We start from the raw sequence: 113,795 nt of genomic DNA on the forward strand, positions 1-113,795 counted from the left end.
GCCGTTGATCTTCGACTCCCGCAGCAGGTAGGAGCCGCCCATCCACGCGATCAGGCCCAGGCCCAGCACGCCGCACACCGCGCCGACCACCTTGAGCCGGCGGTCGGACTCGCCGTCGCCGCCCCGGCCGTAGCGGCCCTCGGGCGGCCGCGGGGTGGTGGTGTCTGCGGTCATCGGGCGCCGTCCTCTCCTGGATGAGGGGCCGCGCGGGTGGTGCGGGGGAATGCGACGGACCTCCAGTCCGTCACTATAGGAGGGGCACGCCCGCAGCCGGTCCGGCGGGGGCGGGGTCCGGCCGCGTCGGCGACGTCCGAAGGCGCCCGGTCCCGCGGTGGCGGAGCCCCGAACCGAGCGGTTCGTACGGTGGGCAGTCCGGTCTTCGCGGAACGCCCGACGATGTGGAAGGAACGCAAGGCGTTGACTGAGCAGTTGCGACTGATGGCGGTGCACGCCCACCCGGACGACGAGTCCAGCAAGGGCGCGGCCACCATGGCCATGTACGTCGAGCAGGGGGTGGACGTGCTCGTGGCCACCTGCACGGGGGGCGAGCGCGGGTCGGTTCTCAACCCCAAGCTCCAGGGGGACCCGTACGTCGAGGAGAACATCCACGAGGTCCGGCGCAAGGAGATGGACGAGGCGCGGGCCATCCTCGGCGTCGGCCAGGCATGGCTCGGATTCGTCGACTCCGGCCTGCCCGAGGGGGACCCGCTCCCTCCGCTCCCCGAGGGCTGCTTCGCCCTCCAGGACGTCAAGGAGGCCGCCGAGCCCCTGGTCCGGCTGATCCGCGAGTTCAAGCCGCAGGTCATCACGACCTACGACGAGAACGGCGGCTACCCGCACCCGGACCACATCATGACCCACAAGATCACCATGCTGGCCTTCGACGCCGCCGGTGACCCGGACGCCTACCCGGAGGCCGGCGAGCCCTGGCAGCCGCTGAAGCTCTACTACAACCACGGCTTCCCGATGGGCCGCATCCGCGCCCTGCACCAGTACCTCACCGACAACGGCCACGACTCCCCGTACGGCGAGTGGATCGCCGGCTGGGAGAAGAGCGGCCGCAAGGAGCGCGAGATCACCACCCGGGTGCGCTGCGACGACTGGTTCGAGACCCGCGACCGCGCGCTCATCGCCCACGCCACCCAGATCGACCCCGACGGTCCGTGGTTCCGCGTGCCGCTGGACGTCCAGCGCGAGGTCTGGCCCACCGAGGACTACGAGCTCGCCCGTACCCTGATCGACGTGGACCTCCCGGAGGACGACCTGTTCGCCGGACTGCGCACCCCCACCTCCGCCGCCTCGGCCGCGGGCGACACGCGCGACTGAACCACCCCCCGACGGCCCGGCTCCCCGTGAGCCGGGCCACCATAGAGATATGAGCGCCCCCGTGAACCTCGTCCACCTCGCCGCTGACCTCGCCGTCGACGACGCCAAGGTCACCCCCGGTCTCCTCGGCTTCGTCGTCTTCGCCGCCCTCGGCGTGGCCACCTGGTTCCTGGCCAAGTCGATGAACCGCCAGTTCAAGAAGGTCGACTTCACGGAGGAGCCCGAAGCTCCCAAGGAGTGAGTCACCGCCCCCACCCCGGCCCCGATGGGCCAGGATGGGGGTCATGCCGAACCGTCTCGCGGACGCGACCTCGCCCTACCTGCTGCAGCACGCCGACAACCCCGTCGACTGGTGGCCCTGGGAGGCCGACGCCTTCGAGGAGGCCCGCCGCCGCGGCGTACCCGTTCTGCTGTCGGTCGGTTACGCCGCGTGTCACTGGTGTCATGTCATGGCCCACGAATCGTTTGAGGACGAAGGACTCGCCGGGTACCTCAACGAGCGGTTCGTCGCCGTCAAGGTGGACCGCGAGGAGCGGCCCGACGTCGACGCCGTGTACATGGAGGCCGTGCAGGCCGCCACCGGGCAGGGCGGGTGGCCGATGACGGTGTTCCTCACGCCCGACAAGGAGCCGTTCTACTTCGGCACGTACTTCCCGCCGCAGCCCCGGCACGGGATGCCCTCCTTCCGGCAGGTGCTGGAAGGCGTGGACGCCGCCTGGCGGGAGCGGCGCGAGGAGGTCGGCGAGGTCGCCGCGCGGATCAGGGCCGACCTGGCCGAGCGGGCCGGCGTCTACGCGGCGGGCGCGCACCGGCCGCCCGGCGAGGCCGACCTGCACCAGGCGCTCGTCACCCTCAGCCGAGAGTTCGACCAGCGGGGCGGCGGCTTCGGCGGGGCGCCCAAGTTCCCGCCGGCCATGGTCATCGAGTTCCTGCTGCGCCACCACGCCAGGACCGGCTCCGAGGCCGCGCTGGAGATGGCGGCGCGCACCGGCGAGGCGATGGCCCGCGGCGGACTGCACGACCAGCTCGGCGGCGGCTTCGCCCGCTACTCGGTGGACGCCGCCTGGGTGGTGCCCCACTTCGAGAAGATGCTCTACGACAACGCGCTGCTGCTGCGCGCCTACCTGCACCTGTGGCGCTCCACCGGCTCCGAGCTCGCACGCCGGGTCGCCCTCTCCACCGCGGACTTCCTGCTGCGCGAACTGCGCACCCCCGAAGGCGCGTTCGCCTCCGCCCTGGACGCCGACAGCCTCGACGAGGAGACCGGCGCCTCCGCCGAAGGCGCGTACTACGTCTGGGAACCCGGCCAGCTGGTCGACCTCCTCGGGCCCGCCGACGCCGCCACCGCCGCCCGGCTGTTCACCGTCACCGCCGACGGCACCTTCGAACACGGCACCTCCGTGCTCCAACTCCTCACCGACCCCGAGGACTTCGCCGAGTACGAGGAGATCCGGGGCCGGATGCTGGAAGCCCGCGCCACCCGGCCCGCACCCGCCCGGGACGACAAGGTCGTCGCCGCCTGGAACGGCCTCGCCATCGCCGCCCTCGCCGAGACCGGCGCCCTGCTGGAACGCCCCGACCTCGTCGAGGCCGCCGAACGCGCCGCCGACCTGCTGCTCGCCGTCCACCTCACCCCCGACGGACGGCTGCTGCGCACCTCCCGCGACGGCAGGCCCGGCGCCAACGCCGGCGTCCTCGAGGACTACGCCGACACCGCCGAAGGCTTCCTCGCCCTCTACGCCGTCACCGGCTCGCCCGAGTGGCTCCAACTCGCCGGCGGACTCCTCGACACCGTGCTCAAGCACTTCACCGACGAGACCTCCGGCGCGCTCTACGACACCGCCGACGACGCCGAGGAACTCATCCGCCGCCCGCAGGACCCGACCGACAACGCCACCCCTTCCGGCTGGACCGCCGCCGCCGGCGCGCTCCTCGGCTACGCCGCGTACACCGGCTCCGAGCGCCACCGCACCGCCGCCGAACGCGCCCTCGGCGTCGTCGGCGCCCTCGCCGGCCGGGCACCCCGCTTCATCGGCTGGGGCCTCGCCGTCGCCGAAGCGCTGATCGACGGGCCGCGCGAGATCGCCGTCGTCGGACCGGACGGCGACCCGGCCCGCGCCGCACTGCGCCGGGCCGCCCTGCTCGCCACCGCCCCCGGCGCCGTCCTCGCGGTCGGCACCCCGGCTGACGGGGAGGTGCCCCTGCTGGCCGACCGGCCGCTCGTCGACGGGGCCCCCGCCGCGTACGTCTGCCGCCACTTCGCCTGCGAGCGGCCCACCACCGACCCGGCCGAGCTCGGGGCGCGGCTCGGGGTGGTCGTCGCCTAGACACCCTTCCTACGCGGAGATATTGGTTGGCAGAGGGCGTCCGGGGCGGTGAGGATGTGCCATGACCTGGACCCTCTCCACCTCCCTCGACGACTTCCGCGCCGAAGCCGGAGCCTTCCTCGCCGCCCGGCCCGCCGAGAACACCGTGCTGCTCACCATCAGCCACCGGCTCGCCGCCGCCGGCCTCGACGTCTTCGGCGAGCCGCCCGTCTTCGGCTGGTGGCGCCCGGAGGCGGACGGACCGGTCGAGGCCGCCTTCCTCCAGACGCCGCCCTTCGCCCCGCGGCTCTCCGTCATGACCGAGGCCGCCGCCGCCGAGCTCGCCGTCCAACTGGCCGCCGCCGGGCCCGGGTTCACCGAACTCACCGGAGTCGGCGGCGGCGCCGCGGCCGTCCGCGCCTTCGCCGACGCCTGGACCGCCGCCACCGGCACCACCCAGGCCGTCCGCGTCGAGGAACGGCTCTACCGGCTCGGCCGCCTCACCGACCCCGCACACCCGCCCACCGGCCGCCACCGCCTCGCCACCCCGGCCGACCGCGACCTGGCCATCCGCTGGTACGCGGAATTCCTCGCCGAGGTCGACGTCCCGCCGATGGACATCCCCAGGGTCGTCGACGACCGCATCGCCGCCGCCGGCCTCCACCTCTGGGAGGACGACACCACCCCCGTCGCCCTCGCCGGCGCCAGCCCCATCCTCGCCGGCATGTCCCGCATCGGCCCCGTCTACACCCCCGCCCCCCTCCGAGGCCGCGGCTACGCCTCCGCCGCCACCGCCGCAGCCACCGCCCACGTCCTCACCCAGGGCGCCCAGGAGGTCCTCCTCTACACCGACCTGGCCAACCCCACCAGCAACTCCATCTACCAGCAGATCGGCTACCTGCCGGTGGAGGACTGCCTGGTCGTCGACTTCACTGCGGCGTAGGGCGGCTACAGGTCGCTCTCGAGCGGCTTGCCGCCGATGAGCTTCGTCTTGAAGGGGTCGGGGACGGTCACGGTGGGCGTGGTCGGCATCGGAAGCGTGTCGCCGCGCTGGTAGTTGTCGGCGCAGTTGATCAGGTTGCCGCCCGCCGCCTTCATGTCGTTCGCGAGCCGGTCGAGCAGCTTCTTCCACGCGGCACCGCAGTTCTGCAGAGGAGCCGCACTCTGCCAGCCGGCCAGGCTCGCGACCGCCCCCGTGGTCGGCTCGGCCAGCTTCGCCGTCTCGTCCGGGATCCTCCCGCCCACCGTCACCGCGTTGTTCCCGGCCGCCTTCAGGTCCTCCGGTTTGGCCATGAACCCGGTCTCGCCCGCCATCGATCTCCTCCTTGGCCTGTTCGCGTCGGATACGGACGCTACGGTAGCGGCAGGACGCAATGGAGTTGACGCTCAGTCAGTACTTCGGGGGTGGGGGCAGGTGGACCTGGCGAGTCTGAGGAATGCCGATCTGGCGCATCTGATCAGTGCGGCGGACGCCTACGACGCGCTGCACAGGGCGTTCGCCCAACACGTCGAGGACTGGAAGAAGGGCACCGCCCTCCCGGTGCGCGACCTCTACTGGACGGGCGAGGCGGCCCAGGCCGCCGCTCCGATCATCTACGCGACCAGTAAGAAACTTCACGGGGCCGATCTGGAGATGACGGCCATCGGCAAGAACCTGCGCGACCACGCCGACCTCTTCGCGCTGGCCCAGTCGAAGCTCCGGAAGGCGCTCGACGACGCGGCGGCCAAGGGCTTCTCCGTGGGCGACTCCGGCGCGGTGTCCTGGCTGCCGTCGGCGAACGCGTACACGGCCCCGGGCTGGGAGGACAAGCAGCGGGCGGCGGCCGAGGAGATCAACAAGCGGATCGTCGCCGCGCTCACCGAGGCGACGGAGGCCGACCGGCAACTGGCGGAGCTGCTCACCACCTACACCAAGCACGCCGACACCGGGAACGGCCTGGGCATCGCCGCCGAGATGGACCTGGCGGCGGCGAACGCCACGGGCCACGAGCCCTGGAAGAAGGACCTGCCGGGGGAGAAGGCGACCCCGACGGAGGTCAACGCCTGGTGGAGGAGCCTGGACCCGCAGGGGCAGGAGTGGTTCCGGAAGCAGCACGCGGACGTGATCCGGAACCTGGACGGCATTCCGGCCCAGGAGCGGGACCAGCTGAACCGGACGTATCTGAACGACCGTCTCGTACAGCTGGAGCGGGAGGGAAGGAAAGAAACGGAGGAGTACCGGAGGCTTGCGGCGATCCAGGGGCGGCTCAAGGACAACGTGGAGAACCAGGCGACCCAGCCGCTCGCGTACCTGCTCGGTGTCAGCACCGAGGGCAACGGGCGGGCGGTCATCTCCTTCGGCAACCCCGACACCGCCACGGACGTCTCCGCCTACGTCCCCGGGATCACCTCCACCCCCTATTCGCTGGGCCCGAAGGGGGAGCCGTACCTTCCCGGCACCAACGAGGCGGAGAACACGCTGAACCTGTGGCGTGAGGCGGACCGCAGGAAGAAGCCCGGCGGCTCGGTCGCGTCCATCGTCTGGCTGGGCTACGACGCCCCCGACGCCGATCCGACGGCGGCCTCCGGCAACGCGGCGGCCAAGGGCGCCCCCGACTACGCGAGGTTCCTCACCGGGCTGCGGGCGAGCCACGCAGGCGGTACGCCGCCGCACATCACCTCCATCGGGCACAGTTACGGGTCGCTCGTGACGGGCCTCGCCACGAGGCTCACGGTCCACGATCCGTCCTACGCGCCGCCGGACGACGTGGTCTTCGTCGGTAGCCCGGGCGTCGGTACGCCCAGGGCGTCCGACCTGAAGATGCCGGGCCACGTATGGGTCGGCGCGGCGGCGGACGACCCGGTGACCCATCTGCCCTCGTACAACGACCTGAGGAACGCCACGGACTTCGGGACCGCGATCGCGGTGGCCCAGCACCTGGTGTTCGATCCGGACGGGACCTGGTACGGGACGGACCCGGCCAGCAAGACCTTCGGGGCCACCCGCTTCTCCGTCGACGACTGGAGCGCGGCGACCGACCCCATGTACGGGGCGCACACCAAGTACCTCACCCCGGAGAACGGCGGCCCCTCGCTCGGCAACATCGCCGCGGTGGTCACCGGACACGGTGGCGACGTCCAGCGGGTGGACCGCAGGTGAGGGCGCGTCTGACGGTGGTCGTGCCGGCGGTGGCCGCGATGTGCGTGATCGCCGTGGTGGTGCTGTACGAGAACAGCTACTTCTTCGCCGGGATGGGGGACCGGGCGAAGGTGCGGTTCAGCGCCGGCCAGGCGCGGGAGCGGATCGACGGCGTCCTGGGGGCGACCATGGACGGGATATCGCCCCCGTTGACCTATGCGTCCGGCAATTACCAGGTGGCTCGGGACCCCGATCTCTACGACGGCGAACACAGCGTGCGCTCCCTGCTGTCGGCTGTGGTCTTCGGGGGGACCAGGATCTCTCCCGCGAAGTTGCCGCAGGTGATGGACCAGGTCGCCCGGACCTGGAACGGCCGGGGATGCCACGTGACGGAGAGGCACGAGCCGGGCAACAAGACCGGGTTCCCGGTCGGTCTCGGATGCCTGGACGGAGACGGGATGCTCCTGACGCTCCACGCGGACGAGAGGCTGGGCACGTACCTGGTCTGGTTCGTCGCGGATCTGGGTGATGTGCGGTACCGGCCGGGCGTGCCCGAACCGCCGCTCGGACTGCCCGCGACGACCTACGACGCCGACACCCACCGGTCGGTGACGATCGCCGTCAACGACCCGTACTGGTCGGTCTGAGCCGGCTACTCCCAGTCCCAGCCGATGCCCAGGAGGCAGGGGCGCAGAGCGGTGGCGACGAGGTGGACGCAGTGGTGGCCGTCGAGGGTCAACTCCTCGGTTTCGTAGGGGGGTTCGCCGGGGGCGTGGAGGGCGAAGCGGTGGCAGCGGACGGGGAGGGCGGTGGGGTGGAAGGTGACTTGGAGGACGTACTGGGCGGCGCCGGAGTTGAAGCCGCGGACGTATTCGCAGCTGGGGGTGGGGGCGGGGGAGTCGTCGAAGCCGTAGCCGAGGAGGTGGGTGTCGCCGGCGCGGAGGCGGCGGTCGAGGAGGAGTTCGGCGGCGAGGAGGTGGTTGGCCTGGTCGCGGCGGATGCGGCCGGGGCGGCAGTTCTCCTCGGCGCGGACGCCGACGCGGGTGATGTCGCTGCCGGGGTCGCCCTGGTAGAGGGCGAGGTAGCGGTCGATGCCGTCGCGGTGGGCGCGGAGGGCGTGTTGGGAGTCGCGGCGGGTGAGGCGGCGGTCGGGGCCGATGCGGATGCGTTCGATGTGGGTGAGGGTGTGCAGGCCCGTGTCGCGGGGGCCGGAGAGGGCGGCGAGCAGGTCGTCGACGGCGGTGGCGGGGGCGATGAGGTCGCGGTAGGGGCGTACGGGCGGGCCGGCGGGGGCGGTGTCGGCGGTGCGGCGGGGGCCGAGGAGCCGGGTGAGGGAGTGCGGGGGCAGGTCGAGGACGTCCTCGAGGGCGGCGACGGCCCGTAGGGATTCGGGGCGTTCGGGGCGGCGGCGTCCCTGCTGCCAGTAACTGAGGCTGGTGAGACCGACGTTGACGCCGCGCAGGGCGAGGTGGCGGCGCAGGCGGTGGAGGGCGAGGCCGCGGGTGGTGATGGCGGTGCGCAGGGCGAGGTGGAAGGGGCCGGTGCGCAGGGCGGCGGCGAGGTCGGCGGGGTCGCTGCGGCGGATGGCTGCCTCCTGGCGCGGAGCGGGGGGACGCGGGAGTTCCGGGTTTTGACCGTGAATATTCACATCAGGGCGGTGGTTTGTCACCGGTCCCGGCGCTGCACGCGGGGGTTTTCCGGGTGCTGTTCACACCTGTGGCTGCTCGTTCACACCCGAACTCCGGTGCCTCCGAGGCCCGTTGACCGCCTCACGAGGGCGGCGCGATGCTCGTGGCGCGATCCGGACCCCCATCCGGACCGCACCCCCACACCCCCACATCGCACGTCGCTCCGCTCGTGCAAGGAGGCATCCCCCATGCCAGTTCCACTTCCGCGGATCACGCGGACGCCACGGACGTCACGGATACGGCCGCGCCGCGCGGTCGCCGTGCTCGCCCTCGGCGTCCTGGGCCCGGCGCTCACCGCCGCCGTCTGCACCCCCGCCGTCGCCGCGCCCGCGTACCCCGCCGCCGCGTCCGCCGCCGCTCCGGCCCACGTGCGCCAGGCCGCCGCGCCGGGCAGCACGGCCGACCTGGCCGGCACGTACAAGAAGCTCAACATCAGCATGCAGCAGCAACAGCAGACCAACTGGTGCTGGGCGGCGAGCGGCAACACGATCGCCACCTGGTTCGGCTACAACTACAGCCAGAACCAGTTCTGCAACGCCGCCTTCGGCCGCTCGGTCGACTCCTCCTGCCCCAACAGCCAGGCGTCGCTGGCCGATGTGCAGAACGGCCTGGACTGGGTGGGCATCGCCCCGGGCTCGTACGTCAGCGGCTACCTGCGCTACTCCACCGTCCAGGCCGAGGTGGACGCGAACCGCCCGGTCGAGACCCGCATCCAGTGGAGCTCGGGCGGCGGGCACATGCACGTGGTGTACGGCTACGACACCGGCAACAACTGGGTCTACTGGGGCGACCCGTGGCCGTCCAACTACCGCTACAACTGGGGCGACTACTGGTACTACGTCAACAACAGCACGTTCTCCTGGACCCACTCCCTCTACCGGATCGGCGCGTGAGGTGGCGACCATGACCGACTCCCAGCGCATCCTCCGGGCCGCCGCGGCCGCCCTGCTCGCCGCCGGTCTCGGCCTGGCGGTGGCGGCCCCCGCCGCGCACGCCGACCAGCCCGCCGACCAGCCCGCCGGCGCTCCGGCGCCGGTGCCCGCCGCCGAGCTGGCGCAGGCGCGGGGGGCCGTCCAGGCCCCTGCCGTCCTGGACCAGGTGGGCCACTTCTTCGCCCGCAAGGGCGTCCCGCCGACGCAGCAGCTGACCATCGGCGCGGCCGAGGAGGCGAGCGCGGCCGGCGCCTCCGCGCCCCGCCTGGCCGGGGACACCGTGCCGGTCTACGTCCTGGACGCGGCCTTCGTCGCGGGCACTCCGGGCGCGCCGGTGGCCAGGGCGGAGTTCACCGCGAGCAAGGTGGTCGCGGCGGACGGGCAGAGCGCCTCGGTCTGGACCGTCCGCCAGGGCGGCACCTGGCGGGTGGTGAACATCGCCTCCGGCGGTGACGAGAGCGACTACGCGGCGAAGGCGGCGAGCAGTGGCGGTACGGCCTTCCGCGAACCGCAGATCAACGCCTGGTACGTGCTGCGCGACGGCCGGGTGCTGCCGCTGGACGACGAGGCCCGGCGTTCGGTCGGCGCGAGCGGGGTGTCGCTGGCGGCGTACCAGAAGCTGGTGCACCAGCGGTACGGCGACAAGCTGCCCGGCTCGGCGTACGACCGGGCCGGTGAGGGCGGCGGGTACGACGTCGCCCGGGCGGAGGCGGACGCGCGGACGGGCGGAGGCTCGACGCTCCCGGCCGTGACGGCGGTCGCGGCGCTGGGTGTCACCGCGCTGGCGGGCGCGGGCGTGGTGCTGCGCAGGCGCCGCACCGCCGACTGATCACCGCCCGCCGACGCGACGAAGCGGCGGGGCCCACCCGGGGCCCCGCCGCTTCGTCGCGTCCCCGCGAACGCGCCGGCCGGCGGCTCGGATCCGTGACCACGTGACTTCTGTGTGTGATGTGTCCTGGAAGTGCTGCTTCCGCACATGGAATTGACGCAACGTTGATCTGTCGTTCGCCGCTTCGGGGCAGCTCCGAGTGACTGTCGGTAGATACCATGTGGCAATCGGTCAGTGCTGGCCGACGCGTGCCGAGAGCGGAGAAGGGGTGGGGCGGCAGGAGCCGACCACGAGCCCGGCGCCGGGAGAGGGGAAGCCGAAGTGGCCGACGACGGGAACGACGGGCAGGCGAGTGCCCAGGTGTGGAGCGGAGTGGTGGTCGTGGCCTCCGCGTTGGCCGTGGTCGCGGCCTATCTGATCAACGGCGCCATGCTGGTCCTGACGGTCGCGGGCGTCGAGGTGCTGCTCGTCATGGTCTACGTGGCCCGCCGCTGGAGGGCGCTGCACCAGTCGCCCTCGCCCTCCGGGCACCGCCCGTCCCGGGGCATCCCCAACGCCGCGCACTGCGAGCGCTGCCGCCGGGCCCGCGAGGCGCTGGACGCCCGGCAGGCGCGCGGTCGCACCGCGCCGGCCGAGCGGCGGCCCGTGGCGGAGGCGGCGCTTCCCGGGCTTCCCGGGGTCGGGGCGGACCTGCCGGGCATCGACGGCCCCGGCGTGGCCGAGCAGTTGCCGTACCCGCGCAGGTCGCCGGGGCGGGCTCCGTACGAGCGGCCCTGGACGGCGGAACGGGCGGCCGCCAGGTCCGTGGACCGTGCGACCGCCCGTCACAACGCGCCGGGTTCAGCCGGTCGTGCTGTACGCCACCAGTGAGACGCCGACGTACTGGACGATGAAGGCGCCGAGGGTGAAGGCGTGGAACACCTCGTGGAAGCCGAACCAGCGCGGTGAGGGGTTGGGCCGCTTGAACCCGTACACCACGCCGCCGATGCTGTAGAGGACTCCGCCGACGATCATCAGCACCAGGACGGCGACGCCGCCGGTGCGCAGGAAGTCCGGCAGGAAGAAGACGGCGGCCCAGCCCAGCGCCAGGTAGACCGGGGTGTAGAGCCAGCGCGGCGCGCCGACCCAGAACACCCGGAAGGCGATCCCGGCGAGCGCCCCGCCCCAGGCGACCCAGAGCAGCACCTGCTGGTCGGCGCCCTTGAGCAGCAGCATCGTGAACGGCGTGTAGGTGCCCGCGATGATCAGGAAGATGTTCGCGTGGTCGAGCCGGCGCAGCACGGCGTCGCCGCGCGGGCCCCAGTCGAAGCGGTGGTACACCGCGCTGACCCCGAACAGCAGCCAGGCGCTGACCGAGTAGATCGCGCACGCGATCTTGGCGGGCGTGGAGTCGGCCAGGCAGATCAGGACGATCCCGGCGGCCACGGTCGCGGGGAACATTCCGGCGTGCAGCCAGCCCCGCCACTTCGGCTTGGCCTCGGTGGGCGCCCTCTCCGCGAGCGCAGCAGCAGTCATGCCCCGCATGCTACCCGTTACCTACGCATCCGTAGGTTACTGATGCGTACTGAAGTGACGATCGCCACTCTTAGACGTTTTGGAGTATTCGGAGCCGCGTTCGAAGGGTTCGGGACCGGCCGACAAGGCTCGGTTACTGGCCAGTAATCGTACTGAATGTAGTAAAAGATGCGTCAATTTCGCCTCGCCGCCCCAATCGGGCCCGAACTCCGGAGCTACGCTGCAAGCACCCTCAGACCCCCGCTACGCCGCCTCCTCGCCGAGACGGCGTGAAGGAGCGATCGTGTCGTACGAGATCTCTGCTCTCAGCGCCTCCGCGCCCACCCGTCACAAGCAGCTGCTTGCCTGGGTGAGTGAGATCGCCGAGCTCACCAAGCCGGACCGCATCGAGTGGTGCGACGGCTCCGACGAGGAGTACCAGCGCCTCGCGGACCTTCTGGTGGCTCAGGGCACCTTCAAGAAGCTGAACGAGGAGAAGCGCCCCAACTCCTACTACGCCGCCTCGGACCCGACGGACGTGGCACGCGTGGAGGACCGCACCTACATCTGCTCCGAGCAGGAGAAGGACGCCGGCCCGACCAACAACTGGAAGGCCCCCGCCGAGATGCGGGAGCTGTTCCAGGGTGAGGCGGGCCTGTTCCGCGGCTCGATGAAGGGCCGCACGATGTACGTCGTGCCCTTCTCGATGGGCCCGGTCGGCTCCCCGCTGGCCGCCTACGGCGTCGAGATCACCGACTCCGCCTACGTCGCCGTCTCCATGCGCGTCATGACCCGCATGGGCCAGGCCGTCCTGGACCAGCTCGGCGAGGACGGCGACTTCGTCAAGGCCGTGCACACCGTCGGCGCCCCGCTGGCCGAGGGCCAGGCCGACGTGGCGTGGCCGTGCAACACCACCAAGTACATCTCGCACTTCCCGGAGACCAAGGAGATCTGGTCCTTCGGCTCCGGCTACGGCGGCAACGCCCTGCTCGGCAAGAAGTGCTACGCGCTGCGCATCGCCTCGACCATGGCCCGCGACGAGGGCTGGCTGGCCGAGCACATGCTCATCCTCAAGCTCACCCCGCCGGCCGGCGGCGAGCCCAAGTACGTCACCGCCGCCTTCCCCTCGGCCTGCGGCAAGACCAACCTGGCCATGCTCCAGCCCACCATCGAGGGCTGGAAGGTCGAGACGATCGGCGACGACATCGCCTGGATGCGCTTCGGTGCCGACGGCCGCCTCTACGCCATCAACCCCGAGGCCGGCTTCTTCGGTGTCGCCCCCGGCACCGGCGTGGACACCAACGCCAACGCCATCGACACCCTGCACAGCAACACGGTGTTCACCAACGTCGCCCTCACCGACGACGGCGACGTGTGGTGGGAGGGCCTCACCGAGGAGCCCCCGGCGCACCTGACCGACTGGCGCGGCAACGACTGGACCCCCGAGTCCGGCACCCCGGCCGCCCACCCGAACGCCCGCTTCGCCGTCCCGGCCGCGCAGTGCCCGACCATCGCTCCCGAGTGGGAGGACCCGGCGGGCGTGCCGATCTCGGCGATCCTGTTCGGCGGCCGCCGCGCCACCGCCGTCCCGCTGGTGACGGAGTCCTTCGACTGGCAGCACGGCGTCTTCCTCGGCGCCAACATCGCCTCCGAGAAGACCGCCGCCGCCGAGGGCACCGTCGGCGAGCTGCGCCGCGACCCGTTCGCGATGCTGCCGTTCTGCGGCTACAACATGGGCGACTACTTCGCCCACTGGCTCAAGGTCGGCGCCGGGGCGGACGCCTCCAAGCTGCCGAAGATCTACTACGTCAACTGGTTCCGCAAGAGCGCCGAGGGCAAGTTCGTCTGGCCCGGCTACGGCGAGAACAGCCGCGTGCTCAAGTGGATCGTCGAGCGCCTGCAGGGCACCGGCGAGGGCGTGGAGACCGCGATCGGCGTGCTGCCCACCGTCGAGGGCTTCGACCTCGACGGCCTGGAGCTCTCCAAGGAGGACCTCGACCTGCTCTTCACCGTGGACGCCGACATCTGGCGCCAGGAGGCCGCACTCGTGCCGGCCCACCTGGAGCTGTTCGGCGAGCACACCCCGAAGGAGCTGTGGGACGAGTACCGGAACCTGGTCGCGCGTCTGGGCTGAGCCTGAGCTTCAGTCGAGACGGACGCGGGCGCGCGGCACGAACCGCGCGCCCGCCGAGCGACAGGACGGCCGGAGTTCCGCCGTACGGTCTTTCCCCGACCAAGGAGACCGTACGGCCCGGGACTCCGGCCGTAGTGTTCGATCCGCCGGGGCACTACGGAAGTAGTGGCACTACGCACGTAGTGTCACTACTTCCGTAGTGCCCCCGCCATTGCCGTCTCCGCGGCTACGGCCACGGCTACGGCTACGGCTGCGCGTAGCCGCCGAGGAACTCGCCGATGCGGGTGACGGCGTCGGTGATCTCCTCGGCGCGGGGGAGGGTGACCAGGCGGAAGTGGTCGGGCTCGGGCCAGTTGAAGCCGGTGCCCTGGACGAGCAGGATGCGCTCGGAGCGCAGGAGGTCCAGGACCATCTGGGCGTCGTCCTTGATCTTGTGGACCTTGGGGTCGAGCCGGGGGAAGGCGTAGAGCGCGCCCTTGGGCTTGACGCAGCTGACGCCGGGGATCTGGTTGAGCAGCTCGTAGGCGGCGTCGCGGGACGCGAGGAGTCGGCCGCCGGGCAGCAGCAGGTCCTTGATCGACTGGCGGCCGCCGAGTGCGGCGGCCACCGCGTGCTGGGCGGGCATGTTGGCGCACAGGCGCATCGAGGCGAGGACGGTCAGGCCCTCGATGTAGCTGCGGGCGCGGGTGCGGTCGCCGGAGAGCACCATCCAGCCGGAGCGGAAGCCCGCGACGCGGTACGCCTTGGAGAGGCCGTTGAAGGTGACGCAGAAGAGGTCGGGCGCCAGGGTGGCCAGCGGGACGTGCTCGGCGTCGTCGTAGAGGATCTTGTCGTAGATCTCGTCGGCGTAGACGACCAGCTGGTGGCGGCGGGCGATCTCGGCCAGGCCCTCCAGCACCTCGCGCGGGTAGACCGCGCCGGTCGGGTTGTTGGGGTTGATCACGACCAGGGCCCTGGTCCGGTCGGTGATCCTGGCCTCGATGTCGGCGAGGTCCGGGTACCACTCGGACTGCTCGTCGCAGCGGTAGTGCACGGCGGTGCCGCCGGCCAGGGAGACGGAGGCCGTCCACAGCGGGTAGTCCGGTGCCGGGACGAGCACCTCGTCCCCGTCGTCCAGCAGCGCGGTCATGGCCAGCTGGATCAGCTCGGAGACGCCGTTGCCGAGGAAGACGTCGTCGACGCTCAGCCCGTGCAGGCCCCGCTCCTCGTAGTGCATGACGATGGCGCGGCGCGCGGAGAGCAGGCCCTTGGAGTCGCCGTAGCCGTGCGCGTTGGCGAGGTTGCGCAGGATGTCCTGCAGGATCTCCGGGGGCGCCTCGAAGCCGAACGTGGCCGGGTTGCCGGTGTTGAGCTTGAGGATGCGGTGGCCCTGCTCCTCCAGCCGCATCGCCTCGTCGAGTACCGGGCCGCGGATGTCGTAACAGACGTTGGCGAGCTTGCTGGACTGAATGACCTGCATGTCCGCCTACTTTAGGGGTACAAACGGTCCGCCCGGGGGGTGTCGGAAAGGGTGCTTCCGAGGGCTCGAACGGCCCCTCCGGGCCGACCTTGGATCGACAGGTGGGGGCCTCGGGAGGCCTTCCAAACCGGCGGCAGGATGTCCGGAATGCTCGCGTATGCGAGGGGCGCCGCCGTCCTCCCGTGGAGAAGGAGACGCACGGCACATGGCCCGGGGCCCGGCCCGGCAGGGCAGGATGTGGCCGACAGCCGGGTGGAGGAGGGGTGCGTCCGTGGTGACGGTCGTGGTCGTGGCGGTGCTGGTCGCTCTGCTGGCGGCCCCGGGGCAGCGCGCGCTGGTCGCCAGGTTCGCCGTGCCGGAGGGCGAGCCCTGGTGCGGCGCCTGCCCGTCCTGCGGACGGGGCTTCCGGCTGCTGCCGCCGACCGGGCGCTGCCCGCACTGCCGGGAGCGATTCGGCTCCGGCCCCTGGTCGGTGGAGGCGGCGGCCGTGGCGGTGGCGGTCGCGGTGGCGTACGCGGCGCACCGGCTGCCGGCCATGGCGCCGGCGCTGGGCTGGGCCGCGGCCGTGGGCGTGGTGCTCGGCGTCGTCGACGCCCGGGTGCGCAGGCTCCCGTACCGGCTGACCGTGCCGCTGATCGCCGGGGTGGCCGCCGCGCTGGTCGTGGCGGCGGTGGCCGAGGGCCGCCCGGAGGCGCTGCTGCGCTGCCTGCTGGTCGCACTGGCGGTCGGCGCCGTCCTCGAACTCTCCGTCTGGATGGGCGCGTTGGGCCCCGGCGACTCCCCACTGGGCTTCGCGCTGGGCGGGCTGCTCGGCTGGTACGGCTGGTCGGCGGCGCTGAGCGGACTGTTCGCCGCGGGGGTGCTCGCCGGCCTGTGGGCCCTCGTGCGGGCGGCCGCCGCGCTCGCCCGCCGCCGCCCGGTGCGCGGACTGCACCTCCCGGTGGGGCCGTTCCTGCTGCTCGGCGCGCTGCTGGGCGTGCTCACCGCATAGACGGCATAGACAGCTAGGCGGCATAGACGGCATAGACGGAGGGACGCGGAAGGGCCCGCCGTACCGGGTGGGGTACGGCGGGCCCTTCCGCCGGCGCGCAGGCCCCACCCTCAAGGAGCGGCGCGCCGGGGGGAGTTGGGCTCAGGGGCGGAACCTCACGGCATCTTGTGCACGAAGGGGCCGACCGTGGTGGAGAACGCGTTGCCGTTGTTGGCGTCCCAGTTGGTGGACCAGGTCATCGCGCCCCGGATGGCGGGCCACTTGGCCGGCGGCACGAAGGTGCCGCAGTTGTTGCCGGTGGCCAGGCAGTCCAGCGCGTTGTTCACCACGGTCGGCGAGACGTAGCCGCCGCCGGCCGCCCGCGAGGAGGCGGGGACGCCGATGCCGACCTGGTCGGGCCGCAGGCCGCCCTGGATGTGGGTGCAGACCTGGGAGGTGATGAAGTCGATGGTGCCCTGGTTGTAGACCTTGCCGTCGCAGCCGTTCATGCCGCCCGAGTTGTAGAACTGGGTGTTGACGACGGTCAGGATGTCCTTGGTGTTCAGCGCCAGCTGGAAGTACGCGCCCGCGGTGCTGTACATCCCGATGGTCTCGGGGGCCATCGTCAGGATGAAGCCCGGGCCGACCTTGGCCTGGAGGGCGTGCAGCGCGTTGCCGAGCGGACCGGCCTGGACGCCGTTCTCCAGGTCGACGTCGACGCCGTCGAAGCCGTAGTCCTTGATGATCCCGTAGGCGCTGTTGACGAAGTTGTTGCCGGCCGTCGCGTCGCCGACCGTGATGGCGCCGTTCTGGCCGCCGATGGAGAGGATGACCTTCTTGCCGGCGGCCTGCTTGGCCTTGATGTCGGCGCGGAACTGCGCGTCGGTGTAGCCGCCGAGCGCCTTGGACAGGCCCGGGTCCAGGGTGAAGCTGATCGCACCGGTCTGCGTGGGCACCGCGTCGGCGAAGGAGACCGCGATGATGTCGTACGCGCTCTGCACGTCGCTCAGGCGCTGCGCGGTCGAGCCGTTGTCGAAGTTCTGCCAGTAGCCGGTGATCGCGTGGGCGGGCAGGCCCGTGACCGGCGGGGTGGTGTTGGTCGGGGTGGCGGTCGGCGTGGCCGTGGGGGTCGGGGTCGCCGTCTGGGTGGCGGTCGCCGTGGGGGTGGGCGTCGCGGTCCGCGTGGGCGTGGCGGTGGCGGTCGGGGTGGCGGTCGCCGTCTGGGTGGGGGTGGGCGTGGCGGTCGGGGACGGCGTGGAGGTGCCGCCGGGGCCGATCAGCTGGACGTCGTCCGCCAGGTACGCGCTCTGCCCGTACCAGCCGTGCAGGTAGACGGTGACGCTGGTGGTGTTCGCGCCGGTGGTGAAGCTGGTGGAGAGCTGGTTCCAGCTGTTCTGGTTCGACCAGGCCGACGGGTCGGTGCCGCCGGTGCCGCGGGCGCCGAGGTAGACGTACGGGCCCTGCACCCAGGAGCTCAGCGTGTAGCTGGAGTTGGGCAGGACGCTGATGGTCTGCGTGCACTCGGCGGTGTCGCCCGCGCCGGGGGTGGCCTGCAGCGCGCCGGTGCCGGAGTGGACCGGGGAGGAGACGGCGGCCGCGGCGCCGGTGCAGGACCAGCCGCTCAGGCCGCTCTCGAACCCGCCGTTGGAGGCCAGGTTGCCGACGGCCGCGCTGGCGCCGCCGGCGAAGAGGGCGAGGCTGCCGCCCGCGACGGCGAGGGCGGTGGCACCGGCCGCGACGGCCGGGAGGGGGCTGCGACGGCGCTTGTGGGCAGGCTGGTTCAGCGTACGGGCCATGGGGTGACGCTCCTGGGGGAGGAGCGGCCGCCGCGGTGGGGGGCGCGGCGGCCGCGTGTGGGGGAGGGCGTTGCGTCTGGAGTGAGCCGGTGAGGCGAGCGGGGGTCGCTGCGTCCTGGGTCACAAGCTGGACTAGACCATTGCCGGTCGTCAAGCATTGGACGAACGGTTTACGGATTACTTAAGGAATCGGAGACCGTTCCGTGTTCATGGCGGAAACGCCCCCCGGAGCGCCCCGACACGCCTGCCGGGACAGACTCCGTACAGGACCGTGACCAGACCGCTACCTGCGGCTTTACCGGCTGCCTGCCCACCGGAGTAGGCTGCGCCGGGGGCTGAGACGCACCACCTGAACGAAGCACGGAGGGGCCGGGAACCATGGGTCTGCGCGATGTCGCCGAACGGACGCCGGGGCTGCGCACCCTGCTGGACGGGATGTACGGGCTCTACGGCCGCCGCGTCGAGGTGCACCTCGCACGCACCCCGCACCACATCGGCGTGATCCTCGACGGCAACCGCCGCTGGGCCAAGGCGACCGGCGGCTCCACCGCCTACGGCCACCAGCGCGGCGCCGACAAGATCACCGAGTTCCTCGGCTGGTGCGACGAGACCCACGTCAAGGTCGTCACCCTCTGGATGCTCTCCACCGACAACCTCGACCGCCCGGCCGACGAGCTCGTCCCGCTGCTGGGCATCATCGAGGAGGCCGTCACGGGCCTGGCCGCCGCCCGCCGCTGGCGGGTCAACCCGGTCGGCGCCCTGGACCTGCTGCCCGAGCACACCGCCGGCGTCCTCAAGCGCGCCGCCGAGCAGACCGCCGGGATCGACGGCATCACCGTCAACGTCGCCGTCGGCTACGGCGGCCGGCACGAGATCGCCGACGCCGTCCGCTCGCTGCTCCAGGAGCAGGCCGGCCGCGGCACCTCGATCGAACAGCTGGCCGAGGTCCTGACCGTCGAGCACATCTCCGAGCACCTCTACACCCGCGACCAGCCCGACCCGGACCTCATCATCCGCACCTCGGGCGAGCAACGGTTGTCCGGATTCCTGCTCTGGCAGAGCGCCCACAGCGAGTTCTACTTCTGCGAGGCGTACTGGCCGGCCTTCCGCAAGGTGGACTTCCTGCGGGCCCTGCGCGCGTACGAACAGCGCCAGCGCCGAATGGGTCTCTGACCCCCGGCGGGGGTTCACGGGCCGGTCCGTCCCGCCGGACGACCGCCCGATGACCGACGAACCACCGACGAATGACCGCCGTAGGGCTTGCCTACCCGGGCCCCTCGCGAGGCCAAACGTTCACCGGCAATGATCCGTCAGTTCGCCGGGAGCGCGAATGCACCGCCGCTCGCCTGGGAATACTCCCTTCCAGACCGGCCTCGAGGCCACCGGGGCAGCGGGGGCCGGCATGCCGCGGATGACGCAGGGTCATCCGCTCTGGAGGCCACGTGGTCAGTTCCAAGAGCCGCCGGACACCAGACCGGCGCACGTACGTTCTCGACACCAGCGTGCTCCTGGCGGACCCTCTCGCCATGAGCCGCTTCGAGGAGCACGAGGTCGTCCTCCCCGTGGTGGTCGTCACCGAGCTGGAGGACAAGCGCCACCACCCGGAGCTGGGGTACTTCGCCCGGCAGGCGCTGCGCCTGCTCGACGACTACCGCATCCGCTTCGGCCGGCTCGACGAGCCGATCCCGGTCGGGGAGCTGGGCGGCACGATCCGTGTCGAGCTCAACCACTCCGACCTGTCGATACTGCCGGCCGGATACCGCGCCGGCGGAGGCGAGGCGGACGCCCGCATCCTGGCCGTGGCCCGCAACCTGCAGGCCGAGGGCTACGACGTCACGGTGGTGTCCAAGGACCTCCCGCTGCGGATCAAGGCCAGCTCGGTGGGCCTGCTCGCCGAGGAGTACCGGGCCGAGCTGGCGATCACCTCGGGCTGGACGGGCATGTCCGAACTGCACGTCCCGGCGGACCAGGTGGACGCGCTGTTCGGCGCCGGCCACGACGCCTCGGTGGACGTCGACGGCGTCGGCGAACTGCCCGTGCACACGGGCCTGGTGCTCACCTCGGAGCGGGGCCGGGCGCTGGGCCGGGTCACCGGCGACGGGCGGGTGCGGCTGGTGCGGGGGGAGCGCGAGGCGTTCGGGCTGCGGGGACGCAGCGCCGAGCAGCGGGTCGCGCTGGACCTCCTGCTGGATCCGGAGATCGGCATCGTCTCGATGGGCGGCCGGGCCGGCACCGGGAAGTCGGCGCTGGCGCTGTGCGCGGGCCTGGAGGCGGTCCTGGAGCGGGGTCAGCACCGCAAGGTGATGGTCTTCCGGCCGCTGTACGCGGTGGGCGGCCAGGAGCTGGGCTACCTGCCGGGCAGCGAGGCGGACAAGATGGGCCCCTGGGCCCAGGCGGTGTTCGACACCCTCTCCGCGGTCACCACGCCGGACGTGATCGAGGAGGTCATCTCCCGCGGGATGCTGGAGGTGCTGCCGCTCACCCACATCCGCGGGCGCTCGCTGCACGACGCCTTCGTGATCGTGGACGAGGCGCAGTCGCTGGAGCGCAACGTCCTGCTGACGGTGCTGTCCCGGATCGGCCAGAACTCGCGGGTGGTGCTCACCCACGACGTGGCGCAGCGGGACAACCTTCGGGTGGGCCGGTACGACGGGGTGGTGGCGGTGGTGGAGAAGCTGAAGGGCCATCCGCTCTTCGCCCACATCACGCTCACGCGCTCGGAGCGTTCGCCGATCGCGGCGCTGGTCACGGAGATGCTGGAGGACATCCAGCCGTGATCCGCCCCTGATCGGGGCATAGTCGGACAATACGGTCAACTGGCCGCGCGGGGCCCGCTTCTGAGGGAGCGGGCCCCGCTTCCCGTGCGCCCGTGACGTCACGGTGAATGTGACATGCGCCACGCGAGTGGGAATTGCGTCGACACCACCGCTTGCGGCATGGTGAGGGTTCTGTCAGGCCCCGCGTACGGCGCGGCAGGGCCTCCGAGTATCGGAGGTCAGGCCCCGGATGGTCCGCCAACTCCGGTCGGTGGACACACAATTGAAGACCGATGGGCCGTACGCCGCCCGATCAAAACGTTCGGTCGCCTCATCTCGACCGGACGCCGGGCCAGCACCTCCCGTGACCAGAGCACCGTGCGGAGGTCCGTGTTCAGGGGCATCTTGCGCCCGTACGGTCACGCGTGGGCGATGCTGGAAGGAATCCATGTGACTCGGATCTCGGTCCGGGGAGTCGCTGTGGCCTCCGCCACCGCCGTCACCGCTGTCGGTGCCGTCGTGGGCATGGCCTCGGGCAGCGAGGGCAAGACGACGCAGACGGTCGACGTCGCGGGCGCGACCCTGCTTGCCGAAGTCCCCTCTGGCGCCCAGGCGCAGACCATCAGCGACAACATCGGTCAGCAGGCGACCGCGCAGCAGGCTTCCGCCGATGCCGCCGCCAAGGCCGCCGCTGAGCAGAAGGCCGCCGAGGAGGCCGCGCGCCAGAAGGCCGCCGCGGACGCCCAGGCCAAGGCCGCCGCCCAGGCGAAGGCCGACGCCGACGCCAAGGCCGCGGACGACGCCCGCAAGGCCGAGGCCGCCAACCGGTCCAAGGCCCGCTCCGCGCTGACCACCACCGACAGCACGCCGGTGTCGGTCAGCCCGGGCTCCGTCCAGGACCTCGCCCGCCAGATCGTCGGCGACGACGCCCAGTTCCAGTGCTTCAGCAACATCGTGAAGCGCGAGAGCGGCTGGGACTACACCGCGACGAACAAGGGCTCCGGCGCCTACGGCCTGGTCCAGGCGCTGCCCGGCTCCAAGATGGCCTCGGCCGGTGCCGACTGGCGCACCAACCCGGCCACCCAGATCAAGTGGGGCGTCGGCTACATGAACAGCCGCTACGGCAGCCCCTGCGGCGCCTGGTCGTTCTGGCAGAGCCACAACTGGTACTGAGCCACTACTGGCATCGAAGAGCCCCCGCTCTTTCCGACGGCCCCCGGCCGACCCGTCCGCGTGACGGGCCGGCCGGGGGCCGTCGCCGTTCCGGCTGCCGCCGCTCCCGAGGGGTGCGGACGCGGCGCGCGGGGAGGGGTCCTGGTGCTCCCCGCGCGGCCGGTCCGCCGGCGGTTGGCTCTCGATCCGCTGCCGGTAGGGCTCCCCGTTCGGACTTCTCCCCGGCGGTTGCCGTCCGAAACGGGTGGAACACGGATATTTGTCCACTTTTTTCGCATGAGTGGATCGAGTCGAACGTGTTGTGAGGGCGGACCGGCCGCCCCCGTGCCGGGTAGCGTCATCCCTGACGGCCGTGGCGGGACCCACGGCGTCCCGCCCTGGGCGGGAGAGCGGCAGGGAAGCGGTGGACACGAGGATGGCGCGGGGCGGAAAGGCTTTCAAGGCCGTGGCCAAGGGCATGGCCGTGGTGGCGAGCGCGGCCGCCGTGATCGAACGGCGCCGGCGCGCCGCGATGGCGGCGGAACCGCACGAACTCGCCGCCGCCGACGCGGCCGGACCGGCGGCGCAGCCGCACACCGACCGGGCCCCCTCGGCCTCGTCCGTCCCCGCGGCCCCTGCGGGCTCCTCGGGTTCCTCGGACTCCTCGGACTCCGGGGCCGTCGCGGTGCCGCAGCCCCCGCCGGCCGTACCCGCGCCGCTGCCCGCCGTGCCGGCGGCGCCCCGGCCCGCGGCCACCGCGCCGCCCGCGCAGGCCACCCTCGGGCGCGAGTACCACCCGGGCCGGCCGGCGACCCCCGCCGAGGCGGTGCCCTGGGGGCTGCGGGTGGCCGCCGAGTCGACCTGGCGGCTGCTGCTGCTCGGCGCCGCGCTCTACGTGGTCTTCTACGTCGTCGACATGCTGCGGCTGGTCGCGCTGTCGATGGTGGCCTCGCTGCTGATCACCGCACTGCTGGAGCCCTCGGTCTCCTGGCTGCGTCGGCGCGGGGTGCCGCGCGCGCTGGCGGCGGGCGGGGTGTTCCTGAGCGGTCTGGCCGGGATCGGGCTGGTCGGCTGGTTCGTCGTCTGGCAGGTGACGGACAACGTGGACACCGTCACCACCAAGGTGAAGACCGGTGTCGACCAGATGCGGGACTGGCTGATCGACGGGCCGTTCCACCTGACCCACCAGCAGATCACCGACTTCGCCAACCAGATCACCGGGGCGATCACCACCAACACCGATCAGCTCACCTCGGTCTCCATCACCGGCGCGCAGATCGCCGTCGAGGTGCTGACCGCGCTGATGATGACCTTCTTCACCACCTTCTTCTTCCTCTACGACGGCGCGAAGATCTGGAACTGGGCGCTGCGCTGCCTGCCCCGCCAGTCCCGCTTCGCGATGGCCGGGGCCGGGCCGAAGGCGTGGGCGACGCTCACCGCGTACGTGCGCGGGACGGTCTGCGTGGCCTTCATCGACGCGGTCTGCATCGGCGTCGGCGTGGACGCGCTGGGCGTGCCGCTGGCGATGCCGATGGCCGTGATCATCTTCCTGGGCGCCTTCGTGCCGCTGGTCGGTGCCCTGGTCACCGGCACCGTCGCGGTGCTGATCGCGCTGGTCACCCAGGGGCCGTGGACGGCGCTGATGGTGCTGGTGGTGCTGATCGTGGTGATGCAGGTGGAGAGCCACATCCTGCAGCCGCTGATCCTCGGACGGGCCGTGCGGGTGCACCCGCTGGGCGTGGTGCTGGGCGTCGCGGCCGGCGGCATCGTCGGCGGGATCGGGGGCGCGGTGGTCGCCGTCCCGCTGATCGCGGTGACCAACACCGTCATCGGTCACCTGCGGCGGCGCAACGAGGCCGGGCAGGCCGTCTTCACCGCGCTGGAGGCCGCCCGGGAGGCCGCCGAACGCACCGCCGCGGCCCCGCAGCCGCAACCGCAACCGCAGCCGCAGGCGCAGTCGCAGCCGCCCGCGGAGCAGCAGGAGCCCGTGAGGCACCCGGAGCCCGCGAGGCACCAGGAGTCAGGGAAGCGCCAGGAGCCCGAGAGGCATCCGGAGCCGCACCCGCACCCCCAGGTGCAGCCCGCGACGGAGTAGCGGTCGGCGCGGAACGGCGAAGGGCCCCGTCCGGACGTGGTGTCCGGACGGGGCCCTTCGCGCGTGGACCGCGGGGTGGTGCGGGTGCGTCAGGCCTCGACGGAGGCCAGCGCGGCCTCGGAGTCGAGGACGCTCGCCACGGCCTGCAGCACGGCGGCGATCTTGACCGAGGCCTGGACGACCTCGCGGTCGACCCCGGCCTTGCGCAGCACGGCCTCGTGGGAGTCGAGGCACTGGCCGCAGCCGTTGATGGCCGAGACGGCGAAGCACCACAGCTCGAAGTCGATCTTCTCGACGCCCGGGGTGCCGATGATGTTCATCCGCAGACCGGCCCGCATCGTGCTGTACTCCTTGTCGGAGAGCAGGTGCAGCGTCCGGTAGTAGACGTTGTTCATCCCCATGATCGCGGCCGCGCCCTTGGCGGCGGTGTACGCCTCCGGGGAGAGGTTGGCCTTGGCCTCGGGCTCCAGCTCGCGGAGCAGGCCCGGGCTGCGGGTGGCCATCGCGCAGGAGAGCACGGTGCCCCACAGCTGCTGGGCGGGGAGGTCGGAGTTGCCGATGACCGAGCCCAGGTTGAGCTTGAGGTCCTTGGCGTAGTCCGGGAGGGCGGCCTTCAGGTCGTCGAGGGCCATGGATCAGCCGGCCAGCAGGGACTCGGCGTCGAGGGTGTCCTCGCCCTTGTTCCAGTTGCAGGGGCACAGCTCGTCGGTCTGCAGGGCGTCCAGCACCCGCAGGACCTCCTTGGGGTTACGGCCGACGGAGCCGGCGGTCACCATGACGAACTGGATCTCGTTGTTCGGGTCGACGATGAACACGGCGCGCTGGGCGGTGCCGTCCTCGTTCTCGACGCCGCAGTCGCGCATCAGGTCGTGCTTGATGTCGGCCAGCATCGGGAAGGGCAGGTCGCGCAGGTCCTTGTGGTCCTTGCGCCAGGCGTGGTGCACGAACTCGGAGTCGCCGGAGACGCCGAGGATCTGGGCGTCGCGGTCGGCGAACTCGTCGTTCAGCTTGCCGAACGCGGCGATCTCGGTCGGGCAGACGAAGGTGAAGTCCATCGGCCAGAAGAAGACGACCTTCCACTTGCCCTCGTAGGACTTGTGGTTGATGTCGGCGAAGGCGCTCGCGGCATCCAGGTCGACACAAGCCTTGAGGTCGAACTCGGGGAACTTGTCACCGATCGTGAGCACGTTCGCTTCTCCTGAAGTGAGACTGAGGGAAATTTGTCCGGATTCCGGACGCGTTCCACATTTCCACATCGTGGACTGATCAGGGAAATAGCTACCCTGGATGTGTCTGATCGGAGATTATTATCAGTACCGAACCGTCCACGTCGCGCCCGCGCGCCCGCAGGGGCTCCGCCGCCAAACACGACCCGACTGTGGCGAGTGCCACAGTCCGTTCCCCCCGCACGCCCACCGTCGCCCAGCTGCGGGCCTTCGTCGCCGTCGCCGAGCACCGGCACTTCCGGGAGGCCGCCGCGGCCACCGGGACCAGTCAGCCCGCGCTCTCGGGGGCCGTCGCCGCCCTGGAGGAGTCGCTCGGGGCGCAGCTCATCGAGCGTACGACGCGCAAGGTGATCGTCACTCCCCTGGGCGAGCGCGTGCACGCTCACGCGCGCCGGGTGCTGGCCTCGCTGCAGGCGCTCACCGAGGAGGTCGATGCCGCCCGCCGGCCCTTCACCGGGCCGCTGCACCTGGGCGTCATCCCGACGGTGGCGCCCTACCTGCTGCCCACCGTGCTGCGGCTGGTCCGCGACCGCTTCACGGAGCTGGAGCTGCACGTCCACGAGGAGCGCACCCCCTCGCTGCTCGAGGGCCTCGCCTCCGGGCGGCTCGACGTGCTGCTGCTCGCGCTTCCGGCCGGCGGCAGCTCGCCCACCCGGGACATCCCGCTGTTCGACGAGGACTTCGTCCTGGTCACCCCGCCCGGGCACCCGCTGGCCGGGCGGATCGACGTGCCGCGCGACGTGCTGCTCGACCTGGAGGTGCTGCTGCTCGAGGAGGGGCACTGCCTGCGTGACCAGGCGCTGGACATCTGTCGCGAGGTCGGCGCCGACCCGGGGGGCTCCACCACCAGGGCGGCGGGGCTGTCCACGCTCGTCCAGCTCGTCGCCGGCGGTCTCGGGGTGACGCTGCTCCCGGCCACCGCGCTGGACGTCGAGGCCGGGCGCACCGACCGGCTGGCCGCCGTGCGCTTCGCCGGTCCGGCGCCGGGGCGGCGGATCGGGCTGGCCACCCGGCCGGGGTCGGCGCGCAGCGCCGAGTACGAACGGTTCGCGGTGGCGCTGCGGGAGGTGCTGGCGGAGCTGCCGGTGCGGATCGTCAGCTGACGGGGTGCGGCCAGCCGGTGGCGGGCTCGCCCAGGCAGAGGCCGACGGTCGTGGCGACGAGCAGTTCCAGTCCGCGCAGGGTCTCGGGGTCGGGCTCGTCGTCGGGGCTGCGCAGCGTGAGGTGGCGGGCGGTCAGGCCGTCGAAGCCGCTGAGGAAGTGGACGGCGATCAGGTTCGCCGGGACCGCCAGGGTCAGGTCGTGGGCGGCGGCCAGCGCGGTGAGCATCTCGGTGGCGGTGCCCTCGATCTCGCGCTGGAAGCCTTCCATGATCTCCTTCACGTCCGGGTCGCGCATCGCCAGCGCGCCGAACTCGCTCAGCAGCACGCAGTGCCCCTCGGCGCCGGTGGCGCCCTCCCAGATGGCGTGGACGAGGGTGCGGACCTGTTCGCCGAAGGTTCCGTCGCCGGGTGAGGCGGCGCGCACCGAGCCCATGAAGTCGGCGGTGACCTGCTCGACGACGGCCCGGTAGAGGTCCTTCTTGGTGCCGAAGGTGTAGTGCACCGTCGCCTGGGCCACGCCGAGCTCGGCCGCGATGGCCCGAGTGCTGGCGGCCGTGACCCCGACGCGGGTCATCAACTCGATGGCGGCCTGGACCAGCTGGGGGCGGCGTTCGGAGGCGGGGACGTGTGCCATGGCGCCAGGGTATCGCCATGGTCGGCCAACTGTGTCGAGCGATCCTGTCGCACGATCGGGTCTCACGATTGGGTCGCCCAACTTTGTCACCTGACAAAGTTGGGCGTACGGTGGTTGACCGAGACCAGCGCCAGGCGTCCGCCTGCCCGAGGAACGAGTCGCGAGAGGTCACCCATGGCCACGTACCTGTACCGATTGGGCCGCTACTGCTTCCGGCGGAGGCGGGCCGTCCTGGCGGTCTGGATCGCCGTGCTCGTCGCCGTCGGCGGGGCCGCGGGGGCCTTCGCCGGCAAGCCCAGTACCGAGTTCAAGGTGCCCGGCACCGAAGCCCAGGCCACCCTGGACAAGATCACCGGCGCCTTCCCCGAGCAGGGCCACGGCTCCGCCCGGGTCGTCTTCGCCGCCCCCGCCGCCGGAGGAGCCACCGCCCCCGAGGCCGGCAAGGCCGTCAAGGAGGCGGTCGGCAGGATCGCCGCCGTCCCGGGCGTGGCCGCCGTGCCCGACCCGTACGCCACCGGCGCGATCTCGCCCGACGGCCGGGTCGTCATCGCCCTGGTCTCCTTCGACCACAAGCTCGCCGACGTCACCGACCGGCAGCGCGAGGCCGTCAAGGCCGCCGCCGAACCGGCGAAGGCCGCCGGGCTGGACGTCGCCTACGGCGGCGACGTCTACCAGGAGATGGCCAAGGTCGAGGGCGGCAGCGAGTCGATCGGCCTGCTGGTGGCGGGGGTCGTGCTGGTGGTCACCCTGGGCAGCCTGGTCGCCGCCGGGCTGCCGCTGCTGACCGCGCTGATCGGCGTCGCCGTGGCGATGGCGGGCCTGCTCGCGCTCACCGGCCCGTTCGAGATCATCACCACCGCGCCGGTGCTCGCCCTGATGGTCGGCCTCGCCGTCGGCATCGACTACGCGCTGTTCATCCTCTTCCGGCACCGCCGCCACCTGCACGAGGGCCTGGAGCCCGAGGAGGCCGCCGCCCGCGCCACCGCGACCGCCGGCAGCGCCGTCGTCTTCGCCGGGCTCACCGTGGTCGTGGCGCTCGCCGGGCTCGCCGTCGCCGGCGTCCCCTTCCTGACCGTCATGGGCCTGGCCTCCTCCGCGGCCGTCGTCGTCGCCGTCCTGATCGCGATCACCCTGCTGCCCGCCGTCCTCGGCTTCGCCGGGCGCTCCCTCGACCGGCTGCCGGTCTGGAAGCGGGCGCTGACCGCCGACGGCAAGGTGACCATGGGCGAGCGCTGGGCCCGCTTCGTGGTCCGCCGCCCGCTGCCCGTCCTGCTGGTGGGCCTCGCCGGGCTGGGCGCGCTCGCCGTGCCCGCCGCCAGCCTCGACCTCGGCCTGCCGGGCGCCGGATCCCAGGCCACCAGCACCGACGCCCGCAAGGCGTACGACCTGATCAGCGACGGCTTCGGGCCCGGCTTCAACGCCCCGCTGGTCGTCGTCGTGGACACCCACGGCCACGGGCAGCCCGAACAGGCCGTCCAGGGCGTCGCGGCCGAGCTCCAGAGGCTGCCCGGCGTGAAGACGCTGCTGCCGCCCGCCGTCGACCGGGCCACCGGCACCGCCCTGGTGACCGTCATCCCGCAGACCGGCCCCGACCACGCCGACACCAAGGCGCTCGTCAACGAGATCCGCGACCGGCGCGCCGCGCTCGAGGCCTCCACCGGCGCCGAGATCGCCGTCACCGGCACCACGGCCGCCAACATCGACGTCTCCACCAAGCTCGGCCAGGCGCTGCCGCCGTTCCTCGCGGTCATCGTCGGCATCGCGGTGCTGCTGCTGGGCATCGCCTTCCGCTCGGTGCTCGTCCCGCTCAAGGCCGTGGCCGGCTTCCTGCTCAGCATCACCGCCTCGCTCGGCGCCGTCGTCGCCGTCTACCAGTGGGGCTGGCTCGACGGGATCATCGACGTGCCCAAGGTCGGGCCGGTGGTCAGCTTCGTGCCGATCCTGCTGATCGGCGTGCTGTTCGGGCTCGCCATGGACTACGAGCTGTTCCTGGTCTCCGGGATGAAGGAGCAGTACGTCCACGGCGCCACCCCGCGCGAGGCGGTCGTCGGCGGCGTGCGGGGCGGCGCCCGGGTGGTGACGGCGGCCGCGCTGATCATGGTCTCGGTGTTCGGCGCCTTCGTCCTCGGCCACGACCCGATCGTCCAGCCGATCGGCTTCGCCCTGGCGATCGGCGTGCTGGTGGACGCCTTCGTGGTGCGGATGGCCCTGGTGCCGGCCGCCATGGCGCTGTTCGGCAAGGCGGCCTGGTGGTTCCCCGAGCGGCTGGAGAAGGTCGTGCCGCGCGTCGACATGGAGGGCGAGCAGCTGATCGCCGAACTGGAGGCGCGGCAGCGGCCCGTGGCGAAGGAACCCGCCGGGGTGTGACGTTTCGCCGGCCCTGGGGAGCCCTCTTCTAGGGCCCTCTCTTTCGGATCTTGCCGGGCGGGCGCCGCCGGGGCACGCACCTCGACGGCTTCTCGTCAGTCGCCAATGTCCCCTAGCCTTCGGCCGGGAGGTGCCCCCACCGCAGTGGCTCCCTCCTCGGCACCGCCGATGCACGCACCCCAACGCCGCCCGCTCATCCGACAACATCCGAAAGAGAGGGCCTAGGACCGGCTCTTCTCCGCCGGCAGCCGCTGCTCGAACCAGACCACCTTGCCCGTGCCCAGTCTGGTCGCGCCCCAGCGCTCCGCGCAGCGGGCCACTATCTGCAGGCCGCGCCCGCGCTCGTCCTCCGGGCCGGTGCGGCGCGGGCGCGGCAGCAGCGGGCTGTCGTCCCCGACCTCGCAGCGAAGCCGGGTGGTGCGCACCAGGCTCAGGGTGACGGGCCGCGTCGCGTGCTGGACGGCGTTGGTCACCAGCTCGCTGACCATCAGCTCGGTGGACTCGGTCAGCTCCTCCAGCCCCCAGCGGCGCAGCGTGTGCGCGGCAAGCCGCCGCGCCCGGCCCGGCGTCTCGTTGCGCGGTTGCAGGTACCAGTGGGCGACGTCCCCGGCCGGGATCCCGTCGAAGCAGGCGCCCAGCAGCGCGATGTCGTCGCCCCGGTCGCCCGGCGGCAGGATGCGCAGGGCCTCCTGGCACAGCTGCTCGGGCGAGCGCCAGCGGGCGCTCTCGATCCGGGCGCGCAGCAGCTCCAGCCCGTCGCTGAGCGGGCGGCTGCGGGTCTCCACCAGGCCGTCCGTGAACAGCAGCAGCGCCGAGCCGGGCGGGGCGGCCAGCTCCACCGAGTTGAAGTCCACCCCGCCGACGCCGATCGGCGCCCCCGAATCCAGCTCCACCAACTCGGCCGTGCCGTCCGGGCGGACGAGCACCGGCGGGACGTGCCCGGCGTTGGCCAGGACCAGCCGGTTGGCGATCGGGTCGTACACCGCGTACACGCAGGTCGCCAGGTGCTGCTCGCGGCCGAGCCGCTGCGCCTGCTCGTCCAGGTGGTAGAGCACCTCGTGCGGCGGGAGGTCGAGGGCGGCCAACGTCTGGGCGCTGGTGCGCAGTTGGCCCATGATGGCGGCCGAGGTGAGGGAGTGCCCCATCACGTCCCCGACGATCAGGGCGACGCGGTTGCCGGGCAGCGGCACGGCGTCGTACCAGTCGCCGCCGACCTGCGCGCCGCGCTCACCGGGCAGGTAGCGCTGGGCGAGCCGGACGCCGTGCGGCTGCGGCAGGCGCAACGGCAGCATGCTGCGCTGGAGTTCGTTGGCGATCTCCCACTCGCGGGCGTACCGCAGCGCGGTGTCCACGGCCAGTCCGGCCTGGGTCGCCAGCAGGGCGGCCGTCGCGGTGTCGGCCGCGTCGAACGCCGGACGGCCGGTGCGTTCGGGCGGCCGGCGTATCAGCACCAGCAGCCCCAGGACGGCCTTGCGGCCACGCAGCGGCAGGGCGATCACGGAGGTGCCGGGAGCCAGCCGGGCCGGGCCGCGGGTGCCGTACAGCTCGCGCAGCAGGGCGTCGGTGCGCTCGGCTCCCGGGCTGCCGAGGACGGCCGCCTCGGCGGGGCGGCGGCTCAGCAGGGCGTGCGCGAGCGCGCCGCCGCGGGTCACCGGGGTGGCGGGGCCGTCGTCGGCGGAGGAACGGGAGCCGTACCGGTGGCGGTTGCGGTCGTCCGGGCTGTTGCGCCGGCCGCGGCGGCCGATCCGGGTGCCGGCGCTGTGGTGGATGCGCAGCTCCTCCGGGAAACCGGGCTCGCGCTCGACGTTGGGCAGCGGGTCGCGCAGGTGGATCACGGCGGCGTCGGCGAGGGTCGGCACCAGCACCCGGCCGATGTTGCGCAGGGTCGCGGCCAGGTCGAGGGCGGTGTTGATCCGGCGGGTGGCGGCCTCGAGGTAGGCGATGCGGTCCGCCACCTCGGGCAGGGCCGCCGCGCGTCGGGGCGCCTCGGCGCGGGGCGCCGCCGGGGCCGGGAGACGACGACGCGGGCCCGGGACGGCGGGCGGCTGCTCCGCCTCGGTCTTGAGCTGGTCGCGCACGGCTGCCTGTCCTGGAATCGGTGTGGTCGATAGGTCGTTCAGTGGTGCTCTCGGTGCCCTCTTCTGGTGCCCTTTTACCGGGTTCGCCGGGTTCGCCGTGGTCAGCCGACGCGTCGACAGCACAGGAACAGCTGTTCCTCCGGCCGCAGCGCGGTACTGGCCGGAGCGTACGGGTGCCCCGAGCACTCCTCGACGGCGAAGCCCGCGGCAACCAGAACCCGCTCCAGATCCTCCCTCAGATAACCACTGATCCGCAGCTCTCTGCCAAGGAACGGAAGCGGAACGTGATCCAAGTCCGTCTCCACCGTGCCGAGGGCCAGCAGGCCGCCGGGTTTCAGCAGGGTGCGGAGCCGGGCCAGGACGGCGGGGATGTCGTTCTGCGGCAGCATGATCAATGAGAAGAACGCGGTGACGGCGGAGAACGTCTCGACGCCCGCCGGACCGAGGCCGGGGAGGTTCCAGGCGCGGGCGGCGCGCTCGGTGGCCAGATCGTAGAGGTCGATCCGATGGAATGAGGGCGGGTACGGGCCGGGGTGGTGCGCGGCCCGGGCGAGCGAGAGCATTCCGTCCGAGAGGTCCACACCGGTCACCCGCAGCCCGCCGGCCGTCAGCTGCCGGACCGTCGGGTCCCCGCTGCCGCAGCCGACGTCCAGGACCCGGGCCCCGGGCTCCAGCTCCTCCAGGAGGCGGCGCCCGCAGGCCAGTTGTCCGCTCTTGGCGGGGAACGCCTCGCCGTACCCGGTGCCGATCGAGTCGAACTCGGCGGCCTGCAGGGCCCGGGCCGTCCGGCGGCGGTGCTCGTCGGCCTCCTCGCCCCCGCCCACGGGGAACGCGTCTGATATCCGTCCGGTCGTCACGATGAGAGGCACCCTTCCACCCGTGGCCTCCGCCCGCACCGGCCCCGCCGGGGTGTTGCCGGCGGACACTCGTGTGTGCACTTGGCATCCGAGAATAAGCGTGATCACCGGGGGATGGGGTCCCTTTCCGGCCAACTCGTCATGGTTGGGCCGATGTGCGCGGTCTCGCGGAAGCACATCGGTGTGGCCGGGGTGGTGCACTCGGCCCCGCACGCCGCGTGGCGCGCCGGGGTGGCGGTTCTGACCTGCGGTTTTACGTGTTCCGCAGGCTGACAATAGGACGTTTATCGAACGTCAATCGCGGAGGTGCAGAGTAGAGCCCAGCGCCGGGGAAGCGTTGAGGGCGCTCCCGCAGCCGGGGGGCTGCGGGAGCGCCGTGACGCGAAACGGGGGAGGCGCTCCGTCGGGGGACGGAGACCTTCACGGCGCGGGGGGAGATGAAGGAGGCTCGGTGTGCTGCCGGGAGATGAGATCCGCCACGGGCGAGGACTCAGGCACACCGAGCCGCGTGAAGATCGCGTGGGCCTCCGAGAGGCACGCGAGACCACGGGCCGGCTGGGCGAGGGCGAGCAGGGCCTCGCCGAGCGCGGCGTTGGCCAGGCCCTGGCAGTAGGCGGAGTCCATCTCCTGACCGATGGCCAGGGAGTTGCCGGCGGCCTCGGCGGCGTCCGCGTACTGCTCGGAGGCGAGCAGGGCGGAGGCGAGGCGGGCGAGGGTGTAGCCCTCCCAGAGGGGGTTGCGCTGAGTTTTGTACAGCTGATGCGCCTCCCGCAGGTGCGGGACCGCCTCGGCGCCGGAGAGGACGACGCCCAGCTGGTAGAGGGTCTGGGCGAGCAGCGGGCCGTTCCTGGACTCCCGCGCGGCGGCGACCCCGTCACTGACGGACTTGATCGCCGTCGCCGTCATGCCGAGCCGGTGCTGGACCCGGCCGATGTTGCCGATCAGCCGGGCCTCGCCGAGCGAGGTGCCGATCTGCCGGTTGACGGCGAGGGCCCGTTCGAGGAGCGGCAGGGCCTCGGTCGGACGGTTCCCGATGCTCAGGATGATGCCCAGGGTGTTCGTCGTGGCCATGTGCAGGACGGTCAGGTCCTCGGGTGTCTGGTAATCGAGGCTGCGGCGCAGCGACTTCTCGGCGCCCGGGAAGTCGCTGGTGATGGACTGGAGGGTGCCGAGGGCGAAGTACGCCCGGGAGAGAACGGCCGGGTCCCCGTGCTGTTCCGCGTCGCGGCTGATCTTCTCCAGGACTCGGCATCCCCGGGGACCGAGGGTCGGGTCCGGGTCGATGCCGAACATGAGGTTCAGCAGGTCGATGGCGGACCGCTGCAGGCCGGCGGAACCGTGGGCGGCGACCTCGACCGCGCTGAGCAGCAGGGAGCCCTCGACGTGGAGCCAGTCCTGCGCGGAGCCGCTGGTCGGCAGGCCGATCCCCGGAGAGGCGGGCGTGGTCAGCAGCTCGGGAAGCGTTCCGTTCGGTTCGATGGCCTGAGCGGCGTTGCGCATGGTCGGGACCAGCTGGTCGAAGAGCCGGCGGACCGCCTCCTCCTGGTCCGCGGTGTCGCCGGTCCGCTCGTTCCGCCGCTGGGCGTAGAGGCGGAGCAGGTCGTGGTAGCGGTAGCGGCCGGGAGTGAAGCACTCCAGCATGTTCGCCTCGACCAGTGCCTCGGCGAGGTCCTCGGCGGTGTCCTCGTCCGTCCCGAGCAGCGCGGCGGCGGCCGACAACGGGATGTCGGGGGAGTCGATCAGGGCGAGGAGTCGAAAGGCACGCGCCTCGGGGGCGGAGAGCTGTCCGTAGCCGAGCCCGATGGTGGTCTCCACCGCGAGGTTACCGAGTTGGAGCTCGTCCAGGCGTCGCCGCTGATCGGCTAACCGTCTCGCCAGGTCGGAGACGCTCCAACGGGGCCGACTGGCCAGCCGCGCGGCGGCGATGCGGACGGCCAGGGGCAGGAAACCGCAGGCGGTGACGACGGTCATGGCGGCCTCCGGCTCGGCATCGACCCGCTGTTCGCCGACGATGGCGGAGAACAGCGACAGCGCCTCGTCCGGCGTCAGCTCCTCGACGTCGAAGAGCTGGGCGCCGGGAATGCCCGCCAGCCGGGACCGGCTGGTGGCCAGCACCGCGGAGCCGGAGACACCCGGAATGAGCGGCCGGATCTGTTCGGCGTCCCGAGCGTTGTCCAGCAGGATGAGCATGCGTCGGCTGGCGAGCAGCGAGCGGTAGAGGGCGGAGCGCTGCTCCAGCGAGTCGGCGGTCTCGGTGACGCCGAGTGCGTGCAGGAAGTCGCCCAGGACGACCACCGGGTCGGCCGGCGAGGCACCTGCTCCGCGCAGGTCGACGTAGAGCTGGCCGTCGGGGAACATGGACCGCACCCGATGGGCGACGTGTACGGCGAGTGTGGTCTTGCCGACGCCGCCGATTCCGGCCAGTGAGGTCACCACCACGGCCTGGCCGGTGGCACTCATCAGAACGTCCGAGAGATCGTCCACCAGCTTCGGGCGCCCGCTGAAGTCTGATATGTCGGCGGGGAGTTGCGCCGGAGCCGGGGGAGCCGTGGGACCGTCCGCGCGGGGCGAGGCGGGCACGGAGGGCAGGGTCAGCGCCGGGTCAGCGGCCAGGATGCGGTTGTGCATCGTGGACAGGCCGGTTCCCGGTTCGACCCCGAGCTCCTCGATGAGCAGCTTGCGGGTGTCGGTGTAGACGCCGAGCGCCTCGGCCTGGCGCCCGCAGCGGTACAGCGCGAGCATCAGGAGTTCGCGCAGTCGCTCGCGGAGCGGGTGTTCGGCCGTCAGGTTGTTGAGCTCGCCGACGATCTCGGCGTGCAGGCCGATGTCCAGGGCGGCGGAGCAGAGTTCCTCGGAGGCGGCCACCCGGCGTTCGGCGAGCCGCAGTCGCTGGGCGTCGGCGTAGGTGCCGGGGATGCCGATGAGCGGCGGGCCGCTGAACAGGTCCAGTGCCTGGGTCAGCAGCCGGTGCGCCTCGTGATGGTCGCTCGAGGCGCGGGCGGCCGCGGCCTCGGCGGTGAGCCGCTCGAAGACCGTCAGGTCGAGGGCGGGGCCCGGGATGCGCAGGGCGTAGCCGTCCGCGACGGACACCAGGAGTTCGGCGGGCTTGCGCATCTCGCGGCTGGGCTCGATGACGGCGCGCAGACGGGAGACGTACGTGCGGAGCGCGGCCACGGCCTGGGTCGGCGGGCGGTCGCCCCAGAGCCCGTCGACCAGGTCCTGGGTGGTGACCGGGCGGCCGGCGTGCAGGAGAAGGGCGGCCAGAACGGCCTGTTGTTGGGGGGTGCCGAGGGTGAGGGGTTTGCCGTCCAGCCAGGCTTGGACCGGGCCCAGGACTTGGAAGCGCAGCGCAGGCGTCGGCGGCGTCTCCCGAAACTCCATGAAGTCCCCCGATGGCCTGTGGTGTCGATTATGCGGAGGGCGTTCGGCGGTCCCGCCGCGGTGCCTCAGCCTAGGCGGGCGCCCGACTTGATCGATCGGCACCGCAAGCCGGGCGATGTTTATCGGACATTTAGTCAACCCTACGATACTGTCCGCGCGCCCGTGCCAAGCAGGTGGGGCCGAACACAATTGATGACCGAAAGGCGGCCGCCCAATGGCCAACGACCAGAGCGAGACCCAGGTGCCGGCGACGTCCCACGACGGGGCGAAGACCGGGGCCCCGGCCGCCGCTGTGGAGGCGGGCAAGGCTGTCGAGGGCGCGGTGGCCGCGACCTCGAACCCGACCGATTACACCGCGCCGAACGCCGACCGGAAGGCTGCGTTCGAGGACGACCTCTTCGGCGACGAGGCCGACCACGTGGTGGAGCCCGCCAAGCCGGCCACCGACGAGCCGGGCAAGAAGTACGGGCCCCAGGACGTCATCATGGGCCACCCGTAAGTCGGCTGCCCCGCCGCCCCTGCGACCGGTTCGGTCGCGGGGGCGGTGTGCGTTTCGGGTGGGTCAATTTCCGAAGCGATGCCGATCGGTGGCCGATTTGTGTCCTCGGTGCACGCATGGTGACCAGGTTTATCCGTAACGTGCCCGGCGGCGCGTGGGGGTCGGTGTTCCGGAATTCCGGATTCATCCCCGGGGCGGCAAAGCCCGAAATGAAGCCGTTCGCGTGGATTCCGCCGTAATTACGAGAGCTGATCGCATTCGGCTGAATCGCGGGGTTCCGGCTCGGCGGGGGAGACGTGGTTCGGTTCGGCGGTCCATTCGCGGCCGCCGCCCTGGGGGCGGAGGTAGTGCTCGCCGCCGAGGGTGTCCATGTAGATGCCGGTGCGACCGGTCCGCCGGTCGTGGACGAGTTCGCCCGCCCGGGGCCGGTAGGCCGGGGTGCTGCGCTGCCGGATGTTCACCGCACTGCTCCTCGCTGTGGTGGGCGACTGGCCAGCATCTCTAGAGAAGCTAATATCTCTAGAGATGTCAACGGTTGTCGTATCTCCTTACCGGCAGCCGCGGGCGCGCCTACGATTCATCCGTGGCAGAGGGAGCGGCGATGAACGGCAGCAGTGGCGAGAAACAGCCCAAGTACCAGCGGATCGCCGACTCGCTCAAGGCGGCCATCGAGGCCGGCCGCTACCGCGCGGGGGACCGCCTGCCCGGCGAGAACGACCTCATGGACGAGTACGGCGTGGCCCGGATGACCGCCCGTCAGGCGCTCGGCGTCCTGCAGAGCGAGGGCATCGCGGAGGCCCGGCGCGGGGCGGGCGTGTTCGTCCGGGACTTCCGGCCGCTGCGGCGGCGGGGAATCCAGCGGCTGGCGCAGGGGCAGTGGGGGTCGGGCCGGTCGATATGGTCGGCGGACATCGACAACCGCACCCTGGTGGTGGACCAGGTCTCCGTCACCGAGCAGGGCGCGCCCGAGCACGTGGCGCGGGTGCTGGGGGCGGACCCGGGCGCACCGATGTGCGTACGGCACCGCCGCTTCGTCCTGGACGGCAAGCCGGTGCTGCTCTCCACCTCGTACCTGCCCGCCCTGCTGGTCGCCGGGACGGCCATCACCCGCGAGGACACCGGCCCCGGCGGCACCTACGCCCGGCTGGCGGAGATCGGCGCGAAGCCCGTCCACTTCCGCGAGGAGGTGCGCTCCCGCATGCCCAGCGCCGAGGAGTCCTCCCGCCTCGACCTCACCGCCGGCACCCCCGTCATCCTCATCTGCCGCACCGCCTTCGCCGACGAGGGCCAGGTCGTCGAACTCAACGAGATGATCCTCGACGCCGCCTCCTACGTCCTCGAGTACGACTTCGACGCCTGAGCGCCGCGGCGGGCGACACCGGTACTACTGGTAGTGGTACCGGGCCTTGAGGATCACCACCTGCTTTTCGTCGGCCCGATAGATCAGCCGGTGCTCATCGTCGATCCGGCGCGACCAGTAGCCGGCCAGATCGCCCTTGAGGGGTTCGGGCTTGCCGATTCCGCTGAACGGGTCGCGTTGGATCTCGCCGATCAGACGGGTGATTCGCTGGGCCATCTTCCGGTTCGAGCCGAGCCAGAACAGGAGGTCCTCCCAGGCGCGCGGGTCGAAGTGGATACTCCTCACACCTCACCCGCCAGGGCTTCCAACTCCTCCAAGGTCCTGCTGACGCCAAGGTGGCCCGCCTTGTCGCGGGCGACGGCCTCCATGAGTCGCTGGGCGTTGGCGGGGGAGCGCAGGAGGTAGATCGTCTCCTGCCAGGAGTCGTAGTCCTCGGCGGACATGATGACCACGTCCCCGCTCCTTGATGTGATTCTTATCGGGGTGTGATCGTCGTTGACCTTCTTGATCAACGGGAAAAGCTGGGTGCGTGCTTCGCTTGCGCTGATCGCCATCGACGTGCCTCCATCGTTGCTCGAGTTATCGGTACTGCAATGGTACGAGTTTCCGGTACGAGATGCCATGGGAAAACCGCCCCGGCCACAGGGGCGGCCGGGGCGGTTCGGGGGCGTGCGGGCGGAGTTGCGCGCCTCGGGGTTACTCCTTGGAGCGGATGCGGAGGTTGGTGATGAGGGGGCCCTCCGTCGTCTCGCGGAAGAAGTCGTTGCCCTTGTCGTCGACGACGATGAAGGCGGGGAAGTCCTCGACCTCGATGCGCCAGACGGCTTCCATGCCGAGTTCGGCGTACTCCAGGACCTCGACCTTCTTGATGCAGTCCTGGGCGAGGCGGGCGGCGGGGCCGCCGATGGAGCCGAGGTAGAAGCCGCCGTGGGTGGCGCAGGCGTCGGTGACCTGCTTGCTGCGGTTGCCCTTGGCGAGCATGACCATGGAGCCGCCGGCGGCCTGGAACTGGTCGACGTAGGAGTCCATGCGGCCGGCGGTGGTGGGGCCGAAGGAGCCGGAGGCGTAGCCCTCGGGGGTCTTGGCGGGGCCGGCGTAGTAGACCGGGTGGTCCTGGAGGTACTTGGGCATGCCCTCGCCGGCGTCCAGGCGCTCCTTGATCTTGGCGTGGGCGATGTCGCGGGCGACGACCAGGGTGCCGGTGAGGGAGAGGCGGGTCTTGACCGGGTACTTGGAGAGCTCGGCGCGGATCGCGGACATCGGCTGGTCGAGGTCGACGCGCACCACGTCGTCGTCCAGGTGCTCGTCGGTGGTGTCCGGCAGGTACTTCGCCGGGTCGGTCTCCAGCTGCTCCAGGAACACGCCCTCGGCGGTGATCTTGCCGAGCGCCTGGCGGTCGGCGGAGCAGGAGACGGCCATGGCGACGGGCAGCGAGGCGCCGTGGCGGGGCAGGCGCACGACGCGCACGTCGTGGCAGAAGTACTTGCCGCCGAACTGGGCGCCGATACCGATCTTCTGGGTGAGCTCGGTGACCTTGGCCTCCAGCTCGAGGTCCCGGAAGCCGTGGCCGGTCCTGGCGTCGCCCGAGGTCGGCAGGTTGTCCAGGTAGTGCGCGGAGGCGTACTTGGCGGTCTTGAGCGCGAACTCGGCGCTGGTGCCGCCGATCACGATGGCCAGGTGGTACGGCGGGCAGGCCGCGGTACCCAGGGAGCGGATCTTCTGCTCCAGGAACGAGAGCATGCTCGCCTCGTTCAGGATGGCCTTGGTCTCCTGGTACAGGTACGACTTGTTGGCGGAGCCGCCGCCCTTGGCCATGAAGAGGAACTTGTACGCGTCGCCGTCGGTGGCGTACAGCTCGATCTGGGCCGGCAGGTTGTTGCCGGTGTTCTTCTCGTCCCACATGGTCACGGGGGCCATCTGGGAGTAGCGCAGGTTGAGCTTCGTGTACGCGTCGTAGACGCCGCGCGCGATCGAAGCCTCGTCCGCGCCGGAGGTCAGCACGTTCTGGCCGCGCTTGCCCATGACGATCGCCGTGCCGGTGTCCTGGCACATGGGCAGGATGCCGCCGGCGGAGATGTTGACGTTCTTGAGCAGGTCGAGCGCGACGAAGCGGTCGTTGGGGCTGGCCTCGGGGTCGTCCAGGATGCGGCGCAGCTGGGCGAGGTGGGCGGGGCGCAGGTAGTGCGAGATGTCGTGCATCGCCTCGGCGGTGAGCAGGCGCAGTGCCTCGGGCTCGACCTGGAGGAAGGTGCGGCCGCCGGCCTCGAAGGTGGAGACGCCTTCGGAGGTGAGCTTGCGGTACGGGGTCGGGTCAGCGCCCAGGGGGAGCAGGTCGCTGTACTCGAAGTCTGGCGTGGGAGCCATGGGGGCGGTCCTTAGGTGTCCAGGTGGTCCGGCTGCGTCGGCGAAGCACCATCCAGGGTAGGACCCGTGCCCGGCGCCTTCGCGGACGGGGCACCGGGCGTGACCGGGCTCACTCGTGCTGGAGTGCGACCCACTAGGCTGGTGCCCGTGGACAACTCGCCGCCGCAGGACGACCCGGGGCAGCCGCCGGTGCCGGCGCCCGTACCGATGACCAAGCCCGAGCACACTCCCGAACCCAGGCTCGCACGGAAGCCGGTGGCGCACGCCCCGGTCGAGCACGCGGAGATGCGCGTCTCGGACGCCGACCGCGAGCGCGTCGCCGAGCTGCTGCGCGACGCGTACGCCGAGGGCCGGCTGGACGCCGAGGAGCACGCGGAGCGGATCGAGGCCGCGTACTCCGCCAAGACCTTCGGTGAACTCGTCCCGCTCACACGGGATCTGCCGACCCACCGCCCGATCTCCTTCGAGAAGCCGCCGCTGGAGGTTCCGCGCCAGGCTCCGGCCCCGGCGGCCCCGCAACTGCCGCCCGCGCGCCAGGAGTCGCCGTCGATGGTGGCGGTGTTCGGCGGGGCCTCGCGCCGGGGCCGCTGGCGGGTGGGCTCGCACCTGCGGGCGTTCGCCGCCTTCGGCGGGGTGGACATCGACCTGACGGACGCCGTGTTCGAGTCGCCCGAGGTGGAGATCGAGGTGACGGCCCTGTTCGGCGGGGTCGAGATCCGGGTGCCGGAGAACGTCAGCCTGCACGGCGGCGGGGTCGGCATCTTCGGCGGCTTCGACGTCAAGGAGCAGACCGCGGCCGATCCGTACGCGCCGGTGGTGCGGGTCAAGGGCATTGCGGTGTTCGGCGGTTGTGACGCGAAGCCGCGCCGCGGCAAGAAGGTCAGGGAGTGGGTGCGCAAGCAACTCGACTCCGAGTGACGGGCGTTGCCGTTGGCGGGTGTCGGGCCGGGGATCAACTCCCGGTTCGGCACCCGTCGTTGCGTCGAGTGCACTCCGTAGCCGATTGCGTGCAGTGTGCATGAATCGGGGCCGGGCGGGGTAGGTGCCCCGCACATCGCTTCTTGTACGGCTGTGCACCGGAGGCGGCCCAGCGGCCGGTTCGGGGCTGGACAGCGGGGGCTCGCAGCCGGGCAGGAGAGCGAGGTTCCCCCGTGTCCGAGAGCCTCGTCAGGAGTACGGCCGTGCTGCATCCGATCGAGTCCCGCACCACCTCGCCCGTCCTCGCCGCGCAGGTGCTGGAGCGCCCCCCGGCGCCCCGGCCCCAGGCGCAGCCGCCGGTCGGCCCGGCGAGCGGCCCGGCGAGCGGGTCCCCCGCGGGGGAGGACAACCCCTGGCACACCGGCGCGGCCTGCCGCAGGGACGAGGTGGGGCTGTTCTTCGCGCCGTCCAAGGAGCCCACGGCGGCCCGGCTTTCGCGCGAGGAGCAGGCCAAGCGGGTCTGTGCGCGCTGCCCGGTGCTGCTGGAGTGCCGGGAGCACGCGCTGGCCCAGCCGGAGCCGTACGGCGTCTGGGGCGGGCTGACGGCCGCCGAGCGGCGCGTGGTGCTGGCCCGGCGCCGTCGGCGGGACGCGGAGCTGCGGGAGGCGGCCCGGGTGGCGGCCGCGGGGCGGCGCCGGATAGCGGGTTGAGAGCTCCCGGGGGCGGCCGGGGAGGTCAGGGGCGGCGGACGCACCGCGGCCCCGGCGGAGGGGGATTCCGCCGGGGCCGCGAGGAGCGTCGCGGGGTGCCTCAGTTGGCGCGGTCGAAGTCGATCGCGCTGTAGGCCCGCAGCTTCGCCAGCTTGTGCACCGAGTTGATCTCGCGGATGGTGCCGCTCTTGGAGCGCATCACCAGGGAGCTGGTGGTGGCGGTCTCCGAGCGGTAGTGCACGCCGCGCAGCAGCTCGCCGTCGGTGATGCCGGTGGCGACGAAGAACACGTTCTCGCCGCTGACCAGGTCGTCGGTGGTGAGCACCCGGTCGAGGTCGTGCCCGGCGTCGATGGCCTTCTGGCGCTCGGCGTCGTCCTTGGGCCACAGGCGGCCCTGGATGACACCGCCCATGCACTTCATCGCACAGGCGGCGATGATGCCCTCCGGGGTGCCGCCGACGCCCATCAGCAGGTCGATGCCGGTGCCCTCGCGGGCGGCCATGATGGCGCCGGCGACGTCGCCGTCGGAGATGAACTTGATCCTGGCGCCCGCCTCGCGGATCTCCCGGACCAGGCCGTCGTGGCGCGGGCGGTCGAGGACGACGACGGTGACGTCCTCGACGGCGCTGCCCTTGGCCTTGGCGACCCGGCGGATGTTGACGGCCGCCGGGGCGGTGATGTCGACGAACTCGGCGGCCTCGGGGCCGGCGACCAGCTTGTCCATGTAGAACACGGCGCTGGGGTCGAACATGGTGCCGCGGTCGGCGACGGCCAGGACGGCCACCGCGCTGTTCATGCCCTTGGCGGTCAGCGTGGTGCCGTCCACCGGGTCGACCGCGACATCGCACTCGGCGCCGGTGCCGTCGCCGACCCGCTCGCCGTTGTAGAGCATCGGGGCTTCGTCCTTCTCGCCCTCGCCGATGACGACGACGCCGTTCATCGAGACGGTCGAGACCAGGGTGCGCATCGCCTTGACGGCTGCGCCGTCCGCGCCGTTCTTGTCGCCGCGGCCGACCCACCGGCCGGCGGCCATGGCCGCCGCCTCGGTGACCCGGACGAGCTCGAGCGCGAGGTTCCGGTCGGGAGCCTCGGGCGCGACCTCCAGGGAGCTGGGGAGGTGGTGCGGGTACTGCGTGGTCATCGTCGTTACCTCTCTGTACGCGACGGCCAGTGAGCGCCCGACTACTGCCTGGTCGAACGCCGTGGTGAGGGTCCTGCGATCGTATCTGCCCACGAATGGCCTGTCTGTGGCGCGGGTCCCCCTCGGCCGGCGGAACACCCCGGTTCGTCCCGCTTCACCCGTACGTGGGCACCCCTGGTGGCGGGCGCGGCGTATGGATGAGTCACCATGTGGGGGTGGCTGGAGAGAGCAAGGGCATGAGGGGCCGGCAGACCGTACGGGACATGGTCCTGTCGATGCTGGCCGTCGGTGTCGTGGTCGGGATCGGGTACGCGTTCCTGCCGCACGACGCGAAGGGCGACGGGGTGCGGGTGGTCTCGTACACGGTGGAGGCGAGCACGGCCAAGCGTGCCGCGCCGTACCCGGTGCTCTCCCCGCAGGGGCTGTCGGACAAGTGGCGGGCCACCTCCGTCAGCTACCGGGCGGCCGCGCTGGGCGAGGGCAAGGGCAACGCCTGGCACCTGGGCTTCGTGACGCCCTCGGGCCAGTACGCGGCGATCGAGCAGAGCGACCTGCCGCGCGAGGCGGTGCTCGCCGACAAGGTCTCCGGCGGGAAGCCGGACGGCACCTCCGAGGTGGCCGGGCGCACCTGGGACCGGGTGCAGGGCGACAAGGCCCGCGCGCTGACCGTGCAGAACGGCGGCGGCACCACGGTGCTCACCGGCACCGCCTCGTACGAGGAGCTGGCCGAGCTGGCGCAGTCGCTGACGTAGGACTCACGCGCAGGGGCCCCGCACCGGACGGATCCGGTGCGGGGCCCCTGCGCGTGCGCGGGGTGCGACTCAGACGGTGGTGACGACCTGGTCGTACTCCAGGCGCGGGGAGCGCGGGAACCAGGCGTCCTCGCCCGGCTTGCCGATGTTGACGACGGCCAGGACCGAGTGGTCGCCCTCGCCGAAGAACTCCTTGTTGATGCCCTCGGCGTCGAAGCCGGTCATCGGGCCGGCGGCCAGGCCGGCGGCGCGGACGCCGATGATGAAGTAGGCGGCCTGCAGGGCGCCGTTCAGCGCGGCGGAGCCCTCACGGACGGCGCGCTCCGAGAAGAAGACGTCCTTGGCCTGCGGGAAGTGCGGGAACTGGGTCGGCAGCTCCTCGTGGAACTCGTTGTCCGCGGCGAGGATGGCGACCAGCGGGGCGGCGGCGGTCTTGGCCTTGTTGCCGTCCGCGAGGTGCTGGACGAGGCGCTCGCGGCCCTCGGTCGAGCGGACCAGGACGACGCGCAGCGGCTGCTGGTTGAAGGCGGTCGGGCCGTACTTCACGAGGTCGTAGATCGCCTGGACCTGCTCCTCGGAGACGGGCTCGTCGGTGAAGGTGTTCGCGGTGCGGGCCTCGCGGAACAGCAGGTCCTGGGCGGCGGCGTCGAGTACCAGGGCGTCGGTGGTCATGCTTCTGCACCTCAAGCTGGAGGGGGGTTCGTCGGTGTGACCGGCCGCGGCCGATCGCTTCTTCCAACATAGGTGAAGATTCAACGATTCCCCAAGCCGTTGTGACGCCCGTCACATCCGGTCGGAGCCGCCGCCCTCCTCGGCCGCCAGCGCGGCGTCCAGCCGGGCCCTGGCGCCGTCCAGCCACCGCTGGCACACCTTCGCCAACTGCTCGCCACGCTCCCACAGGGCGAGGGACTCCTCAAGGGAGATTCCGCCGGTCTCCAGCTGCCGGACGACGTCCAGCAGCGCGTCCCGGGCGTGCTCGTAGCCCAGCGCGTCGTCCGCGTTCGGCGCCGCCGGGGCGGCCTGCTCCTGCTGCTGCTCTGCCATGCCGGAAAGCCTAGGGGCTGGAGCCGACAACCCGGGGGCCCGCCGCCGGGTCACCGGCGGGTGCCGCGGCTCCACCGGTCCTTGAGCGTTCCTCCAGCGATCCTCCGGCGAACCTCCAGCGGTCCTCCAGCGGTCCTCCAGCGGTCCTCCGGTCCTCGGGCGCTTCTCTAGCGATCCTCGACCGTCACGCCGAAGCCGCCGCCCGACACCCGGGCGTGCAGCCCCTCCCCGGCCTCGACCTGCGCCGGGTCCGTCACCACCGTGCCGTCCGCCCGCTGGAGCACCGCGTAGCCGCGCTCCAGGGTGGCCGCCGGGGACAGCGCCACCACCCGGGCCAGGGTGTGCCCGAGGTCGCTCTGCGCGTGGTCCAGCCGGTGCCGCAGGGTGCGCCGGGCCCGCTCCAGCAGGGCCTCGACCTCCTGCCCGCGCCCGTCCAGCATCCGGTGCGGCGCGGCCAGCGCCGGGCGGCTGCGCACGCCGTCCAGCCCGTGCTGCTCCCGCTCGACCCGCGCCAGCACGTGCCGGCGGGCGCGGTCGCGCAGCTGGCGGACCTTGGCCAGCTCCTCGCCGACGTCGGGGACCACCCGTTTGGCGGCATCGGTCGGTGTGGAGGCGCGCAGGTCGGCGACGAAGTCCAGCAGCGGCTGGTCCGGCTCGTGCCCGATCGCGCTGACGACCGGCGTACGGGCGGCCGCGACCAGCCGCACCAGCGACTCGTCCGAGAACGGCAGCAGGTCCTCCACGCTGCCGCCGCCCCGGGCCACGACGATCACGTCCACCTCGGGGTGCTCGTCCAGCTCCCGGACGGCCTCGCTCACCCGCTCCACCGCGCTGACGCCCTGCACGGGCACGTTGCGCACCTCGAAGCGCACCGCCGGCCAGCGCCGCCGGGCGTTCTCCAGGACGTCCCGCTCGGCCGCGGAACCGCGCCCGGTGACCAGCCCGACGCACTGCGGCAGGAACGGCAGCGGCTTCTTGCGCTCCGCCGCGAACAGCCCCTCCGAGGCCAGCTTGCGCTTCAACTGCTCCAGCCTGGCCAGCAGTTCACCCAGGCCCACCGGCCGGATCTCCGAGGCCCGCAGCGACAGCTGCCCGCGCGCCGCGTACCACTCCGGCTTGGCGTGCACGACGACCCGCGCGCCCTCCTGCACCACGTCCGCGACCTCGTCGAAGACCGAGCGGAAACAGGTGACGGTCAGCGAGACGTCCGCCTGCGGGTCACGCAGGGTCAGGAACACCACGCCCGCCCCCGGCCGGCGGCTGAGCTGGGTGATCTGACCCTCCACCCACACCGCGCCGAGCCGGTCGATCCAGCCGCCGATCAGCGCGGAGACCTTGCCGACCGGGAGCGGGGCTTCGGGGGAGCTGGAGTTGGCCATGCGTACGAGGCTAGCGGCGCCCGCCGACAGGAGTGCTAACGGCGACCGCCGACGGGCGAGCCCCCCTGGACGCCGAGCACCACCAGCCCCGCCGCCAGCCAGATCAGGCCCACGAGCTGCGCCGTCGCCGACGCCTCGTAGACCACGGCCGCGATCACCGCGATGCCCAGGAGCGGCACGACCAGGTGCGCCAGCCACCGCCGGGAGCCGTGCCGCAGGGCGTACCAGCCGACCACCGAGGCGTGCAGCAGCGCGAAGGCCGTCAGCGCGCCCATGTTCACCACCGAGGTCAGCCGGTCCAGCCCGTCGTCCCGGTTCGCCGCCCAGACCGCCGCCGCCATGGTGATCACCGCGGCCGCCAGCAGCGCCCGGCGCGGCACCGCGCTCGACGGGTCCACCGAGCCGAGGACCCGCGGCAGCCGCCCGTCGCGGCCCATCGCGAAGACCAGCCGCCCGGCCGCCGCCTGCCCGGCCAGCGCCGCGAAGGCCGCGCCGATCGCCTTGCCGGCCGCCACCAGCACGTGCAGCCAGTGCCCGACGCCGCTCTCCACGGTGTCGTAGAAGGCCGAGCCCTGCGCGGCCGGGTCGGCGGCCAGCTGCTGCGGGGTGGCCGGCTCCAGCAGCGCCGCCAGGTACGTCTGGGCGACGAACAGCACCCCGGCCAGGGCCAGGCACCACAGCACCGCCCGCGCCACCGCCGCCGAGGCGCCGACCGCCTCCTCGACGAAGGTCGCGACGGCGTCGAAGCCCAGGTAGGAGAGCACGGCCACGGACACCGCCGAGACCACCGCCGTCAGCGAGAAGTCCCCGACCGCCGTGAACGGGGTGCCCCAGCCGCGCCGGGCGCCGTCCTGGACGAGAACCACCACGGCCGCCGCCACGAACACCGCCAGCACCGCGACCTCCATCGCCAGCACCGCGAAGCCGACCGCCGCCGCCGTGCGCACCCCGACCAGGTTGAGCGCGGTGGTCACCACCACCGCCAGCGCCGTCCACACCCAGCGCGAGACGCCGGGCACCAGCGAGTGCAGGGCGATCCCGGAGAAGAGGTAGGCCACCGCGGGGATGAGCAGGTAGTCGAGCATCGCCATCCACCCGGCGATGAACCCGGGCCCCTCGCCCAGCCCGGCCCGGGCGTAGGCGAACACCGAGCCGGCCTGCGGCACCGCGCGCACCATCTGGGCGTACGAGAAGGCGGTGAAGCCCATGGCCACCGTCGCCGCCAGGTACACCGTGGCGACGGCGCCGTGGCTCCTGGCGTCCAGCACGCCGAAGACGCCGACCGGGGCCATCGGGGCGATGAACAGCAGCCCGTAGACCATCAGGTCCCGCATGCCCAGGCTGCGGCGCAGACCGTCCGACCGATCGGGCTCGATCACAGTGCTCATAGGCACCAGATTCGATCACCCATGACCGTTTCCGCCCGCAAAGCTCCGCCAAGCGGTGTCGCACGGCGGCCTCCGGCCGCGCGGCGGGTGCGCGCCGCCGCCGCCCGTACGATGGAGCCATGTCCAACACCGCGCAGCGCCGTGTCCTGCTCGCCGCCCCCCGGGGCTACTGCGCGGGCGTCGACCGCGCCGTGATCGCCGTGGAGAAGGCCCTGGAGCAGTACGGGGCGCCCATCTACGTCCGTAAGCAGATCGTCCACAACAAGTACGTGGTGCAGACCCTGGAGAAGAAGGGCGCGATCTTCGTCGACGAGACGGAGGAGGTGCCCGAGGGCTCGATCGTGGTGTTCTCCGCGCACGGCGTCGCGCCGTCCGTCCACGACGAGGCCGAGGCCGGCAAGCTCGCCACCATCGACGCCACCTGCCCCCTGGTCACCAAGGTGCACAAGGAGGCCGTCCGCTTCGCCGACGAGGGCTACGACATCCTGCTGGTGGGCCACGAGGGCCACGAGGAGGTCATCGGCACGATGGGCGAGGCCCCGGACCGCATCCACCTGGTGGACGGCGCCGAGGACGTGGCGAAGGTGAAGGTCCGGGACGAGTCCAAGGTCGTCTGGCTCTCCCAGACCACCCTGTCGGTGGACGAGACCATGGCCACCGTCGGCGAGCTCAAGCAGCGCTTCCCCGCGCTGGTCAGCCCGCCCAGCGACGACATCTGCTACGCCACCCAGAACCGCCAGGTCGCCGTCAAGCAGCTGGCCGAGGAGACCGACCTGCTGATCGTGGTCGGCTCCAGGAACTCCTCCAACTCCGTGCGCCTGGTCGAGGTCGGCCTGGAGTACGGCGCCAAGGCCGCCCACCTGGTGGACTTCGCCGAGGAGATCCAGGAGGAGTGGCTGGAGGGCGTCACCACCGTCGGCCTGACCAGCGGCGCCTCGGTGCCCGAGATCCTGGTCGAGGGCGTGCTGGAGTTCCTGGCCGCGCGCGGCTACGACACCGTCGAGACGGTCAAGACCGCCGAGGAGCACCTGATCTTCTCGCTGCCCAAGGAGCTGCGCCGCGACCTGCGCGCCGAGGCGGCGGACAAGCTCTGACCTTCGTACGGAAGGCCCGGCTCCCGCTTCCGGGGGCCGGGCCTTCCGCTGTGCGGGCGCTTTCGTCCTCTCGTAGGTTTGGTGCACAGGCTGTGGACAGGCGGTCCACACCCGGACGGCGGAGGGCGGACGCGATGACGGCGGTATTCGGCGTGGACATCGGCGGGTCGGGCATCAAGGGGGCTCCGGTCGACCTCGCCCGGGGCGCCCTCGCCCAGGAGCGTCACAAGGTGCTCACTCCGCAGCCGTCCGCCCCCGAGGCCGTGGTCGAGGCCGTCCGCGAGGTCGTGCGCCGCTTCGACCACCAGGGCCCGGTCGGGCTGACCTTCCCCGGCGTGGTCGTCGACGGCCGCACCAGGACGGCGGCCAACGTCGACAAGGGCTGGATCGGCCTGGACGCGGCGGGCCTGTTCCGCGAGGCCCTCGACCTGCCCGCCGTCGTCCTCAACGACGCGGACGCCGCCGGGATCGCCGAGACCGCGCACGGCGCCGGGCGCGGCGAGCACGGCGTCGTCCTGGTGCTCACCTTCGGTACGGGCATCGGCAGCGCGCTCCTCGTGGACGGCGTGCTGGTGCCCAACACCGAGCTGGGCCACCTCGAGATGCGCGGCAAGGACGCCGAGCGCCGGGCCTCCTCGGCCGCCAAGGAGCGGCACGACCTGAGCTGGGAGCAGTGGGCCGGGCGGGTCGACGAGTACCTGGACCTGGTGGAGGGGTTGTTCTCGCCGCAGCTGATCGTGATCGGCGGCGGGGTGAGCCGCAAGCACGAGAGGTTCCTGCCGCTGCTGCGCGAGCGCGAGGCGCGGGTGGTGCCGGCGGAGCTGCGCAACGACGCGGGCATCGTCGGGGCCGCCATGGCGGCGGCCCGGGCGGTGTGACCTGTCCGTCGGCGCTCGGCGGGAGCGGCGCTGAGGGGCTCGAGTCTCAGCGGGAGCGGTGGATGCGGCGCTGGGCGATGAAGCGGGCCAGCACGATCAGCGCCGCCAGCCCGGTGCCGGAGAACAGCCAGCCGGCCCGCAGCGCCAGCCCCGTCGCCAGCGCCACCACCTGGGCGGTGACGCCCGGGGACTTGACCGGCGCGAGCGCCAGCATGGCGACGGCGAAGGCGATCGGCCCGCTGATCGGCGCGGCCAGCAGGTCGGCGTAGCGCACGCGGACGGCCAGCTGGAAGCAGACCACCAGGAACCCGAGGCCGAACAGCCAGCCCAGGCCGCCGAACAGCAGCCGGTCCACGCCCGCCACGGCGAGCGTGGCCAGCACGGCGACCACGCCGGTGCCGATCGCCGTCAGCCGGGTCGGGCGGCCGGTGCGCCGCCGCCCGTACAGCGGCGCGTCGCCGCGACCGCGCAGCGGCAGGCGCAGCCGCAGCCGGGGCACGGACGGGCGGTCGGCGGGCTGGCCGGCCACCGGGCGCAGCCGGGAGGGCCGGGCGGCGGGGGCTCCGTCGGTCTCGGGAGCCCGGCCGGGCCCGGGCACGGCGGCACCGGCCGCGCGGTTCGGCGGCCGGCGTCTTGGCCCTGGCGTCTGGGTACGGATGCTCTGCTCCACTCGCCCAACGTACGGTCCGATCATCGCCACACTGTGTAATGGACCGTTCAGGTCTTGTCCCGTGTCTCCGGATGGCGTAGTCCTATGATCGTCGATTTGATCATCGGGCGGGTAGCCGACCCGCTCGGCCGATCCGACGCAACACGATCATCCGACGATGTGCCACGGGGGCCGGCCATGACCGACGAGTTCAGCTTCGTACGGCTCGACCACGTCCAGCTGGACATCCCGGCCGGGGCCGAGGACGCGTGCCGGGCGTTCTGGAACGGCGTCCTCGGCATGGACGAACTGCCCAAGCCCCCGGTGCTCGCCGCCCGCGGCGGCTGCTGGTTCCGCGGCGGCGGCGTCGAGGTGCACCTCGGCGTCACCCCGGACTTCCGCCCCGCCCGCAAGGGCCACCCCGGCATCCTGGTGCGCTCCCTCGACGCCCTCGCCGAGCGGCTCGCCGCGCACGGTCACGAGGCGGTCTGGGACGACAACCTGCCCGGTCACCGGCGCTTCTACGCCGACGACGCGGTGGGCAACCGCCTGGAGTTCCTGGAGCCGGAGGCGGCGCCGACCGAGACGTGAGCCCGGTGCGGGGCTGCCCGTAGACTTGGGGGTCGGCCCCGCAAAGGGCCGGCCCAACTCCTCCAAGCCCCGGGACTGCGCTTCATGTCGCTCACGATCGGAATCGTCGGCCTGCCGAACGTCGGCAAGTCGACCCTGTTCAACGCCCTGACCAAGAACGACGTGCTGGCGGCCAACTACCCGTTCGCCACCATCGAGCCGAACGTTGGCGTCGTCGGCGTCCCGGACGAGCGGCTGGCCAAGCTCGCCGAGATCTTCGGCTCGCAGCGCATCCTCCCGGCCACCGTCGACTTCGTCGACATCGCCGGCATCGTGCGCGGCGCCAGCGAGGGCGAGGGCCTGGGCAACAAGTTCCTCGCCAACATCCGCGAGTCGGACGCCATCTGCCAGGTCGTGCGGGCCTTCACCGACCCCGACGTGGTGCACGTGGACGGCAAGGTGTCCCCCAAGGACGACATCGAGACCATCCACACCGAGCTGATCCTGGCCGACCTCCAGACCATCGAGAAGGTCCTGCCCCGGCTCCAGAAGGAGGCGCGCCTCAAGAAGGAGACCGCCGCCGTCCTGGCCGCCGCCGAGGCCGCCCAGGCCGTCCTGGAGACCGGCAAGACCCTCTTCGAGGCCGGCTTCGACACCGCCCCGATCCGCGAGCTCCACCTCCTCACCGCCAAGCCCTTCCTCTACGTCTTCAACGTGGACGAGGACGAGCTGTCCGACGAGGACTTCAAGAACGCCCAGCGCGAGCTGGTCGCCCCGGCCGAGGCCATCTTCCTCAACGCCAAGATCGAGTCCGAGCTGATCGAGCTCGACGACGCCGAGGCCCTGGAACTCCTCCAGTCCATGGGCCAGGACGAGCCCGGCCTCGCCACCCTCGCCCGCGTCGGCTTCGACACCCTCGGCCTGCAGACCTACCTCACCGCCGGCCCCAAGGAAGCCCGCGCCTGGACCATCAAGAAGGGCGCCACCGCCCCCGAGGCCGCCGGTGTCATCCACACCGACTTCCAGAAGGGCTTCATCAAGGCCGAGGTCATCGCCTTCACCGACCTCGTCGAAACCGGCTCCACCGCCGAGGCCCGCGCCAAGGGCAAGGCCCGCATCGAGGGCAAGGAATACATCATGCAGGACGGCGACGTCGTGGAGTTCCGCTTCAACGTCTAAACGATCATTGAAGAGGCCGCCTGACCTGCGACGGAGTGGGTCAGGCGGCCTCGTCGGTCCGCACGGAGTCCGCAGGACCTCCGAGGCCGCCGTTGGCTCTGGCCACGGTTAGGCCGCCTTCGAGGTCGGGGCCTGACCTTCGTCGGGGCCGTGGCCGTGCGCCTTGTCGATCGCGGCCCGGGTCCGGTCCTCGGAGTCGGGCCACAGGTGCGTGTAGATGTTCAGCGTCATCGCCGCGTTGGTGTGGCCGAGTCGCTCGGACACCGTCTTCACCGACTCGCCGTGCTGGATCAGCAGGCTGGCGTAGTGGTGGCGGAGCGCGTGCGGACCCGTGCCGCTTGGCAGCCCGGCCTTCCGCGTCGCGGGCCGCCAGGACCCGTCCATGAAGTGGGTGTAGACGACGGGGCCGCCCTCCGGCGCGCGGAACAGGAAGTCGTCCGGGCCGCCGGGGAAGTCGCGAAGGTGCTGCTGCACCGCATCGATCACGACCTTGGGCAGCGGCACCGTGCGATGCGACCGTGCCGTCTTCGGTGGGCAGACATAGACGCCGCTGCCGGTGGTCTGCTGGATCTGCTGCTCGACGAGCACCGTGCGCCGCAGCAGCTCCAGATGCCGCACCTGGAGCCCGAAGAGTTCGCCAGGCCGCAGGCCGGATCCGGCACCCACCAACACGAGGGCGCGGTAGCGCTCGGGCATGCCCTTCGATAGGGCGAGGACCTGGTCGACCGTCAGCGGCACCACCTGCTTACGGGAGACGGGCGGCAACTTCACGCCCTCGCACGGGTTGTGAGGGATCATGCGATCCCGGACCGCTGCCCGGAGTATCGCGTTGACCGTGTTGAAGACGGTCCGCGTAGTGCTGGGTGCCAGCTTGTGCGTGTTGGTGAGGCCGGCGACCCAGCGCTGGACATCCCCGGGCTTGATCGCGCCCAGAGCCCGCTTCTCCCATGACGGGTAGACGTAGCAGCGGAGATGCTGGGCGACGGCCTTCGCCGTCGAGGGGCGGTGCGGCTGAGCTGAGCACCAGCGCTCGGCGTACTGCTTGAACGGGACCTTCGTCGACCTCGGGTCGACGTACTGGCCGGTGACGATGCTGGCGGTTACCTCGTCCAGCCAGCGCTGGGCGTCGACCTTGCGCTCGAAGTGACGGGAGTGCTCCTTGCCGTCGTGGTCGCGGTAGCGGGCACGCCACTTGCCGTTCGGGCGCTTCTGGATGTTGGCCAAGTTGATCTTCTCCTCTGGGTCAGTGGTAACCCCCGCTCTCGATGTACTCGGTGAGGGCGCGGGCATCGCGCTCCTCGCCCATGAGGCGGAGGCATTGCTCGTGAATGCCCTTCGAGCTGTCGGGGTGGGTTGCGACGTACTCGGCGATGGCGACGACAGCGTGGTGCAGGCGGTCCTGCGCGTCGCGGGCCTCGTAGAACGCTTCGACGGCCTCCTGGACGACACGTCTCCCCTCGATGTCGACGCCCTCCAGGGGCGGTGACATGAGCTCCTCCAGGGGCAGCTCGAAGACGCGAGCGAAGCCGAGGGCCTCGTCCAAGGTGATCTTGCGACGGGGGTTGCCGTTCTCGATACGCCAGACCGCCGTCTGGTTCATCGGAACGCCCGCCTTGGTCATGCGCGCCGCGAGCTCAGTGGTGCTCCACCCTCTGACCTCACGTTCCAGTGCGACGCGCGCCGCAGCGTTGCCTTCGCTGTAGAGCAGTGGCGCCTCGCCCCTGCCTGGCTCTCCGGACATGCAGCCTCCATTGCGTCTCGTCGCTATCCCGATTGAACCACATCCTTTCCCGTTTGACTGGGCCGCGTTCGCACGGTACAACCTGTGCAACAGGGAACGCAAGCTAGTCGAAAGGGAAAAGATGAATCACTGCCTCACCACGTCGGAGGTCGCCGAGCGATACCGCACCGCCGAGAGCACGGTGCGGTACTGGCGTCACACCGGTTACGGCCCCCGGGGCGTGAAGGTTGGCCGCCGTGTCCTCTACCTGGAGTCCGAGCTTGTCCGCTTCGACCAGGAACTGCGTGAGCAGAGCGACAGCTGGGCGCTGGGAGCGTGATGCGCCCGGCCTTCGCCCGCAAAACGGCCCTCGGCGCGCCAACGCCGAGGGCTCGATGAACACCCCATGCCTACCAATGCTGTTCGAGCCGGTGGAGGAGGGCCTGCCAGCCCGCATGCTCCACCAAGAGGAGTTCACGTTGAAGACTACGTCCCCGCATGTCGCTAAGGCATCCGTCGGCACGTCATGGCCGTCCGTTGCGATACCCGGCCAGCCTGGCCAGCATTTCCTGGTCCAGTCGCAGCCTGCATCCACAGCCTGTGGAGAGCTGGACTCCATCGCGCCAGCCGGGCCTGTCGGGCCGACCGGCGTCGATGCGATGCCGGATGCTCCGGCGACCGAGGGGGCCGAACTGCTCGCGCAGCTGAAGGCCCTGATCGCGAAGTTCGTGATCCCGCCCTCCGAGGAGGCTCTGGTCGCCACGACGCTGTGGGTCGCGGCGACCCACCTGCAGCCCGCGTGGCAGCACGCCCCTCGCCTTGCGGTGGTCGGCCCGGCGAAGCGGTGCGGCAAGTCCCGCCTGCTCGACGTGCTGACCGAGACCGTCCACAAGCCCGTGCTGACGGTCAACTCCACCCCGGCGGCGGTCTTCCGCTCGATCACCGTGGAGCCGCCCACCCTGCTGGTGGACGAGGCCGACACCATCTTCGGCACTCCGAAGATGGCCGAGAAGAACGAGGAGATGCGCGGCCTGCTCAACGCCGGTCACCAGCGCGGACGCTACGTGCTGCGCGTGGTCGGCAACGACCACACACCCCACCAGTTCCACACCTTCGCCATGGCGGCCATCGCGGGCATCGGCGACCTGCCCGACACGATCATGGACCGGTCGGTCGTCATCCGGATGCGCCGCCGAGCCGACGACGAGCAGGTGGCGCCGTACCGCACCAAGCGCGACAGGCCCGCCCTGCACGAGCTCCGCGCCAAGCTCGCGCTGTGGGCCAACCCGCTGGCCGAGCAGGCCCTACGCCTGGAGCCGACTATGCCGGTGGAGGACCGCGCCGCCGACACCTGGGAGCCCCTGGTGATCGTCGCGGAACTCGCGGGTGGGCCCTGGCCCCGCCTGGCCCGCCAGGCGTGCGTCCGCATGGTCGCCTCCGAGACCCAGGCCGAGGAGGACAACCCCAGTGGCGCCCGGATCCTCGCCGACATCCGGCGGATCTTCTTCGGCAGCGGCGACCCGGACAGCCTCACCACCGACCAGATCCTGTTCGCGCTGAACAGTGATCCCGAGGCCCCGTGGGCCGAGCACGGACGCGGCGGACTCCTGGCACGAGGGCTCGGCGCGATGCTCCGCGACTACGGGATCTCCTCGGGCAACGTGCGCGCTGGCGAGATCCAGCGCAAGGGCTACACCCGCAACAAGTTCGCCGACGCCTGGCGACGCTACTGTCCCGCCGTCCACCCCCTCGACCCGAGAGAGGGCAGCGAGAGCTGACCGCCCCTCACCGGTTGCCGTCCGTGCCGTCCCTGCCGTGACACTGCAGGTCACACCGCATGCGGTCAAGACGGCAACCGGGCCCAAGACGGCAAGTGAACGGACACTGCCCCTCGCCTGCCGCCGAGCGCACCGGTCGCGTCGGCGGCAGGCGGAGCCGGGACGGCAACCACACCCGTCTTGTGCCGTCCCAGCCGTCCCTGCCGTAAAACCGCACGTCAAACGGCCTGCCGCCAAGACGGATGCCCATCGCAAGACGGAACCGGTCGCCGTCCAAGACGGCACCAGCCCACGATCAAGACGCCACAGGCCACCCGAGCCTGCCCGTGCCGTACCTGTGCTGACCTGCAGCTTCAACGGTCAAGACGGCAAAGACGGACCACGCCGACACCCCCACCACCCGCCAAGGACCCCATCACCATGCCTGCCACCGCAACGCCGACCGGGTCGGCCTCCAGCCGCGTGACCCTCTGGGACCACGCCGCCATCGGCCTCCTCGCCCTGGCCGGCTTCGCCCTCTCCTACGACGCCCTGCGCCAGACCGCCCAAGCGATCCACGTCCGGGGCCCGCTCACCTACGTCTTCCCGCTGATCATTGACGGGTTCATCGCGTACGGCGTCCGAGCCCTGCTCGTCCTGCGGACAGCGCCGCTCGGCGCCCGCGCCTACGTGTGGGGCCTCTTCCTGGCCTCCACCGCCGCCAGCGTCTGGGCCAACACCCTCCACGCCGTCCGCCTGAACGAGCAGACCCCGACCGGCCTCGGGCTGCACCTCAGCGACACGCCCGTCGGCGCGCTCTCCATGATCGCCCCGCTCGCCCTCGCCGGATCCGTCCACCTCGGCATCATCGTCTCCCGCCACACTGAGAGCCGAACCGACATCGAGCCCGCAGCTCGCATCGCCACGGCGGACCACAGCCCTGATGCCGAGACTGCTGAGGTTGCAGCCCAGCCGGACGAACAAGACGCCATCCACATCCTGCGGGCCGATCGCGACGCCGAGCGGGGACCAGGACTCGCGCCGGTCGGCGACCAGGCTGAGCCGTCGGCCTCCACAAGCGCCCCATGGGCGGACCGTGAGACCAGCGCGCAGCGAAAGCGCACCGGGCGTCCGCCGGGCGCGAGCATGGATCAGCTGCTGGACATAGCGCGCCCAGCCGTCGCCGAGAGCGGCATCACTGTTGCCGTTGTCCAGAAGGCCGTCCGCGACGCCGGCCTCCCGCTCGCCAGCGCCCGCCTGACCGAGCTGATGAACCGCCTGCGCGCCGAGCAGGCCGGTCCGCAGCACGAGCGAGCCCGCTCCCACCCTGCGGTCGACTGACCGCCAGCCCGCACGTGGAGCCGCTCGCCCGGAACTGCCGGACCGGGCGGGCGGCTCCCGCATCACCGGACGGTCCGTTCGCGGAAGTCCAACAAGCCGTCAGCCGAGATCCGCCAACGCCCTCCGCCGCCGCACTACACCTCACATCGGCATGGCCAAACCGTCGCTCCTCCGGACCATCCTCCTCACACCGCGCGGAAAGCTCGCTCGCTGTCCGCTGCCACAACCGCACTGACGGGAGCCACACCGTGAAGCACGACCAGCATCACACCGACACCACTGGCGAGGGTTCTGAGCAGCCTCCGAAGTCGGCTGGCTGGATGGGCCGTTTGAGGCAGGCGTTCATTAAGGACGCTCCTGGCGGAGCCAGTAGTCCCTCGAATCCGACTCGTGGCCGGATTCGAGGAGGCTCCGCCCCAGGGGTGGCGGAGAAGGCCCAGCGCGAGGGCGCGCCGGGCCAGGAGGTCGGAGCCGAGGTCGGCCCCGACCCGGACGAGCTCCTCGACGTCCAGCGCGACATCCTCGCCGACGTCCACCCGAGCAAGCCCACCGCCAACACCGTGCCCACCGCCGACGCCATGCCCTCCATTCCCCCTGTGCAGGGCGCTCAGCTGGCAAACCGCCGCTTTACCGGCGTCAAGCGCATGGAGCGTGTCGGCCCCCTTCAGTTCAAGCCCGATGAGCATCCCCGTCTGCAAGCGTCTGCCGCCGCCAACGGCTACCGGAGTCTGTCCGGATTCGCCGCCGACGTCATCCTGGCCTTCATCGACGGCCGGTTCTTCATCAACCTGCCGCTGGCGGAAGAACGCCGTCAGACGCATATCTTCCGTACCCAGGTCCTGCGCGCACTCAACCGCATCGGCCACAACGTCAACCAGGTCGCCCGCGCCCTCAATGGCGGCTACGAGCCACCGGTCGACGTCCGCCAGACCCTCGACGAGCTGCACCACCTCCTGACGCAGATCGCCGACGCTCTCCGCCAGCCCGTCGACCAGGAGGTCTGACCGCCATGATCGCGCCCATCAAGGCACCAGGATCGAACACCCGCGGACTGCTCGCCTACCTCTACGGGCCCGGCCGCCACGACGAGCACCACGACCCGCACATCGTCGCCGGCTTCGCCATGCTCGGCATGCCCGACCCCGGCCGCGACGAGAACGCCACCCTCACCGAACTCGCCCGCTACCTCGACGAGCCCGTCAAGCTCCGCAACAGCGAGCCCGGCAAGCCGGTCACCGAGCACGTCTGGCACTGCCCCGTACGCGCAGCCCCCGAGGACCGCTACCTCTCCGACGCCGAGTGGGGAGAGATCGCCGAGCGCATCGTCCGAGCCGCCGGCATCGCCCCCGACGGCGACGACCTGGCCTGCCGCTGGATCGCCGTGCGCCACGCCGACGACCACATCCACATCCTCGCCACCAGCGTCCGCGAGGACGGCCGCCGCCCCAAGCTCCACGACAGCGGCAAGCGCGCGGGAAAGGAATGCCGACAGATCGAAAAGGACTACGGCCTGCGCCAGCTCGGCACCGGCGACGGCACCGCCGCCAAGCGGCCGACCCAGGGCGAGATGCACAAGGCCCAGCGCCTCGGCTGGGAAGAGACCAGCCGCGAATGGCTCCAGGGCCGCATCCGCGCCGCCATCCCGCACGCCGCCACCGTGGAGGAATTCCTCGCCTACCTCGAAGCCGACGGCGTCGAGGTCAAGCCGCGCCGCCTCCCCTCCGGCGACCTGGGCGGCTACTCCGTCGGCCGCCCCGGCGACCTCGACAAGAACGGGAAGCAGATCTACATCCCAGGCGGGAAGATCGCCCCGGACCTGTCGTTGCCCAAGCTCCGGGCCCTCCTCGAAGCCGGTACGCCCGAGGAGCACCCCACCGCCCGCCGAAATCGGCCCAGCAGCTCCTGGCAGCGCGCGACCGACACCCTCGACACCTTCTCCACCGACATCGGCGACGGGGTCGGCGGCAGTGGAGACGCGCGAGCCCAGGCTCAGATCACCGCACTTGGGGAACTGATCGAGGCCACAGCCCAGGCGGCACCAGACGACCTCCGCGCCGAACTGCGATCCGCAGCAAGGACATTCGCTCACGCCCAGCGCTCCCAGGTACGCGCCGAGCACAGCGCGGCCGCCGGCCTTCGCTCCGCTGCCCGCGACCTTGTGAACGCCGGCAGCGGCAAGGACGGCAGCGCCCTCGCCGTCCTGCTCGCCGCCCTCGTCTGGGCCGCGATCCTCGCCGAACGCTGGCACGAGACCCGGGGCCACGCCCAGCAGGCCGCCGCAGCAGGCGAGGCCCTGGCACACCTGCAGACCGCCTACGACCAGGCCGCCGCCCCGCACCTCGCCGAACTCACCCACCGCCAGCCCAAGGAGGAGACCCGCAACACCCTCGCCAACGACGTCAAAGCCGCCGTGCCGGAACACGCCGCCCGGATCCTCGCTGACCCCAACTGGGCCGCCCTCGCCACCGTCCTCGCTGACGCCGAAGCTGGTGGCCACCAGCCACACCAGCTCCTCAAGGAGGCTGCCGCACAGCGCGAACTCGACACCGCCCGCCAGCCCGCCAGCGTCCTGCTGACCCGCATCCAGCACACCGCCCGCAACCCGGCGCCCAACCGCACCGCCGAAGCCGCCCGCAGGCGATCCCCCGCTGCCGCATCGATCCCCACTCAGCAGCAGCGAGTCCCGCAGGCAACTGCGGCGGCGCCCGCCACCAAGGCCGATGCCCCCGTGCAGCGACGCCGGTAACGAGGCTGGCCACATGCCAAGGCGGTCCGGCGCTACCAGCCTCGTGGTGCCGGACCGCCGACCTGAACCACTACGCGCTCACTCCTGCCCTGTGATCTTCAGGGCCGGGCGGATCAGATCGAGGACGTGGGTCCAGCTGTAGTTGTCCCGGCCTCCGCCAGCCTTGGGCTTGTGCGGCACGTAGTTGCCGATCAGGACGCCCATCGAGCGGAGCCGGGCCAGGCTCTCGTCATAGGCCGGGTGCGCGGCCTGGGCGGAGTTGACGTACGGCTGAACGGCGGTGGGGATGCCGAGTCCGTATGACTCGCAGAGGATGCCGAGCGCGAGCGTGTCCGAGATGCCGGCGGCCCACTTGTTGATGGTGTTGAACGTGGCAGGCGCGACGGCGATGGCATCCGCTGGCGGCAGCGGTTGAGGGATGCTGGGAGTGCGCCAGGCCGAGCGGATGGGATAGCCGGTCTGCGTCTCGATGGCTTCCTGGTCTATGAAGCCGAGCGCGTTGGGGGTAGCCACCACGCCGACCTTCCAGCCCTCGTTGTGGGCGGCGGTGATGAGCTTGCCCACGTCGTCCGCGATTCCCGAAGCGCAGACGACGACGTAGAGGAAGGGCTCACGCTGACCGGTCAAACCTGGACTCCCAACTCCTGGCAGAAACGACGAAGCTCGGGGACGGCGCCGCGCCGGTCGCGAGCGGCCATGTCACCGGCCAGCTCCAGCACGCTGGGGCGTCGGCGGATGTCCTCCGACGCGCAGCTCTCCGCGATCCTGAGCGCTTTGTATCCCTCGGCCAGTCTGCCTTGTTGGCTGTAGGCCCGTGCAGCCTCCACCCAGAGTGCGGCCCGGCGTTCTGGAACAGGGATGCGGCGCCGCATCAGAGGCTGGGCGGCCTCCAAGGCCGCACCCGCGTCGCCCAGGACAACGGAGGCGCTCACCGAGTGGAGAGCGACGTTGGTCGGGCTGAAGTTCGCCCAGGCATCGGGGCCGTCGAGTTCGACGTAGCGCGCGACTTCCTGTGCCTCGGCGAGGAACTCGGCCGTGGTGGCGCGGTCGCCGCCGGCACTCGCGGCCGTCACCCCGCGAAGAAGCATGAGGCCGAGCGCTGCGAGGTAGGCGGGCGACCGCCGGTCGTAGCTACCGGCGAGCTGGTCGGCGGTGTGGCGGGTGAGGGTGATGGCGGGCGCTGTGTGCCGGTCTCGGGCGAGGACGTGCACCTGGACGCGGACGCTGGAGGCCATCACAACGGGGTCGCCGCTGCGTTCGGCCTCGGCCATGGCCCGGCCGACCGCGAGCCAGGCGTTGCCGTGGTCGCCGAGTTTGAGGAGCAGGCTCACCGCGGTTTGGTAGGCCGTCGCAAGCAGACCGGACAGCACATGGTCGCCGCCACGGGCGGCATCCTGGGCCTGGCGAAGGTCGGCGATCAGAGGCGGCAGGGCTTGTTCCAGCTCGGCGTACCGGCAGGTGTAGAAGAGCCTGCGGGCCTGGGAGAGTCGGGCGTTGAGCGCGGCCTGGGGCTGCGGCGCTTGACCTGCTGGAATGGGTCCAGGCAGCAGTGCCTGCACAAGCTCCATGCCCACGCTGGGAGGGGCTGCTGGGGTCGCGAGCGCGACGACGCTCGCGGCCAGGAAGTTCCGACGATGCATGTCGTCCGCCCTGCTGTCCGCACCGGTATGGGAGGACAGGCCGAGGCTCCCCAGTGGGATATCGAGCACGGCTGCGACCGCCCGCAGAACGTCCATGTCCTGCGTCCCAACGCCGCGCTCCAGCCGGCTGATCTTTGACTGGTGGTAGCCCAGTTCGGTGGCCACATCCTCCTGCGTCCGGCCGCTCAACACTCTTGCGCGGCGGATCACTTCTCCGATCCCGCCCGCTGCCGAGTGTCCCTTGGCCGTCCGCGACATGGCCTCTCCTGCCAATGCTGATCCTGCCTGGTGGGCCGAGCGTATCCGCACCAGGACAACCCGGTATGCACGATCTGCATGGATCATGCGCATACGGCGCGCTACCTAACCACGCTGTCCCGAGAAGCAGTTGTCTAGTCGTCAGCAGCTCACCCACCCATGGAGATCACGGTTTCCCGAGCCCCGCCTGTCCGAGGCCCATCCGCGGCCTCTCGCGAGCATGGCTCTACCCAGTGGCTAAGGAGAAGCGCCGATGGCGTTCCGCTCGGACGTGCAGAGAGACAACACCGCGCACCAGCGGGACGCCGTGACCACTCTTGCGCCGGTCGGCGACCAGGGGATCAGCAGCGTGGCAGCCCTACCAGACCGCGCCACCGAGCGCCGTGAGCGCCTCGCCTTTGCAAGCGCCAACGCCCGAGAGGTACTCAGCCGCCACCAGTTCGCCGACGGCCTGTGCAGCAACGGCTGTGGTGCCTGGCCGTGCAACACCGTCGTCGACGCGGTCCAGGCATGCGACGGTGACCGATGACCACCTCCCTTCTCGCACGACGCATCGCGTTCAGCGGAACCAGGCCAGACGACATCCCGCCAGCGCGGGAAGCCGTTGTGCGGATCGCCCGCTCCTGGGGAATCGACAGGGACGCTCTGGACGACATCGCCCTGGTCGCCGGCGAGCTGGTCGCCAACGCGGTCATCCACGCCCCCGGGCGGCTGCTGGCTGGCGTCTACCTCTCCCCGGACGGCGACCGGGTGGCGATCGAGGTCTACGACCCGTCGCGCAGGATGCCGACCGGGGCGGCGAACTTCGGGAACGGCGAACTGACCTGCGGTCGAGGCATGCTGATGATCGAGAGCCTATCGGAGAGCTGGGGCGCGGAGCCGACAACCCACGGGAAGAAGGTCTGGGCTCAGCTGGCCGTACCCGCCGTCGCGGTACCCGAGCGCCCCCGCTCGGCGCGGCGCGCCGCTCTCATCGCCAGCATGGTCCGCACCGACCGTCCCAGGCCGCGCCCCCATTCCCCCGTCAGATCCAGGGCCCGCGCGTACCAGTGGTTCTCCGAGCGCAGAGCCTCGCGCGCCCATCAACTCCGCCCGTACTGGTCCAGGCACACCGGCCGGGCGGTGACGGGGCCGGTCGCTCTTTCCCTCGGGAGCGACCGGCCCACCCTCGCACCACCCGCCCAGTGCAGCCGCGCATGCTCCACCTGAACTCGGCTCTACGGAAGGATGGATGAATGAGCGACTGGGAATTCGTGAAGGACAGAACTGCCACTCAAGGCGCGGTGTGGAAGTCCGCAGACGGCCTGCTCTACAAGCGGACCGGCGGTGATGACCTGCGGGAGGAGATCGAGTTCCAGCGGCTCGCCGCCGGCCTCGGCTACCCGGTTCCGGAGATCGTCGACAGCGGGTCCGAGAACGGCGGCTACTACGTCATCGAGCGCTCCCTCGGCAGCACCTCTCTGCATGAGGAGGCCCGCGCCGACGCCATGCGCGACGGACAGGTCAGCGACCATGTGATCAGCACCGCTGCCGCCGTCTCGTCCAAGCTTCTGCAGGCCCAGGCCAGGCACCCTCTTCCCGCCTCGCCCTGGTTCGAGAAAGCCGCCTTCGCCAAGGAAGTCTTCGAGGAGAACCCGGACTTCGACACCCCACGAGTCCACGACACGGTCAAGCGAGCCCTCGACCGGCTGGCCCTGCTCCCGACGGTTCACGGGCACCTGGACTACGGCCTTCCCAACGTCCTGGCGGCCGGCGTCATTGACTGGCAGCACCACGGCCCCATCCCGCTCGGCTACGACGTGTACCCCGCGCTCGACATCGTGGCCTTCAAGGGCGGCGGGAAGGGTTACACCATCAGCCCCGAGCAGCGGGCCGCCTACATCGCCGCACTCGACGAGACCACCGCTTCCCTGACCGGACAGCGGGCGAGCGCGCACCTGGGCGACTTCCTTCTCATCAAGTGCTTCTTCTTCCTCGCCCTCATGCGCCCCACCGACCCCGCACGGCACGACAAGCACATCAAGTGGCAATACCGCCGCACCCTCTTCACGACGGGACTTGATCAGTATGAGTCGGCCAGCACGATCGACACCGACACCTTTCCCACTCTGGAACGGTTCACCGCTGAGCACGGGTAGGCCGGTTCCTGCTGTCCGCGACCGTGACTACCTAATGGACCATCACGGAGTCGTCTTCAAGGTCATCGGCGACAGTCACCCCGGGAGCCACTACCTCGGTTACGTCAAGTACCACCCCGACGAGAAGGGCGACCGACGGCTGTTCGGCCAGACCTACCGGCAGAACAGCGTCGTGTCGAAGTCCTTCGGTATCCTGGCCGGCAGGCCGGAGTGCTACGTCTACTCCGACACCCTTGGATGCGTCATCACCGGCATCCCGCGCGACGACATGGCGGTCCACTACTCCTGCCGCCAGGCCCTGATGGCCATCCACGAGGAGCCAGGCGCCGTCGCCGACAACCCTGCGGGCAAGGACCTCCTGGCGATCACCGATTGGGTCGTCTCGAACGGCGCACTGGGCCTCATCGGCGTCACCGGTTCCTTCCTCGTCGGCTGCTTCAACGAGCGCTCGGACATCGACCTCGTCTGCTACGGCCCGGAGGGCTACGAGGCCGCGCAGGAGCTGTTCAAGCGGCCTGAGCTGATCAGGCCGTACGACGGGGACGACCTGACACGGCTGTACATCCGGCGCGCGAAGTACATGGAGGGCAGCTCGTTCGACGCCCTCATCAAGCAGGAGCGCCGCAAGCTCCAGGGACTGACCGCCATTGCCGGCGCGCACATCAACTGCGAGCCCATCCGCTCCGACCGCGACAAGACCTTCTCCCGGGTGACCTCTAAGGAGATCGGGGAGGTCTCGCTCCTGGCCAAGATCACCGACCACGCCGAAGGGCTGACCACCCCGGCGGTCTACGGGATCAAGGTCAAGACCATCCTCAGCTCGACCATAGACGAACCCGACTCCTTCGCTCGCAGGATCACCCACATGCGCTCGTACCTCGGCGCCTACACCGGCGCGTTCCGATCAGGAGACACCGTGCACCTGTCCGGCAAGCTCGTCCACACCCAGGACGGCGAACGCAGCGGCTTCGGCATCGAGCTCACACCCTGGACCGTCAGCGGCTCCTACGTCGCCAACCTCGCCGGATAGGAGCCGCGCCATGATGCTGCTCATCGTCCGCCACGCCGAGTCCGTCGAGAACGCCGACAAGTACAACGGCTTCTACCAGGACCCGCGCCCCTACAGTGGGGACGCCGCCCACGGCATCTCCCGCAGCATCGTCGGGCTGACCCCACGCGGCTTCCGTCAAGCCCAGTGGCTTGCCGAGGTGCTCCCGGGCCTCATGAGTCACGAGCCGCACGTCTACACCTCCACCTACCGCAGGGCGATCGACACCGCGCTGATCGCCCTACCCGACCTCTCAGGCGGGTGGCCCCAGCAGACGGCACTCCTCGACGAACAGCACTACGGGGACGCCACCTACATGACCAAGCGCGAACTGTTCGACACCTACCCGGACCTGGCCGAGGACCGCCGACAACGCAAGCACATCTGGACGGCGCCTGGCGGTGGCGAGTCCCTCGCTGAAGCCGTGAGCAAACGGGCCGCCGAGTTCGCCGCCATGGCTCAGTCCGAACTCCAGACGCCCTGCACGGTCGTCGCATTCACCCACCAGACCGCCGCGGTCGCCCTCCGCTCGTTGCTCGAAGATCGCGCCCTTCCGGAGCTCCTCGTGGAGGAGCGGAAGGGCAAGATGCCCAACGCCGCGATCCTCCACTACGACCTGCGAGACGGCCGGTTCGTCCGGACGGGAACGACCATCCCACCGATCTAGGAGGAGCCCGTGCGACAGCTGTTCCTCAACGGTCCCGTCCAGAACGGGCCCTTCACCTTCGAGGCCAAACCGGGCAAGGCCGTGGGCATTCGACTCGCAGCAGCCCTGAACGCCATCATCGGTGCTCCATCCGTGCCCCACCTGTGGAACACCGTGACCCTCGCGGGAGACTTGCGACACCGTCGAGCGGGCGGGACGCAGGTCCGCGAGGCGTTCGAGGCCGACCTCATAGCAGCCAAGTACCCGCTGGGGCAGTCACCGGTAGCCGGCACCCTGACCGACGCTGACGCTGAAGTGGCCATCCTGGCCCTGGAGATGATCGAGAACAACCTGCGGACCGGCACCCTCGTGGTTAGCCGCGAGACCGTCCCGACGTGCCGGGCCTGCGGGCACATGACCGGCGGCGGCTCTCACCCCTGCAACGCCTGCGGCAGCACCGAGACTCAACCCCGCACTGGCCTGCACCTCGTCGCCGAGCTCGCGAAGGACCGCCCAGTCCTCGACCGCTCGGACATCCACGCCAGCCACCGTCAGCAGCCCAGGCACTTACAGAACACCGCCGGCAACGTCACCCAGCGCCTGATTCTCACCCGAACCCGCGACCACGGTATCGACCTTTCACCGCTCGGACTCGCCGGCCTCGTCCTCGACCCGCGGGTCGGCATCCACGCGACTGTCCTCGCCGCAGCACGAAGGCACCAGGCGGACACAGCCGTGATGACCATCACCCAGAACGCGGCCAACCACATCGCAGCCCACGGTCAGCACTTCCGAGAGCACCTCGGCATTCGGCTGCAGTACGCCCTGCACGGCCACCTCCCCTATGACCACACAGCGGATCTCCGGCCGATGTATGAGTCGTACAGAGCCAGCACGAGGACGAGGGCCGCGTTCGAGACCTGGTTTCTTCCGCTCTTCTCCCTCAAGGAGAAGAGCGGAATCCGCCCCGAACAACTACCCGCGCTCTTCAAGCACTTCATGCGGGCACACATGGCCCTGCCAGCCGAGCCCGAAGCCGCCGTCATTGACGCACTCCGGCTCGCCATCGGGCACGGCAACAGCGACTGGATTATGAGTAAGCCAAGGCTGGCCACCGTGATGGCCGCGATGGGATTTTTCGAGCATGCCGACCGTGCCCCCGAGTAAGGACCTCGTGGCTCCCGCGCGGCTGGAAGTCCAACATGCGCGGCGGAAATGCCTCATCCCGCCGTCCCTGGCAAAGACGGGCCAGGCTAACGATCTTGGCCCCCGATGCGGACCCGAGCGCGGGTCCGCAAGCGCGTAGCCACTTCTGTGTAGATTGAAAGCCCCGTCTCCACAGGAACCTCGAGGCTGACTGTAAGCCCATACAGCACCTTCTCGGAGAGCCTTCCCGATAGAGATCGACAGTTAACCTGCAAGGAAAGCGAGTCGCCGTCAAGGTAGACGGCAGCACGATCTCCCCGCAATACCTCGTGCTGCACCGTGCCGCGACGGACGCTCTGCCAGTTTGCATCTGTTCGCTTGACCTGCAGGGTATCGGCTTTGGGTAGGAAATAAAGCTGCGCAGCTCGGTGCTTCCTATCGAACCGAAGGATCGGCGAGAAATAGGCAAGCGTAATCACAAATCGGCGGGGCATCGCTTTTCCGGCCAAGCTTGGCGGAAGTGGGAACTCGTAGAGGTCGGCTTCACCATCGCCCAGTTCTCCCCAACCGAGAACTGTGGCTCGATTGGAGGTGCAATTTCGGATCCGCTCGGCATCGAGAGTGCCGTATCCATAGAATCGAGAGACGGCCTCTCTCATCTTCTCGGGCGGAATTTCGGCGAAGGCTTCCTTTAGCTCGCCAATTGCATCGGGATAGCAGGCAGAATGGACGAGGGCACTCTTGGTGAGCGCGCCCCAATACTTCTCGGGGATATCCTGCTTTGTTCCGCTCATGTCGCTCAGCAGTTCAAGGAAGAGTCCTCCATGATGAGAGACTATGGCGGCCGCACCAGATGTTCCGTGGAAATATCGAATTCCGCTTAGATTTCCGGGAATGTCGGATGGAGAGGCGCAAGTCAGCCCAGGTCCTACGCTTGCAGCTGGCAAGAAGTCCAGCAATGTGGGTGGCTCTTGGCTCCCGCTGACGCGCTTCCGATAAAGAGTTCGACCGCCGGGGGCGAGGAGATCTGGTTTGATGCTACGTCGGTAGCCCATACCGATAGCGGTGACAGGGCTGGGAAGTGCTTCCTTGCCTCGCGGCGCATCTGGCAGAACATCTACCCGGCGACCAACAACGAAGGCTTCCGCTGAGTCATCGTGAGATGCGCCAACACAAAGCCCATTGATTGATTCTGCCGGGCTCAGGATTCTGCTTTTCTCTGCGCCGGCTACAAGCAAACGCAATGTCTCTTGACGAAGAGAGTCCGCTGCGATCTTGTCGAAATCGTCGGGAGGATAAGGGTAGGCGAGTGGGCGGCGGTGATTGCCAGCGCTGATGACAAAGAGGACTTGGTAGCGGTGGGCAAACCAGTCAAGTAGGCGCGCCCATGGGCTCATAGTGGACGCGAGCTGTAGGCTTGCGTCTCCCAGCGACAGATTGACTAGCTTAATTGGGTTATTGCCGCCCGACTCTGCAGGCGCCGCTAGCAACCTAACAAGCGACCGATGGACGAGGTCAATGGCAAGCTGATCTGGTGGAAATCGCTCCTCGCGAGAGGCCCAGGAGTCCTCAGGGCGCAGGACAGGCCGCACATAGATCGGTCTGCGCAGGCTCTCTCCCTGCTGACTGGCCCTATCGCCATGCAGAACCAAGCTTGCGATAGCCGTTCCGTGTTGCCTGTCGTGTGCCGAGATATCTGAATCCCAGTCATCGGGATCATCAATAACGACCGAATTTCGAAGTGCAGCGTGCTGTGCGAGAGGGTAACCGTCGAGAACAGCGACTAGAGGACCACCCGTGGCATGTCGGGTTTCAAGCTCCGGATAATCTGTACTTTGGGGAATCTCATCCGCGATAGGAAATGCCGACTGAGCCTCTGGCCTGAAGAATGCAATTTCATCTGCCCTGATTAGCGAAATATCTTCATATTGCTCGTCAAGGATGGATTGAATTGCCTGCATGGGAAGGTGGGCCAGCATCCCATGGTAGCCAATATCTGGAATTGCGCAGCTTGCTACTGCAGTTCCGCCACAAAGGGAAATTGAATCTCTGACTTTCGCTTCTGCTGAAGCTCGCCGTGTTCCACTCTCGCGATACCAAAGTTCGAGTTCAACTGGAATAATTTCAGTTCCAGCTTCAATGCGCTCGTGAAACTGTTCAAGGATCCCCGTGCCGCGCAGCCTGTCCTTCGCGGACCATCTCCGCAGATCGATGAGGCGGGCAAAAACATCGCGCCAGCGGGTCATGCCATGGGGGAATTTGGCGGTATCGCTGCTATATAGGCCCCAAAGCTTAAGGACCTCTTTCAATCCGCTTTGGTTGCTGGCAACCATGTAAAGGGTTCCATCGAAATGTGCCGAAGGCTCTTCCGTGTTTACGAAATTTCCGGCACCATCGATGTCTCCCTCGTCGATTTCCGCTAGATACTCGAAGCCCTCGATCTTGGCGACAGCTCTATAAAACTCTTCGACGTCGCCAATGATCTCCATGACGAGGACCAGCTCCGGATCGACGCCAGATAGTTGGCCATCGATTGAAGCGTTGCCAGACTCCAGCATCTGCTCTAGAGCAGTCCACGCGCCGCCAAGTCTCTTCTTCTGGGCTGAAGCCCCAGGAAAAGCAATGCTCTTCGACCCGCCGGCGCCGCTCAGTGGCTCGCGTGCGGCCGCAGCAGGATTTGGAAAGAAGAGAATGGGATGCTGCGACGGCGCGGGAATGCTCACGAAGGGTCAGTCTCCCTCTGTGCCTCTAGCTCGATTGTTCCAGCTGCTCAATGCCTTAGTCAGCAATTCTTCGCTCTCGCCGTCTAGGTCCCCTGCAAGGATCTGTCGACGCCTGAGTTCCAGGAAGAAATCTTCGAGCTCTGCGTAGCTGATCGAACCCAATCGGTCGACTATGGTCCGAGGGGATCTTTCATACCCCATGCCAAGCCGCTCGCGCAAGCCTTGTGCAAACCTAACTCGCTGGTCTCGAGTGGGATTTGGAAGGCTCAGTTTCAGCTGAAACCGGCGCCATACTGCACGATCGAGCAGCTCGCTATGGTTTGTTGCGGCGCACACGACAACGTGAGACGGAAGCTGGTCGATCTGCATGAGGAGTGTGCTGACCACTCGCTTTACTTCGCCAGTATCATGCTCATCCCCTCGCTCTTTGGCTAGGGTGTCGAATTCGTCCAAGAAAAGTACGCAATGGCGAAGGCGAGCTTCATCAAGCACCCGCCCAAGGTTTAGGCTGGTCTCACCTAGGTAGCTCGTGATGACTTTCTCGTAGCGAAGAACTAGCAGTGGTACCGCCAGTTCGGCCGCAAGTGCTTCGGCGCAAGATGTTTTGCCGTTGCCGGGCGGGCCGATCAGCAGTACGCGGTGCCTTGGCTCTAGGTTGTAGGCCCTGAGCAAGTCAGCTCGATGCTGTTCCTCGACCAAGGCCCAGAGGTCCTCGCTCGCGGATTCAGGTAGTGCAAGATCGGCAAGGCGACGCTTAGGGTGTACCTCCATCAGCCCATCGGTGTGCTGATGACCCGGCTGCCTGTGGCTGTTTGGAGGGGGCGGTGAGGTTCGCAGGAGGCGTGTCAGCTCGTCAGCGAGTACCGTGTGCCTCTTCAGCCTCTCCTCGCTTGCCAGTGCTTCCACGCTTCCACGTACGCGGCGCTCGTCGTGTGTCAGGGCCGCTTGCACAAGCTGCAAGAGCAGATCAGCGCGGGCCATCGCTCCTCCCTGATCCTGCTTGGCTCGTCATCGAGTAGATCGAAGCAGCTTGGCTAGCCTGCTGACCCAGCCTGGGGTCAGCAGGCTGCGCTACTCCAGAGTGCCGCACTGCGCTGACAGGCCGTGCTCCGTCATGGCATGGGTCGGTGGTCACCGTACCGCATTTCCAGCAGTATCGCTCTCAGTGCGGGATTGGTGACTCAGCCGGTTCGCGGTCTGCGTCTAGTAGATCAAGTGGCCGATCAGCATCGTGACCCCATGTCTGAACCAACTTTGCGGGCGGCAACGGCCCACGTGCAGGCCAGAGGAGCTGCCGCCTTCCGCTATCACCCTGCCCCCTGGCGTTGGGGGCGGTTGTCGCGTCCATCACGATGTGTGTCTGCCCTGGGCGGCATATGGCGTATGCGGACTTCACGTAGCTGCAGTCAGACGGCTGTGGTTACGGACAGGACCAGCCGGCCGCGAAGTCGCACTGGAGATCGGTCCAGCGGCGCTGCTCGTCGGGGGTGAAGCTGGGGTGGTCGCGGAGGTGTACCAGGGCCCGGACCCAGTGGTCCCAGAGGCCGTCGGCCCCCGTGAAGCGGTCGGCGTGGTGGGTGCCGAGTTGGACGTCGAGGCGGAGAAGGGCGCCGAGGGCCTCGGGCTGGTCGTAGCGGAGGTCGGTTTGCGGCAGGTAGCGGTCGAGGTAGGCGCAAATGATCTCGGCGTCCTCGTGGGTGCCGAGGCGGGCCAGGGCGAAGCAGTAGCCCTTGCCGGAGTAGCAGACCTCGCTGTCCAGGAGCAGGCTGCCGATGCGCTCGCGGAATGCCTCGCGCTGCCCGACGCCGATCAGCCAGGCGGCGGTGAGCCGCGCGCGCCACTCATAGGCGAGAACAGCTTCCAGCTTGGCGTCGGTGATCGTGGCCGCGTCGTCGATCAGGTGTTGGCCAAAGCGTTTGGCGTGTGGCCACCCTGGACGCAGGAGCGGGAGCCGTTCAGTTCTAGGTAGCGCGGGTGATCCGAGTCCTTCGTCGTCACGTAGTGCTTGATCACGTGGGCGTAGCCGAGCTCCTCTGGGCGCCGGAACGACATGTCGTCACCTCGCGTGCGTGGGTGGGCTCAGGGGTGGAGGTCGGTGTAGTCGATCCACGTGGGCGAGACGAAGACGTTTTCACCGACGGGCGCTTCTGTGGCCTCCAATAGGGACCACCCTCGTGCCTCCTCGACCAGGTCCTCCCAGGGTGCGGTCCAGTCGAGCTGCCAGTCGAGGCTGGTGCCCGAGATCCCGTACGTGTGCTCGCCTTCCAGCTTCCAGAACTGGGAGTAGAGGATCAGCTGGTTGTGGTCGGCGAGGTCGTCGATGATCTCTACGAAGTGGGCTGTGGGCCAGCCGGGGCTGTCTGGGCCACCAGCCGCGCGCAGGCGGGCGGTGAGCGGGGGGACGACGGGGGTGCGGGCGCCAAGCTCGGTCAGGGCCCAGCGGATGCCGACGGGTTCGGACCAGTCCGGCGGGGTCGCTCGTTCCAAGCAGCCTCGGTAGGCGCGGCGCACAGGTTCGACGGCGCCGTCGACCTCCAGGTTTGCCAGGGCCATCGCTGCCCATTCGCGGACGGTGGGGTTCTCGCTGTCCAGCAGGCTGATCAGGGCCGGCCCGCACCGAGGGTCGGCCACCTCTTCGAAGACCTCGATGGCGGTCAACTGGCCGAAGGTACCGAGGGAAGGCAGCCCGTCGATGATTGCGGGGATGGAGTCGGGGCCGATCCAGATCAGCTCCGCGCGGGCGTCGTACGATGCGCCGGCTTCTCCGTCCAGCTGCTGGACGAGTGTCTCGATGTGGGATGTCATGATGCCGAATGGTCGCGGCGCCAGAAGGTCGGCAGCCACCAGCAGAGCACCGAGCGGTCGGTCGGCCACGGGGCGCGTTCCTCGGCTTCCCAGTCCTCAAAGGAATCAACCGCAAGGTCGATGGGACGCCAGGCCGGGTCGAGCGGCTTGTTCGTCGGCGGACGTACGTGCTTCCGGCTGCGCTGGTCGCAGGAGCCGAAGTCCCGGTAGTTGCGCTGGGCCTCGATCAGGGAGACCTTGTTCGCCCCGCCGTCCATGGTCGGCCACCGGAATTGGACCCCGTCGTCCTCCCAGAAGCAGACGGGGCAGATCTCGTACGAGCCGGGCATCTCGTCGAGCACGAGGTGTCCGCAGCAGGGACAGGGGCAGTGGTGGCTCACCTGCGCAGTCTCGCCGACGGGCAGGTCGTTGTGCCACGGATTTCCACGGTCTCGGCGCACCCTGCCAGTCCGCAGACAGTCCGCAGGACACCCGTTGCCGGCCGTCGGGCCCCAACGCACGCCAACGGAGAAATGCCTGGTCAGGGCGCCGTATGCGACTCCGCCGCAGGTCAGGATCGGATGGCAGACATTCCGCTTCAACGTGTGATCCCTTGATTTGGCAAGTGTGCAGGTCGGGGAGGGTCGGGCTCCATCGAGCCCGACCCTCTCCTTGTTTCCGTGCTGACTTGGTGCTGACTCGGGGGAGTCCGTATCGGCCGTCCCGGAAGCCCCGCTTGGGTGGTACGTTATTCGGTACCACTTGCCGAAGGGGGTTCGCGCCATGTCCATCACCGCGAGCGAGGCCCGCAGGGATCTCTTCCCGTTGATCAAGAAGGTCAACGAGGACCATGACGCCATCGAGATCGTGTCCAAGCACGGAAATGCCGTGCTCGTCTCCGCCGAGGATTACGCCTCCTTGCGCGAGGGCTCCTACCTCCTGCGTTCGCCGGCGAACGCGCGTCGCCTGCTGAAGGCGTACGACAACGCGCTGAACGGCATAGGGCTCTCCGAGCGCACGCTCATCGACCCCGACCCGGCTGATGCCGGGCGGGGTGTCGAGTGAGGCTCGTCTTCGAAGAACAGGGCTGGGAGGACTACGCGTCCTGGCTCAAGAACGATCGCAAGACGCTCGTGAGGATCAACAAGCTCATCGAGGACGTCCTGCGCGATCCGTTCACCGGGATCGGCAAGCCCGAGCCGCTGAAGTACCACCTGCCAGGAGCCTGGTCGCGGCGGATCGATGACGAGCATCGCCTCGTCTATCTGGTCACCGACCGGGAGATCATCATCCTGGCGGCCCGCTACCACTACTGATTCCCGGTCCTGGCGTGCTGTCACGGTGCTGACTCCGTGCTGACTTGGGCCCTCGGAATCAACGTTTCCGCTTCAACGTCTGAGCTGTCGTCGTGCCCGGAAGGGGCCGGACTCCACCTGGAGTCCGGCCCCTTCGGCGTTGGGTGGGTCAGGGGTGGATGGTGAGGGTGAGGGTGCCGTCGGGGTTGGGGGTGATGGTGACGGGGGTGAGGGTGGGGGTGTGGGCGGTGGGGTGGTGGGGGAGGGCGCGGGGGCCGATGCCGAGGGTGGGGATGCCGGCGGCGTGGGCGGCGGCGAGGCCGGCGGCGGAGTCTTCGAGGGCGAGGCAGTCGGCGGGGGCGAAGCCGAGGGCGGCGGCGCCCTTGAGGAAGCCCTCGGGGTCGGGCTTGCTGGCGCCGACGGATTCTGCGGTGATCAGGACGGGCGGGAGGGGCAGGCCCGCGGCGGCCATGCGGACCTCGGCGAGGGGCAGGTCGGCGGAGGTGACGAGGGCGTGGGGGAGTCCGGCCAGGGCGGCGAGGAAGGCGGGGGCTCCGGGGACGGGGACGACGCCTTCGGTGTCGGCGCGCTCCTCGGCGAGCATGCGCTCGTTCTCGGCGAGGTTGAGTTCGGCGGGGCGGTCCGGGAGGAGGGCGGCCATGGTGGCGTGACCCTGCCGGCCGTGGGCGACGGCGAGGACGGTGGCGGGGTCGAGGCCCTGCCGCTCGGCCCAGCGGCCCCAGCAGCGTTCGACGACGGCGTCGGAGTTGACCAGGGTGCCGTCCATGTCCAGGAGAAGGGCGCGGGTGGTGATCCGGATCGGCGCGGGGGTGGGCACGGGGCGACTCCTCGGGGAGAATGGCGGCAGCGGGAGATGAGTCTTTTGTTTATATAGGATACAAAAGATCATCCGAGCAGGTGGGCGTTGACCGCCCTCGCCTCCTCGGCCAGCTCCGGCAGCTCCACCACCTCGACGCCGGCCGCCTCCAGCAGGGCCGTCCCCTGGCAGTCGGCGACGAACAGGTCCGGCTCGCGCCAGGCGACCACCACCCGCGGCACCCCCGCCGCGATCAGCAGCCGGGCGCAGGGCGCCGGCCGGGAGGCGCGCTGCCCGCAGGGCTCCAGGCTGCTGTAGACCGTCGCCCCGCGCAGCCGCGGGTCGCCCGCCGGGAGCTTGGCCAGGGCCGCCTCCTCGGCGTGGTCGTGGGGGTCGCTCTCCCGGCTGAAGCCCTCGGCCAGCACCTCGCCGTCCGCGCCGACGATCACCGCGCCGACCGAGAAGGCCGTCGTGGAGGGCGGGCACAGGCGGGAGAGCTCGACCGCCCGGCGCAGGTGGTCGAGGTCGATGGCGGGGCTGGTCACGGGGCGGGCTCCTTGGGGGCGTACCTGAGCAGGACGACATCGCCCACCGTACGTGCCTCCAACAGGCGCATCCTTCGCCCCGGGCCGCCGGGGAACGCGGCCGGGCGGACGAACCTCGGCGCCTCCGCCTGGCCGACGAGCAGCGGGGCGACGGCCAGGTGCAGCTCGTCCGCGAGGCCCTGGGCCAGGAACTGGGTGTGCACCCCGCCGCCGCCCTCGACCATCAGCCGGCGCACCCCGCGGGCCCCCAGGTCGTCCAGCACCGCGCCGAGGTCCACCGCCGCGCCGAGGGCGACCACCTCCGCCAGGCCGTCCAGCCGGGGGCGCAGCACGGCCGCCCCGGCGTCGGTGGTGTACGCGAGCCTGGCGCCGCCGGTGTGCCAGAACCGCAGGCCGGCGTCGAGGTCGCCGCTCGCGCTGAGCGTCACCTTGAGCGGGTACTCGGGGCGCCCGGCGGCGATCCGGTCGGCGCGCCGGGCGGGGGAGGCGACCAGCAGGCGCGGGTTGTCGGCGCGCAGGGTGTTGCCGCCGACCAGGATCGCGTCGGCCGCCGCGCGCTCCTCGTCGACCCGGTCGAAGTCGGCGGCGTTGGAGAGCAGCAGCCGCTCGGGGGAGGCGTCGTCGAGGTACCCGTCGAGCGACATCGCGGCGCTCAGCAGGACGAAGGGGCGCTGGCCGGGCATCGGCGGACCGTTCTCTCGGGGGGGGGGGGGGGCTGGGCGGTCTCCACGGTACGGCGGCGCGGTGGCGCCGGGGCGTCAGGTGACCGGAATGTGGGACGAATCTTCTCGGGATGTGGATCCTCGGCTAGCGTCGGAGCCGATCGCAGAAGAGGCTCGACGAACACTCGCAGGGGGACTTCCATGACCGGTCAGCAGCCCGCCGCCGTCTACACCCACGGCCACCAGGAGGCCGTGCTGCGCTCGCACCGCTCCCGTACGGCCGCCGACTCGGCGGCCTACCTGCTGCCCGAACTACGGCCCGGGCAGGCCCTGTTGGACGTCGGCTGCGGGCCCGGCACGATCACCGCCGACCTGGCCGAGCTGGTCGGACCGCAGGGGCGGGTCGTCGCCGTCGACACCTCCGCCGAGGTGCTGGCGCAGGCGGCCGAGTACGTGGCCGGGCGCGGCCTGTCCAACGTCGAGTTCGCCTGCGCGGACGTGCACCGACTGCCGTACCGGGACGGGGAGTTCGACGTCGTCCACGCCCACCAGACGCTCCAGCACGTGACCGACCCGGTGGGCGCGCTGCGCGAGATGCGCCGGGTGACGGCGCCCGGCGGGGTGGTCGCGGCCAGGGACGTCGACTACGCGACGATGACCTGGTACCCCGAAGCGCCCGCGCTGGAGCGCTGGTCGGAGCTGTACCGGCAGGTCGCCCGCGGCAACGGCGGCGAGCCGGACGCCGGTCGGCGGCTGCTGGCCTGGGCACGGGAGGCGGGCTTCGCCGAGGTCGAGGCGAGCACCGGCACCTGGACCTTCGCGACGCCCGACCGGCGCGCGTGGTGGGCCGGGATGTGGGCGGACCGGACGACCGGCACGGCGTTCGGACGGACGGTGGTCGATCGGGGCCTCGCGGACCGCGCGGAACTGGAGCGGATCGCGGACGGCTGGCGGGAGTGGGCGGCGGCCGGGGACGGCTGGTTCTCGATGCTGCACGGCGAGGTCCTGGCGCGGGGGTGAGCGGCGGGGGTGGACGGCGAGCGTGGGGGAGGGGGCCGGGGCGGGGCCGGGGGTAATGGCGCGGCGAATGGTCGGGATGATCCGATAGAGTCGCGCGTCCGCTCGTACCGGGTCGGTTCGGGTCCGTCCGACCCGCCGCCGCCGGGGATCCGAGCCGACGAGTCGAACCACCGGAGCTGAGGTCCGTCGCGGCGGGCCGGGGGAGTCCTACGTGTCGAAGTCCGAGCTGCCCGGCCCGGAGCCGGAGTCGCCCGCCGGTGAGGCCATCGGTGAGCCCGCCGGTGAGCCCGCCAAGGCCGCGCCGCAGCGGGACCCGCGCATCGACCTCCTGAAGGCCGACGCCGAGGCACCCGCCCCGGCCGAGGCACCCGCCCCTGCGGCGGAGGCCCCGGCACCTCCCGCTCCCGCCCCGGAACCCGCGGCCCCCGCCGCCGAGCCGGCCAACCCGTGGGCCCCGCCGCAGGCCGCCGCCACCCCGAGCCCCACCCCCACCCCCGCCCCGGCCGGATCCCCGCCCCAGCCGCCGCCCCCGCCGCTGCCCTCCGGCGGCTGGGCCTCGGTGCCGCCGTCCGCGCAGTCCGGCCTCCAGCCCGGCATGCCCGGCACTCCGCCCCCGTACGGCCAGCCCTACGGCCAGGCGTTCGGCCACCCCTACCCGGTGCCCGCGCCCGCCGCCCCGGCCACCAACGGCCTCGCCGTCGCCTCCCTGGTGACGGGCCTGACCCTGGTCTCGCCGGTGGCCCTGGTGCTCGGCATCATCGCGCTCGTCCAGCTCAAGTCCGGCCGCGAGCGCGGCCGGGGCATGGCCGTGACGGGCGTGGTGCTCGGTGCGATCGGCACGCTGCTGTTCGCCCTCGCCATGGGCGTGACGGACTTCAGCTCGGCCCGCGACAACGACCGGTCGGCCCGAGGCGGCGGCAAGGTGCCGGCGGGGATGGTGCACTGGTCCGAGCTGAGGACCGGGGACTGCTACAGCTCGGCGGAGGGCGGCAGCTCGGCCGGCCCGAGCGGCGACGAGACGGTGTACTGGGTGCGCCGGGTCGCCTGCACGGAGGCCCACCACGGCGAGGTGGCCGGCGCCGTCTCGCTCACCGACGCCGCGCACACGGCCTACCCGGGCGAGAGCGAGATCCGGGAGCGGTCCGCGGAGCTGTGCCGCAAGGTGCTCGACGAGTACGCGCTCGACAGCTGGGCCGTGCCGGACGGCATGGACGACGTCTACCTCTACCCGACGAAGCTCAACTGGCTGCGCGGCGACCGCGTCGTCACCTGCGGCTTCGAGGACCGCGACGACCAGCACGTGGGGACGGTCCGCACCGACCGGAGCAAGCTGAACGCCGCCCAACTGGCATACCTGGAGGCCGTGCGGGACTTCAACGGCGCCTCCGCCAACCGCCCGAAGAAGGACGCGACCACCGACCCCGCCGCCCACCGCGAGTGGGCCCGGAAGATGGCCGCCGCCTCCCGCGCCGAGGCCGGGGCGCTGCGCGCGGCCTCGTCGAAGTGGTCGCCGGAGGTCGCCCCGAAGGTGGCCAAGCTCGCCACGGCCCAGGAGCAGGCGGCCTCGGCCTGGGACGACGCCGTCGACGGCTCGGACCTGCCCGGCGACATCCGCCGGGCGCAGGCCCTGGTGGGGAAGACCGTCCCGCTGAGCGTGGAGGTGCGGCGCTCGCTGGGCCTGGCCACCGGGGAACAGGCACCCGACCTCCGGGTGTGAAGACCGGTCCCACCGGACGTTACCCGTCGTTAACCGCGCCCGTACCGCGCGGTAGCGCGCCCCTCGTAGGGTCGCGGGCGAGCCCCGGCCCGACCCCCACGCGGGCCGGGGCCTCTACGATCGGGCCATGGGCGTTCATCGGGTGATGCGACAGGACGACAACGGCAACCGCTTCCTGGTCGCGGCGGGCCTGGAACGGGCGGAGGCGGAGCGCCTGGCCGCCGAGTTCGAGGCCCGCGGCCACAAGCAGCTCTACTGGGTCGAGCCCGAGGTCGAGGCGCAGCAGCAGGACGCCGCCGCCGGCTGAGGCCGTAGGGTCGGGCCATGGACGAGCCCACCGAGACCTCCAGCGACACCCCCGCCCCCCGGATCGTCGTCGGCGGCGCCCTGGTCCACCGCGGTCGGGTGCTCGCCGCCCGCCGCAGCACGCCCGCGTCGGTGGCGGGCCGATGGGAGTTCCCCGGCGGCAAGGCCGAGCCGGGTGAGACCGAGGAGCAGGCGCTGGAGCGCGAGCTGCTGGAGGAGCTGGGCGTACGGGCCCGGGCGCTGAGCCGGCTGCCCGGCGCGTGGACCGTCCGGCCGGGCCTGGAGCTGCGGTTCTGGACGGCGGAGCTGCTGGACGGCGAGCCGCGGCCGCTGCTGGAGCACGACGAGCTGCGCTGGCTGGGGCCGGAGGAGCTGGACTCCGTCGACTGGCTCGTCCACGACCGCGACGTCCTGCCGCACGTCGCCCCGCTGCTCCAGGGCCTTCGAGGCTGAGCCGCGAAACGACCGGCGACGCGCGCTCGCCCGGATAGGTCAATCGGACAAGACGACCCATAAGCCGGGATAGCCTGGGTCCTGCTGGGTATGTCACTTTTCGGCCCAGTTCGTCACCATCGGTGAGCCGCCCCAGCCCGGCGCCGCCGATCCCGACCAGAGTCGGAGGTCTCGTCGGTGCCGAGTACCGGGAACGGTCGCGGGGGAGAGCGACGGACGGCGGGATCCGCGGGGAGCGCCGCCGCCCGTGCCCGGCTGCGCAGGGGCGCCGTGGCGGGCGGCCCGCAGCCCCCGCCGGTCCGCCGTCGGGGACGAGGCGGCCCGGACGGCCCGACCGCGACGAACCCCGCCCCGGCGCCCGAGGCGGCCCCGCACGCCCCTCCCGCGCACCCAGCGCCCTCCCTCACGCTTCCCGACGCCGCCGGCAGCCCGGGCCTGCGCAGCCGCCCCGGCCGCCCCTTCCCCGGCGGCCCCGCCGACGCCCCGTACGGCCCCGCCGCGCCCCCCGGGGGCGGCTTGCTCGACATGCTCAAGGTCGCCATCGCGATCCTGGACACCGCGGGCCGGGTGGTCCTGTGGAGCCCCGCCGCCGAGGAACTGCTCGGCTGGCCCAGCGAACTGCTCGTCGGCCGCCGCATCGAGGAGCTGATCCCCGACCAGGAGCAGGTCGGCCGCATCCGGGCCGCGATCCAGGACACCCTGCGCAACGGCCGCTGGGCCGGCCACGCCGAGCTGTTCGACCGGGACGGCCTGCCGGTCGCCGTCGACGCCCGGATCTCCCTGCTCGTCGACGGCGACGGCACCCCGTTCCTCCAGGCCAACCTGGCCGAGGCGTTCGCCGTTCGGGCCGTCGAGCGCGACCTCGCGGTGCGCGACGCGCTGTTCGAGCAGTCCCCGCTCGGCATCGCCATCATGGACACCGACCTGCGCTACACCGCCGTCAACCAGACCCTCGCCGAGATGAACGGCGTCGCCCCGGAGGACCACGTCGGCCGCACCACCGGCGAGACCCTGCCCGAGCGCGCCGCCGACGAGGTCACCGCCATCCAGCGGCAGGTGCTGGCCACCGGCGAGCCCGTCATCGACGTCACCCTCGCCTCCCCGGTCACCGCGCGCTCCGGCTACCGCTCGATCTCCTACAGCCGGATGACCGACCGCTCCGGCCGCGTCCTCGGTATCTCCGGCACCGTCATGGACGTGACCGAGCGCTACCGGGCCGTCGCCAAGGTCGAGCACGCCCGCCGCCGGCTCTCGCTGCTCAACGAGTTCGGCTCCCGCGTCGGCGACCTCCTCGACGCCTCCCGCATCGCCCAGGAGCTCGCCAGCTCCGTCGTCCCCCGCCTCACCGACCACTCCGCGGTGATCCTGCTCCAGGCCGTCGCCCACGGCGACGACCTGCCCCGGCACGGCCACGACCGGCGCACCTCCCTGCTCCAGCTCGGCACCGCCTCCGTCCAGGACGGCCCCGAGGTCGAGGTGATGCTGCGGCGCGGCGCCCGGATCACCTTCGCCGAGGACTCCGCCTGCGGACGGGTGCTGCGCACCGGCGTGCCCGAACTGATCTCCGGCGCCGACCAGCTGGACGACGTCACCTACCCCGGCGACCCCAAGATGGAGGCCGCCCACGACCTGGGCGTGCACTCCCTGCTGGTCGTCCCGCTGCGCGCCCGCGGCATCGTCATCGGCCTGCTGCTCGTCAGCCGCGCCGGCTACCGCGAGGGCTTCGACCGCGACGACCTCGCCTTCACCGTCGAACTCGCCGACCGCGCCGGCAGCTCCCTCGACAACGCCCGCCTCTACGCCCGCGAGCGCACCGCCGCCCTCACCCTCCAGCGCACCCTGCTCCCGCAGCAGGTCCCCCAGCCCACCGGCGTCGAGGTCGCCTACCGCTACGTGCCCGGCAGCAGCGGCACCGAGGTCGGCGGCGACTGGTTCGACGTCATCCCCCTGCCCGGGGACCGCACCGCCCTGGTCGTCGGCGACGTCATGGGCCACGGCCTGCGGGCCGCCGCCACCATGGGCCGGCTGCGCACCGCCGTACGGGTGCTGGCCGCCCTCGACCTGCCGCCGGACGTCCTGCTGCGGCACGTCCACGAACTCGCCGACGACCTCGCCCAGGGCCCGGACGAGGCGCTGCTCGCCACCTGCGTCTACGCGGTCTACGACCCGGGCACCTCGAAGCTGATCGTCGCCAAGGCCGGGCACATCCCCCCGGTGCTGGTCGTGCCCGGCGAGGGGGCCGACGGGCCCACCCGCACCGGCGGCCCGCTGCCCGGCGGCCGGGGCCGGATCCTCGACCTGCCCTCCGGCGCCCCGCTCGGCGTCGGCGGCGTCCCGTTCGAATCCGTCGAACTCAAGATCCCCGAGGGCAGCCTGCTCGCCCTGTGCACCGACGGCCTGGTCGAGTCCCGGGACAAGGACCTCGACGTGGGCCTCGGACGGCTCGTCACCGTGCTCCAGGAGCCGTACGCCTCCATCCAGGCCGCCTGCGAGGCCGTCCTCGACACCATGGAGCAGGGCCGCGAACCCGACGACGTCGCCCTGCTGCTCGCCCGGCTCGGCCACGGCCAGGCCGGCACCCTCACCGCCGGCTGGACCCTGCCCGCCGAGCCCACCGCCGTCTCCCGGGCCCGCCGCCTGGTGCGCGCCACCCTCGCCGAATGGGGCGTCGAGCAGCTCACCGACACCGCCGAACTGCTGGTCAGCGAGCTGGTCACCAACGCCGTCCGCTACGCCAGCGCCCCGATCGGGGTACGGCTGACGCTCGGTGAGGCGCTGCTCGTCGAGATCTCCGACCCGCTGCCCGACCCTCCCCGGGAGCGCCACGCGGCCGAGGCCGACGAGGGCGGCCGGGGCCTGGAACTCGTCCGCCGCCTCGCACTGCGCTGGGGAGCCAGGGCCGAGGGCATGGGCAAGGTCGTCTGGTTCGAACAGGCGTTGCCGGACGGCGAGGAGGACCGGCCCTGAGCCCCGGCGGGCTCCCGGGGGCCGCCGCGGGCCCGGCTCGCATATGCCATCACGCCCCCAGGGGGAGCGCGCACCCCGGCAGGGGGCGCGGACGTGGCATTGTGGTTGCGCGGGCGGTAGGACAAAAACCTTCGCCCGATCTGATGTTGTGATGTTGAGGGCGTGTGAACGTACCCCTCGATGATGAATACTCGGTCTTCTCGACATCCGGACGGTCGCGGGTTGGAGGGGTCGGTCCGTTGAACAGCACCCCGGCGCGGAACGCGCCGAGCAGCAGCGGTCATGCCGCTGTACCCGGGCAGGCGGGTGCCTTGCACCTGCCCCCACCCCCGGCACCACCGGGCACGGACCCGACCCCGCCCCGTCACAGCCCCCCAACCGGCGACCGGGCCGAGGGCCGGGCGTGGGGCGCCGGTGACCCGGGGTCGATCTACGACTACATCCGCGTCGCCACCTTCGCGATCGGCCCCGACGGGCGGATCAGCCAGTGGAGCGAGCGCGCCGCCGAGTTCTTCGGCATCCCCGCCGCCGAGGCGGTCGGCGCCGACCCCATCACCACCTTCGTGCCCCGCGAGCTCTGGCAGCGCGGCCGCGCCCGGCTGGAACGCACCCTCGCCGGCGAGGAATGGGTCGGCACCACCCCCTACCGGGAGGCCGACGGCGGCGAAGGGCTCGCCGAGCTCTACCTGATGCCCGACAGCGCCCTGCCCACCGCTGGCGCCACCTGCCTCGCCGTCGACCTCGGCCGGCTGCGCCGCATCGAGACCGACCTCGCCGCCTCCGAGGCCGTCTTCGGGCAGACCCCCACCGGCTTCGTGCTCTTCGACGACCGGCTGCGCCTCCAGCGCGTCAACGACGCCTTCGCCTCCGGCATGGGCCTGGCCCCCGCCGACCTCGAGGGGCTCACCGCCCACGACATCTTCCCGGCCAGCGAGGCCGACCGGCTCACCGCCGCCCTGCGCAAGGTCCTCGCCACCGGCGAACCCGTCTTCGACCTGCGCTTCCACGGCACCGTCCCCACCCGCGAGGGCAACCGGCTCTGGGCCGTCTCGCTCTACCGCCTCAACGCCGCGGCCGGGCAGCCCATGGGCGTCGCCGGGCAGGTCTCCGACGTCACCAGCCGCCACGTCGCCGAGCGCGAGGCGGACGGCGTGCGCCGCAACCTCGCCCTGCTCAACGAGGCCAGCGCGCACATCGGCTCCACCCTCGACCTGGAGACCACCGCCAAGGAACTCCTGGACGTCGTCGTCCCGCCGTTCTGCGACCTCGCCACCGTCGACCTCTACACCGCGCTGCTCTCCGGCGAGACCGTCCCCAGCGCCGGCCGCCTCGGAGACGGCGTCCTCACCGACGGCAGCGGCGAACTGCGCCGCGTCGCCGTCTCCAGCGTCATCGGCGGCGCCTCCTCGGTGCTCGGCTCCGTCACGGGCCTGCCGATCGCCGAGGCCGGCGGCACCCTCTGTTACCCGCGCCGCTCCCCGCACGCGCGGGCGCTGCGCACCGGCCGCAGCGTCGTCCCCGAGCCCGGCCCGGACCCTCTGCTGCGCTCCACCCTGATCGTCCCGCTGGTCGCCCGCGACCAGGTGCTGGGCCTCGTCCAGCTCTCCCGCGCCATCGGCAGCGAGCCCTTCGACGCCCGCGACGTCGCCATCGCCGAGGAACTCGTCGCCCGCGCCGCCGTCTGCATCGACAACGCCCGGCTCTACCGCCGCGAGCACGAGCGCGCCCTGATCCTCCAGCGCAGCCTGCTGCCCCCGGGCAACCCGGCGGCCAGCGGCCTGGAGATCGCCTGCCGCTACCTGCCCAGCAACAACAACACCGAGGTCGGCGGCGACTGGTTCGACGTCATCCCGCTGCCCGGCAACCGCACCGCCCTGGTCATCGGCGACGTCATGGGCCGCGGCCTGCGCGCCGCCGTCGCCATGGGCCAGCTGCGCACCGCCGTACGGACCCTCGCCATGCTCGACCTCGACCCGGCCGAGGTGCTCACCGCCCTCGACGAGATCGCCCGCGGGCTCGGCGACGACTCCGTGCCCGTCGGCCCGCCCACCCCGTACGGCCGGCTCACCTCCTCCGCCGACGAGGAGGCCCGCGAGGTCTACCTCGCCACGTGCGTGTACGCCGTCTACGACGCCGTCACCCGCCGCTGCGTCTTCGCCAACGCCGGCCACCTGCCGCCCGTCCTGCTCAGCCCCGGCGAGCCCGCCCGGATGCTCGACGTGCCGCCGGGCCTGCCGCTGGGCGTCGGCGGCGAGCCCTTCGAGGAGGTCGAGCTGACCCTGCCCGACGGCGCCGTGCTCGGCCTCTACACCGACGGACTGGTCGAGAGCCGCAAGCACCAGCTGGACGAGGGCCTCAAGGCGTTCCGGGTCGCCCTGTCCGCCGAGGACAAGGGCCTGGAGGACCTCTGCGACCACGTGCTCGGCGAGCTCGACCCGCACCACGGCGAGGACGACATCGCCCTGCTGATGGCCAAGGTGCACGCCTTCCCCGAGGACGCCGTCGGCAACTGGTTCCTGCCGCCCGAGCCCACCTCCGTCGCCAAGGCCCGCGAACTGGCCTGCAGCTGGCTGCTCTCGCGCGGCCTGGAGGAGCTGGTCGACACCACCGAGCTGCTGGTCAGCGAGCTGGTCACCAACGCGCTCAAGCACGGGCGCGGCGAGATCCGGCTGCGGCTGCTGCGCGAGCGCGGACTGGTCTGCGAGGTCTGGGACGACGGCTACGCCCAGCCCCGGCAGCGGCGCGCCCAGGAGACGGACGAGGGCGGGCGCGGCCTGCAGCTCGTCAGCCTGCTGGCCGAGCGCTGGGGCAGCCGGCGCACGCCCAAGGGCAAGATCGTCTGGTTCGAGCTGGCGCTGTAGCCCCAGGGCGCCGGGCTGTACGGGCTCTGAGTCGCGCGGGCGCCGGGTCGCGCGGGCGCTGGGCCGTACGGGTGCTGCGCGCGGCGGCCCGCCGTGTCGGCGCGGGCCGTGCCGGGCACCAGGTGTTGCCTGGCCGCCATGCGCGTCCGCCAGCTCACCGCCGCAGCCGTCGCACTGCTGCTCGCCGCCGCCCTCGGCGGCTGCACCGAGGGCCACCACCGCACCCCGGCGCCCGCGCCGGTCCCGGCGGACCCGACCGCCACCACCGGGGACGTCCGCCCCGCCGAGCGCGGCGCCGTCCGCGACGGCGGCACCGTGCGCTGGGCCCTGGACGGCGTCCCGGCCACGCTCAACGTCTACCAGCGCGAGGCGAACGCCGACTCGGCCCTGCTCGCGCACGCGCTCTACCCCTCGCTGTTCCGGCCCGACGAGCACGGCCGACTCGCCCCCGACCCGGACTACCTGGCCGCCGCCGAGTCCACCCCGCCCGGGCAGCAGCCGCAGGTCGTCACCTACCGGCTCAACCCCCACGCCGTCTGGAACGACGGCACCCCGCTGTCCGCCGCCGACTTCACCGCCCAGCGGGCCGCCCTCTCCGGCCTCGACCCGGCCTACCGTGGCGGCGGCCGCCCCGCCGGGTACGAGGCCGTCGACTCGATCGTCCAGGGCGCCGACCCGCGCGAGATCAAGGTGACCTTCCGGCGGCCGTACGCCGAGTGGCGCTCGCTGTTCGGCCCGCTCTACCCGGCCGCCGAGACGGCCACCCCCGCCGCCTTCAACCGGGCGCTCACCGGCGGCAGCCACCTGAGCGCCGGGCCGTACAGCCTCTCCCGCTACGACGCGGACGGCGGACGGGTCACCCTCGCCCGCAACCCGCTCTGGTGGGGGGAGCGGCCCAAGGCCGACCGGATCGACTTCCTGGCCGCGCCGCCCGAGCAGCGCCTGGACGCCCTCGACCAGGACCGGCTGGACGTCGCCCCGCTCACCGCCGCCGTGGAGAAGGACCCCCGGGCGCTCGCGCGGGCCGAATCACTGACCGGGATCACCCTCCACCGGGCCGCCGCGCCCTCGCTCACCCAGCTCACCGTCAACGCCGCCCGCGCTCCGCTCACCGACCCGGCCCTGCGCCGCGCCCTGGCCCGGGCCGTCGACCGGCGGCGCGTCGCCGAGGCGGCCCTCGCCCCGCTGGGCCTGCCCGGCGCCCCGCTCGGCAACCACCTCCTCGCCCAGGGCCAGGAGGGCTACCACGACGACGGCGCGGCCGCCGGGCCCGAGGACGCCGCGACCCTGCTGGCCGAGGCGGGCTGGAAGCGGCAGGGCGGCGGCACTCGCACCAAGGACGGCAGGGCCCTCTCCCTGACCCTGCTCCTGCCCGCCGGATCGGCGAGCGCCGAGCGCGCCGCGGATGCCCTGCGCACGGGCCTCGCCGAGTCGGGCATCGCGGTCAAGCCCGTCACCGCCCCCGCCGAGACCTTCGTCCAGGACCACCTGGCCGCCGGGGACTACGACCTCGCCCTGTTCTCCTGGCCCGCCGGCCCCAACCCGGCCGGCGAACAGCGCCCCGCCTACGCCAAACCCCGCCCCGACCCCGACGGCGCCCTCGCCCCCGGCACCAACTACGGCCGCAGCGGCACCGAGGAGATCGACCACCTCTTCGACCGGGCCACCGCCGAACTCGATCCCGACACCCGCCTCGACCTCCTCCAGCAGGCCGACCTCCGCATCTGGCAGCTCGGCCACTCCGTCCCCCTCTACCAGCGCCCCGACCTCGTCGCCGTCCGCACCGACCTCCAGGGCGCCGGCGCCTTCGGCCTCACCTGGCCCCGCTTCCAGGACCTCGGCTGGAGCGGCTAGGCCGCGGGCAGCATCCGTTCGACGTCGGCGATGCGCGCCAGCTCGGGGCACTCCCGGCGGGCCCGGGCGAGGGCCTTGCGGGCCTTCTCCGGGCGGCCGTCCGCGATGAGAGCGGCGGCGAGGGAGCAGCACGCCTCGGCGCGCCAGAACGAGGAGCTGACCTGCCGGGAGAGACGGCGGGCCACCCGGACGGCCGTGCGGTTGTCGTTGCGGAACCGGGCGAGGTCGGCGGTGGGAAGGAAGTCGGGGACCAGAGCGGGGTCGCTGATGTTCCACCGGTTGAGGAACGGCTCCAGCCGGGCGCCGGCCAGCTCGGGGGGCAGCTCCCCGGCGTCGGCGTGGCTGATGAGCACCATGCCGATGAGCCAGCACGCCGTACGCTCCTGGCAGCCCCGGTCCAGGTCTTCGAGAACGAGCTCCTGCGCCTGTTCGCACCGACCCTCGGCCAGCGTGATCGCGGCGGCGGTGAGGAGTGCGGGCTCGCCCTCGTCCAGCTTCCGGCGGGCCTCCGGGATCAGGCCCCGGATCAGGAGCCGTTCGGCCTCGACGGCGCTCGGCGACGGGAGGTCGACCTTCACCCCGTTCGCACGGAAGGGAAGGACGAAGACGGCCCAGAGGGAGTCGATCGGCCGGGAGGCGGTGAGTACGGCGGTGGTGACCAGGGTGAAGAGCAAGCCGTAGCCGATGCCCTGGGGCAGACCGGTGCAGGAGGTCGCCAGCCAGGTGCCGAGCCCCCCGTGGAGGGCGAACATCGCGGTGGAGGTGGCCCAGACCCTCAGCCGGACGGCGGGGACCGACTGCTGCCCCCAGGGGATCACGAGCCCGCTCGCCGGGCGCAGGCCGAGTTCGACGGGGACACCGGCGATCGTTCCGCTCCAGATCTTGCGGCCCCGGCCGTACGAGACCGCGTACGCTCGTCCGCCGAAGAGGCGGTGGACGAGCAGGAACCAGAGGTCGCCGAGCGGTTCCTGGCCGATCAGGAAGCCGATCACGCAGCCGAGTGCGGTCCAGGCCGGGAGACCGTCGTGGACGGCGAGGTACAGGGCGGTGGCGCCGGCGGCTCGGAAGGTCCAGGGCAGCGAGGCGAGGATTCGTCGGATCACGGACCGAAGCCTGGCGAAGGCGTCCTCCGGACGTAAGAGAAGTCACTCAGTTGTGATCTTGGTCCCGCCTGAGCAGCCCGTTTCTGCCGCCCTGGGCGGTTCCCCGTACGATAGGGGGAAGCCGAGGCATGTCCAGATGCCCGGTGGGTGGACCGGTAGTAGCAGGCGGAACGGGCGACGGCGACCGACAGGGGTCGCGAGTGCGCGTCACGCAGCCGGGCGCCGCAACCCACGATTCCGGGAGAATCAGCAAGGCATGCCCACGCGCAACGACATCCGTAACGTCGCCATCGTCGCCCACGTCGACCACGGCAAGACCACGCTGGTCGACGCCATGCTCAAGCAGGCCGGCGCCTTCGCCGCCCACCAGCAGCTCGACGACCGCATGATGGACTCGAACGACCTGGAGCGCGAGAAGGGCATCACCATTCTCGCGAAGAACACCGCGGTCAAGTACCACCCCAAGGACGGTGGCGCGCCGATCACCATCAACATCATCGACACCCCGGGCCACGCCGACTTCGGTGGCGAGGTCGAGCGCGGTCTGTCGATGGTGGACGCGGTCGTCCTGCTGGTCGACGCCTCCGAGGGTCCGCTGCCGCAGACCCGATTCGTGCTCCGCAAGGCGCTCACCGCCCGTCTGCCCGTCATCCTCTGCATCAACAAGACGGACCGCCCGGACTCCCGGATCGACGAGGTCATCAACGAGACCTACGACCTGTTCCTGGACCTGGACGCGGACGAGGACCAGATCGAGTTCCCGATCGTCTACGCCTGTGCCCGTGACGGCGTCGCCTCGCTGACCAAGCCGGAGAACGGCACCGTTCCCGCCGACAGCACCAGCCTGGAGCCGTTCTTCTCCACGCTGCTGGAGCACGTCCCGGCCCCGACCTACGAGGCCGACGCGCCGCTCCAGGCCCACGTCACCAACCTGGACGCCGACAACTTCCTCGGCCGCATCGCGCTGCTGCGCGTCGAGCAGGGCGAGCTGCGCAAGGGCCAGACCGTGGCCTGGATCAAGCGCGACGGCAGCATCTCGAACGTGCGCATCTCCGAGCTGCTGATGACCGAGGCGCTCACCCGCAAGCCGGCCGAGGTGGCGGGCCCGGGTGACATCTGCGCCGTCGCCGGCATCGGCGAGATCATGATCGGCGAGACCCTGGCCGACCCGGAGAACCCGATCGCGCTGCCGCTGATCACGGTGGACGAGCCGGCCATCTCGATGACCATCGGCACCAACACCTCGCCGCTCGTCGGCCGCGGTGGCTCGGGCAAGGGCGCGGACGCCAAGGCCGCCGGCAAGGTGGATCGCAAGGTCACCGCCCGCCAGGTGAAGGACCGCCTGGACCGCGAGCTGATCGGTAACGTCTCGCTGCGCGTCCTCGACACCGAGCGCCCGGACGCCTGGGAGGTGCAGGGCCGCGGTGAGCTGGCGCTGGCCATCCTCATCGAGACCATGCGCCGCGAGGGCTTCGAGCTGACCGTCGGCAAGCCGCAGGTGGTCACCAAGCAGGTCAACGGCAAGACCCACGAGCCGGTCGAGCGCCTCACCGTGGACGTGCCGGAGGAGCACATGGGCGCGGTCACGCAGCTCATGGGCATCCGCAAGGGCCGCATGGACAACATGTCGAACCACGGCTCGGGCTGGGTCCGCATGGAGTTCGTCGTGCCGTCGCGCGGTCTGATCGGCTTCCGTACGGAGTTCCTGACCAACACCCGCGGCACCGGCATCGCCCACTCGATCCACGAGGGCCACGAGCCGTGGTTCGGCACGCTGACCACCCGCAACAACGGCTCGCTGGTCGCCGACCGGGCCGGTGTGGTCACCGCCTTCGCGATGACCAACCTGCAGGAGCGCGGCGTGCTGTTCTGTGACCCGGGCACCGAGGTGTACGAGGGCATGATCGTCGGCGAGAACTCGCGTGCCGACGACATGGATGTGAACATCACCAAGGAGAAGAAGCTCACCAACATGCGTTCCTCGAACGCTGACGTGGCCGAGTCGATCGTCCCGCCGCGCAAGCTCTCGCTGGAGCAGTCGCTGGAGTTCTGCCGCGAGGACGAGTGCATCGAGGTGACCCCGGAGACGGTTCGCATCCGTAAGGTCGTTCTCGACCAGAAGGACCGCGGACGTACTGCCTCGCGCGCCAAGAAGGCTTGATCCTGATGGCTTAGACGGCCTTTGGCCGGAATGCCCGCCCCCCTTTCCGTTGGAGAGGGGGGCGAACTTTTTCAACTACTCCAAGTTGTCGGGGCCGCTATTCCGTGAATAGCGCTCATCACGTCAAGACGTCCGCTGAGCGGACGTAACAGTTCGTCATCCGTGACGACTGTCCGTTTGGTGCCTGTCTGGCTATGTCTCATATGTCCGGTTTTCGAAACTAACCGACTGTTCATGTGACCTAATTGAGATCGTCACTGGTCACTTTCGTGTCCGTGCGTGACGGATAGTGGGTCCAGTCAGGCTCGGGTCAAGGGTGAACGCGCAGGGGTGCGCGCCGAAACCACGAGCGCGGACGGCACAGCGGGTCCGGTTTCAACCGTCCGCAGTGCTCTCCTCGTTGCAACGTCGAATTCAGGAGGCACACCGATGCGTGGTGGGAGCCAGGCCAAGTGGGTTGTCGCAGCTGTTGCTGTCGCCCTTGCCGCGACTGCTTGCGGTAGCAACGGAGGCGGCAACTCCTCCAACGGTGGTGGTAGCTCCGACGGTGCTGCCGTCAACCCCGCCGGCGTGTTCAGCTACCAGAGCGGTGAGCCGCAGCGTCCGCTGCAGCCGGCCAACGCCATGGAGAACCAGGGCGGCCGTATCGTCAAGCAGCTGTTCCAGGGCCTCGTCGACTACGACCCGGCGACCGGTGCTCTGCGTAACCAGGTGGCCGACAAGATCGAGACCACCGACGCCAAGCACTTCACGGTCACGCTGAAGTCCGGCTGGACCTTCCACGACGGCACCAAGGTGACGGCGAAGTCTTTCGTGGACTCGTGGAACTGGTCGGCCTACACGGCCAACAACCAGATCAACTCCGACTGGTTCTCGGACATCGTCGGCTACGACGCCGTCCACCCGGAGAAGGGTGACCCGACCGCGAAGGAGATGTCCGGCCTCAAGGTCGTCGACGACACTCACTTCACGATCGACCTGTCCTCCCCGGTCTCGTACTTCACGTACAAGCTCGGCTACTCGGCCTTCTACCCGCTGCCCGAGGGCTTCTTCAAGGACCCGGCCGGCTACGGCGAGAAGCCGGTCGGCAACGGCCCGTACAAGTTCGTGTCGTGGGAGCACAACAAGGCCATCACCCTGGCCGCCTACGACGGCTACGCCGGCACCAACAAGGCGAAGAACGGCGGAATCGTCTTCCGCAACTACACCGCCGGTGAGGCCGCGTACAAGGACCTGATGTCCGACACCCTGGACGTCCTGGACCAGGTCGACTCCACCGACCTGCCCAAGTACAAGGACGACCTGGGCAAGCGCGCCGTCGACCAGCCGCAGGGTGCCATCCAGAACATCTCGTTCGCTCTGTACAACACGGAGTGGACCTCGATGGACAAGGACAAGGCCGCCAAGGTCCGCCAGGGCCTGTCGATGGCGATCGACCGCGACACCATCACCAAGACGGTGCTCAACGGCAACCGCATCCCCGCCGACGCGTTCGTGGCCCCCGGTGTCATGGGCTTCAAGGCCGGCGCCTGTGGCGACGCCTGCAAGTTCGACCCGGCGAAGGCCAAGCAGCTGATCACCGAGGGCGGCGGCGTCCCCGGCGGCAAGATCTCCATCCAGTACAACTCCGACGGTGGTCACAAGGAGTGGGTGGACGCGGTCTGCAACAACATCCGCCAGAACACCGGTGTCGAGTGCCTCGGCGACCCGAAGCCCGACTTCAAGACCTCGCGTGACATCGTCACGAAGAAGCAGGTCAAGAGCATGATGCGTACCGGCTGGGTGCAGGACTACCCGCTGAACGCCAACTTCCTGCGCGATGTCTACGGCACCGGTGCCGCGGCCAACGACGCCGCCTACTCGAGCCCCGAGTTCGACGCGCTGGCCAAGGAGGCCGACGCGGCCACCACGGTCGAGAAGACCGCCGAGCTGTACCAGAAGGCTGAGGCCGTTCTGGCCAAGGACATGCCGGCCATCCCGCTCTGGTACTACAAGACCAGCTCGGGCTACTCGAACAACGTTCAGAACGTGAAGTTCGACTCCTTCGGCAACCCGGTTTACACCGACGTCGAGGTCAAGAAGAAGTAATCGGTCGGCACCGCCTGACCCGGTGACAACGGCCGGTGCCCGTCCATCCCCACAAGGGCGAGGACTGGCACCGGCCGTTGGCACGCCGACTTATCTCTCCGGGTTGACGGGCCCGGCAGAGCCAACATGGAGGCACGATGGGGCGCTTTGTCGCAAGGCGACTGCTCCAGATGATCCCGGTGTTCATCGGAACCACCGCGCTCATCTTTTTCATGGTGCATGTGCTGCCGGGTGACCCGGTGGCCGCGATGTGGGGCGACAAGGCACCGGACCCGGTCCAACTCGCCAACTTCAGGCACCAGTTGGGATTCGACAAGCCGCTGGTCCAGCAGTACCTCGATTACATGGGGAACCTGGTCACCGGCGACTTCGGCAAGACGCTGGGGAACAACCGCCCGGTGCTCGACGTGATCACCGAGGCCCTGCCGGTCACCATCCGGCTGGCGCTGCTGGCGTTCGCCATCGAGATCGTGCTCGGCGTCGGCATCGGCCTGATCTCGGGCCTGCGCCGCGGGAAGCTCTTCGACAAGGGCACCCTGATCCTGACGCTGCTGCTGATCTCGATCCCGGTGCCGGTGTTCGGCTTCGTCCTGCAGACGGTCGTCGGCCAGAACCTGGGCTGGGTCACCCCGACCGTGCAGAACAGCGACGACATCACCCAGTTGATCCTCCCGGCCGTGGTGCTCGGGTCGCTCTCGCTGGCGTACGTCGCACGTCTCACCCGTACCTCCATAGCCGAGAACATCAAGGCCGACTACGTGCGCACCGCGGTGGCCAAGGGCCTGCCGCGACACAAGGTGATCACCACTCACCTGCTGCGCAACTCGCTCATCCCGGTCGTCACCTTCCTCGGCACCGACCTCGGCGCCCTGATGGGCGGCGCGATCGTCACCGAGGGCATCTTCAACGTGAAGGGCGTCGGCAACGCGCTCTTCCACGCGATCAACCAGAAGGAGGGCTCGACGGTCTCCGGGTTCGTCGCCTTCCTGGTGCTCGTGTACCTGGCCGCCGGTTTGATCGTCGACCTGCTCTACGCGGTCCTGGACCCGAGGATTCGTTATGCCTGACCTGACCGAGAAGAAGGACGCGGGGATCCCCTCCCCGCGCGACGCGGCCGTCACGGCCGCCGCCCCCAAGCCGGAGAAGGCCCGCAGCCTCGGCTCCGACGCCTGGCACGACCTGCGCCGCCGGCCGATCTTCGTGATCTCCGCGGTGCTGATCCTGCTGCTGATCGTGATCGCGATCGCCCCGAGCCTGTTCACTTCGGTGGACCCGCGCGCGGCCGACCTGCGCAACCACTACCTGGGCAAGCCGAACTACGGCAACTTCTTCCAGGAGGACTGGTTCGGCTACGACGTCCAGGGCCGTTCGATCTACGCGCGCGTCCTGTACGGCGCCCGCGCCTCGGTCATCGTCGGCATCTGCGTCACCCTCGGCGTGACGATCCTCGGCGGCCTGACCGGCATGCTGGCCGGCTACTACGGCGGCTGGGTCGACACGATCATCTCCCGCCTGACCGACATCTTCTTCGGCATTCCGCTGCTGCTCGGCGCCCTGGTGATCCTCAACGCCTTCACCTCGCGCTCGATCTGGAGCGTGGTGTTCGCGCTGGTCGTCCTCGGCTGGACGCAGATGACCCGCGTCATGCGCGGCTCGGTCATCACCGTCAAGCAGGCGGACTTCGTGACGGCCGCCAAGGCGCTGGGCGCCGGCACCGGCCGGATCATGTTCCGGCACATCCTGCCGAACGCGGTCGCCCCGGTGATCGTCGTCGCCACCATCGCCCTCGGCGGCTACATCGCCCTCGAGGCGACGCTGAGCTTCCTCGGTATCGGCCTCCAGGACCCGACCATCTCGTGGGGCATCGACATCGCCTCCAACCAGAAGTCGATCCGTACGGCGCCGTTCGCCCTGTTCTTCCCCGCCGGCATGCTGAGCCTGACCGTGCTGGCCTTCATCATGCTCGGCGACGCGGTGCGCGACGCCCTCGACCCGAAGCTCCGCTGAGAGAAGAGGTGACGACCCGATGACCACCGTGATCGAGAACAACAACCAGAACAGTGACCGTCTCGAAGTCGGAACCCCGCTCCTGGAGGTCAAGGACCTCCACGTGGAGTTCCACACCCGGGACGGCGTCGCCAAGGCCGTGAACGGCGTCAACTACTCCGTCGCGGCCGGCGAGACCCTCGCCGTCCTCGGCGAGTCCGGCTCCGGCAAGTCCGTGACGGCGCAGACCATCATGGGCATCCTGGACATGCCGCCGGGGAAGATCACCAAGGGTGAGATCCTCTTCCGCGGCAAGGACATGCTCACCATGAGCAACGAGGAGCGGCGCAAGATCCGCGGCCGGAAGATCGCGATGATCTTCCAGGACGCGCTCTCGGCGCTCAACCCGGTCCTGAGCGTGGGCTACCAGCTCGGCGAGATGTTCCGGGTGCACCAGGGTGCCTCCCGCGCCGAGGCCAAGGCCAAGGCCATCGAGCTGATGGACCGGGTGCGCATCCCGGCGGCCAAGGAGCGGGTCAACGACTACCCGCACCAGTTCTCCGGCGGCATGCGCCAGCGCATCATGATCGCCATGGCGCTGGCCCTGCAGCCCGACCTGATCATCGCCGACGAGCCCACCACCGCCCTGGACGTCACCGTCCAGGCCCAGGTGATGGACCTGCTCGCCGAGCTGCAGGCCGAGTACAACATGGGTCTGATCCTGATCACCCACGACCTCGGCGTCGTCGCCGACGTCGCGGACAAGATCGCCGTGATGTACGCCGGCCGGATCGTCGAGACCGCCCCGGTGCACGACCTGTACGCCAACCCGGCGCACCCGTACACCAAGGGCCTGCTCCGCTCGATCCCGCGCCTGGACCAGAAGGGCCAGGACCTCTACGCGATCAAGGGCCTGCCCCCGAACCTGCTCAAGGTCCCGACCGGCTGCGCGTTCAACCCCCGCTGTGACGTCGTCACCGACCTCTGCCGCACCGATGCCCCGGAGCTGCACCAGGTGACCGACAAGGACGGCGTGGAGCTCACCGGCCGCCGCAGCGCGTGCCACCTCTGGAAGGAGACCCTCCATGGCTGAGCCCATCCTGGAGGTCAAGGACCTGGTCAAGCACTACCCGCTGACCCAGGGCGTTCTCTTCAAGAAGCAGGTCGGCGCGGTCAAGGCCGTCGACGGCATCTCCTTCGAGCTGGCCAAGGGCGAGACCCTCGGCATCGTCGGCGAGTCCGGCTGTGGCAAGTCCACGCTGGCCAAGGTGCTGATGAACCTGGAGCGGGCCACCTCCGGCCAGGTGCTGTTCAAGGGCGAGGACATCTCCACGCTGGACGGCGCGGCCCTCAAGGCCGTCCGCCGCAACATCCAGATGGTGTTCCAGGACCCGTACACCTCGCTCAACCCGCGCATGACGGTCGGCGACATCATCGGGGAGCCGTTCGAGATCCACCCCGAGGTGGCGCCCAAGGGCGACCGCCGCAAGGCCGTCCAGGACCTCCTGGACGTCGTGGGTCTGAACCCGGAGTACATCAACCGGTACCCGCACCAGTTCTCCGGCGGCCAGCGCCAGCGCATCGGCATCGCCCGCGGTCTCGCGCTCAAGCCCGAGATCATCATCTGCGACGAGCCGGTCTCCGCCCTGGACGTGTCCGTCCAGGCGCAGGTGATCAACCTGCTCGAGCAGCTGCAGGGCGAGTTCGGCCTCTCGTACATGTTCATCGCGCACGACCTCTCCATCGTCCGGCACATCTCCGACCGCGTCGGCGTGATGTACCTGGGCAAGATGGTCGAGATCGGCTCCGACGAGCAGATCTACGAGAACGCCACCCACCCGTACACCCAGGCGCTGCTCTCCGCCGTGCCGGTGCCGGACCCGACGGCGCGCGAGTCCCGCGAGCGGATCATCCTGAGCGGTGACATCCCCTCGCCGGCCAACCCGCCGTCCGGCTGCCGCTTCCGCACCCGGTGCTGGAAGGCGCAGGACCGCTGCGCGGAGGAGGTCCCGCTGCTGGCGATCCCGACCACGCTGGAGGGCGCGGCCGCCCACGAGTCGGCCTGCCACTTCCCCGAGGTCCGGGAGTCGGCCGCGGCCTGACGTTCCCGTACGACACCCGGAAGGGCCCGCGGCTTCGGCCGCGGGCCCTTCCGCGTTCCCGGCGGGGCCCGACGTCGCGTCAACTCGGCGGGGCGCTCAGGCACCCATCCGGGTGCTCCCGACTCGCGCCGTCGACGGGCCGCGCTTCTCATGGGGTGTGATGCGACACACACCATGAGGAGGGACCTCCATGCCCGTAGCCGTCCGCGCCCGTTGGGTCCTCGCCGCCGCTACCTCCGTGGCCCTGGTTGCCACCGGATGCAGCAGCAGTGGCGGAGGCAGCAGTTCATCGGACGCCAACAAGACGTTCAGCTACCAGAGCAGCGAGCCGCAGAACCCGCTGCAGCCCGCCAACGCGAACGAGGTGGGCGGTGGTCGCATCATCCAGAACCTCTTCAAGGGGCTGGTGGACTACGACCCGAGCAACGCCAAGATCCGCATGCAGGTGGCCGACAAGATCGAGACCACCGACTCGCAGACCTACACCGTCACCCTGAAGGACGGCTGGAAGTTCCACGACGGCACCCCGGTGCACGCCAAGAACTTCGTCGACGCCTGGAACTGGGCGGCGAACCCGAAGAACGCGCAGATCAACAGCTCCTGGTACTCCGACATCGAGGGCTACAAGGACGTCCACCCGACGAACGGGCAGCCGACCACCGACAAGATGTCCGGCCTGACCGTCACCGACGACCTGCACTTCACGGTCAAGCTGATCAACAAGGTCTCGTACTTCGAGTACAAGCTCGGCTACATCGCCTTCGCGCCGCTGCCGGACGGCTTCTTCAAGGACCCGGCGGGCTACGGGCAGAAGCCGGTGGGCAACGGCCCGTACCAGTTCGTCAGCTGGACCCACAACACCCAGGTCGTCACCAAGGCGTTCCCGGACTACCAGGGCGTGGACAAGCCGAAGAACGGCGGTGTCGTCTTCAAGATGTACACCACGTCCGAGGCGGCCTACGCGGACCTCCAGTCCAGCAACCTGGACGTGATGGACCAGGTGCCGCCCTCCGCGCTGGCCACGTACAAGAACGACCTCGGCGACCGGGCGATCGACGCCCCGCAGGGCGCCATCCAGAACATCGGCTTCACCCTCTACCAGGCCGACTGGAGCGCCCCCGACAAGGCCAAGGTGCGCCAGGGCCTGTCCATGGCGATCGACCGGGACACCATCACCAAGACGGTGCTCCAGGGCTCCCGCAAGCCCGCCAGCGCCTGGGTGGCCGAAGGCGTCGAGGGCTACAAGGACGGCGCCTGCGGCGACTTCTGCAAGTTCGACCCGGCCAAGGCCAAGCAGCTGATCCAGGAGGGCGGCGGCGTCCCCGGCAACAAGCTGACGATCACGTACAACGCGGACGGCGGCCACAAGGAGTGGGTGGACGCGGTCTGCAACTCGATCCGGCAGAACACCGGCGTGGACTGCCTCGGTGACCCGAAGGCGGACTTCAAGACCGCGCGCGCCGCGATCACCGGGCACACCGTCAACGGCGCCTTCCGCACCGGCTGGGTGCAGGACTACCCGCTGAACGCCAACTTCCTCAACGAGGTGTACCGCACCGGCGCGGCCTCCAACGACTTCGGCTACAGCGACCCGAAGTTCGACGAGGCCGCCACCAAGGCCGACGAGGCGGCCAGCGTCGCCGACACGGTCAGCGGCTACCAGCAGGCGGAGGCCGTGCTGCCGAGCGGGATGCCGGCCATCCCGCTCTGGTACTACCGCACCAACTCCGGCTACTCCTCCAAGGTGCAGAACGTGAAGTTCGACTCCTTCGGCAACCCGGCCTGGACCCAGGTCGAGGTCAAGGGCTGATCCTTCACTCCCGCCGGGCCCCGCCCTCCCCGCCCCCGTGCGGAGGGCGGGGCCCGGCCCTCCCGGCCGACCGGCCCGGCCGGCCGCCCCTAGGAAGGAGGCTCGGATGGGCAGTTACGTGCTGCGGCGGGTGCTGCAGATGATCCCGGTGTTCTTCGGCGCCACGCTGCTGATCTTCCTGATGGTCTACTCGCTGCCGGGCGACCCGGTGGCGGCGCTCTTCGGCGAGAAGGCCGCCGACCCGGCCACGGTCGCCAGCCTGAAGCACCGGTACTTCCTCGACCAGCCGCTCTGGAAGCAGTACCTGCACTACATGGGGAACCTCTTCCAGGGGGACTTCGGCACCAGCTTCACCGGGCGGTCGGTCGCGGACATCATGAAGGACGCCTTCCCGGTGACGATCCGGCTGGCGCTGATGGCCTTCGTCTTCGAGATGGTCCTGGGCCTCGCGCTCGGCGTGCTCTCGGGGCTGAAGCGCGGCAGCATCGCGGACACCCTGGTGCTGGTCCTGACCCTGGTGGTCATCTCGGTGCCGGTCTTCGTACTGGCGTACATCGCGCAGACGATCTTCGCGACGAACCTGGGCTGGGTCACCCCGACCGTGCAGGACTCCCGCGACCTGTCCCAACTCGCGCTGCCCGCCGTGGTGCTGGGCTCGCTCTCACTCGCGTACGTGGCACGGCTCACCCGGACCTCCATCGGCGAGAACCTGCGGGCCGACTACATCCGCACGGCGGTGGCCAAGGGCCTGCCCCGGCGGACCGTCATCGTGCGCCACCTGCTGCGCAACTCGCTGATCCCGGTGGTCACCTTCCTCGGCACCGACCTCGGCGCGCTGATGGGCGGGGCGATCGTGACCGAGGGCATCTTCAACGTGCAGGGCGTCGGCAACGTCCTGTACCGGGCCATCAACCAGAAGGAGGGCCCGACCGTGGTCGGCATCGTGACCGTCCTGGTGATCGTCTACCTGGTCGCCAGCCTGCTCGTCGATCTGATCTACGCGGTCCTGGACCCGAGGATTCGCTATGCCTGACATCCATGACGAGGACTCGCTCAAACCGAACCCCAAGCCCGGCGTCTCCCACCTCGACTACGCCGGCGAACAGGGCATGGCCGTCGAACAGGAGACCCTGGTCGAGCGGAGCGCCGAGAAGCGCGAGGAGGCCAGGAGCCTCTGGGGCGACGCCTGGCGGGACCTGCGCCGGCGGCCGATCTTCCTGATCTCGGCGGTGCTCATCCTGCTGCTGGTCATCATGGCGATCTTCCCGTACGCGTTCACCGACACCGACCCGCGCAAGGCCGACCTGGTGCACGACTACCTGCGCCGGCCCGACTACGGGGACGTCTTCGGCGGCGGCTGGTTCGGCTACGACGCCCAGGGCCGCTCGATCTTCGCCCGGGTCGTGTACGGTGCCCGGGCCTCGATCACCGTCGGCATCTTCGTCACCGCCGCCGTCACCGTGCTCGGCGGGCTGACCGGCATGGTCGCCGGGTACTTCGGCGGCGCCGTCGACGCGGTGATCTCCCGGATCGTCGACATCTTCTTCGGCATCCCGCTGCTGCTCGGCGCCCTGGTGCTGCTCAACGCCTTCGCCACCCGCACGGTGTGGAGCGTGGTCGTCGCCCTGGGCGTGCTCGGCTGGACGCAGATCGCCCGCGTCATGCGCGGCGCGGTGCTGACCGTCAAGCAGGCGGACTACGTGGTCGCCGGGCGGGCGCTCGGTGCCGGTACGGGCCGGCTGATGTTCCGGCACATCCTGCCGAACGCGATCGCCCCGGTGATCGTCGTCGCCACCATCGCCCTCGGCGGCTACATCGCCACGGAGGCGACGCTGAGCTTCCTCGGCATCGGCCTGCAGGACCCGACCATCTCCTGGGGCATCGACATCTCCTCCGCCCAGAAGGTGATCCGCACGGCCCCGTACGTGCTGTTCTTCCCGGCCGCGGCGCTGTCCGTCACGGTGCTGGCCTTCATCATGCTGGGCGACGCCGTGCGCGACGCCCTCGACCCGAAGCTTCGCTGAGCGAAGGGGAGCGCCTCGTGAGTACAGCTGTGGACAAGACCCCCGGGCGGGAGCGGGGGGCTCCGGACGACGGGCCCCTGCTCGACGTCAGGGACCTGCACGTGGAGTTCGTCACCCGGGACGGCGTGGCCAAGGCCGTCAACGGCGTGAACTACAGCGTCCGGGCGGGGGAGACGCTGGCGGTGCTCGGCGAGTCGGGCTCGGGCAAGTCGGTGACGGCGCAGGCGATCATGGGCATCCTGGACATGCCGCCGGCCCGGATCCCGCGCGGGGAGATCCGCTTCCGCGGCCGGGACATGCTGACGATGGGCAAGGAGGAGCGGCGCAGGATCCGCGGCCGGAAGATCGCGATGATCTTCCAGGACGCGCTCTCGGCGCTCAACCCGGTGCTCAGCGTGGGCTTCCAGCTCGGCGAGATGTTCCGGGTGCACCAGGGCGCCTCGCGGGCCGAGGCCAAGGCCAAGGCCGTCGAGCTGATGGACCGGGTGCGCATCCCGGCGGCCAAGGAGCGGGTGAACGACTACCCGCACCAGTTCTCCGGCGGCATGCGCCAGCGCATCATGATCGCGATGGCCCTGGCGCTGGAACCCGACCTGATCATCGCGGACGAGCCGACCACCGCCCTGGACGTCACCGTGCAGGCCCAGGTCATGGACCTCCTGGCGGAGCTGCAGTCCGAGTTCCACATGGGGCTGATCCTGATCACCCACGACCTGGGGGTGGTCGCCGACGTCGCCGACAAGATCGCGGTGATGTACGCCGGGCGGATCGTCGAGACCGCGCCCGTGCACGAGCTGTACGCGCGGCCGGCACACCCGTACACCCGGGGCCTGCTGGAGTCGATCCCGCGCCTGGACCAGAAGGGCCAGGAGCTCTACGCGATCAAGGGCCTGCCGCCCAACCTGCTGCGGATCCCGCCGGGCTGCGCGTTCAACCCGCGCTGCCCGCGCGCCCAGGACCGCTGCCGGGCGGAGATCCCGGAGCTGTTCCCCGTCGCCGAGGACGACGGGACGCCGCTGGAGGGGCGCGGCAGTGCCTGCTTCTTCTGGAAGGAGACCCTCCATGACCGTTAACGGGGCCAGTGCGCTGGGCGCGACGGTGCCCGAGGAGGCCGTCTTCGCCCAGGAGGTGCCCAAGGGCGAGCCGATCCTCGAGGTCCGCGGCCTGATCAAGCACTTCCCGCTCACCCAGGGCGTGGTGTTCAGGAAGCAGGTCGGGGCGGTGAAGGCCGTCGACGGGGTCGACTTCGACCTGATGCAGGGCGAGACCCTGGGCATCGTCGGCGAGTCCGGCTGCGGGAAGTCCACGCTGGCCAAGGTGCTGATGAACCTGGAGCCGGCCACCGGAGGGTCCGTCCGCTACAAGGGGGAGGAGATCTCCCGGCTGACCGGCAGCGCGCTGAAGGCCGTCCGGCGCAACATCCAGATGGTGTTCCAGGACCCGTACACCTCGCTCAACCCGCGCATGACGGTCGGCGACATCATCGGGGAGCCGTTCGAGATCCACCCCGAGGTGGCGCCCAAGGGCGACCGCCGCAAGGCCGTCCAGGACCTCCTGGACGTGGTCGGGCTCAACCCCGAGTACATCAACCGGTACCCGCACCAGTTCTCCGGCGGGCAGCGCCAGCGCATCGGCATCGCCCGGGGGCTGGCGCTCCGGCCGGAGATCATCATCTGCGACGAGCCGGTCTCCGCCCTGGACGTGTCGGTGCAGGCGCAGGTGATCAACCTGCTGGAGCAGCTGCAGGGGGAGTTCAACCTCTCGTACATGTTCATCGCGCACGACCTCTCGATCGTGCGGCACATCTCCGACCGGGTCGGCGTGATGTACCTGGGGAAGCTGGTCGAGATCGGCAGCGACACCGAGATCTACGACCACGCGACGCACCCCTACACCCAGGCGCTGCTCTCCGCCGTGCCGGTGCCGGACCCGGGCGCGCGGGAGTCGCGGGACCGGATCGTACTCACCGGGGACGTGCCCTCGCCGGCCAACCCGCCCTCGGGGTGCCGGTTCCGGACGCGGTGCTGGAAGGCGCAGGACCGGTGCGCGGTGGAGGTGCCGCTGCTGGCGGTGCCCTCGTGGCTGGAGGGGCGGGCGGCGCACGACTCGGCCTGCCACTTCGCGGCGGAGCGTACGAACGGTGGGGAGAGCGCCGCCGAGTAGGGCGGCCGTTGAATCGAGGAGGGCGCGTTCCCGGATCGGGGGCGCGCCCTTCGCCGTGATGGAACCGAAATCAACCGTGGGCTCGCCAAGTGCGGCCCGCTCCCTGATAGTTGCTCTGCTGGTCGCTCTGCGCCCGGCGACGGTCGGGCCGTGCGGACAAGGGGGCGGGTCATGGACGACGCGGTGCAGGTGGTCGGCGGTGGGCGGGAGCGACTGGTGCCCGGGACGCCGTTGCTGGAGGTCGAGGACCTGCACGTGGAGTTCGTCACCCGGGACGGCGTGGCCAAGGCCGTCAACGGGGTCACCTACTCGGTCGCCGCCGGGGAGACGCTGGCGGTGCTCGGCGAGTCCGGCTCGGGCAAGTCGGTGACGGCGCAGGCGATCATGGGCATCCTGGACATGCCGCCGGGCAGGATCACCGCCGGGCGGATCCTCTTCCGGGGCCAGGACCTGCTCACGATGCCCTCCAGGGACCGCCGTTCCGTCCGGGGCCAGCGGATCGCGATGATCTTCCAGGACGCGCTCTCCGCCCTCAACCCGGTGCTCAGCGTGGGCTACCAGCTCGGCGAGATGTTCCGGGTGCACCAGGGCCTGACCAGGTCGGAGGCCCGGGACAAGGCCGTCGCGCTGATGGACCGCGTCCGCATCCCGGCGGCCCGGCAGCGGGTGGGCGACTACCCGCACCAGTTCTCCGGCGGCATGCGCCAGCGCATCATGATCGCCATGGCGCTCAGCCTCCAGCCCGACCTGATCATCGCGGACGAGCCGACCACTGCCCTGGACGTCACCGTGCAGGCCCAGGTCATGGACCTGCTGGCCGAGCTGCAGTCCGAGTTCCGGATGGGGCTGATCCTCATCACCCACGACCTGGGCGTGGTGGCCGACGTCGCCGACAAGATCGCGGTGATGTACGCCGGGCGGATCGTCGAGACCGCGCCCGTGCGCGACCTGTACGCCCGCCCGGCGCACCCGTACACCCGGGGGCTGCTGGACTCCATCCCGCGCCTGGACCAGAAGGGCCGCAACCTGCACGCGATCAAGGGCCTGCCGCCGAGCCTGCTGAAGCTGCCGGAGGGCTGCGCCTTCCACCCGCGCTGCCCGCGCGCCCAGGACCGCTGCCTGAGCGAAGCGCCGGCGCTGGCGCCGGTGGTGGCCGAGGACGGCCGCGAGCTGCCGGGCCGGCACAGCGCCTGCCACTACTGGCGGGAGACGCTGCGCGGGGCGGAGACCTCTACGTCGTGACCTCTGCTTCGTGACCTCTACGCCGTGACCCCTGCTCCGTGACCTCTCCTGGGTGACCGCTACTTCGTGAAGCCGACGTTCTCCCAGACGATGTCGGACAGCCCCTGCGCGCCGATGTTGGCGAGCTCGGGCTTGGCGCCGTACAGCTGCGGGCGCTGGTAGAGCGGCAGGATGCCCGCCACCTTCCACAGCTCGGCGTCGGCCTGGTTGATCGCCTCGGAGGCGGAGGCCGCGTCGGGCGCGGCGGCGGCCCGGTCGAGGGCGGCGTCGACGGCCGGGCTGCCCGCGCCGACGTGGTTGGTGCCGCCGTTCTGGGCGAAGTTGGAGCGGCTGCCGCTGGCGGGGAACGGGGTGCCCATCAGGGAGTAGGCCGCGATGTCGAAGTCGTTGCGGTTGACGTACTTGTCGAAGAACTCGTTGATGGGGGCCGTCACCGTGGTGACCTTGACGCCGACGTCCTTGAGCATCCTGGTGGCGCTCGCGGCCTCGTTCTGGGCCTGGGTGACGCCGGCCGGGATGACCATGCGCAGGTTCAGCTCGCGGCCGTCCTTCCTCCGGACGTCGCCGTCCACCTTCCAGCCCGCCGCGTCCAGCTTGCGGGCGGCCTCGGCGGGGTCGTAGCGGGCCAGGCCCAGGGAGTTGTCGCGGTAGGCGTTCTGGTTGGCGACCAGCAGGTGGTTGTTGAGCGGGACGGCGGGCCAGTCCAGTCCGCCGAGGTCGGCGCGGATGACGGTGTCCCGGTTGATCGCCTGGAAGACGGCCTGGCGCACCGTCGCGTCGGAGAGCGCGGGGGTGCGGGTGTTGAGGGTGAACTGGCGGAAGTCCGGGCCGCCGGCGCGGCGGACGGCGGCGCCCTTGGTGTTCCGGACGGTCTGGTAACCGGCCACGTCGGGGCCGATGTTGACGAGGTCGATGTCGCCGCGGGCGAAGGCGGCGGGCATGGCGTCGGGCAGCATGACGTGGAAGACGATCCGGTCCAGCATCGGCTTGTCGCCCCACCAGGAGGGGTCGGCGACCAGGCTGACGGTCTGGGTGGTGCGGTCGAGCTTCTCCACCTTGAACGGGCCGGCGGTGACCGGGATCGCGTCCAGGTAGGCGGAGTTGAACTGCTCGGGGGTGGAGAGCAGGGAGGCCGGCATCAGCGGGGCGTTGGCGGCGCCGTTGAACATCGACTGCCACTCGTTGAAGGGGCGGTCGAAGGTCATCACCGCCTGGAAGTCGTCCTTGCCGGGCGCCACGGAGGAGACCAGCTCGAAGCCGGTGCTGCTGGACGGCTTGTAGGCCGGGTCCTTGCCGTTCAGCGCCTTCCAGTTGGCCTCGATGTCGCGCCAGGTGATCGGGGTGCCGTCCGACCAGTGGGCCTTCGGGTTGAGCGTCCAGGTGACCACCTGGCGGCCGTCCTTGACCTCGGCGCGCGCGTCCAGGAGGTAGGCCGGGTTGGCGGTCTGGGTGCCGGCGGAGTCCGAGCGGAAGAAGGTCGGCAGCAGCGGCTTGGTGACGCTGATGGTCGAGGTCTCGCTGCCGTCCGTATGGACCGGCGACCACTGGTGGGAGAACTGCGGGATCGCCAGGTTCAGGGTGCCGCCGCGGCGCAGCTGGGCGCGGTCGTGCGGGTTGATGTCGATCGAGGTGAGCTTCGGCGCGGCGGCCGCGCCCGGCACGGCGTCCCCGCCCCCGCCGCTGCCGTCGCCCTGGCCGGAGGCGCAGGAGCAGAGCGTGAGGGAGAGCGTGACGGCGGTCAGACCGGCGAGCAGCGCCGTCCGGTGGTGCTGGAGGCGGCGGGCCATCGGCGTGCTCCCGGGGTGGTGGTGACGGAAGGTGAGGCGTCACATCTTGCTGACCAGGAGGTGGAGTTGTCGAGTAGTGGGGCCCGTCGTAACCGATCGGATACGACGGGCCCGAACTACCGGAGGTGCGCTCGTCAGGCGACGGTGAACTTGAAGGTGCGGTCCTTGTCGCCGGTCTTGTCGAACAGCGAGCCGACGGCGTCCGCGACGTCCTGCGGGGTGATCGCCGCGCTCTGGCCGTTCTTCTTGACCTTCACCTTGTCGAACACGCCGCCCAGCTGGCCGTTCAGCGCGTCCAGGTCCCACTTGGGCACGATCCTGCCGGAGGCGTCCGGCACGAGGGTGAGGACCTTGGCGGCGGTCTTGGGGCCGAAGTCCCAGGACTTGGCGCCGGCGACGAGGTGGATCTTCCCGCTGGTCACCTGCTTGCCGAGGCCGTCCGCGGCGGCCTGGAGGGCCTGGGTGGAGACCTTGGGCTGGGCGGCCGTCAGGGCGAGCGCGACGGGCTGCTCGGGCTTGCCGGCGGCGCGGTCGCGGTACGCCTGCTCGACGGCGTCCAGGGCGTTGGCCGGGTCGACGGACTGGCCCGCCTTGCCGGGCACCACGACCGGGTCGCCGGTGTCGGAGAACTTGACGTAGCCCTCCTGCAGGCCCTGGCCGGAGCCGGCGGCCAGCGAGTCCAGCGCGGCCTTGAGCTTGGCGCGGTCGACCTTCACCTGGGGGGAGACGGCCTTGTTGCCGCCCTTGATCGACTTGATGACGTCGACCGGGTTGTAGCTGTGCTGGGCGAGGCCGTCCACGGTGGCCGTGGTGTCGAAGCCCAGACCGGCCGCGGTCGGGTCGAGGTCCACGCTCTGGTCGCCGATCTTGAGCTTGAGCGGCAGGGCGCCGGTCTTGCCGATCGACTCGTCCAGCGCGTGGATCGCCTGGTCGCGGCTGTTGCCGCCGATGTCGGTGCCGAGCACGACGGTGCCCTTGGGGACGTCCGACTGGTTGAGCATCAGGCCGGTGCCGTACGCGGCGGCGCCGAGGAACAGCACGGCGCTGAGGGCGTAGACGCCGAGCTTGACGACCTTCTTGCCGCCGCCGCCCTTCTTCTTGCCCTTGTCGCCCTTGGCGGGAGCCTCGGACTTGGGGGCCGCGGGGGCGGGCACCGGGGAGGGCGCGGCTGCCGCGGGGGGCGGGGTCGGGCCGTTCGGGGCGCCCGGGCCGGCCGGGGGTACGGGCAGCGGGAGGGCCTCGGTGGCCTCCGGGTCGGGGCCGTTCGAGTGCGGACGGCCGGCGGCGCCCGGCGGGTTGGGGAACAGCGAGCCGGGGGCGGGGGCCTGGGGGGCGAACGCGTCCTGGCCGGGCTGGCCGGGCTGGCCGGTGCGCTGGGTGCCGAAGGGGTCGGTGCCGGTCGGAGCCGAGGCGAACAGGCCCGGCTGCTGGCGGCCCTCGGCCGGGCGGGGGGCGCCGTTCCGGCCGGGTATCGAGCCGGGCGCGCGGGCGCCGTCGCGGATCGGCTCGAAGCCGTCGACGGAGGTGTCCTCCGGGTCCGGCGCACCGGCCGTGGGGCCCTGCGGGCGGCCCTGGGCGCCCTGGTGGCCCTGTTCGGGCTGGGGGCGGCCGGGGCGGGGTCCGCGCGCGGGGGCGCCGGCGGCGAACGGGTCGGAGCGGTAGACGCCGTCCTCGACCGGGGCCTCGGAGCCGTACGGCGCGGCGGGGGCGCCGGCCTGACGCGGGGCCGGGTGGGGGGCCTTGGCCTGGGCGGGCACCGGACGGCCGCCCGGCCGGGCCTGGCCCGTACCACCGGGGGAGGGGCGGTGGCCGGCGGCCGGGGAAGCCTGGGGGCGCGCCTCGGCGGCGGGCGCGGCCTGGGCCTGCGGCGCGCCGGGGGCGGCCGGGGCGGCGGCCGGCACGGGCTCGCCGGGCTGGGCCTTCTTCTGCCGCGGCCGGAACCAGGCGCCGGTCGACTCGGCCTCGGAGGTCGCGGGCGGGATCGGCGGGATCTGCCACTCCGGCGGCAGGTTCGGCGGCGTGGCCGCGCGGCCGGTCTCGCCCTCCATCACGCCGATGACGGGCGAGGCGGTCGCGGAGCGGTGGCGGGGGCCGCCGGGCTCGGCGGCCGGGGCCTCCTCGGCCGGGGCGTCCTCGTTCTTGACGGTGCTGCGGACGACGACCGGCGGGATCGGGCGCGAGCCGGGGATGTTGATCCGCACCCGGGTCGTCAGCGTGGTCTCGTTCTTGGGACCGTCGTCCTCGCCGCCCGACGCGGCGCCCTGGGCGGCACCGGCCGCGGACCGGTCGCCGTCGAACGGGGTGCCGTAGGGCGGGGTGCCCGACGGGTAGGCGTCCGGACCCGTGCGCCGGGGCGTCGGGTTGGCGTTGTCAGATTCGCGGCTGCTCAATGCTGCTCTGCTCCGGGTTCGCGGGCGGGCCGTGCGGCGCGACCGCGGTTCGTGGTCGCCGGGCCTGGGGTGGGTCTCACAGGTGTTCGCTCAGGCGGGCGGCGGTCGGGTACGACGTTCTGCGGGACCACCATACTGGGAAGAACCGAGCGGCGAACGGCTTCGGACAGATCCTGATACGTCCGAATCCTCCCGTATGAGAGTACGGCCGAACGGTCCTGACTGCGCGTCGCGTGCGGTACCGTACGCGGCCCCGCTCCAGATCAGCGCGGCGGGCCCGGCACCCCCGGGAACCAGCTGGCGCGGGTGGGCAGGGTGGCGCAGATCACGCCCAGTACCGAACCCGCGAACAGCCAGGCCAGGGACGTGGCGTTGGACCAGAGCACGTTGTCGCCCTCCGGTCGGGGGACCATCACCATCAGCATCGCCAGGAACCAGCCGGCCGCCGGGCACGCGGCGCCCAGCCGGGTGCCGGTGATCCGCAGGCCCGCGTAGAAGGTCGCGGCGGTGGCGGCCAGGGCGAGCAGGACCCCCACCGGTGGCCACAATGCCTGCACGAATGCTCCGCACACCGACACCGCGACGCCGAGGGCGAAGAACATCACGTACACCGCGATCCGGGCGGCGCGCGGCGGCTGGGCCTCGGCGAGGCGGTGCTCGCGGGTGCCGAGTACGGCGACCGTCAGCGAGCGGCGCTGCGGGGCGGGGCGGGCCTTGTCGGTCTTGCCGGTCCTGTCGGCCTCGCCGACTCCGGGGACCCTGTCGGCCCTGCCGGTCTTGCCAGTCTTGCCGGTCCTGACAGTCCTGTCGGCGGGCCTGCTCATCGGGCGCTCCCCTCGGTCTGGGCCTCGGCCTCGGCGGGGGCCCCGCTGGACGCCCCGGTGTCCAGGCCCGCGAACAGGTCGTCCTCCGGGGCCGATCCGGCCCGGCCGCGCGCCAACTCGTAGTACTCGGTGGTGAGCAGCGGCTGGCCGAGGTCGTTGGAGAGGGCGAAGGAGTCGCCGTCCACGGTGATCTGGGTGGCGTGCGCGGCCATCGCCGCGGCCTTGCTCCCGGCGTACGCGGAGCCGTCGACGGCGGTGGTGATCCGGGCGTCGTCCACCACCCCGGGGAGGTCGTCGATCGCGGCGACACCGGGGAAGGCCCCCCGGGCGGCCGTCCTCGCGAGCGCGGCCTCGACCACCGTGCGGGGCAGCCGGTTCCAGTACACCTTGGCGATCTGCCAGGCCGGGCCCAGCTCCGGGCGGAACTCCGCGTCCGCGGCCAGCTCGTGGGCGCGCATCGCGACCCGGTGCGCCTGGATGTGGTCAGGGTGGCCGTAGCCGCCGTTCCCGTCGTACGTGACCAGCACCTGCGGCCGCGTCTCGCGGATCACCGCGACCAGGTGGGCGGCCGCCTCGTCGACCCCGGCCCGCCAGAAGCAGCCGGGAACGTCGTTGTCGGGTACGCCCATCATCCCGGAGTCGCGGTAGCGGCCCGGCCCGCCGAGGAAGCGGAAGTCGGTGACGCCGAGGACGCGCATCGCCTCGGTCAGCTCGCCGATCCGGTACGGGCCGAGGGTGTCGTCCCGATCGGCCGTCAGGTGGGCCAGCTCCGGCGGGATCACCTCGCCGCCCTCGCCGAGGGTGCAGGTCACCAGCGTGACCTGCGCGCCCTCGGCGGCGTACCGGGCCATGGTGGCGCCGTTGCCGATCGACTCGTCGTCGGGGTGTGCGTGCACCAGGAGCAGGCGGCGGCCGGTAGTCGCGGTCATGGGAGGAAGCCTAACGACCACGGGTGAGGGGTCAGAGCTTGAGGCCGTTGATCATTCCGGCCAGGTTGCTGGTGACCTGGCTGATGGACGGGGCGATCGAGCTGGACGCCAGGTAGAAGCCGAGCAGCGCGCAGACGATCGCGTGCGCCAGCTTCAGGCCGGAGCGGCGGATCAGCACCACCACGATGATCAGCATCAGCACGACGGCGGAGATGTTCATGGCCATGTCGGCTCGTACCCCTCTCGGGTGCGCCGCCCCGGGGAGGGCGACGGTGGGACCGTACGGAACGCGGGGCCGGGTGACCGGCGGCGGGACGGGCCGACGATCACTCGCTCGACCAGTCATACCCGATGGGTAAGGGGAGCATTACATTCGGTGAGTCCGCGCGCGCCGGGGCGTCGGGGCACTCGCGGAGCGCATGGGCCGGTCGGAGGGTGTTTGCGCCCCTTTGGGGCGTACTCGCGAAGGATGCTCCGAACGAGTGATCAGGACGCCCGCGGTGGTGGGGGTACGGCGTCGTAGGGTCTGGTGCCATGACCTCCCACACCCCTGCGGACACCTTCCCCCGGCAGTACGCGCGGACCCTGCGCTACACCGTCGGCGCGCCCCGGTCGTTCTCCGTCGCACCGGACGGATCGCGGGTCGCCTTCCTTCGCTCGAAGTCCGGCGGCGACAAGGCCAACCTGCTGTGGAGCCTCGACACCGCCACCGGCGAGGAGCGGATCGCCGCCGACCCGGCCGTGCTGCTCGGCGGCGGCGAGGAGGACCTCTCGCCCGCCGAGAAGGCCCGCCGCGAGCGCAGCCGCGAAGGCTCCGCCGGCATCGTCGGCTACGCCCTGGACGCCGCCGGCCGCCTGGCCGCCTTCGCCCTCTCCGGCCGGCTCTTCACCGCCGACCTGACCACCGGCGCCACCGCCGAACTGCCCGCCCGCGGCCCGCTCGTCGACCCGCGCCCCGCGCCGGACGGCAGCGTCGTCGCGTACGCCAACACCGCCGGCGAGCTGCGGATCACCCGCACCGACGGCGGCGGCGACCGGGCGCTCGCCGAGCCGGACGGGCCGAACGTCACCTGGGGGCAGGCCGAGTTCATCGCCCAGGAGGAGATGAGCCGCGACCGCGGCTTCTGGTGGTCCCCCGACAGCCGCCGGCTGCTCGTCGAGCGCGCCGACGACACCCCGGTGCGCCGCTGGTGGATCGCCGACCCGGCCAACCCGCAGAGCGAGCCCGCCGAGGTCGCCTACCCGGCGGCGGGCACCGCCAACGCCGAGGTCGGGCTCTGGGTGTTCGACCTGGACGGCGGGCGCACCGAGGTCGACTGGGACCGTACGGCGTTCCCGTACCTCGCCCGGGTCCACTGGTCCGCCGGCGGGGTGCCGCTGCTGCTCGTCCAGTCCCGCGACCAGCGCACCCAGCGGATCCTGGGCCTCGACGTGGCCACCGGCGCCACCGAGGTGCTGCACGAGGAGAAGGACGAGGTCTGGCTGGAGGTCTTCGACGGCGCCCCGGCCTGGACTCCGGACGGGAAGCTGGTCCGGATCTCCGACGAGGGAGGCATTCGGGCGCTGGTGGTCGGCGACCAGGCCGTCACCGGGGCCGACCTGCACGTGCGGTCCGTCGTCGCCGTGACGGCCGAGGAGGTGTTCTTCTCCGCCTCCGGCGGCGCCGAGGAGACCGACCCCGAGCCCGGCTGGATCGCCGTCGGCCGGATCGGCCACGACGGCAAGCGCCTCGCCTGGGAGTCCACCAACGGCCGCCCGTTCACCTCCGTCACCAGCGCCGTGCACGCGGGCGGGATCACCGTGCGGGCCACCGCCGAGCCGGACCTGCCCGGCAGCCTCGTCCAGGTCGCCCGCGACCTGCCCGAGGGCGTGGTCGTCGACGACGCGGCCGTCATCGCCTCCCACGCCGAGAAGCCGGTCCTCACCGCGCGCCCCGTCTTCCGCTTCGCCGGGGAGCGCCGCATCCCCAGCGCCGTCTTCCTGCCCACCGGCTACGACCGCGAGCGCGACGGGCTGCTGCCCGTCCTCATGGACCCGTACGGCGGCCCGCACGGCCAGCGCGTCGTCCAGGCGCACAACCCGCACCTCAACTCGCAGTGGTTCGCCGACCAGGGCTTCGCCGTCGTCGTCGCGGACGGGCGCGGCACGCCCGGGCGCGGGCCGGCCTGGGAGAAGGCCATCGCCTTCGACTTCGCCGGCGCCACGCTGGACGACCAGGCCGACGCGCTGAAGGCGCTCGCCGAGGAGTTCCCGCTCGACCTCGGCCGGGTCGCCATCCGCGGCTGGTCCTACGGCGGCTACCTCTCCGCGCTCGCCGTGCTGCGCCGCCCCGACGTCTTCCACGCGGCCGTCGCCGGGGCGCCCGTCACGGACTGGGAGCTGTACGACACCCACTACACCGAGCGCTACCTCGGCGACCCGAACGAGCGGCCGGACGTCTACGCCGCCAACTCGCTGAGCGGCTACGCGGCCGGGCTGGAGCGCCCGCTGATGATCATCCACGGCCTCGCCGACGACAACGTGGTGGCCGCCCACACGCTGCGCCTGTCCTCCGCGCTGCTCGCGGCGGGCCGCCCGCACACCGTGCTGCCGCTGTCCGGCGTCACGCACATGACGCCGCAGGAGGAGGTCGCGGAGAACCTGCTGCTGCTCCAGGTCGACTTCGTGAAGCGCGCGCTGGGCATCTGACCAGCGCGTTCGGAGGCCGGTACCCCGTGACCGGGGTACCGGCCTCCGGCATGACATCCGTCATACCGAAGCCACGACGGCCGACACTGCCGCCCGTACCCGCCCGCGCGGGACTCTGAGGTGGTGCGAACAGCACCGATGCGACAGCGACAGGGGAGAGGAGCGGTTCCGATGGTTGCCGAAGTGGCCGCCTTCCGGGGTGTGGGCAAGAGCTACGGGCGGGTGCGGGCCGTGGACGGGCTGGACCTCGTGCTGAGGCCGGGCGAGACCGTCGCCCTGCTCGGGCCGAACGGCGCCGGCAAGTCCACCAGCCTGGATCTGCTGCTCGGCCTGCGCGAGCCCGACCAGGGTGCCGTCACCCTGTTCGGCGGATCGCCGCGGGCCGCGATCGAGGCCGGCCGGGTCGGCGCGATGCTGCAGAGCGGCGGGCTGATGGCCGACGTCAAGGTCCGCGAGATCGTGCGGTTCGCCTGCGACGTGCACCCGCGCGGTCGGTCGGTCACGGGGGTGCTGACCGACGCCGGGATCACGGAGCTCGCGGAGCGCAGGGTCGACAAGCTCTCCGGCGGCCAGGAGCAGCGCGTGCGCTTCGCCCTGGCCATCGCGGGCGACAGCGACCTGATCGTGCTGGACGAGCCCACCACCGGCATGGACGTCAGCGTCCGGCAGGCGTTCTGGGCGAGCATGCGGGCCCAGGCCGACGCCGGTCGCACGGTGCTGTTCGCCACCCACTACCTGGAGGAGGCCGACTCCATCGCCGACCGGGTGCTCGTGCTGCACCGCGGCCGGCTGATCGCCGACGGCACCTCCGCCGAGATCAAGGCCCGGGCCGGCGCCCGCCGGATCACCTTCGAACTCCACGACGGGGACGGGCAGCCGTTCGACGAATCGGTGCTGCGCACCCTCCCCGGGGTGCAGTCCCTGGACGTCACCGCCCGGGTCGCCGGCGTGCGCACCGTCCGCATCCGTACGGCCGACGCCGACGCCGGTGTCGCCGCGCTGTACCGGGCCGGGCTCTACCCGCGCGGCCTGGAGGTCGCCGGGCTGGGCCTGGAACAGGCGTTCCTCACCATCACCGGCGAACTGGACGAGGCCGAGAAGGAGGCCGTGCGATGACCACCCTGATCAAGCTGGAGATCCTGCGGACGCTGCGCAACCGGCGCTATCTGTTCTTCACCATCGCCTACCCGGCGCTGATGTACGTGTTCTTCATCCACGCGTACGGCTCCACCGACCAGGCCGGCGGGCTGCCGGTGAAGACGTACTTCATGGTCTCGATGGCCACCTTCGGGGCCGTCGGCGCGGTGCTCACCGGCAACGCGCAGCGGATCTCGCTGGAACGCAAGAGCGGCTGGGTGCGCCAGCTGCGGCTGACCGCGCTGCCCGGTCGGTCGTACACCGTCAGCAAGATCGCGGCGAGCTCGGTCACCACGCTGCCGTCGATCCTGGTGGTCTTCGCGGTCGGCGCCAGCCAGGGCGTCTCGCTGGGCGTGGCGCAGTGGATCGGGCTCGCGGCCGCGCTGTGGCTGGGCAGCTTCGTCTTCGCGGCGCTCGGCGTGGCCCTCGGGTACGCGGCGGCGCCGGACGCGGTACAGCCGATCGTGATGATCACCTACATGGCGATGGCGCTGCTCGGCGGCACCTGGTTCCCGGTGAGCGGCTCGCTGGAGGGGTTCGCGCAGTTCAACCCGGTGTTCCTCTACAACAAGCTCGCCACCTTCACCCGGCCCGGGCACTCCCTCGACCTGGTCGCGGTCGCCGGGCTGGCCGCCTTCCTCGCCGTGTTCGTCGCCGCCGCGGCGACCCTGTACCGGCGCGACACCCGGCAGGCATGATGATCGACATGAGTGACACGCGCCGCACCGACCTCCCCGACGAGCGGCCGGAGGCGGGTGCGGCGCGCGCCTCGTTCATGAACGTGCCCGGCGGCCCGACGGAGACCAGGCGGCAGCTGCTGGTCAAGATCGCCTGGATGCTGCTGTGGATGCTCTACCTGGCCTACCCGGCGAGCGACCTGATGAATGGGCGGCACAGCCAGGTCGGCCGGGTGCTCGGCTGGTGCTGCCTGGCGGGGTTCGTCGCCGCCTACATCCTGCTGGTGATCTTCCGCTCGCAGGCGGGGATGAGGCCACGGGCCTGCCGGGTGGTCGTCGCGACGATGATCGCGCTCGCCGTCATCGCCTCCTTCGCCCTCGGCGGCGCCTTCCTGACCCTGTTCATCTACGCCTCGGTGTGCGCCGCGATCATCACGCCGACGCGGTACACGGTGCGGGCGCTCGGCGCCATGGCCGCCCTCACCGCCGCGACGGGTCTGGCGATCCACGCCGGCCCGGACAACATCGCCACCTTCGCCCTCAGCGCCTTCCTCTCCGGCATCGCCATGGCGGGCCTGCAGCGGCTCGTCTCCACCATGAAGGAACTGCGCGAG

Annotated in this window: 100 protein-coding genes and 1 pseudogene (2 of these 101 only partly in view); 62 read left to right on the forward strand and 39 right to left on the reverse strand. The window is 71.1% G+C overall.

Annotated elements, in window-relative coordinates; all coding sequences use genetic code 11:
• Positions 1-174 carry the 5' end (the start) of a DUF4307 domain-containing protein gene (locus ACIBCA_RS05405; RefSeq protein WP_396281491.1) on the reverse strand. Its footprint begins 240 nt before the window's first position, so only the first 174 of its 414 coding nucleotides appear in the window; its start codon is at positions 172-174; its stop codon lies beyond the left edge, outside the window.
• A 243-nt stretch (positions 175-417) separates the two neighbouring features.
• Here ACIBCA_RS05405 and mca point away from each other — a divergent pair, with 243 nt between their 5' ends.
• The 4 genes from mca to ACIBCA_RS05425 all read left to right on the forward strand — a co-directional run bounded on the left by mca (position 418) and on the right by ACIBCA_RS05425 (position 4,575).
• On the forward strand, positions 418-1,326 hold the full coding sequence (gene mca, locus ACIBCA_RS05410) for a mycothiol conjugate amidase Mca (RefSeq protein ID WP_396281492.1): 909 nt from the start codon (positions 418-420) through the stop codon (positions 1,324-1,326).
• Between the two features lie 49 nt (positions 1,327-1,375).
• Positions 1,376-1,567: a hypothetical protein gene (locus ACIBCA_RS05415; protein ID WP_031076542.1), complete on the forward strand. Its 192-nt coding sequence runs from the start codon at positions 1,376-1,378 to the stop codon at positions 1,565-1,567.
• A 43-nt stretch (positions 1,568-1,610) separates the two neighbouring features.
• On the forward strand, positions 1,611-3,653 hold the full coding sequence (locus ACIBCA_RS05420; protein ID WP_396281493.1) for a thioredoxin domain-containing protein: 2,043 nt from the start codon (positions 1,611-1,613) through the stop codon (positions 3,651-3,653).
• A gap of 61 nt (positions 3,654-3,714) precedes the next feature.
• On the forward strand, positions 3,715-4,575 hold the full coding sequence (locus tag ACIBCA_RS05425; RefSeq protein ID WP_396281494.1) for a GNAT family N-acetyltransferase: 861 nt from the start codon (positions 3,715-3,717) through the stop codon (positions 4,573-4,575).
• A 5-nt stretch (positions 4,576-4,580) separates the two neighbouring features.
• Here the strand turns inward: ACIBCA_RS05425 and ACIBCA_RS05430 are convergent, their stop codons facing one another.
• The gene (locus ACIBCA_RS05430) at positions 4,581-4,946 is read right to left on the reverse strand and encodes a hypothetical protein (RefSeq protein WP_396281495.1); all 366 of its coding nucleotides are present in this window, start codon (positions 4,944-4,946) and stop codon (positions 4,581-4,583) included.
• A 100-nt stretch (positions 4,947-5,046) separates the two neighbouring features.
• On the opposite strand from ACIBCA_RS05430, the gene ACIBCA_RS05435 reads away from it, so the two are divergent.
• Positions 5,047-6,771 carry an alpha/beta hydrolase gene (locus ACIBCA_RS05435; protein ID WP_396281496.1) on the forward strand — a complete coding sequence of 575 codons (1,725 nt, stop codon included), beginning with the start codon at positions 5,047-5,049 and terminating at the stop codon, positions 6,769-6,771.
• Positions 6,768-7,397 (forward strand): hypothetical protein, encoded by a 630-nt coding sequence (locus ACIBCA_RS05440; RefSeq protein ID WP_396281497.1) that lies wholly within the window; start codon positions 6,768-6,770, stop codon positions 7,395-7,397. Before ACIBCA_RS05435 ends, ACIBCA_RS05440 begins: the two co-directional genes overlap by 4 nt.
• Positions 7,398-7,402: 5 nt before the next feature.
• Here ACIBCA_RS05440 and ACIBCA_RS05445 read toward each other — a convergent pair whose 3' ends face one another.
• Complete coding sequence (locus tag ACIBCA_RS05445; protein WP_396281805.1) at positions 7,403-8,335, reverse strand: hypothetical protein; 933 nt, start codon at positions 8,333-8,335, stop codon at positions 7,403-7,405.
• Positions 8,336-8,626: 291 nt separating this feature from the next.
• Here ACIBCA_RS05445 and ACIBCA_RS05450 point away from each other — a divergent pair, with 291 nt between their 5' ends.
• The 3 genes from ACIBCA_RS05450 (at position 8,627) to ACIBCA_RS05460 (ending at position 11,069) form a co-directional block, all read left to right on the forward strand.
• On the forward strand, positions 8,627-9,331 hold the full coding sequence (locus tag ACIBCA_RS05450; protein WP_396281498.1) for a papain-like cysteine protease family protein: 705 nt from the start codon (positions 8,627-8,629) through the stop codon (positions 9,329-9,331).
• Between the two features lie 10 nt (positions 9,332-9,341).
• Positions 9,342-10,199: a hypothetical protein gene (locus ACIBCA_RS05455; RefSeq protein ID WP_396281499.1), complete on the forward strand. Its 858-nt coding sequence runs from the start codon at positions 9,342-9,344 to the stop codon at positions 10,197-10,199.
• Positions 10,200-10,520: 321 nt separating this feature from the next.
• Positions 10,521-11,069 carry a hypothetical protein gene (locus ACIBCA_RS05460; protein WP_396281500.1) on the forward strand — a complete coding sequence of 183 codons (549 nt, stop codon included), beginning with the start codon at positions 10,521-10,523 and terminating at the stop codon, positions 11,067-11,069.
• Here ACIBCA_RS05460 and ACIBCA_RS05465 read toward each other — a convergent pair.
• On the reverse strand, positions 11,040-11,714 hold the full coding sequence (locus ACIBCA_RS05465) for a hemolysin III family protein (RefSeq protein ID WP_396281501.1): 675 nt from the start codon (positions 11,712-11,714) through the stop codon (positions 11,040-11,042). The genes ACIBCA_RS05460 and ACIBCA_RS05465 overlap by 30 nt on opposite strands.
• 283 nt (positions 11,715-11,997) lie before the next feature.
• Between ACIBCA_RS05465 and ACIBCA_RS05470 the strand changes: the two genes are divergently transcribed.
• Positions 11,998-13,827 carry a phosphoenolpyruvate carboxykinase (GTP) gene (locus tag ACIBCA_RS05470; protein ID WP_396281502.1) on the forward strand — a complete coding sequence of 610 codons (1,830 nt, stop codon included), beginning with the start codon at positions 11,998-12,000 and terminating at the stop codon, positions 13,825-13,827.
• 244 nt (positions 13,828-14,071) lie between these two features.
• Here the strand turns inward: ACIBCA_RS05470 and ACIBCA_RS05475 are convergent, their stop codons facing one another.
• Entirely contained in the window at positions 14,072-15,286 is a 1,215-nt protein-coding gene (locus ACIBCA_RS05475; protein ID WP_396281503.1) for a pyridoxal phosphate-dependent aminotransferase, read from the reverse strand.
• 271 nt (positions 15,287-15,557) lie between these two features.
• Here ACIBCA_RS05475 and ACIBCA_RS05480 point away from each other — a divergent pair, with 271 nt between their 5' ends.
• Positions 15,558-16,277 (forward strand): prepilin peptidase, encoded by a 720-nt coding sequence (locus ACIBCA_RS05480; RefSeq protein WP_396281504.1) that lies wholly within the window; start codon positions 15,558-15,560, stop codon positions 16,275-16,277.
• A gap of 155 nt (positions 16,278-16,432) precedes the next feature.
• Here ACIBCA_RS05480 and ACIBCA_RS05485 read toward each other — a convergent pair whose 3' ends face one another.
• Positions 16,433-18,052 carry a chitinase gene (locus ACIBCA_RS05485; protein WP_396281505.1) on the reverse strand — a complete coding sequence of 540 codons (1,620 nt, stop codon included), beginning with the start codon at positions 18,050-18,052 and terminating at the stop codon, positions 16,433-16,435.
• Positions 18,053-18,430: 378 nt separating this feature from the next.
• Here ACIBCA_RS05485 and ACIBCA_RS05490 point away from each other — a divergent pair, with 378 nt between their 5' ends.
• From ACIBCA_RS05490 to ACIBCA_RS05505, 4 genes are all read left to right on the forward strand, one after another.
• Positions 18,431-19,225: an isoprenyl transferase gene (locus tag ACIBCA_RS05490; protein ID WP_051838466.1), complete on the forward strand. Its 795-nt coding sequence runs from the start codon at positions 18,431-18,433 to the stop codon at positions 19,223-19,225.
• Positions 19,226-19,494: 269 nt separating this feature from the next.
• The gene (locus ACIBCA_RS05495) at positions 19,495-20,829 is read left to right on the forward strand and encodes a PhoH family protein (RefSeq protein WP_396281506.1); all 1,335 of its coding nucleotides are present in this window, start codon (positions 19,495-19,497) and stop codon (positions 20,827-20,829) included.
• A gap of 411 nt (positions 20,830-21,240) precedes the next feature.
• Positions 21,241-21,981: a transglycosylase SLT domain-containing protein gene (locus ACIBCA_RS05500; RefSeq protein WP_396281507.1), complete on the forward strand. Its 741-nt coding sequence runs from the start codon at positions 21,241-21,243 to the stop codon at positions 21,979-21,981.
• A 415-nt stretch (positions 21,982-22,396) separates the two neighbouring features.
• The gene (locus tag ACIBCA_RS05505; protein ID WP_396281508.1) at positions 22,397-24,055 is read left to right on the forward strand and encodes an AI-2E family transporter; all 1,659 of its coding nucleotides are present in this window, start codon (positions 22,397-22,399) and stop codon (positions 24,053-24,055) included.
• An 89-nt stretch (positions 24,056-24,144) separates the two neighbouring features.
• Here ACIBCA_RS05505 and ACIBCA_RS05510 read toward each other — a convergent pair whose 3' ends face one another.
• Together ACIBCA_RS05510 and ACIBCA_RS05515 are read right to left on the reverse strand one after the other, a co-directional pair.
• The gene (locus ACIBCA_RS05510) at positions 24,145-24,687 is read right to left on the reverse strand and encodes an alkyl hydroperoxide reductase (protein WP_396281509.1); all 543 of its coding nucleotides are present in this window, start codon (positions 24,685-24,687) and stop codon (positions 24,145-24,147) included.
• A 3-nt stretch (positions 24,688-24,690) separates the two neighbouring features.
• On the reverse strand, positions 24,691-25,242 hold the full coding sequence (locus ACIBCA_RS05515; RefSeq protein ID WP_031076510.1) for a peroxiredoxin: 552 nt from the start codon (positions 25,240-25,242) through the stop codon (positions 24,691-24,693).
• Positions 25,243-25,433: 191 nt separating this feature from the next.
• Here ACIBCA_RS05515 and ACIBCA_RS05520 point away from each other — a divergent pair, with 191 nt between their 5' ends.
• Entirely contained in the window at positions 25,434-26,384 is a 951-nt protein-coding gene (locus ACIBCA_RS05520; RefSeq protein ID WP_396281510.1) for a LysR substrate-binding domain-containing protein, read from the forward strand.
• On the opposite strand, the gene ACIBCA_RS05525 is transcribed toward ACIBCA_RS05520, so the two are convergent.
• Positions 26,377-27,018 (reverse strand): TetR/AcrR family transcriptional regulator, encoded by a 642-nt coding sequence (locus ACIBCA_RS05525; protein ID WP_396281511.1) that lies wholly within the window; start codon positions 27,016-27,018, stop codon positions 26,377-26,379. The two genes, ACIBCA_RS05520 and ACIBCA_RS05525, sit on opposite strands and share 8 nt — an antisense overlap.
• A 174-nt stretch (positions 27,019-27,192) precedes the next feature.
• Between ACIBCA_RS05525 and ACIBCA_RS05530 the strand changes: the two genes are divergently transcribed.
• Positions 27,193-29,385: an MMPL family transporter gene (locus ACIBCA_RS05530; RefSeq protein WP_396281512.1), complete on the forward strand. Its 2,193-nt coding sequence runs from the start codon at positions 27,193-27,195 to the stop codon at positions 29,383-29,385.
• A 221-nt stretch (positions 29,386-29,606) separates the two neighbouring features.
• On the opposite strand, the gene ACIBCA_RS05535 is transcribed toward ACIBCA_RS05530, so the two are convergent.
• The 3 genes from ACIBCA_RS05535 to ACIBCA_RS05545 all read right to left on the reverse strand — a co-directional run bounded on the left by ACIBCA_RS05535 (position 29,607) and on the right by ACIBCA_RS05545 (position 35,701).
• Complete coding sequence (locus ACIBCA_RS05535; protein ID WP_396281513.1) at positions 29,607-31,463, reverse strand: SpoIIE family protein phosphatase; 1,857 nt, start codon at positions 31,461-31,463, stop codon at positions 29,607-29,609.
• 101 nt (positions 31,464-31,564) lie between these two features.
• Complete coding sequence (locus tag ACIBCA_RS05540) at positions 31,565-32,320, reverse strand: methyltransferase domain-containing protein (protein ID WP_396281514.1); 756 nt, start codon at positions 32,318-32,320, stop codon at positions 31,565-31,567.
• Between the two features lie 420 nt (positions 32,321-32,740).
• Positions 32,741-35,701, reverse strand: a complete 2,961-nt coding sequence (locus ACIBCA_RS05545) for a BTAD domain-containing putative transcriptional regulator (RefSeq protein WP_396281515.1) — start codon at positions 35,699-35,701, stop codon at positions 32,741-32,743.
• Positions 35,702-35,915: 214 nt separating this feature from the next.
• Between ACIBCA_RS05545 and ACIBCA_RS05550 the strand changes: the two genes are divergently transcribed.
• Positions 35,916-36,200 (forward strand): hypothetical protein, encoded by a 285-nt coding sequence (locus ACIBCA_RS05550; protein WP_396281516.1) that lies wholly within the window; start codon positions 35,916-35,918, stop codon positions 36,198-36,200.
• 239 nt (positions 36,201-36,439) lie between these two features.
• Here ACIBCA_RS05550 and ACIBCA_RS05555 read toward each other — a convergent pair whose 3' ends face one another.
• The gene (locus ACIBCA_RS05555; protein WP_396281517.1) at positions 36,440-36,661 is read right to left on the reverse strand and encodes a hypothetical protein; all 222 of its coding nucleotides are present in this window, start codon (positions 36,659-36,661) and stop codon (positions 36,440-36,442) included.
• A gap of 140 nt (positions 36,662-36,801) precedes the next feature.
• Here ACIBCA_RS05555 and ACIBCA_RS05560 point away from each other — a divergent pair, with 140 nt between their 5' ends.
• Positions 36,802-37,560 carry a GntR family transcriptional regulator gene (locus ACIBCA_RS05560; RefSeq protein ID WP_396281806.1) on the forward strand — a complete coding sequence of 253 codons (759 nt, stop codon included), beginning with the start codon at positions 36,802-36,804 and terminating at the stop codon, positions 37,558-37,560.
• A 24-nt stretch (positions 37,561-37,584) separates the two neighbouring features.
• Here ACIBCA_RS05560 and ACIBCA_RS05565 read toward each other — a convergent pair whose 3' ends face one another.
• The 3 genes from ACIBCA_RS05565 to ACIBCA_RS05575 all read right to left on the reverse strand — a co-directional run bounded on the left by ACIBCA_RS05565 (position 37,585) and on the right by ACIBCA_RS05575 (position 39,924).
• Positions 37,585-37,845 (reverse strand): Txe/YoeB family addiction module toxin, encoded by a 261-nt coding sequence (locus ACIBCA_RS05565; RefSeq protein ID WP_396281518.1) that lies wholly within the window; start codon positions 37,843-37,845, stop codon positions 37,585-37,587.
• The gene (locus ACIBCA_RS05570; RefSeq protein ID WP_396281519.1) at positions 37,842-38,114 is read right to left on the reverse strand and encodes a type II toxin-antitoxin system Phd/YefM family antitoxin; all 273 of its coding nucleotides are present in this window, start codon (positions 38,112-38,114) and stop codon (positions 37,842-37,844) included. The genes ACIBCA_RS05565 and ACIBCA_RS05570 overlap by 4 nt, the downstream gene beginning before the upstream one ends.
• A gap of 142 nt (positions 38,115-38,256) precedes the next feature.
• Positions 38,257-39,924, reverse strand: a complete 1,668-nt coding sequence (locus ACIBCA_RS05575) for a fumarate hydratase (RefSeq protein ID WP_396281520.1) — start codon at positions 39,922-39,924, stop codon at positions 38,257-38,259.
• A 147-nt stretch (positions 39,925-40,071) separates the two neighbouring features.
• Between ACIBCA_RS05575 and ACIBCA_RS05580 the strand changes: the two genes are divergently transcribed.
• Together ACIBCA_RS05580 and ACIBCA_RS05585 are read left to right on the forward strand one after the other, a co-directional pair.
• The gene (locus ACIBCA_RS05580) at positions 40,072-40,842 is read left to right on the forward strand and encodes a DUF1707 domain-containing protein (RefSeq protein ID WP_396281521.1); all 771 of its coding nucleotides are present in this window, start codon (positions 40,072-40,074) and stop codon (positions 40,840-40,842) included.
• Between the two features lie 314 nt (positions 40,843-41,156).
• Positions 41,157-41,552: a WhiB family transcriptional regulator gene (locus ACIBCA_RS05585; protein ID WP_396281807.1), complete on the forward strand. Its 396-nt coding sequence runs from the start codon at positions 41,157-41,159 to the stop codon at positions 41,550-41,552.
• Between the two features lie 100 nt (positions 41,553-41,652).
• Here the strand turns inward: ACIBCA_RS05585 and glpX are convergent, their stop codons facing one another.
• Positions 41,653-42,693, reverse strand: coding sequence for a class II fructose-bisphosphatase (glpX, locus tag ACIBCA_RS05590; protein ID WP_396281522.1), 1,041 nt, complete (start codon positions 42,691-42,693; stop codon positions 41,653-41,655).
• Between the two features lie 215 nt (positions 42,694-42,908).
• On the opposite strand from glpX, the gene ACIBCA_RS05595 reads away from it, so the two are divergent.
• Complete coding sequence (locus ACIBCA_RS05595; protein ID WP_396281523.1) at positions 42,909-43,445, forward strand: DUF4245 domain-containing protein; 537 nt, start codon at positions 42,909-42,911, stop codon at positions 43,443-43,445.
• Between the two features lie 69 nt (positions 43,446-43,514).
• Here ACIBCA_RS05595 and ACIBCA_RS05600 read toward each other — a convergent pair whose 3' ends face one another.
• The 4 genes from ACIBCA_RS05600 to ACIBCA_RS05615 form a co-directional block, all read right to left on the reverse strand.
• A complete protein-coding gene (locus ACIBCA_RS05600; protein ID WP_396281524.1) occupies positions 43,515-44,117 on the reverse strand; it encodes a malonic semialdehyde reductase in 603 nt (200 codons plus the stop codon).
• Between the two features lie 111 nt (positions 44,118-44,228).
• On the reverse strand, positions 44,229-44,489 hold the full coding sequence (locus tag ACIBCA_RS05605) for an exodeoxyribonuclease VII small subunit (RefSeq protein WP_396281525.1): 261 nt from the start codon (positions 44,487-44,489) through the stop codon (positions 44,229-44,231).
• 167 nt (positions 44,490-44,656) lie between these two features.
• Positions 44,657-45,868 (reverse strand): exodeoxyribonuclease VII large subunit, encoded by a 1,212-nt coding sequence (gene xseA / locus ACIBCA_RS05610; protein ID WP_396281526.1) that lies wholly within the window; start codon positions 45,866-45,868, stop codon positions 44,657-44,659.
• A gap of 35 nt (positions 45,869-45,903) precedes the next feature.
• Positions 45,904-47,256, reverse strand: coding sequence for an APC family permease (locus ACIBCA_RS05615; RefSeq protein ID WP_396281527.1), 1,353 nt, complete (start codon positions 47,254-47,256; stop codon positions 45,904-45,906).
• A 119-nt stretch (positions 47,257-47,375) separates the two neighbouring features.
• Here ACIBCA_RS05615 and ACIBCA_RS05620 point away from each other — a divergent pair, with 119 nt between their 5' ends.
• Both ACIBCA_RS05620 and ppgK read left to right on the forward strand, forming a co-directional pair.
• Positions 47,376-48,350 (forward strand): 4-hydroxy-3-methylbut-2-enyl diphosphate reductase, encoded by a 975-nt coding sequence (locus ACIBCA_RS05620; protein WP_396281528.1) that lies wholly within the window; start codon positions 47,376-47,378, stop codon positions 48,348-48,350.
• A 134-nt stretch (positions 48,351-48,484) separates the two neighbouring features.
• Positions 48,485-49,228, forward strand: coding sequence for a polyphosphate--glucose phosphotransferase (gene ppgK, locus ACIBCA_RS05625; protein WP_396281529.1), 744 nt, complete (start codon positions 48,485-48,487; stop codon positions 49,226-49,228).
• Between the two features lie 46 nt (positions 49,229-49,274).
• Here the strand turns inward: ppgK and ACIBCA_RS05630 are convergent, their stop codons facing one another.
• Entirely contained in the window at positions 49,275-49,826 is a 552-nt protein-coding gene (locus tag ACIBCA_RS05630; RefSeq protein WP_396281530.1) for a DUF6542 domain-containing protein, read from the reverse strand.
• A 249-nt stretch (positions 49,827-50,075) separates the two neighbouring features.
• Here ACIBCA_RS05630 and ACIBCA_RS05635 point away from each other — a divergent pair, with 249 nt between their 5' ends.
• On the forward strand, positions 50,076-50,468 hold the full coding sequence (locus ACIBCA_RS05635; RefSeq protein ID WP_396281531.1) for a glyoxalase: 393 nt from the start codon (positions 50,076-50,078) through the stop codon (positions 50,466-50,468).
• Positions 50,469-50,552: 84 nt separating this feature from the next.
• Entirely contained in the window at positions 50,553-51,626 is a 1,074-nt protein-coding gene (gene ychF, locus ACIBCA_RS05640; RefSeq protein WP_396281532.1) for a redox-regulated ATPase YchF, read from the forward strand.
• Positions 51,627-51,734: 108 nt separating this feature from the next.
• Here ychF and ACIBCA_RS05645 read toward each other — a convergent pair whose 3' ends face one another.
• Together ACIBCA_RS05645 and ACIBCA_RS05650 are read right to left on the reverse strand one after the other, a co-directional pair.
• Positions 51,735-52,850: a tyrosine-type recombinase/integrase gene (locus ACIBCA_RS05645; protein WP_396281533.1), complete on the reverse strand. Its 1,116-nt coding sequence runs from the start codon at positions 52,848-52,850 to the stop codon at positions 51,735-51,737.
• A gap of 19 nt (positions 52,851-52,869) precedes the next feature.
• On the reverse strand, positions 52,870-53,367 hold the full coding sequence (locus ACIBCA_RS05650) for a helix-turn-helix domain-containing protein (RefSeq protein ID WP_396281534.1): 498 nt from the start codon (positions 53,365-53,367) through the stop codon (positions 52,870-52,872).
• 121 nt (positions 53,368-53,488) lie between these two features.
• Between ACIBCA_RS05650 and ACIBCA_RS05655 the strand changes: the two genes are divergently transcribed.
• The 5 genes from ACIBCA_RS05655 (at position 53,489) to ACIBCA_RS05675 (ending at position 59,190) form a co-directional block, all read left to right on the forward strand.
• Entirely contained in the window at positions 53,489-53,686 is a 198-nt protein-coding gene (locus ACIBCA_RS05655; protein ID WP_396281535.1) for a helix-turn-helix transcriptional regulator, read from the forward strand.
• Between the two features lie 319 nt (positions 53,687-54,005).
• A complete protein-coding gene (locus ACIBCA_RS05660; protein ID WP_396281536.1) occupies positions 54,006-55,124 on the forward strand; it encodes a DUF3631 domain-containing protein in 1,119 nt (372 codons plus the stop codon).
• 420 nt (positions 55,125-55,544) lie between these two features.
• On the forward strand, positions 55,545-56,444 hold the full coding sequence (locus tag ACIBCA_RS05665) for a DUF2637 domain-containing protein (RefSeq protein ID WP_396281537.1): 900 nt from the start codon (positions 55,545-55,547) through the stop codon (positions 56,442-56,444).
• A gap of 422 nt (positions 56,445-56,866) precedes the next feature.
• The gene (locus ACIBCA_RS05670) at positions 56,867-57,448 is read left to right on the forward strand and encodes a MobC family plasmid mobilization relaxosome protein (protein WP_396281538.1); all 582 of its coding nucleotides are present in this window, start codon (positions 56,867-56,869) and stop codon (positions 57,446-57,448) included.
• 5 nt (positions 57,449-57,453) lie between these two features.
• Positions 57,454-59,190, forward strand: coding sequence for a relaxase/mobilization nuclease domain-containing protein (locus ACIBCA_RS05675; protein ID WP_396281539.1), 1,737 nt, complete (start codon positions 57,454-57,456; stop codon positions 59,188-59,190).
• 78 nt (positions 59,191-59,268) lie between these two features.
• Here ACIBCA_RS05675 and ACIBCA_RS05680 read toward each other — a convergent pair whose 3' ends face one another.
• Both ACIBCA_RS05680 and ACIBCA_RS05685 read right to left on the reverse strand, forming a co-directional pair.
• Entirely contained in the window at positions 59,269-59,817 is a 549-nt protein-coding gene (locus ACIBCA_RS05680) for a flavoprotein (protein WP_396281540.1), read from the reverse strand.
• Positions 59,814-61,088, reverse strand: coding sequence for a helix-turn-helix domain-containing protein (locus ACIBCA_RS05685; RefSeq protein WP_396281541.1), 1,275 nt, complete (start codon positions 61,086-61,088; stop codon positions 59,814-59,816). The genes ACIBCA_RS05680 and ACIBCA_RS05685 overlap by 4 nt, the downstream gene beginning before the upstream one ends.
• A gap of 253 nt (positions 61,089-61,341) precedes the next feature.
• Between ACIBCA_RS05685 and ACIBCA_RS05690 the strand changes: the two genes are divergently transcribed.
• Genes ACIBCA_RS05690 through ACIBCA_RS05715 form a run of 6 tightly spaced genes read left to right on the forward strand, consistent with a single transcriptional unit; the run spans position 61,342 to position 66,087 of the window.
• Positions 61,342-61,617 (forward strand): hypothetical protein, encoded by a 276-nt coding sequence (locus ACIBCA_RS05690; protein ID WP_396281542.1) that lies wholly within the window; start codon positions 61,342-61,344, stop codon positions 61,615-61,617.
• Positions 61,614-62,297 (forward strand): ATP-binding protein, encoded by a 684-nt coding sequence (locus tag ACIBCA_RS05695; RefSeq protein WP_396281543.1) that lies wholly within the window; start codon positions 61,614-61,616, stop codon positions 62,295-62,297. Before ACIBCA_RS05690 ends, ACIBCA_RS05695 begins: the two co-directional genes overlap by 4 nt.
• Positions 62,298-62,323: 26 nt before the next feature.
• Positions 62,324-63,226, forward strand: coding sequence for a phosphotransferase (locus tag ACIBCA_RS05700; protein WP_396281544.1), 903 nt, complete (start codon positions 62,324-62,326; stop codon positions 63,224-63,226).
• A gap of 34 nt (positions 63,227-63,260) precedes the next feature.
• Complete coding sequence (locus ACIBCA_RS05705) at positions 63,261-64,256, forward strand: nucleotidyltransferase domain-containing protein (RefSeq protein WP_396281545.1); 996 nt, start codon at positions 63,261-63,263, stop codon at positions 64,254-64,256.
• A gap of 10 nt (positions 64,257-64,266) precedes the next feature.
• Entirely contained in the window at positions 64,267-64,941 is a 675-nt protein-coding gene (locus tag ACIBCA_RS05710) for a histidine phosphatase family protein (protein WP_396281546.1), read from the forward strand.
• 9 nt (positions 64,942-64,950) lie between these two features.
• Positions 64,951-66,087: a hypothetical protein gene (locus ACIBCA_RS05715; RefSeq protein WP_396281547.1), complete on the forward strand. Its 1,137-nt coding sequence runs from the start codon at positions 64,951-64,953 to the stop codon at positions 66,085-66,087.
• An 86-nt stretch (positions 66,088-66,173) separates the two neighbouring features.
• Here ACIBCA_RS05715 and ACIBCA_RS05720 read toward each other — a convergent pair whose 3' ends face one another.
• From ACIBCA_RS05720 to ACIBCA_RS05740, 5 genes are all read right to left on the reverse strand, one after another.
• Entirely contained in the window at positions 66,174-68,789 is a 2,616-nt protein-coding gene (locus ACIBCA_RS05720; RefSeq protein ID WP_396281548.1) for a S8 family peptidase, read from the reverse strand.
• Between the two features lie 6 nt (positions 68,790-68,795).
• Positions 68,796-69,770: an AAA family ATPase gene (locus ACIBCA_RS05725; protein WP_396281549.1), complete on the reverse strand. Its 975-nt coding sequence runs from the start codon at positions 69,768-69,770 to the stop codon at positions 68,796-68,798.
• Positions 69,771-70,209: 439 nt separating this feature from the next.
• A complete protein-coding gene (locus ACIBCA_RS05730) occupies positions 70,210-70,731 on the reverse strand; it encodes a DUF6000 family protein (RefSeq protein ID WP_396281808.1) in 522 nt (173 codons plus the stop codon).
• 137 nt (positions 70,732-70,868) lie between these two features.
• Entirely contained in the window at positions 70,869-71,594 is a 726-nt protein-coding gene (locus tag ACIBCA_RS05735; protein ID WP_396281550.1) for a HEAT repeat domain-containing protein, read from the reverse strand.
• Positions 71,591-72,034, reverse strand: coding sequence for a CPCC family cysteine-rich protein (locus tag ACIBCA_RS05740; protein ID WP_396281551.1), 444 nt, complete (start codon positions 72,032-72,034; stop codon positions 71,591-71,593). The genes ACIBCA_RS05735 and ACIBCA_RS05740 overlap by 4 nt, the downstream gene beginning before the upstream one ends.
• Before the next feature lie 322 nt (positions 72,035-72,356).
• Here ACIBCA_RS05740 and ACIBCA_RS05745 point away from each other — a divergent pair, with 322 nt between their 5' ends.
• Entirely contained in the window at positions 72,357-72,638 is a 282-nt protein-coding gene (locus ACIBCA_RS05745; protein ID WP_396281552.1) for a type II toxin-antitoxin system Phd/YefM family antitoxin, read from the forward strand.
• Entirely contained in the window at positions 72,635-72,889 is a 255-nt protein-coding gene (locus ACIBCA_RS05750) for a Txe/YoeB family addiction module toxin (RefSeq protein WP_396281553.1), read from the forward strand. Before ACIBCA_RS05745 ends, ACIBCA_RS05750 begins: the two co-directional genes overlap by 4 nt.
• A gap of 148 nt (positions 72,890-73,037) precedes the next feature.
• On the opposite strand, the gene ACIBCA_RS05755 is transcribed toward ACIBCA_RS05750, so the two are convergent.
• Complete coding sequence (locus ACIBCA_RS05755; protein ID WP_396281809.1) at positions 73,038-73,655, reverse strand: HAD-IA family hydrolase; 618 nt, start codon at positions 73,653-73,655, stop codon at positions 73,038-73,040.
• A gap of 119 nt (positions 73,656-73,774) precedes the next feature.
• Positions 73,775-74,913 (reverse strand): annotated as a pseudogene (locus tag ACIBCA_RS05760) (dihydrofolate reductase family protein).
• 180 nt (positions 74,914-75,093) lie between these two features.
• On the opposite strand from ACIBCA_RS05760, the gene ACIBCA_RS05765 reads away from it, so the two are divergent.
• The 7 genes from ACIBCA_RS05765 to ACIBCA_RS05795 all read left to right on the forward strand — a co-directional run bounded on the left by ACIBCA_RS05765 (position 75,094) and on the right by ACIBCA_RS05795 (position 86,070).
• Positions 75,094-75,912, forward strand: coding sequence for a methyltransferase domain-containing protein (locus tag ACIBCA_RS05765; protein ID WP_396281554.1), 819 nt, complete (start codon positions 75,094-75,096; stop codon positions 75,910-75,912).
• A 211-nt stretch (positions 75,913-76,123) separates the two neighbouring features.
• A complete protein-coding gene (locus ACIBCA_RS05770) occupies positions 76,124-77,629 on the forward strand; it encodes a DUF4190 domain-containing protein (RefSeq protein ID WP_396281555.1) in 1,506 nt (501 codons plus the stop codon).
• A 127-nt stretch (positions 77,630-77,756) separates the two neighbouring features.
• On the forward strand, positions 77,757-77,936 hold the full coding sequence (locus tag ACIBCA_RS05775) for an SPOR domain-containing protein (RefSeq protein ID WP_396281556.1): 180 nt from the start codon (positions 77,757-77,759) through the stop codon (positions 77,934-77,936).
• 17 nt (positions 77,937-77,953) lie between these two features.
• Complete coding sequence (locus tag ACIBCA_RS05780) at positions 77,954-78,388, forward strand: NUDIX domain-containing protein (protein WP_396281557.1); 435 nt, start codon at positions 77,954-77,956, stop codon at positions 78,386-78,388.
• A 270-nt stretch (positions 78,389-78,658) separates the two neighbouring features.
• Positions 78,659-81,355, forward strand: coding sequence for a SpoIIE family protein phosphatase (locus ACIBCA_RS05785; RefSeq protein ID WP_396281558.1), 2,697 nt, complete (start codon positions 78,659-78,661; stop codon positions 81,353-81,355).
• A gap of 311 nt (positions 81,356-81,666) precedes the next feature.
• Positions 81,667-84,216 (forward strand): SpoIIE family protein phosphatase, encoded by a 2,550-nt coding sequence (locus ACIBCA_RS05790; RefSeq protein WP_396281559.1) that lies wholly within the window; start codon positions 81,667-81,669, stop codon positions 84,214-84,216.
• A 138-nt stretch (positions 84,217-84,354) separates the two neighbouring features.
• Positions 84,355-86,070, forward strand: a complete 1,716-nt coding sequence (locus ACIBCA_RS05795; RefSeq protein ID WP_396281560.1) for an ABC transporter family substrate-binding protein — start codon at positions 84,355-84,357, stop codon at positions 86,068-86,070.
• Here the strand turns inward: ACIBCA_RS05795 and ACIBCA_RS05800 are convergent.
• Positions 86,067-87,173 (reverse strand): hypothetical protein, encoded by a 1,107-nt coding sequence (locus ACIBCA_RS05800; RefSeq protein ID WP_396281561.1) that lies wholly within the window; start codon positions 87,171-87,173, stop codon positions 86,067-86,069. The two genes, ACIBCA_RS05795 and ACIBCA_RS05800, sit on opposite strands and share 4 nt — an antisense overlap.
• Positions 87,174-87,429: 256 nt before the next feature.
• Between ACIBCA_RS05800 and typA the strand changes: the two genes are divergently transcribed.
• From typA to ACIBCA_RS05860, 12 genes are all read left to right on the forward strand, one after another.
• Positions 87,430-89,334, forward strand: coding sequence for a translational GTPase TypA (typA, locus tag ACIBCA_RS05805; RefSeq protein ID WP_396281562.1), 1,905 nt, complete (start codon positions 87,430-87,432; stop codon positions 89,332-89,334).
• 429 nt (positions 89,335-89,763) lie between these two features.
• Positions 89,764-91,422 (forward strand): ABC transporter substrate-binding protein, encoded by a 1,659-nt coding sequence (locus tag ACIBCA_RS05810; protein ID WP_396281563.1) that lies wholly within the window; start codon positions 89,764-89,766, stop codon positions 91,420-91,422.
• A 137-nt stretch (positions 91,423-91,559) separates the two neighbouring features.
• Complete coding sequence (locus tag ACIBCA_RS05815; RefSeq protein WP_396281564.1) at positions 91,560-92,489, forward strand: ABC transporter permease; 930 nt, start codon at positions 91,560-91,562, stop codon at positions 92,487-92,489.
• Positions 92,482-93,429, forward strand: coding sequence for an ABC transporter permease (locus ACIBCA_RS05820; RefSeq protein ID WP_396281565.1), 948 nt, complete (start codon positions 92,482-92,484; stop codon positions 93,427-93,429). Before ACIBCA_RS05815 ends, ACIBCA_RS05820 begins: the two co-directional genes overlap by 8 nt.
• A gap of 19 nt (positions 93,430-93,448) precedes the next feature.
• Positions 93,449-94,501 carry an ABC transporter ATP-binding protein gene (locus ACIBCA_RS05825; protein WP_396281566.1) on the forward strand — a complete coding sequence of 351 codons (1,053 nt, stop codon included), beginning with the start codon at positions 93,449-93,451 and terminating at the stop codon, positions 94,499-94,501.
• The gene (locus ACIBCA_RS05830) at positions 94,494-95,510 is read left to right on the forward strand and encodes an ABC transporter ATP-binding protein (RefSeq protein ID WP_396281567.1); all 1,017 of its coding nucleotides are present in this window, start codon (positions 94,494-94,496) and stop codon (positions 95,508-95,510) included. Before ACIBCA_RS05825 ends, ACIBCA_RS05830 begins: the two co-directional genes overlap by 8 nt.
• Before the next feature lie 190 nt (positions 95,511-95,700).
• Positions 95,701-97,320: an ABC transporter substrate-binding protein gene (locus tag ACIBCA_RS05835; RefSeq protein WP_396281568.1), complete on the forward strand. Its 1,620-nt coding sequence runs from the start codon at positions 95,701-95,703 to the stop codon at positions 97,318-97,320.
• A gap of 106 nt (positions 97,321-97,426) precedes the next feature.
• Positions 97,427-98,353 (forward strand): ABC transporter permease, encoded by a 927-nt coding sequence (locus ACIBCA_RS05840; protein ID WP_396281569.1) that lies wholly within the window; start codon positions 97,427-97,429, stop codon positions 98,351-98,353.
• The gene (locus ACIBCA_RS05845) at positions 98,346-99,344 is read left to right on the forward strand and encodes an ABC transporter permease (RefSeq protein ID WP_396281570.1); all 999 of its coding nucleotides are present in this window, start codon (positions 98,346-98,348) and stop codon (positions 99,342-99,344) included. Before ACIBCA_RS05840 ends, ACIBCA_RS05845 begins: the two co-directional genes overlap by 8 nt.
• Before the next feature lie 17 nt (positions 99,345-99,361).
• On the forward strand, positions 99,362-100,417 hold the full coding sequence (locus ACIBCA_RS05850) for an ABC transporter ATP-binding protein (protein WP_396281571.1): 1,056 nt from the start codon (positions 99,362-99,364) through the stop codon (positions 100,415-100,417).
• On the forward strand, positions 100,407-101,507 hold the full coding sequence (locus ACIBCA_RS05855) for an ABC transporter ATP-binding protein (RefSeq protein WP_396281572.1): 1,101 nt from the start codon (positions 100,407-100,409) through the stop codon (positions 101,505-101,507). Before ACIBCA_RS05850 ends, ACIBCA_RS05855 begins: the two co-directional genes overlap by 11 nt.
• A 171-nt stretch (positions 101,508-101,678) precedes the next feature.
• Positions 101,679-102,749 (forward strand): ABC transporter ATP-binding protein, encoded by a 1,071-nt coding sequence (locus tag ACIBCA_RS05860; RefSeq protein WP_396281573.1) that lies wholly within the window; start codon positions 101,679-101,681, stop codon positions 102,747-102,749.
• A 59-nt stretch (positions 102,750-102,808) separates the two neighbouring features.
• Here ACIBCA_RS05860 and ACIBCA_RS05865 read toward each other — a convergent pair whose 3' ends face one another.
• The 5 genes from ACIBCA_RS05865 to ACIBCA_RS05885 all read right to left on the reverse strand — a co-directional run bounded on the left by ACIBCA_RS05865 (position 102,809) and on the right by ACIBCA_RS05885 (position 108,905).
• Positions 102,809-104,536 (reverse strand): ABC transporter family substrate-binding protein, encoded by a 1,728-nt coding sequence (locus ACIBCA_RS05865; RefSeq protein WP_396281574.1) that lies wholly within the window; start codon positions 104,534-104,536, stop codon positions 102,809-102,811.
• A gap of 134 nt (positions 104,537-104,670) precedes the next feature.
• Positions 104,671-106,926 (reverse strand): peptidoglycan binding domain-containing protein, encoded by a 2,256-nt coding sequence (locus ACIBCA_RS05870; RefSeq protein WP_396281575.1) that lies wholly within the window; start codon positions 106,924-106,926, stop codon positions 104,671-104,673.
• Positions 106,927-107,189: 263 nt separating this feature from the next.
• Complete coding sequence (locus ACIBCA_RS05875; RefSeq protein WP_396281576.1) at positions 107,190-107,750, reverse strand: DUF6113 family protein; 561 nt, start codon at positions 107,748-107,750, stop codon at positions 107,190-107,192.
• On the reverse strand, positions 107,747-108,679 hold the full coding sequence (gene mshB / locus ACIBCA_RS05880; RefSeq protein ID WP_396281577.1) for an N-acetyl-1-D-myo-inositol-2-amino-2-deoxy-alpha-D-glucopyranoside deacetylase: 933 nt from the start codon (positions 108,677-108,679) through the stop codon (positions 107,747-107,749). The genes ACIBCA_RS05875 and mshB overlap by 4 nt, the downstream gene beginning before the upstream one ends.
• Before the next feature lie 31 nt (positions 108,680-108,710).
• Positions 108,711-108,905 carry a DUF2304 family protein gene (locus ACIBCA_RS05885; protein ID WP_031070925.1) on the reverse strand — a complete coding sequence of 65 codons (195 nt, stop codon included), beginning with the start codon at positions 108,903-108,905 and terminating at the stop codon, positions 108,711-108,713.
• Between the two features lie 308 nt (positions 108,906-109,213).
• Between ACIBCA_RS05885 and ACIBCA_RS05890 the strand changes: the two genes are divergently transcribed.
• From ACIBCA_RS05890 to ACIBCA_RS05905, 4 genes are all read left to right on the forward strand, one after another.
• Positions 109,214-111,367 carry a prolyl oligopeptidase family serine peptidase gene (locus ACIBCA_RS05890; protein ID WP_396281578.1) on the forward strand — a complete coding sequence of 718 codons (2,154 nt, stop codon included), beginning with the start codon at positions 109,214-109,216 and terminating at the stop codon, positions 111,365-111,367.
• Positions 111,368-111,538: 171 nt separating this feature from the next.
• Positions 111,539-112,483 (forward strand): ABC transporter ATP-binding protein, encoded by a 945-nt coding sequence (locus tag ACIBCA_RS05895; protein ID WP_396281579.1) that lies wholly within the window; start codon positions 111,539-111,541, stop codon positions 112,481-112,483.
• Positions 112,480-113,202 (forward strand): ABC transporter permease, encoded by a 723-nt coding sequence (locus tag ACIBCA_RS05900; RefSeq protein ID WP_396281580.1) that lies wholly within the window; start codon positions 112,480-112,482, stop codon positions 113,200-113,202. Before ACIBCA_RS05895 ends, ACIBCA_RS05900 begins: the two co-directional genes overlap by 4 nt.
• 8 nt (positions 113,203-113,210) lie before the next feature.
• A protein-coding gene (locus tag ACIBCA_RS05905) for a sensor histidine kinase (protein WP_396281581.1) crosses the window boundary here: on the forward strand, positions 113,211-113,795 show its 5' end (the start). It continues 684 nt past the right edge of the window; only the first 585 of its 1,269 coding nucleotides appear in the window; its start codon is at positions 113,211-113,213; its stop codon lies beyond the right edge, outside the window.

Origin of the sequence: Kitasatospora sp. NPDC051170, assembly GCF_044455705.1 — a bacterium.
Classification (GTDB): Bacteria; Actinomycetota; Actinomycetes; order Streptomycetales; family Streptomycetaceae; genus Kitasatospora.

Coding starts and splice junctions, on each gene's coding strand:
- ACIBCA_RS05415 (WP_031076542.1), top strand. CDS start 1,376: ATGAGCGCCCCCGTGAACCTCGTCCACCTCGCCGCTGACCTCGCCGTC.
- ACIBCA_RS05420 (WP_396281493.1), top strand. CDS start 1,611: ATGCCGAACCGTCTCGCGGACGCGACCTCGCCCTACCTGCTGCAGCAC.
- ACIBCA_RS05425 (WP_396281494.1), top strand. CDS start 3,715: ATGACCTGGACCCTCTCCACCTCCCTCGACGACTTCCGCGCCGAAGCC.
- ACIBCA_RS05430 (WP_396281495.1), bottom strand. CDS start 4,946: ATGGCGGGCGAGACCGGGTTCATGGCCAAACCGGAGGACCTGAAGGCG.
- ACIBCA_RS05450 (WP_396281498.1), top strand. CDS start 8,627: ATGCCAGTTCCACTTCCGCGGATCACGCGGACGCCACGGACGTCACGG.
- ACIBCA_RS05455 (WP_396281499.1), top strand. CDS start 9,342: ATGACCGACTCCCAGCGCATCCTCCGGGCCGCCGCGGCCGCCCTGCTC.
- ACIBCA_RS05465 (WP_396281501.1), bottom strand. CDS start 11,714: ATGACTGCTGCTGCGCTCGCGGAGAGGGCGCCCACCGAGGCCAAGCCG.
- ACIBCA_RS05475 (WP_396281503.1), bottom strand. CDS start 15,286: ATGCAGGTCATTCAGTCCAGCAAGCTCGCCAACGTCTGTTACGACATC.
- ACIBCA_RS05485 (WP_396281505.1), bottom strand. CDS start 18,052: ATGGCCCGTACGCTGAACCAGCCTGCCCACAAGCGCCGTCGCAGCCCC.
- ACIBCA_RS05490 (WP_051838466.1), top strand. CDS start 18,431: ATGGGTCTGCGCGATGTCGCCGAACGGACGCCGGGGCTGCGCACCCTG.
- ACIBCA_RS05500 (WP_396281507.1), top strand. CDS start 21,241: ATGCTGGAAGGAATCCATGTGACTCGGATCTCGGTCCGGGGAGTCGCT.
- ACIBCA_RS05505 (WP_396281508.1), top strand. CDS start 22,397: ATGGCGCGGGGCGGAAAGGCTTTCAAGGCCGTGGCCAAGGGCATGGCC.
- ACIBCA_RS05510 (WP_396281509.1), bottom strand. CDS start 24,687: ATGGCCCTCGACGACCTGAAGGCCGCCCTCCCGGACTACGCCAAGGAC.
- ACIBCA_RS05525 (WP_396281511.1), bottom strand. CDS start 27,018: ATGGCACACGTCCCCGCCTCCGAACGCCGCCCCCAGCTGGTCCAGGCC.
- ACIBCA_RS05530 (WP_396281512.1), top strand. CDS start 27,193: ATGGCCACGTACCTGTACCGATTGGGCCGCTACTGCTTCCGGCGGAGG.
- ACIBCA_RS05545 (WP_396281515.1), bottom strand. CDS start 35,701: ATGGAGTTTCGGGAGACGCCGCCGACGCCTGCGCTGCGCTTCCAAGTC.
- ACIBCA_RS05550 (WP_396281516.1), top strand. CDS start 35,916: ATGGCCAACGACCAGAGCGAGACCCAGGTGCCGGCGACGTCCCACGAC.
- ACIBCA_RS05560 (WP_396281806.1), top strand. CDS start 36,802: ATGAACGGCAGCAGTGGCGAGAAACAGCCCAAGTACCAGCGGATCGCC.
- ACIBCA_RS05570 (WP_396281519.1), bottom strand. CDS start 38,114: ATGGCGATCAGCGCAAGCGAAGCACGCACCCAGCTTTTCCCGTTGATC.
- ACIBCA_RS05575 (WP_396281520.1), bottom strand. CDS start 39,924: ATGGCTCCCACGCCAGACTTCGAGTACAGCGACCTGCTCCCCCTGGGC.
- glpX (WP_396281522.1), bottom strand. CDS start 42,693: ATGACCACGCAGTACCCGCACCACCTCCCCAGCTCCCTGGAGGTCGCG.
- ACIBCA_RS05600 (WP_396281524.1), bottom strand. CDS start 44,117: ATGACCACCGACGCCCTGGTACTCGACGCCGCCGCCCAGGACCTGCTG.
- ACIBCA_RS05605 (WP_396281525.1), bottom strand. CDS start 44,489: ATGGCAGAGCAGCAGCAGGAGCAGGCCGCCCCGGCGGCGCCGAACGCG.
- xseA (WP_396281526.1), bottom strand. CDS start 45,868: ATGGCCAACTCCAGCTCCCCCGAAGCCCCGCTCCCGGTCGGCAAGGTC.
- ACIBCA_RS05615 (WP_396281527.1), bottom strand. CDS start 47,256: ATGAGCACTGTGATCGAGCCCGATCGGTCGGACGGTCTGCGCCGCAGC.
- ACIBCA_RS05620 (WP_396281528.1), top strand. CDS start 47,376: ATGTCCAACACCGCGCAGCGCCGTGTCCTGCTCGCCGCCCCCCGGGGC.
- ppgK (WP_396281529.1), top strand. CDS start 48,485: ATGACGGCGGTATTCGGCGTGGACATCGGCGGGTCGGGCATCAAGGGG.
- ACIBCA_RS05635 (WP_396281531.1), top strand. CDS start 50,076: ATGACCGACGAGTTCAGCTTCGTACGGCTCGACCACGTCCAGCTGGAC.
- ychF (WP_396281532.1), top strand. CDS start 50,553: ATGTCGCTCACGATCGGAATCGTCGGCCTGCCGAACGTCGGCAAGTCG.
- ACIBCA_RS05650 (WP_396281534.1), bottom strand. CDS start 53,367: ATGTCCGGAGAGCCAGGCAGGGGCGAGGCGCCACTGCTCTACAGCGAA.
- ACIBCA_RS05655 (WP_396281535.1), top strand. CDS start 53,489: ATGAATCACTGCCTCACCACGTCGGAGGTCGCCGAGCGATACCGCACC.
- ACIBCA_RS05660 (WP_396281536.1), top strand. CDS start 54,006: ATGCCGGATGCTCCGGCGACCGAGGGGGCCGAACTGCTCGCGCAGCTG.
- ACIBCA_RS05665 (WP_396281537.1), top strand. CDS start 55,545: ATGCCTGCCACCGCAACGCCGACCGGGTCGGCCTCCAGCCGCGTGACC.
- ACIBCA_RS05675 (WP_396281539.1), top strand. CDS start 57,454: ATGATCGCGCCCATCAAGGCACCAGGATCGAACACCCGCGGACTGCTC.
- ACIBCA_RS05685 (WP_396281541.1), bottom strand. CDS start 61,088: ATGTCGCGGACGGCCAAGGGACACTCGGCAGCGGGCGGGATCGGAGAA.
- ACIBCA_RS05690 (WP_396281542.1), top strand. CDS start 61,342: ATGGCGTTCCGCTCGGACGTGCAGAGAGACAACACCGCGCACCAGCGG.
- ACIBCA_RS05695 (WP_396281543.1), top strand. CDS start 61,614: ATGACCACCTCCCTTCTCGCACGACGCATCGCGTTCAGCGGAACCAGG.
- ACIBCA_RS05700 (WP_396281544.1), top strand. CDS start 62,324: ATGAGCGACTGGGAATTCGTGAAGGACAGAACTGCCACTCAAGGCGCG.
- ACIBCA_RS05705 (WP_396281545.1), top strand. CDS start 63,261: ATGGACCATCACGGAGTCGTCTTCAAGGTCATCGGCGACAGTCACCCC.
- ACIBCA_RS05710 (WP_396281546.1), top strand. CDS start 64,267: ATGATGCTGCTCATCGTCCGCCACGCCGAGTCCGTCGAGAACGCCGAC.
- ACIBCA_RS05725 (WP_396281549.1), bottom strand. CDS start 69,770: ATGGCCCGCGCTGATCTGCTCTTGCAGCTTGTGCAAGCGGCCCTGACA.
- ACIBCA_RS05735 (WP_396281550.1), bottom strand. CDS start 71,594: ATGACATCCCACATCGAGACACTCGTCCAGCAGCTGGACGGAGAAGCC.
- ACIBCA_RS05745 (WP_396281552.1), top strand. CDS start 72,357: ATGTCCATCACCGCGAGCGAGGCCCGCAGGGATCTCTTCCCGTTGATC.
- ACIBCA_RS05755 (WP_396281809.1), bottom strand. CDS start 73,655: ATGGACGGCACCCTGGTCAACTCCGACGCCGTCGTCGAACGCTGCTGG.
- ACIBCA_RS05765 (WP_396281554.1), top strand. CDS start 75,094: ATGACCGGTCAGCAGCCCGCCGCCGTCTACACCCACGGCCACCAGGAG.
- ACIBCA_RS05775 (WP_396281556.1), top strand. CDS start 77,757: ATGGGCGTTCATCGGGTGATGCGACAGGACGACAACGGCAACCGCTTC.
- ACIBCA_RS05780 (WP_396281557.1), top strand. CDS start 77,954: ATGGACGAGCCCACCGAGACCTCCAGCGACACCCCCGCCCCCCGGATC.
- ACIBCA_RS05795 (WP_396281560.1), top strand. CDS start 84,355: ATGCGCGTCCGCCAGCTCACCGCCGCAGCCGTCGCACTGCTGCTCGCC.
- typA (WP_396281562.1), top strand. CDS start 87,430: ATGCCCACGCGCAACGACATCCGTAACGTCGCCATCGTCGCCCACGTC.
- ACIBCA_RS05810 (WP_396281563.1), top strand. CDS start 89,764: ATGCGTGGTGGGAGCCAGGCCAAGTGGGTTGTCGCAGCTGTTGCTGTC.
- ACIBCA_RS05815 (WP_396281564.1), top strand. CDS start 91,560: ATGGGGCGCTTTGTCGCAAGGCGACTGCTCCAGATGATCCCGGTGTTC.
- ACIBCA_RS05820 (WP_396281565.1), top strand. CDS start 92,482: ATGCCTGACCTGACCGAGAAGAAGGACGCGGGGATCCCCTCCCCGCGC.
- ACIBCA_RS05825 (WP_396281566.1), top strand. CDS start 93,449: ATGACCACCGTGATCGAGAACAACAACCAGAACAGTGACCGTCTCGAA.
- ACIBCA_RS05830 (WP_396281567.1), top strand. CDS start 94,494: ATGGCTGAGCCCATCCTGGAGGTCAAGGACCTGGTCAAGCACTACCCG.
- ACIBCA_RS05835 (WP_396281568.1), top strand. CDS start 95,701: ATGCCCGTAGCCGTCCGCGCCCGTTGGGTCCTCGCCGCCGCTACCTCC.
- ACIBCA_RS05840 (WP_396281569.1), top strand. CDS start 97,427: ATGGGCAGTTACGTGCTGCGGCGGGTGCTGCAGATGATCCCGGTGTTC.
- ACIBCA_RS05845 (WP_396281570.1), top strand. CDS start 98,346: ATGCCTGACATCCATGACGAGGACTCGCTCAAACCGAACCCCAAGCCC.
- ACIBCA_RS05855 (WP_396281572.1), top strand. CDS start 100,407: ATGACCGTTAACGGGGCCAGTGCGCTGGGCGCGACGGTGCCCGAGGAG.
- ACIBCA_RS05860 (WP_396281573.1), top strand. CDS start 101,679: ATGGACGACGCGGTGCAGGTGGTCGGCGGTGGGCGGGAGCGACTGGTG.
- ACIBCA_RS05865 (WP_396281574.1), bottom strand. CDS start 104,536: ATGGCCCGCCGCCTCCAGCACCACCGGACGGCGCTGCTCGCCGGTCTG.
- ACIBCA_RS05875 (WP_396281576.1), bottom strand. CDS start 107,750: ATGAGCAGGCCCGCCGACAGGACTGTCAGGACCGGCAAGACTGGCAAG.
- mshB (WP_396281577.1), bottom strand. CDS start 108,679: ATGACCGCGACTACCGGCCGCCGCCTGCTCCTGGTGCACGCACACCCC.
- ACIBCA_RS05885 (WP_031070925.1), bottom strand. CDS start 108,905: ATGGCCATGAACATCTCCGCCGTCGTGCTGATGCTGATCATCGTGGTG.
- ACIBCA_RS05890 (WP_396281578.1), top strand. CDS start 109,214: ATGACCTCCCACACCCCTGCGGACACCTTCCCCCGGCAGTACGCGCGG.
- ACIBCA_RS05895 (WP_396281579.1), top strand. CDS start 111,539: ATGGTTGCCGAAGTGGCCGCCTTCCGGGGTGTGGGCAAGAGCTACGGG.
- ACIBCA_RS05900 (WP_396281580.1), top strand. CDS start 112,480: ATGACCACCCTGATCAAGCTGGAGATCCTGCGGACGCTGCGCAACCGG.